Origin of the sequence: Pseudomonas sp. VS40, from assembly GCF_018587885.1 — a bacterium.
In the GTDB taxonomy this organism is placed as follows: Bacteria; Pseudomonadota; Gammaproteobacteria; order Pseudomonadales; family Pseudomonadaceae; genus Aquipseudomonas; species Aquipseudomonas pergaminensis.
In genome coordinates, this window is sequence record NZ_JAGYWD010000007.1 from 115,343 (window position 1) to 229,191 (window position 113,849).

Consider the following 113,849-nt stretch of genomic DNA (forward strand, 5'->3'; position numbering starts at 1 on the left):
CGCTGGGCCTGGGGGACAACGTGCAGTTCCTCAAGGGCCGCAGTGATATCCCGCGTTTCCTGCTGGGCGCCGACCTGTTGATCCACCCGGCGTACAACGAAAACACCGGCACCGTATTGCTCGAAGCCCTGGTGGCCGGGTTGCCGGTGCTGGTCTCGGCCGTGTGTGGGTATGCCCATTACATCGCTGAAGCCGACAGCGGCCTGGTGCTGGATGAGCCGTTCGAACAGAACCAGCTCAACCAGTACCTGACGCACATGCTCACCGACACTGCACAGCGCGCGGCCTGGAGCCGCAATGGCTTGGCCTTCGCTGAGACGGCCGACCTCTACAGCATGCCGCAGCACGCTGCGGATGTGATTCTGGCGGAGCCAAAACGATGAAGTTGATTCTTGCCGAACCGTTCAAGACTTTGTGGGCCGGGCTTGATGCCTTTGCCGAAGTCGAGAAACTGCAAGGTGAAGTATTCCGTGAACTGGCGGCGCGTCGCACCCTGCGTACCGAGGTGGATGGCCGTCCGTATTTCGTGAAGATCCACCGTGGCATCGGCTGGGGCGAGATCTTCAAGAACCTGATCACCGCCAAGCTGCCGGTACTCGGCGCCGGCCTTGAGTGGTCGGCGATTCATCGCTTGCAGGAACTCGGCGTGCCGACGATGACCGGCGTGGCCTTCGGCGAGAAGGGCAGCAACCCGGCGGACCAGCACTCGTTCATCATCACCGAAGAGCTGGCGCCGACCCTCAGCCTCGAAGACGTAACCCTCAACTGGGTGACGCAACCGCCTGCCCCCGCGTTGCGGCACGCCCTCACGGCCGAGCTGGCGCGCATGGTGGGCGACATGCACCGGGGTGGCGTCAATCATCGCGATTGCTACCTGTGCCACTTCTTGCTGGATACGTCGAAACCTATCGACGCGAACAACATCAAGCTGTCGGTGATCGACCTGCACCGCGCGCAACTGCGCGCCCATCTGCCGTTGCGCTGGCGCGACAAGGACCTGTCCGCGCTGTACTACTCGGCGCTGGAGATCGGCCTGACCCGCCGCGACAAATTGCGCTTCCTCAAGGGCTACTTCCGCCAGCCGCTTCGCCAGATCCTGGCCGAGCAATCGGCGTCGTTGAGCCTGATGCAGCGCAAGGCCGACAAGCTCTATGCGCGCAAGCAACGTTACGGGGATGCGATCTGATGGCGGGTTGGAACCTGGAACCTGCTTACGCCCACCTGGCGGATGATTTTGGAAGCCTCGAAGCCGTGTTCGCCCTGCAGGGCGAGCGGCTGACCCGCGACCCACTGTCAGAAGTGATCCGCGTGGAGCGTGGCGGGGTCAATTATTACGTCAAACGCTACACCGGCGCCGGCAAGGGCCTGCGGCGCTACCTGGGCAAGCCGCGGGTCAAGTCCGAATGGCAGAACCTCAAGCGCTTCGCCAAGTGGGGCATTCCCACGGCGGATGTGGTCGCCTGGGGCCTGGAGCGCAAGGGCCTGGCCTACGACCGTGGGGCGATGATCACGCGTGAACTGCCGAGGACCGAAGACCTGTCGGTGCTGGCCGAGCGTCACGATGCGCGCCTGCGCGACCCCAAGTGGGTCGACGCGGTGAGCCGCCAGCTCGCCGAATACACGCGCACCATGCACGATCACCGCTTTACCCATAACGACTTGAAGTGGCGCAACCTGCTGATCGACGATCAGTCCACGCTGTACCTGATCGACTGCCCCAACGGCGATTTCTGGCGCGGGTTCTGGCTCAAGTACCGCATCACCAAAGACCTGGCCTGCCTGGACAAGGTGGCCAAGTATCACCTGTCCGCCACCCAGCGCCTGCGGTTCTACATGCAATACCGTCAGCGCCGGCACTTGAGTGCATCGGATAAAGAGCGTATTCGCCACGTGGTGAAGTTTTTCGAGGGACGCGAATGAGTGATTTCCTGGCGGCTGAAGACCGTGCGCTACTGGAGCGCAACGGTTTGGCGACCTTCGACGCCCTGTGGGCCAAGCAATTGGACGCAGTGGACGAACCCAATACCAGTCGCGGGGGCTGGAGCAGCGTGTTTCGCCTCGAACTCGACGGCCATGGTTACTACCTCAAGCGCCAGAGCAACTACCTGACGCGCAGCCTGCACCGGCCCTTTGGCGAGCCGAGTTTCTCCCGCGAATTCCGCAATATCAGCCGTTACCGCAAGCTCGGCATCCCTGCCTTGCAGGCCGCGTTCTATGGCGAGCGTAACGTCGCCGGCGAGCACCGCGCGATGCTGCTGACCCGTGCGCTGGACGGCTGGAATGACCTGGATTCGTTGCTGGAGCAGTGGTCGCAGTTGAGCGACGCCCAGCACAGCGCGATCCTGTTGGCTTGCGGCCAACTGGCGCGTCGGCTGCACGGCGTCGGCCAGGTGCATGGCTGTTTTTACCCCAAGCATATTTTTATGCAGGCCACCGGTGACGGCTATGCCGCGCAGTTGATCGACCTGGAGAAAACCCGCCCGCTGCTGTTCGGCTGGCGCGATCGTGTTAAGGACCTGGAGCCGCTGTTGCGCCGGGCACCGCAGTGGTCTGACGAGCAAGTGCGCCAGCTCTTGGCCGCCTACCTCGACCAACCCAAAGACAGCGCGCTGGTCGCCACCTGGCTACAGAAATTGACCGCCCGCCGCAGCCACAAGGAAAACCGTTGATGCGTTTGTCCGAGCTGAAAAGCGCCGGCCGCACGCCGGACTTGCCCCTGACCCTGACGCTGGCCGATGCGGCGGGCCCTGGCCAGTTGCAACTGCTGAGCCTGTTGCGCGTGTTGCCGGGCGAGCGGTACGTGGGCGCGGGCGTCTGGCGCGGCCGTCCGGTATTGGCCAAGTTACTGGTGGGCAGCAAGGCCGCGCGGCACTTTCAGCGTGAACTCAGCGGCGTGCGCTTGCTGGCCGAGCAAGGCCTGACCACACCGTTGTTGCTGGCCGATGGCTTGCAGGAAGGCGAGGGCGGTTGGTTGCTGTTCGAATTCATCGAGGGCGCCGAAAGCCTGGCGGATGCCTGGCAGGCCGTCGAAGGGTTGCCGCCGTTGGCGGACGAACAAACCGCAGTGCTGGCCGAAGCGCTGGGCGCAATTGCGCAGATGCACACCAAGGGGCTTTGGCAGGAAGACCTGCACCTGGACAATCTGCTGCGTCAGGAAGGCAAGCTTTACCTGATCGATGGCGCCGGGATCCGCGCCGAAGAGGCGGGCAAGCCGCTGTCGCGCAACCGTGTGTTGGAAAACCTCGGGGTGTTTTTCGCCCAATTGCCAAAAAATCTCGCGCCGTTCACCGAAGAGCTGCTGGTTTATTACCTGCTTGCCAATGGCGAGCACGCCCTGCCGCTGGAAGCCTTGGAGAAACAGGTGCGCAAAGTCAGCGCCTGGCGTCTCAGGGACTTCCTGAACAAGGTCGGTCGCGAATGCACGCTGTTCAGCGTGGTGCGAGGCGCCTTCGCCTTGCGCGCGATTCGTCGCGAAGAAGAAGCGGCGATGCTGCCCGTGCTGGAGCAGGCCGATACGCTGCTGGACCAGGGGCATTTGTACAAGACCGGTGGCGCCGCCAGCGTGGCCAAGGTTGAAGTGGCCGGTCGGCCGTTGGTGATCAAGCGCTATAACATCAAGGGCTTCGCCCACTGGCTCAAGCGCTTCTGGCGCCCGAGCCGAGCCTGGCATTCCTGGCGCGAAGGCAACCGCTTGGCCTTCCTCGGCATCGCCACGCCCAAACCGCTGGCCGTGCTGGAAAAGCGCTTCTTGTGGCTGCGCGGCCGCGCGTACCTGATCACCGAATACCTGCCTGGCCCGGACATCATCGAACGCTTCGCGCCGTACGTTGAAAACGGCGACGCCCCGGAAAACGAACTGCTGGCGCTGGATCACCTGTTCGCCGAACTGATCCGCGAGCGCATCAGCCATGGCGACTTCAAGGGGCATAACCTGTTCTGGGACAAGGACCGCTGGTCCCTCATCGACCTGGACGCGATGTGCCAACACACCTCCACCGCCAGCTTCGCCCCGGCGTACGCCAAGGACCGTGCACGGTTCATGCGTAACTGGCCATCGGAGAGTGCGTTGTACAAACTCATCGATCAGCGCTTGCCAGCTCAGGTCTGATCGCGGTCAAAATGTGGAAGCGGGCTTGCCCGCGAATAGGGTGTGTCAGTTAGTGCATTTGTTGCTGAACTAACGCGTTCGCAGGCAAGCCAGCTCCCACATGAGCCTTGTGGTGGTTTTAGAATTGGTACTCGGCGCCAGCACCGGCGTACCACGAGCGGCCAGGAGCGGCTTCGTAGTAACGGTTATTGCCGTCGCCGACGATCACCGAGCCGACGTATTGGCGGTCGAGCAAGTTGTCTAGGCGCAGGGTCTGGTGGAAGGTCCAGTGTTCGACTTTCTGCTCAAAACGTGCGCGCCAGTTGAAGACGCTGTAGGCCGGCGCGGCACGCTGGCTGTTGGTGTCTTCGACATAGACCTTGCTGCGGTACAGGCCTTCGATGGCGGTGCTGACCCAGTCGCGGGGTTTCCAGTTGAGCTCGGCGAACAGCGTGGTTTGCGGTACGCCGGGTAGGTAATTGCCCTTGTCGACGGCGGTGCTGCCGCCGCTGACGAAGTCGCTGTCGTAGGTGGCTTGCAGGCGGGTGTAGGCGAGGTTGGCGGTCCACTGTTCGCTGAGTTGGCTTTCGACGCCCAGTTCGAAGCCGCGACGCAGGGTGCGACCGGCATTCTGGTAGCTGGTGCGACCGCCCAGGGATTGATAGACCACCAGTTCATCCTCGGTGGTTATCTGGAAGACCGCCGCGTTGATGCGTGTGTTGTTGAGCTGGGCCTTCAAGCCCACCTCGTACTGGGTGCTTTCGGAAGGCTTGAGACCGAAGTTGAAGCCCTCGATGCTGCCCGGTGCGTAGGCCAATTCCGCCTGGGTCGGTGTTTCGAAGCCTTTGCCGGCACTGACATAACCATGCAGCTGCGGGGTGAACGCATACATCACGCTCATCGACGGCGTGTTTTTTTGATAGGTCTTGTTGCCGCTGGAATCGCCGTTGCTGAGGAATTGGTCGTCGACGTCCAGCTCCATGGTGCTGTGGCGGACCCCGGCTTGCAGGGTCCAGCGATCGAGGGCCCAGTTGGCCTGGATATAGGGGTCGAGGCTGCGGGCGGTGTCGATTTCATCACGGCGTAGTTGGCCTTTCACGCCGAGGGTGTTGCCACTGTAGTTCTGGTAACCGTGGCGACTGTCCTCGCTCTGGTCGAAGTCCAGGCCGGTGATGATCATCAGCTCGCCCGGTGCACTTTCGATGGGCTGCATCCAGCGCACGCTGCCGCCGTAGAACTTGCGGTCGAATTGCACCACGCCGCCGCCGCGTTCGTTGGCCGGGGTGCCTCTGGGGATCGACAGGTACTGAATCACACTCCGCCGCCCTGTATACGCATTCACCTGCAACGTCGCATCACCGATGTAACGTTCGTAATTCATCCCCAATTGCTGATGGTCGATACTTTTTCGCGTGTTGTACGTCAGTGCATTGGCGCTTACCGAGCGCGGATCGGCCTTGTACGCCGCCCACGTCTGCCCCAGCGGATCCTGCGTGCCGTTTTGCTCCAGGCTGCTGTAGATCAGTGCCAGCTTGCTGTCGTCATCCGGCTGCACGTTGAGCTTGGCAAAGGTTTGGTCGCGGCGCGCGCTGCTGTGGTCGCGGTAGCCGTTGGTGTCCATGCGCGAGGCGTCGAGCACGAAGCCTGCGCCATTCGCTGCGCCCTCGGCGGTCAGGTGGTTCTTGTTCAAGCCGTCGCTGCCCACCAGGGTTTCGGCGCCAATGCGCGGCGGGCCTTCGCCGTCGCGGGAGAACATCTGGATCACGCCGCCAGCATTGCTGCCATACAAGGTGGCCGCAGGACCGCGCAGCACTTCGATGCGCTCGGCGGTGTCGAGGTTGAAGGTGGCAGCCTGGCCTTGGCCGTCCGGGGTGCTCGCAGGGATGCCGTCGGCAATCAATTTGAGACCGCGCACACCAAAGGCCGAGCGGGCGCCGAAGCCGCGGGAAGAAATCTGTAGGTCTTGGGCGTAGTTCTGGCGGTTCTGCACCACCAGACCCGGCACGCGGGCCAGCGCCTCGGAGGCATTGATGCCCAGTTGGCCATCGCTGATCTGCTCCCGGCTGATGCCGTCCACCGAGTAGGGCAGGTCGAACGTCGGGCTGGCGTTGCGCGAGCCGGTGACCACGCTGGGGTCGAGCACCAGTGGTGCGTCCTCGGCGCGGGCAGCATCGCTCAAGGCGAAAAGGCCGGGCAGCAGCAGGGTGAAGCGAGTGAGGGTTTTCATGGGGTCAGCCAAAATCTATGGCGCATAGGACGTAAACGCGCAAAAGAGCGCGAGTTTAGTGGTTCGGGCAGTTTTTTCCATTTCGGATATTTCCCACAGGGGGCATCGGTGTCGGGGGCTGGGGTTACCCAACATGGCGCTGCTAGCATCGCAGACCACTCGGAGGGCTGTGCATGACGTTGAAAATGACTGCTGCAATGAGCACCGCATGCGTTGTATTGAGCGGCTGTGGAACGTTGAATACGGTATTAAGTGATGATATGGCCGCTACCCGTGAACTGCGCAAGCAAAAGACCTATTGCCAGGCCATACCTCGCGTCTACAGCGGCGCTGCATTCGGCTTCTGCCTTCTGAACGCGCCGCCGGACTTCACGGGCGTGCTTGTGCCGTGGGTGCTGGTGGACATCACCGCCTCAAGCGTTGCTGATACCGTCGTGCTGCCCTATACGATCTACCGGCAGACTGCCGATGGCAACATAGGCATTTATTGGCGGCCAGGCCGCTCCTGACGAGTGCCTGAACAGTGTAAACATGACGTAAGTCGCGGCGCTTTAAGTCTTTGGGATAGTAGGAGTTAGCTGTGAGTCGTAGTTGCAAGGCCATGTTCATGTCTGCCCTGCTGCTGGTTTCCGGTTGCGGCACAATCAACACCGTGTTTCGCCCGGACGTTGTAACCAGCCAGAACCTCAAGGACTCCCGTAGCCATTGCGAAAGCGTACCGCGTATCTACAGCGGCATGATCTACGGCTTTTGTACGCTCAATGGCGAGCCCAGGGCTGGAAAAAGCCTGAAGGACCAAACGCTGACGGACCATGCGGGCAACGCCCTCCCGATCGTCGCCATCGAGTTCGTTGCCTCCGGCGTACTGGACACACTGGTGCTGCCCTACACGATCTACCGACAGAACAAGGACGGCAGCATTGAGATCTTCCGCTAGTTCCGCTCGCCGTTTGCCGCTAACAGCTTTGCCCTGCTTTTAAGCTATAATCCCGCCCTTTAGCTGTTTCCTGCCCAGGCAGGAGGCACACTTTTTTCAGGCGCAACCCGCCTGCATGCAGACTAAAAGAGGCTAGACCCCTGTGGCATTGACGATTCTTGGCCTGTCCGGCGCCCTTAGCCATGATCCTTCCGCAGCCTTGTATATCGACGGCAAGCTGATCGCGGCCGCCGAAGAAGAGCGCTTCGTACGCGACAAACATGCAAAGAACCGCATGCCCTACGAATCGGCGAAGTTCTGCCTGGAACAGGCCGGCATCAAGCCTTCCGACGTTGACGTGGTGGCGATCCCGTTCGCCCCGATCAGCCTGTTCGGCGAGGCCCGCTGGCACTACGCCAAGCGTTACTGGTATGCCCCGGACCGCGCCCTCGACGCGATCCTGATGGGCAACCGTCGCTACAAGCGTTATCGCAACAAGATCGTCTGGTGCCTGGAACAACTGGGCTTCGACCCGAAGAAAATCAAGATCGAGCCGGTGGAGCACCACCTGGCCCACGCGTCCAGTGCCTACCACTGCTCCGGCTTCCAGGAGAAAACCGCGATCCTCGGCATCGACGGTAAAGGCGAGTACGCCACCACGTTCTTCGGCTACGGCGAGAACGGCAAGATCCACAAGATCAAGGAATTCTACGACCCGGACTCCCTGGGCGGCCTGTACGGCGCGATCACCGAGTTCCTCGGTTTCGAGATGCTCGACGGTGAGTTCAAGGTCATGGGCATGGCGCCGTATGGCGATGCCAGCAAGTACGATTTCTCGCGTCTGGCCTCGTTTGAGAACGGCGAGCTGGTGATCAACACCGACTACGCCAACGTCATCGGCCTGCGCCGTTATAAAGAAAAGGGCAAGGGGTTCTACTTCTCGCCAAAACTGATCGAGTGGCTGGGGCCGAAGCGCGAAGGCGATATCGCCGACGAGCCGTACATCCATTACGCCGCCAGTATGCAGGCACTGTTCGAGAAGCTGGCCCTGCAGATGATCGACCACTACCTGGGCGACATCCTGAAAGACACCGGCAAGCTGGCCTTCGCCGGCGGTTGCGCGCTGAACGTCAAGCTGAACCAGAAAATCATCGCCCGTGACGACGTGAAGGAGCTGTTCGTGCAGCCCGCGTCCGGCGATGCCGGCACTGCCGTGGGGGCGGCGGCCTATGTGTCCCACGCCCGTGGTGTACCGGTCGAGAAGATGGAACACGTCTACCTCGGCCCGTCCTACAGCAACGAAGACGTGATTGCCGCGTGCGCCAGACACGAGAGCAAGCCGAACTGGCGCAAGATCGAAAACATGCCCCAGCGCATCGCCAAGATCATGGTCGACGGCAACCCGGTGGCCTGGTTCCAGGGCCGCATGGAGTTTGGTCCGCGTGCCCTGGGCGGTCGTTCGATCATCGGTTGCCCGAGCGCCACTGGCGTGGCTGACCGTATCAACCACCAGATCAAGTTCCGCGAGCGCTGGAGGCCTTTCTGCCCGTCGATGCTCGACACCGTGGCTCCGCAGATGATCAAGGTCGACCACCCGGCGCCGTTCATGACCTTCACCTTTGAAGTGGCCGAAGAGTGGAAAACCCGCGTGCCGGAAGTGGTCCATGAAGATGGCACCTCCCGTGCCCAGGTGCTCAAGCGCGAATACAACCCGCGCTACTACGACATGATGAAGGAACTGGAAGTCCTCACCGGCAACGGCGTGTCCCTGAACACCTCGCTCAACCGTCGCGGCGAAGCGATGATCTGCTCGCCGACCGACGCGCTGAACATGTTCTTCGGCTCCGACCTGCAGTATCTGATCATGGAAGACATCCTGGTCGTCAAAGACGGCGTGGACCCTTATGACGCGCTCGGCTGACCGCCACGTCCTGCAGTTCTGTCATAGCTATGACGGACCGTTCCTGGACTGCGCGCGACAGTACGCCAGTTTGTTCGCAGGGTCTGGCTACAAGGTGACGACGGTGTTCCTTACCGGGGTCGCCGACCCCGAGGTAGCCGCCGGTTGTGCCAGCGATGAAGTGCTGTTCATGGCGTACAGCTCCAAGGCCGTTCGCGGCCTGAAGCTGTCGGCCATTGCCGAGCTGCGCAAGATCGCGGCATTGCGCAACTTCAGTTTTTGCATTGCCCATCGTTTCAAGCCTATCTACGTGGCCTTGCTGGCCACGCGGTTGCCGGTGATCGGTGTGCATCACGCCTTTGGCGATTATCAGCGCCGCAGCCGCAAGCTGTTTGCCGGGTTATTCCGCAAGCGCCTGAGTTTGCTGGGCGTGTCTGACGCGGTGCGTGACGACATGCGCCGCTGCCTCCCGGCCTGGCCGGCTGCACGCATCCAGACCTTGTACAACCGCATTGATGTCGGCGCGCTGCAAGCCATGCAGGTGCCGGTGGATGACGCGCGTGATGCCCTGGGGCTGTCGCCGGACGAATGGGTGGTCGGCAATGTCGGCCGCCTACACCCGGACAAGGACCAAGCCACGCTGCTCAAGGGCTTTGCCCTGGCGCTGCCGCACCTGCCGGAGCACAGCCGATTGGCGATCCTCGGCACCGGCCGCCTGGAACAGGACCTCAAGGAACTGGCCCGTGAATTGGGGATTGCCGACAAGGTATTGTTTCTTGGCCAGGTACCGGATGCGCGTCGGTATTTCCGCGCGTTCGATGTGTTTGCGTTGAGTTCCGACCACGAGCCGTTCGGCATGGTGCTGCTGGAGGCCATGGCCGCTGGCGTGCCGTTGCTGGCCACGGCATGTGGTGGGGCGAAGGAAGTGGTCGAGGGCGTGGGTATCCTGTTTCCCTTGGGCGATGCCGAACACCTGGCCCAAGGGTTGCGACACCTGGCCGCGATGGATCAGCACCAGCAACGGCAGTGTGCCGAGATGATGCTGGAGCGCCTGCATGCGCGCTTTTCGGATCAGGCGGTACGCGACACCTTTTGGCAACTGCCGCACGTTATTGAACTGACCGCGGGGGCTTGATGCTCAATCGATTCCAAGGCTGGCGCGAGCGGGGCTGGTCCGTCGTGGATGCGCCTGCCTACAACGACGCCTGGCAGCGTTTTGGTGGCAGCGTCGCCACCCACCCGCAGGTGATCGAGCGCCTGGCGGGGCTCGCCGAGATCCCGGTGCGTTACCTGGCCTGGGAGCAGGGTGGCGAGCTTCAGGCATGCATCGCGACCTGGGGACGAGACCTGGCCCTGTCCAAGGATGTGCTCAAGCAACGCGGCAAAAAAGGCTTGTTCGACCTGGGCAACGCCGAGCTGATCCTGCCGGCTGCTGCCGATGCCAAGGCGCCGCTGCGCCAGCGTGCACGCTACCTGTCGGTGTTGAACGAAGGCCGTTTCAGTGGCCTCAAGCCCCAGGCTGAGCAACTGGCCATGGCGCGTACACCGGAAGAGCTGTCGAAGAAATTCCGCTACAACCAACGCCGTGAACTGCGTTTGCTGGAAGAGGCGGGGGGCGTCGTGCGGCCGGTGAGTGAATTTTCCAGCGAGGAACTGGCGGCGATCTACTGCGATTTGTTCCTGCGTCGCTGGGGTTTTGTCGCCACGGGAGCTGAGCGTATGGCGCAAGTGATCGAGCTGTTGCGCGAGTGGCTGATAGGCTCGGTGATTTTTCTCAACGATGCGCCGATTGCCGTCCAACTGGTGTACCGGGTTGAGTCGCCCGAGTGGATCAGCGTGGAGTACGTCAACGGTGGCGTGGACCCTGAAACCCGCGCGTTCAGCCCAGGCAGTGTGCTGAGTTTCTTGAACACCCAGAGTGCCTGGGAACAGGCGCGCGAGGCCGGCAAGCCGCTGCGCTTCTCCTTCGGTCGCGCCGACCGGGAGTACAAGGACCGGTGGTGCAACCCCGTACCGGTGCTGAGCGTATGAGCCGCAAACAGCAATTGCTCAAGCGCCACCGACGCAACAAGCGCATTGGCCTGTTGATTGGCTTGATGCTGCTGGTGGTGATCGGTATCTGGGTGGCCTGGTGGCTGCCGTTTGTGCTCGGCGTACTGGCCTGGGTTGCCCACGAGGCGTGGTTTGCCGACCACCTGTTTTATGCCCCCAACGAAGACTATCAATACCGCTTTTCGGCAGATGCCGAGGTGGGAGCGGTTCGCTTGGAGGGCGGGCGCCTGCTGGTTGATTCGGCCCTGGAGGCTGATGCGACGTTGGTGTTGGCCATCCGCGTCAAGAGCAGTTGGCTGGGGCGCTTTTTGGACCCGGCCATTGAACTATCGGGCGGAACAAGTCCCGATCGACAGGTGTTCGAACGTGGCGTGAACGGCGTTCGTTATCTCAATCTCAGTGGTTTGGCGCCCGCCCTGGTGGCCGGCGAGTTGCGTTTGCGCGGGCGCTTTTGCCGACTGCTGGGCGCGCCCCGGCTATGGCAGTGGGCCACTGCGGATTATGCGGCACAACGGGTGATGGTAATCGCCCCTCACGCCGACGATGCCGAGTTGGCCGCGTTTGGTCTGTACAGCCAGGCCGACAAACCCTGGATCGTGACCCTCACCGCCGGTGAGATTGAAGCAGAACACTATCGGCACATGGGCTTGGCCCCGGCCGAAGCCTCGCGCCTCAAGGGGCGCCTGCGCGCCTGGGACAGCATCGCCGTGCCCCGCTGGGCCGGGGTGCCCGAAGCGCATTGCGTGCAGCTCGGTTACTTCTGCCTGCAATTGCCCGCGATGCGCGCGACGCCGGATCAACCGGTGGCCTCACGCGAAGCGAACCTCTCCGATATCCGCCTGTTCCGCCAGTTCAACCCGTTTCCGCTGCCGGCTGACGTGGATGGCCTGCCCACTTGGAACAACCTGCTGGCCGACCTGCGCCAATTGCTGCTCACCGCACGTCCCGAAGTGATCGTGTTGCCCCATCCGGTTATCGACCCGCACCCCGATCACATCTGCGCGCAGCAGGCGGTAATCGAAGCCCTGCAAGGGCTGGAATGGCAACCGACGACCTTACTGGGCTACGCCAACCACCTGCATGACAACGACCGCTGGCCCATGGGCGATGCCGGCGCCGGCATTGCGTTGCCGCCGCAGTTCGATGATGGGCTGGAATTGACGCCGTGCAGCCTGTCATTGTCGTTGGAGCAACAGCGCGACAAGGCGATGGCACTGGGCATGATGCATGATCTGCAACCTGCGCCACCGTTCAAGCGCCGTGTGCGGCGCTGGCTGCAGCGCGTGTTGGCAGGCCGTGCGCAATCACCCTACGGCGAGAACGAATTTTTCCGCAAGGCCGTACGACGGCATGAGTTGTTCTGGCGTTTGGGAAAGGATAAGTAATGAAAGTCTTGTTTCTGGTGCAGAAAGAGCAGCGCGCCATTCTGGATCGCTTGTACGAAGGCGTGGCCGAGCATTGCGAGTGTGACATCCGCTGGTTGAGCAGTGATGAGCAGCGCAACCTGCGTGGTTACTTCCGGCGCGAAGTCGATGTGAACCGTTACGACCGCATCGTGTTCTTCCTGCGTTTCAAGCAGGAGATCCGCCAGGCCGGGTTTATTCGTACGATCCCGAACCTGGTGATCCTCGAGCACGACGCCTACCAGAACTATATTCCCTGCAAGTACACCGGCAAGTTCAGCGCGCATTACCGCCGCCTGCCGTGGGCGCGGGTGATCAGCTCCGGCTATATGGTGACCGAACGCCTGCGTGCCGAAGGTTTTGACGCAGTGTTTGTGCCCAAGGGCTACGATCAGGCGCTGCTGCAGCCGCAGGAGCGTGTACGTGATATCGAGCTGGCGTTTGTCGGCAGTACCAATAGCGTGGCCTACAGTGGCCGCAAGGCACTGCTTGATGAGTTGGCACAGGTTGAGCCTTTGGTGGTTACGCGCACCAAATCCGGCGAGGAATACTGCGCCACACTCAACCGGATTCGTTTCTTCGTCAGTGCCGATGTGGGCATGGGCGAGTACATGATCAAGAACTTCGAGGCCATGGCCTGTGGTTGCGTGTTGCTGGCGTTCGATCAGGGCGCTGAGGAAAATGCGGCCCTCGGTTTCGTAGACATGGTCAATGTGGTGTTCTACAAGGACATCCCGCAGTTGCAGGAAAAACTCGCCGTGTTACGGTCGAACCCGCAGTTGGCGGCCGACATTGCACGCTGTGGGCAGGAGCTGGCTGTCAGTCAGTTCAGCTTTGCTCGTATCGGCCAGCGGATTGTCGAAGTGCTTGAACCGCCCTTGCGGCCGCGTGCTCCACTGAGTCTGTTGGAAAGGTTGCGCTCGAAGCTGGGCGTTTAATGTCGGCCAAATGGCCATAAGTGATGGCTATATGATATTATCGAGGCTTGAATGCAATTCTCCGATCAAAGCGACATAACGCTCGTAGTGACCAGTTGCGGTCGCTTCGATTTGTTGAAGCGCACGCTCGCGAGCTTCGATCTGTTCAATACGGCGGACATACGCGAAGTCTTCATCACCGAAGACTCCGGCGATGATGCCGTGCGCCTTGCGGTTCCAGAGCACTGGCACAGTCATTGCACTTTCTTGATCAATCGCCCGAAGCTTGGGCAGTTGGCATCTATCGACCTGGCCTACGAGTCGGTCAAGACCCCCTACATTTTCCATTGCGAGGATGACTGGGCGTTTTATCGACCCGGCTTTGTCGAGGACTCCAAGACGGTACTGGAGCAGCGACCCGATATTTTGCAGGTGTGGTTGCGCAACTACGTTTACGACTTGCAGGTGCACAGTCCCTATATCCATTTGGGGCCGCGTGAAGTGATTGGAGGGGTGCCGTGTTATCCCCTGCTGTCCGACAAGCCTGAGTGGCAGGGGTTTTCACTGAACCCGGGGTTGCGACGCATAAAGGAATATCGGCTGTGCGCGCCCTATGCCGGGTTCGAGGGTGAGAAGGGGCTTTCCAAGCGTTACGCGCAGCTGAACCTGGGCGCCGTGACCCTGGAGGGTGATGCGGTGTTGCATACCGGTTTCGGTCTGCATGTGGCAACGGCAGAAGAACGCCTGACCAAGGCGCGACGCAAGCGGCGAGAGCGGATTAAGTTGGCGGCCATGCTGATACTGGGACTGGGTATCGGCTGGTTGATCCATTAGTTGCGTACGACAAGCCAACCTAACGCCGCAAAAGGTCATTTTTACTGATGAGTATCCTCAACATCATGTGGGCCGGTGGTTCTGCATTCGCTTCGGTGCAGAAGGTTCATCAACAGATACTGTCCCATGCCATTTGCCATGCGCCGATCAACACCTGGCTGCTGCAAGGCGGCGCGCAGCCGGGTGAGCCGGTTCGCGAGTGGAACCTGTCTTCCGCCCAACTCAAGGGGCGGCATCTTTGGAAGCTGCTGGCGCCCCTGATGCGCGCGCGTTTTCACAAAGCGCTGCCCGAGGATGTGGAAATTGTATTGCTGGATGGGGTGGGCGTTGCCCGGGTGATGTTGCCGGTGCTCAAGCGTACGCCGCAGGTGCGGGCCGTGGTTGTCTTTCATGGGGCAACGCGCTTGCGAAAGGCCGACCGCAAGCTGCTCGACCAATTTCCGGCATCACACTTGACCCTCGCTGCCGTCTCGCAAACCCTGGCCCACTCCCTTGAACACTACCTGCAACGGCCCGTTGCGGTGCTGCGCAGCGCTTTTGACCCGGTAGCATTTCGTGCTGCCGCGCTTTCCAGGGAGCAGGCTCGGTCGCGTCTGGGCCTGCCCCTGGGAGACTCGCCGGTGCTGGGCGCCGTCGGTCGGTTGGTGGACGGCAAGGGATTTGGCTGTTTGCTTGAGGCGTTTGCCGGTGTGTCGGCCCAACAGCCGCAGGCGCGCCTGGTGATTATTGGCGAGGGTCCGGCCAGGTCTACCCTTGAGACGCGTATCCAAGAGTTGGGTTTGCAGGGCAAGGTCTCGTTGCCAGGTCACCTTCCGGAAGCCGCGACCCTGTACCGGGCGTTTGACTGGGTGGCCATCCCGTCGACGGAAGAGGGGCTGGGGTTGATCCTACAAGAGGCGGTGATGGCCGGTGTACCGGTACTGACCAGTGAGTTGGCGGTGTTCCGTGAGCAGTTGGCGGATGCCGGCTGGTATGCCCCATCAGACGATGTGCAGGCTTGGGCGCACCTGATGGAGCGGGCATTCGCGGCCTCGTCAGGGGAAGTGCTGGAGGCTCAATCGCGGGCGCTGGCGCCAGAGCAGGCTTGGAAGGATTTCAGTGAAACCTCCCAGCGCCTGTTTTCATGCCGCTAGCAGCGCCTGCTCCAGCGCTTGCATTGGAAAGCGTTCGTTCAGCTTCTCGCGCGCAATATAACGTGCGAAATGCTGCAAGTTGCGCCGTGCGAGTTCAGGGTTGAGCGGGGCGCGCAGAAAACGCATATCGGCCACATCGATCAGCCCCATTTCATTGTCAGGCGTGACAACAATATTGCCCAGGTGCAGGGAGCGAAAGTAGATGCCAGCACCGTGCAGGCGGCGAATGAGGGCCACCAGCGGGTCGAGGTTGGATTGCCAGTCAAAGCCTTCCTTGTTGGAAATCTGGCGCAGTGTTTCCCCTGGCAGTGGGCGATACAACACCGCGGTCATGCCCGGCGTAGCCAACTGATAGAACGCAAGCACGGTCAAGGTGGGGATGCCGCGCTGTTGCAGTTGCGCCACGTTGTCGATGAAACGTTTGGAGTAAGGACGAAACAGTGCCGACGAAAACAGACGTTTACGGCGAAACAGTTTAAGGATGTTCCCGTCTGCCAACAGGTAGACTTTGGGGCCGTAGCTGTCCTTTTCGAGGATCTTGGCGCCTTCAATCATCGCGGTTAAATCGGCTTGGGGAAGCCTTGAACATTGCATCGTCGGAAAGCCTTGTGGGAGTCGCGGGCACAGTGATCGGCAATAATGCCGAAAGTTTTGGGTTTTAACCATGCCGGGTTGGCGGGTTGGACGTATTCAGGAGCGGGTGATGCAAGCAAGTCGTTGGGCGCAGGTATGGATGATTTTCGGTTTACTGTGGTTTTTGCTGGCGATTGCCTTTGCACCCACCAACAAGATTTATCAACAAGGCCTGACCCTGTTTCTGTGGTTGCCGGCCGTGGTGTTTGCCTGGTCGGCGCGTGAACGGCTCAAGGACGTCTGGCGTGAGCAGCGCTGGATATGCCTGATGATTGCCGCATTGGCGGCCTGGGGGGCGATCAGTTTGCTGTGGACCAACACCGAAGACCCTTCGCGCGAGGCCAAGCGCCTTCTGTATATAGGTATGTTCCTGCTGTTCTTCCCGGTGTTTGCCTGCGGGCAAACCGAGCGCGTCATTCGCGTGATGCAGTGGGGTGGTTTCGGGCTGGGCTTGTCATCACTGGTCGCTATCATCAAGTTCTACGGCCTTGAGCATAATGCCTGGTATGCGCGTCTTGAGGGCTTGGGGCAATTGTCCCACCCGATTCTGGGCGCCTATGTGATTGGCCTGGCCGCGGTCTGGTTGCTGCACTGGCTGCCCCGTGGGCGCGGGATGCAAGTGGCGTGGGTGCTGTCCATCGGGTTGCTCGGGCTTTTTGTGGTGCTGAGCCAAAGCCGTGGCGCGGCGCTGGCGTTGCTGTTGACGGTGGTGGCGATGCCGGCGTGGTGCCGTGACCGACGTACTACCGTGATCGCAGCCGGCGCAGTGTTGGCGGCGCTGGCGGTGTTCTTCGCCATGCAATCACTGATGCTGGCTCGCGGGGTCTCTTATCGGCCTCAGATATTTATGTCGGCCATGCAGATGATTGCCGAACACCCGTGGACCGGACTGGGGTTGGGCGGGGACTATAAAGTACTGGCTGACGGCGTGTATTTCGACCACGCCCACAACCTGTTCTCCCACGTCGCCATTGAACTGGGCCTGCCCGGCCTGTTGCTGTGGTGCGGGCTCTGGTTCGGTGTGTTGTGGCAAGCCTGGAAAGCCCGCGACACGCTTTACGGCAAGGGCATCATCGGTATGTGGGTGTTTTCGTTCCTGGCCATGCAGTTCGACGCGGCCAGCCTGACGGGCACCCCACGGGCCGAGTGGTTTATCTCGTGGCTGCCGATCGCGCTGGCCAGTGTCTTGGTCTGGGCTCGGGCCAACCCCGAAGCATGTGATAAAGTTCGCGTCCTACCCAATCAGTGAGCTCGACACATGAGTGACGCACCGCCAAAAGCGGACCAGGAATCCAGCCTGAAAATCTATTTCCGGCTGCTGGGCTATGTGAAACCGTACATCGGCATGTTCATGCTGAGTATCGTGGGCTTCGTGATTTTTGCTTCCACCCAGCCGATGCTCGCCGGGATCCTCAAGTACTTCGTGGACGGCTTGAGCAATCCCGACGTGGTGTTCCTGCCCAAGATCCCGTTGTTCAAGGACCTGAAACTGCTGATGGCCGTGCCGCTGCTGATCATTCTGATCGCCGCGTGGCAGGGCCTCGGTTCGTTCCTGGGCAACTACTACCTGGCCAAGGTTTCCCTGGGCCTGGTGCATGACCTGCGGGTCCAGTTGTTCAACAAGCTGTTGGTGCTGCCCAACCGTTATTTCGACACGCATAACTCCGGGCACCTGATTTCCCGCATCACCTTCAACGTGACCATGGTCACCGGCGCCGCCACGGACGCGATCAAAGTAGTGATCCGCGAAGGCCTGACCGTGGTATTCCTGTTCGGCTACCTGTTGTGGATGAACTGGAAGCTGACCCTGGTGATGCTGGCGATCCTGCCGCTGATTGCGATCATGGTTGGCAGCACCAGCAAGAAATTCCGCAAGCAGAGCAAGAAGATCCAGGTGGCAATGGGCGACGTCACCCACGTGGCCTCGGAAACCATCCAGGGCTACCGCGTGGTGCGCAGCTTCGGCGGCGAAAGCTACGAAGAACGCCGTTTTGCCGCGGCCAGCCAGGGCAACACTGACAAACAGCTGCGCATGAACAAGACCGGCGCGGTCTACACGCCGATGCTGCAACTGGTGATCTACACCGCCATGGCCGCACTGATGTTTTTGGTCCTGCTGCTGCGCGGCGACGCCACGGCCGGTGACTTGGTGGCCTACATCACCGCAGCGGGCTTGCTGCCCAAGCCGATCCGCCAGTTGTCGGAAGTCAGCTCGACGATCCAGAAGGGCGTTGCCGGTGCAGAAAGCATCTTCGAACAGTTGGACGAAGAGCCGGAAGTCGACGGCGGCACTGTGGAGCGTGATCGCGTCAGCGGCCGCCTGGACGTGCGTAACCTCAGCTTCACCTACCCGGGTGCCGAGCGCGAAGTGCTGAAGAACATCAGCTTCACCGCAGAGCCTGGGCAAATGATTGCCCTGGTCGGGCGCTCGGGCAGTGGCAAGTCGACATTGGCCAGCCTGATCCCGCGTTTCTACCACCACGAAACCGGGGAAATCCTGCTGGACGAGGTCGAGATCGAAGACTACCGCCTGCGCAACCTGCGCCGGCACGTGGCCCAGGTCACCCAGCACGTCACCCTGTTCAACGACACCGTGGCCAATAACATCGCCTACGGCGACCTGGCGGGAGCACCGCGTGCGGACATCGAAAAAGCCGCCACCGATGCCTATGCCATGGACTTCATCGCCGAGCTGCCCAAAGGCCTGGACACTGAAGTCGGTGAAAACGGCGTGCTGCTGTCCGGCGGCCAGCGTCAGCGCTTGGCCATCGCCCGCGCGCTGCTGAAAAACGCCCCGCTGCTGATCCTGGACGAAGCGACCTCGGCACTCGACACCGAGTCCGAACGCCACATTCAGGCCGCGCTGGACAAGGTCATGAAGGGCCGCACCACCCTGGTGATCGCGCACCGACTGTCCACCATCGAGAAAGCCGACATGATCCTGGTGATGGACCACGGTGAAATTGTCGAGCGTGGTACACATGTGGAACTGCTGGCCATGGGCGGGTATTACTCGCGCCTGCACGCCATGGGCCTGGATGAACCGGTCACGGCCAACATCACCTGATGTAGACCGGGGCGCGCAATGCGCCCCGGTGTTTGTATCTGGCCCCTTACAGGCTTGACCAAAGCCAAATAATTCGCTGCCTATCGTTTGTTATGTTGGCCTTCTCGATTCGATTGACGAACGAGAGGGCTAACCTTCTTGCGTGGGTAATGGAATGTTGCAACGTCTGTTCTGGAAACTGCTTCCCAAGCCCCAGCGGGTGTTTTTGCTGGGGCGTTTGTCGGTGGTGGATCGCCAGGCGGTGAATAAATCCCTGTCTGGGGTGACCACCCTTCCGCGCGCTTTCGAACAACACAACTGCGTGTTCATTCATGTGCCCAAATGCGCAGGCAGCAGTGTCTGCTCGGCGCTGCTCGATGGGCGCTGGCCGGGGCATCTGCCGTACTACTGGTACCAGCAGCAATTCCCTGAACACTGCGCGCGCAGTTTCAAGTTCGCCTTTGTGCGTGATCCGTTGGAGCGCGCCTATTCGGCCTACACCTACCTGCGCAGTAACCACATGGGCGTGCGCGACCTGCAGGCTCAGGCACTCGTCAGCAGCTACCGGGACTTCGATGATTTCGTTGGCAACTGGCTGCACCCGGACAACCTGCGCCGCCAGTTGCACTTTGCACCCCAGACCGATTTCCTGACCGATCACATGGGCCGCATGGCCATGGACTTTCTAGGGCGCCAGGAATCCCTGGAGCAAGACTTCCAGCAGTTGTGCGAACGCCTCGGCGTGACCTTGTCGCTGCCCCATCTCAACGTTTCACTCGGGCGGCGCAATGAGCCGGTCAGGGAGTTCTGCAGCCTGCGTACGCGCCGCTTGGTCCGGCGCGCCTATCAACGTGACTACGAGGTCCTGGGGTATGAATAGTCAGTCGCTCTCACGTGGTTCTGCCTCCATCCGTCCGTTCGCCTTGTCGTTGTCGGTGGCCGCGCGGGCGGCGCTCAAGCATCAGCAGCCCTGCTGCCTGTGGCTGACCGGGTTATCCGGCTCCGGCAAGTCGACCCTGGCCAACGCCCTGGAAGTACAGCTCAACGAGCAGGGGCGACATACCTTCGTGCTCGACGGCGATAATTTGCGCACCGGTTTGTGCAATGACTTGGGCATGAGCGACGCGGCGCGCAAGGAAAACATCCGGCGTATCGGCGAAGTGGCGCGGCTGATGGTGGACGCAGGATTGATCGTGATCGTCTCGGCGATTTCCCCGTTCAGCGCCGACCGGGCGAGCGCCAAGGCGTTGTTCGGGCCAGGGCAGTTCTTCGAGGTCTACATCAGCACACCATTCGATGTGTGTGCACGGCGAGACCCCAAAGGCTTGTACCGCGCAGCGTTGGAAGGGCGCATCAAAGCCTTCACCGGGCTGGACAGCCCTTATCAGGCACCGGAGGCGGCTGACTGCGAAATTAACACCGATGAGGTCGAGTTGGCCGACGCGGTGCAGCATATCCTGGCGATACTGTTTAAAAAATAACCAGAAAACCCCCGTGATGCATCCCGGATAAAGCTCTCGAACTAGGCGGCGCTCACCCTGTGCTAATATCGCGCCCCTGTTCATTTTGTATGTGGGTTGCTCCATGAAGTTGTCCATGCCGCGATTCGATCAAGCCCCTGTCTTGGTGGTCGGCGATGTCATGCTCGACCGTTACTGGCATGGCGGTACCTCACGGATTTCCCCTGAGGCGCCGGTACCGGTCGTCAAGGTCGAGCAAATCGAAGACCGTCCAGGTGGCGCTGCCAACGTTGCCCTCAATATTGCCGCGCTCGGCGCCCCGGCCTCCCTGGTCGGCGTGACCGGCGACGACGAAGCCGCCGACAGCCTGGCCAACAGCCTGCGCGGTGCCGGCGTGCGCGCGCTGTTCCAGCGCATCGCCCACCAGCCGACCATCGTCAAGCTGCGGGTGATGAGCCGTCACCAGCAATTGCTGCGTATCGATTTCGAAGAACCCTTCGCCACCGACGCCCTGGCCCTGAGCGGTCAGGTCGACGAGCTGCTCGAAGGCATCAAGGTGCTGGTGTTGTCCGACTACGGCAAAGGCGCCTTGAGGAACCACCAGGCACTGATCCAGGCCGCCAAGGCCAAGGGCATCCCGGTATTGGCCGATCCCAAGGGCAAGGATTTCTCGATTTATCGCGGAGCCAGCCTGATCACGCCTAATCTCAGCGAGTTCGAAGCCATCGTCGGCGGTTGCGTCGATGAGCACGACCTGGTGACCAAGGGTGCGGCACTGATGGCCGACCTCGACCTGGGCGCCTTGCTGGTGACCCGTGGCGAGCACGGCATGACCCTGCTGCGTCCCGGCCACCCGGCGATGCACCTGCCGGCACGGGCCCGTGAAGTGTTCGACGTCACGGGCGCCGGTGACACCGTGATTTCCACCCTGGCCGCCTCGATTGCGGCGGGTGAAGAACTGCCCCACGCCGTGGCCCTGGCCAATCTGGCGGCGGGCATCGTGGTGGGCAAGTTGGGTACTGCCGCCATCAGCGCGCCTGAATTGCGCCGCGCTATCCAACGCTCCGAAGGCTCGGAGCGTGGTGTGCTGACCATCGAGCAACTGCTGCTGGCTATTGACGATGCTCGCGCTCACAACGAAAGCATTGTGTTCACCAACGGTTGCTTCGACATCCTCCACGCCGGTCACGTGACTTACCTGGAGCAGGCGCGCGCCCAAGGCGATCGCCTGATCGTCGCGGTCAACGACGATGCGTCGGTGAGCCGCCTGAAAGGCCCTGGCCGCCCGATCAACAGTGTCGACCGTCGCATGGCCGTGCTGGCTGGCCTGGGCGCGGTGGACTGGGTGATCAGCTTCCCTGAAGCGACCCCGGAAAACCTGCTGGCCCAGGTCAAGCCGGACGTGCTGGTCAAGGGTGGCGACTACTCCGTGGACCAAGTCGTGGGGGCGGATATCGTCAGCGCCTACGGCGGCAAGGTCAAGGTGTTGGGCCTGGTCGAGAACAGCTCGACCACCGCCATTGTCGAGAAGATCCGAAACAATGAATAAGCAGGTTCTGATCACCGGCGGTGCGGGTTTTATCGGCTCGCACCTGGTCGATGCGCTGCTCGCCAAAGGCTACGGTGTGCGGGTGCTGGATAACCTGTCCACAGGCAAGCGCAGCAACCTGCCGTTGGACAACCCGCGCGTCGAACTGCTGGAAGGTGATGTGGCCGATGCCGACCTGGTAGCCCGTGCTGCCGTCGGCGCAACGGCGGTGGTGCACCTGGCGGCAGTGGCTTCGGTGCAGGCGTCGGTGGATGACCCGGTCAGCACGCACCAGAGCAATTTCGTCGGCACCCTGAATGTCTGCGAAGCCATGCGCAAGGCCGGCGTCAAACGTGTGGTGTATGCCTCCAGTGCCGCGGTCTATGGCAACAATGGCGAAGGCGCTTCGATTGACGAAGAGACCACCAAGGCGCCGTTGACGCCCTATGCGTCCGACAAATTGGCCAGCGAGCACTACTTCGACTTTTACCGTCGCCAGCATGGCCTGGAGCCGGTGATCTTCCGTTTCTTCAATATCTTCGGGCCACGCCAGGACCCGTCATCGCCGTACTCCGGTGTGATCAGTATCTTCAGCGAGCGCGTGCAGCAGGGCGTGCCGATTGCCGTGTTCGGCGATGGCGAGCAAACCCGTGACTTCATGTACGTGGAGGACCTGGTGGACGTGCTGGTGCAGGCCATCGAAGCGCCGGCTGCGCCGCTTGGCGCAATCAATGTCGGCTGGAACCGCACCACGACGCTCAAGGACGTGCTGCAAGCCCTGGAAGAAATCGTCGGCAAGTTGCCGGCCGTGACTTACGGGCCCGCACGCTCTGGGGATATCCGGCATTCGCGGGCGAATAACCAGCGCTTGCTGGCAAGCTTTACGCTGCCCGAGCCCACCCCCCTGAAGGTTGGCCTGGCACGCCTGCTCAACATCTGACCCCCGTAGGAGCCGGCAAGCCGGCTCCTACAGGTGGGCTCTTCAAATCAGCGGCTGGCTTTTTTCTTCGGCACGATCTTGCGCAGCACCCGCTGTGCCAGGCGTTTCAATTTCGATTCTTTCTCAGGCGTTGCCAGGCCTTGCTGGCGTAGCCAATCCTTCCAGCGAATCCGCTCGTCACGCACCAGCCAGCCTTCCTGTTGGGCGAAGCTTTCCGCCAAGTACACCCCTCGCGTGCTCGCCGGGTACAGTTGGTCTTTCTTGACCGTGTACAACTCGGCGAGGGGCTGGCCGTCTTTGAGCGGCATCAGGTACAGGTCCGGGCGCTGACGGTCGAGGCGGGCAACCAGTTGGTCGCCTTCCAGGCGTTCGTCCACATGGAACAGGCTCAGGGATTTGGCTTCCTTGGGCACTTCCAGGCGCAGGTCGTAAATCAGTTGCAGCGAGGCAGTGGGCAGGTGCACATAGGCGCGCGGGCGTTCGATCAACTGGGTGGTGGCGCAACGCACCGGTCGGGCGGCGCCGGACAGCGGGCTGAGGCGAAAGGGCAGGGCTTCGCGGTAATGCAGCGCGGCGGAGTAAGGCGCCGGCAACCAGGTGTCATTGAAGCGCCCACTGAGCCAACCTTCTGGCGTCTCCAGCAGGCACTCTTCGGCAATTTCCTGAATGGCGGTATGCAGTGGCAGGTTCAACTCGTGGGCGGGTACGTAGCCGGAAATCAGCTTGAGCACCACGTCACCACGGTCCTGGCGGCGCTGGCGCACCAGTACCCAGTAATCCTTGTTTTGCCAATGCAGGGTGAGTCGCACCGACACGCCGAGGTTGGCCAGCTCCAGGGCAAAGCGCTCGGGGTCGGCCACTTCCACCGGCTTGCGCCGTTGCAGGGTCTGGGCAAAGTTGAGCGGCATGCCCACGCTCTGGTAGCTCAGGCCTTCGGGGGTGGCTTCGACGTGCAGCGGCAGTGTTTTGAAGTTGCTAGGGTTTTTTCTTATGAGCGTTCGCGGCATGTCGGCTCCTTCTTGCGACGGGGTCGGCCGCGTCGGCGGCATCAGAGTTGACGAATGACTTGGGCAGCGGTCGCCACGTTATGAGCCAGGTGCAGCGGATTAATGGTCCCGACAATAGCACTGGCGACGCCCGTTTGCGCAAACAACAACATGAAACTGGCACGAATTGGATCCATTCCCGGCTCCAGGCACACGTGGCCGCTGGCCAGGGCCTTTTTCACCAGGATGCCCTTGCCGTGTGCCGCCGCGTAATCAATGACGGCTTTCTCGGCCTGTTCGTTCAGATTGTAGGTGACCATGGCGCAATCGCCTTGTTCCAGAGCCTTCACGCCGCCTTCGACAGTCTTCCCGGAGAAGCCGAAACCGCGGATCTTGCCTTCCTGTTTCAGCGCTGCCAGGGTTTGGTAGACCTCGCAGTCGTTGAGGATGTGCAGGTCGTTGCCGTTCGAGTGCACCAGCACCAGGTCGATAAAATCAGTTTCAAGTCGTTTCAAGCTGCGTTCGATGGACATCCGCGTGTGGGCCGCGCTGAAGTCGTGGCGGGAGACGCCATTCTCGAACTCTTCGCCGACCTTGCTGACAATCACCCAGTCCTTGCGCTGGTCACGCAACAGCGGCCCCAAGCGTTCCTCGCTCATGCCATAGGCCGGCGCGGTATCGATCAGGTTGATCCCCAGTTCGCGAGCCTGGCGCAACAGCATGCGGGCTTCGTCGTCACCGGGGATCTGGAAGCCGCTGGGGTATTTCACCCCTTGGTCGCGACCCAGCTTGACGGTGCCCAGGCCCAGCGGTGACACCAACAGGCCGGTGCTGCCGAGAGGGCGATGCAGGTCGTGCAGGGTGGGCAGGCTCATGGCAACAGTTGCTCCCAGGCAGGTACGCCAATGGCGGGTTTTGGCAGGTCGGGCAGGGGCTCGCTGGCGCTCGGGCGGATGCCGTCACGTTCAAGGCTGCTGATGACGCGATCAGCGAAGTCCGGCGCCAGTGCCAGTTTGGTCGGCCAGCCCACAAGCAGGCGGCCTTGCTCGGCGAGGAAGGCATTGTCGGGACGGCTCAAGCCCGACTGCAGCGGCTCGGCACGGTCGACGCGCAGGGTGGCCCATTGGGTCTGGCTCATGTCGATCCAGGGCAGCAACTGCGCCAACTCTTTCTGCGCCGTGGCGATCTGTTCTTGCGGTGTGCGCGCCACGCCATCGGCTTCGGCGATGTCGCCGCCCATGTACCACACCCAGTTGCCGTCCGCCGCCGGGTGGGTGGTGACGGTGATGCGCGGCTTGGTGCCGCCGCCCAGGCAGTGGGCATACAGCGGCTTCAGGCCGGGGCCTTTGGCGATGATCATGTGCAGGGGGCGCGTCTGCATGGCCGGCTGGCTCAGGCCCAGCGCGGCCAACAGGTCAGCCGTGCCAGCGCCGGCACTCAACACGATGCGCTGGGCGCGGATCTCGCGACCGTCGACCTTCAAACCCACCAGTGCGTTGTCTTCAAGCAAGGGCTCGATGTGTTGCCCGGCAAGCAAGCCATCGCCAGCCAGTTGCGCCAGGCGTTCGATCAGGCTCGGCACGTCGATGACCAGCTCCGCCAGGCGATAGACCTTGCCCTTGAAACGGCGGTCTTGCAGGGCGGGGGGCAGGTCGTCGCCCTTGACCTGGTCGACACGGCCGCGCACAGCCTTGCTGGCGAAAAAGCTGGTGAGGTTGCCGGCGAGAGTACCCGGGGACCACAGGTAATGCGCTTCGGAGAGCAAGCGCACGCCGGACAGGTCCAGCTCACCGTTGCCCGCCAGTGCTTCACGCCAGCGGCGCGGCATATCGGCAATGGCTTCGGAGGCGCCGGTGAGGGCGCCGTGCAGGGCGTATTTTGCACCGCCGTGGATGATCCCCTGGGACTTCACGCTTTGCCCGCCACCCAAGGTGGCGCTTTCCACCACCACCGTGGAAAACCCCTGGCGGCGCAGGCGCGCATTCAGCCAGAGGCCGGCAACCCCGGCGCCGACAATCAGAACGTCGGTGGAAATAACGGATGGCATGGGCGACCTCAGTGTTCAAGACAAGGGGCGCAGTATACAGGGATCACTATTTGTAGGAGCCCGGCTTGCCGGCGATGGCGTCTGAGAGACCGCCACGCCGGTAAGCCGGGCTCCTACAGGTGTGTATTTCAGTGGCCGGCGGTTTTCGAGAATAGCTGAATCACGACGACGCCCAGCACGATCAGGCCCATCCCCAGCATCGCCGGAATATCCAGCTTCTGCCCGTAGATAAACAGTGCCGCGATGCTCACCATCACAATGCCCATCCCGGCCCACACGGCGTAGGCCACGCCCACCGGCACCGTGCGCACCACCAGCGTCAGCATCCAGAACGCCACGCCGTAGCCGACGATCACCAGCAGCAGTGGGATCGGCGTGCTCCAGCCCTTGATGGCCTTCATGGAAACAGTGGCAATCACTTCCGAGCAGATGGCAATGGCCAGGTAGCAGTAAGCGGCGTTCATGGGTCAATCCTCGGGGTATAGCAATCAGATAAGGCACGCATTCTAGCGTTCACCCAGATGGGGTAAAGTCATTACCTATCCGAATTAGAGATGGGTTGAGCCATGAGCGTGCAGTGGGATCTGGAGCAGATGCGCCTGTTTGTCAGCGTTGCCGAGCAGCGTTCGTTTTCGGCGGTGGCGCGCCAGCAGCGCAAGGCCCAATCGGCGGTCAGCAACGGGATTGCCCTGCTGGAGGCTGACCTTGGCGTGAGCCTGTTCGAACGCAGCAGTGGCCGCCAACCGCGCCTCACCGAAGCCGGCAGCGTGCTGCTGGAGGAGGCGCGCGAAGTGCTGCGCCAGTGTGAGCGGCTCAACGGTCGGGCGTTGTCGCTGACTCGCGGCGAGGAGGCTTGCCTGAGCCTGGCCCAGGATGAGGCGATGTTGTTCCAGCCGGTGCTCGATAGCCTTGAGGCGCTGGCCGGGCAATACCCGCTGCTGGAGGTGCAGCTATCCAGCGCGGCCCAGGGCGATGTGGCGCGTAAGCTGGTGGAGCGCAAGGCTGATCTGGGCCTGCTGTTCTATCACGACCAGATCCCCGAAGCGCTGGAGCGGAGGGTGGTCGGCAGCGTGGAGATGGTCACTGTGTGCGGCGTGAACCACCCGCTGGCCAAGGAGCGCTACGTGACGTGCCAGCACTTGGCGCAGTTTCGGCAGTTGCTGATGTCGACCCAGACCAGCGTCTACCCCGGCAGCGAAGCCGCGAGCCCGTTGGTGTGGCGCGCCGACAGTTTCTACGTCCTGGCCGAGTGGCTAATGAGCGGCCTGGGCTGGGCCTGGCTGCCCCGGCATATCGTGCAGTACCCGACCTACCAGCAACAAATGGTGGAACTGCACAGCGAATGGACGCCGCCGGCCTTGGTGGTGGAGCTGGTGTGGCGGCGCGACGAGCATCTGGGGCCGGCCGCGCGCTTCCTGGCCAAACGATTTGCCGAGTGCTTGCAGGCGATCGACTGAAAAAGCCGATAAACTCCGCCGCCATGAATAGAACTCTCTACAGCTGTCTGTTTTACCTGGCGCTGCCCTTGGTGGCTTTACGTCTGTGGCTGCGCGCGCGCAAGGCGCCGGCCTATGCCAAGCGCGTCAGCGAGCGCTTCTCCTATGGCCTGCCGGTGATGCAGCCGGGCGGGATCTGGGTGCATGCCGTGTCCGTGGGCGAGAGCATTGCCGCCGCGCCAATGGTGCGCGGGCTGCTGGCGCGCTATCCAACGTTGCCGATCACCGTTACCTGCATGACGCCGACCGGTTCCGAGCGCATCCAGGCGTTGTTTGCCAATGAGCCTCGCATCCAGCACTGCTACTTGCCGTATGACTTGCCGTGCGCCGCCAAGCGCTTCCTTGATCGCGTGCAGCCCAAGCTGGCGGTGATCATGGAAACCGAGTTATGGCCCAACCATATCCACGCCTGCGCCCAGCGCGGGATCCCGGTGGCACTGGCCAATGCACGGTTGTCGGCACGTTCGGCCAAGGGCTACGCGCGCTTTGCCAAGTTGACGGCGCCGATGCTGTCGCAAATGAGCCTGTTCGCCGTACAGACCCAGACCGAAGCCCAGCGCTTCCTGAGCCTCGGTGCTCGGCCGGAAACCGTCGAAGTCACCGGCTCAATCAAGTTCGACCTGACCATCGACCCCCAGTTACCGGTACGCGCTGCTGCATTGCGCGAGCAGTGGGGCGCCAGTGAGCGTCCGGTGTGGATCGCCGCCAGTACCCATGAAGGTGAAGATGAGGTGGTGCTGGCAGCCCATCGTCAACTGCTCGACAGTTATCCAAACGCGCTGCTGATCCTGGTGCCGCGTCACCAGGAACGTTTCGGCCCGATGTTCGAACTGTGCACGCAGCAGGGCTTTGCCACGGTGCGTCGCTCCAGCGGCGAGCCCGTCACTGCGCAGACGTCGGTATTGCTCGGCGACACTATGGGCGAATTGCTGTTTCTCTACGCGTTGGCCGACAGCGCCTTTGTGGGCGGCAGCCTGGTGGCGACCGGTGGGCATAATCCGCTGGAGCCGGCAGCGTTGGCATTGCCGGTGATCATGGGCCCGCACGTGTTCAATTTCCTCGAAATCACCGCGATGATGCGTGAGGCGGGTGCGTTGCGAGAGGTGGATGACGCTGAAGGATTGGCCGAAGCCGTGCGCCAGTTGTTCGAACTGCCCCAGGATGCCCGCAAGATGGCACAGGCGGGGCTCAAGGTGATGCAGGCCAACCAGGGCGCGCTGAAGCGTTTGCTGGAGGGTTTGGGCCGATTGCTAAACCACTGACAACACAAATCAAATGTGGGAGCGGGCTTGCTCGCGAATGCGGTGTATCAGTACCGGATGTACTGGCTGACACACCGCATTCGCGAGCAAGCCCGCTCCCACATGGGTTTTGCAGTGTTATCAATTATTCGGGCGGGCCTTGAGCTGTTCGGCCGCAGCCTTGGCCAAGTCCGGTGGCAGGAAGTCCTTATCCGGGTTGTAGTCAGCCTTGAGGTAGCGCGCCAGGTCCTGCAGGTCCCCTGGATTCAAGGTGCCCGCCGCTTGCTTCAAGCGCAGGTTGTCGAGAATGTAGTCGTAGCGGCTGTTGTTGTAGTTGCGCACCGACGCATAGAGCTGGCGCTGTGAATCCAGCACATCGACGATGTTGCGCGTCCCCACCTGATAACCGATTTCCGTGGCTTCCACCGCGCTCTGGTTGGAGATGATCGACTGGCGGCGCGCCTGTACCTGTTCCACATCGGTGTTCACCGCGCGGTGCAGGTTACGGGTGTTTTCCACCACCTGGCGGCGCAGGCCTTCGCGTTGCTGCTCGGTCTGGCCCAGGCGCGAGTAGGACTCACGCACTTGGGAGCTGGTCAGCCCGCCGCTGTAGATCGGGATGTTCAGGCGCAGGCCGATGGTGCGTTGTTCCACATCGCCGCGATAGGGCGTGCCAAAGGCATTCGGGTTGCTGAAGCCGAGGGCGTCGTTATCGCCTTTTTCATATTGCGCCACTGCGTCGAGCGTCGGCGCATGCCCGGCCTTGCGTTGCTTGAGGGTTTCTTCGGCGGCGGTGACGGCGTAGTTGCTGGCGAGCAGGTTCAGGTTCTGGCGGCCGGCGGTTTCAACCCAGGCCTTGGCGTCGTTCGGCAGCGGTGGCAGCACCGGCAGCGTGTGGACAATGCCCTGGATCGAGTTGTACTGGCGGTTGGTCAGGGTGATCAGCGCTTCAAAGGCGTCTTCGACCTGGCGCTGGGCCAGGATCCGGTTGGCGCGCGCAGTGTCGTAGCTGGCCTGGGATTGCAGCACGTCGGTCTTGTCCGACAGGCCCACGTCGAAGCGCTCGTTGGACTGGTCCAGTTGGCGCTTGAAGGCGTTTTCTTCGGCCTTGGTCGAGGCCAGATTATCCTGGGCGCGCAGCACGGCAAAGTAGCTTTCGGCGCTTTGCAGGATCAGGTTCTGTTCGGTGGCCGACAGTTGCAGCGCGGCCTGTTCGTTGGTGGCCTCGGCCGCCTGCAGCTGGAACCAGCGGTCGGCACGGAACAGCGGCTGGCTCAGCGTCGCGCGCCAGGAGTGCGCATCGCGGTTGGCGGTGGCGGCGGGCGTGTCGATCTGGGTGCGCACGTTGTTGATATCGGCACCGCCCGACAGGTTGGGCAGCAACCCGGCACGGGCCTGGGGCACTACTTCTTTTTGCGCGCCGTACTGGGCACGGGCAGCGGCCAGGTCGGCGTTGTTGTCCACCGCTTCCTGGTAGACGCTGACCAAATCAGTTTTGGCGGACAAGGGCGCTTCAGCTGCCCAGACCATTCCGTTGGTCGCACAAGACACGGCGAGAGCCAGTGAAAGTTTGCGCAGCATGAGGCGATCCCTAGTTTTAATATTACGGTGATAATTTAGCGCCCAAGGCTAAGGCGGGCCATGCCTGGCGTCAAGCATTGTGGCGGCAACCGAGTGTAGTGGCGCTGACTCGGCGCAACAATCCCGCAATCACGCCATTCATCACGCTGAATGCACCGCTATTGGCAATTTGCCCACGGCATGGTCTAGACTGGCCGCGTTCTTGTCGGGGTGCCTTGTTGGAAGGCTGAGATCGGTAAATACCGGATCCCGTTGAACCTGATCAGGTTAGCGCCTGCGTAGGGAACAAGATTTCTCGTCACCCGGCGAGTCCTCTTGTGCTTCGTCCGGGATGCTGTTCGACAATCGAACAGCCCTCGTGCGCCAAGCACAGCACTGGTTTCAGTGCGTCCATCCGTCACAGGTTCGCTCCGACAAAAATCCACCGCCTGGATAGTTGGAGAGCCCGTGATGAGCACAGAAATAAAAAGTACAAAATTCAAAAACACCGTGCACCTGAGTGAATCGGCCAAGGTCGACTCTGGCTCCGTGCAGCCGTTTACCCGCTCGCAAAAAATCTACGTGCAGGGCACTCGCCCGGACATCCGCGTGCCGATGCGCGAAATCAGCCTGGATGTGACCCCCACCGACTTCGGCGGTGAAATCAACGCTCCCGTTGTGGTCTATGACACCTCCGGCCCCTACACCGACCCCAATGTGATCATCGACGTGCGCAAAGGCCTGGGCGATGTGCGCTCGCCGTGGATCGAAGTGCGGGGCGACACCGAACGCCTGCCGGGCCTCACTTCGCACTTCGGCCAACAGCGCCTCAGCGACGCCGAACTGACTGCCCTGCGTTTCGCCCACGTGAAAAACCCGCGCCGTGCCAAGGCCGGCGCCAACGTCACCCAAATGCATTACGCGCGCAAAGGCATCATCACCGCCGAGATGGAATACGTCGCCATCCGCGAAAACATGAAGCTTGAAGAAGCCCGCGCCAGTGGCCTGCTCGACCAGCAACACGCCGGCCACAGCTTTGGCGCCAGCGTGCCGAAGATCATCACGCCTGAATTCGTGCGCGAAGAAATCGCCCGTGGCCGCGCGATCATCCCGGCCAACATCAACCACACCGAACTGGAACCGATGATCATCGGCCGTAACTTCCTGGTGAAGATCAACGGCAACATCGGCAACAGCGCCCTGGGTTCGTCCATCGAAGAAGAAGTGGCGAAACTCACCTGGGGCATTCGCTGGGGCTCGGACACGGTGATGGACTTGTCCACCGGCAAGCACATCCATGAAACCCGCGAGTGGATCATCCGCAACTCGCCGGTGCCGATTGGTACCGTGCCGATCTACCAGGCCCTGGAAAAAGTCGGCGGCGCCGCCGAGGACCTGACCTGGGAGCTGTTCCGCGACACCCTGATCGAACAGGCGGAGCAGGGCGTCGACTACTTCACCATCCACGCCGGCGTGTTGCTGCGCTACGTGCCGCTGACCGCCAAGCGCGTCACCGGCATCGTGTCCCGTGGCGGCTCGATCATGGCCAAGTGGTGCCTGGCACACCACAAAGAAAACTTCACCTACACGCATTTCGACGAAATCTGCGAAATCATGAAGGCCTACGACGTCAGCTTCTCCCTCGGTGATGGCCTGCGCCCGGGCTCGATTGCCGACGCCAACGACGCCGCGCAATTTGGCGAGTTGGAAACCCTCGGCGAATTGACCAAGACCGCCTGGAAGCACGACGTGCAAACCATGATCGAAGGCCCCGGCCACGTGCCGATGCAGTTGATCAAGGAGAACATGGACAAGCAGCTCGAGTGCTGCGACGAAGCGCCGTTCTACACCCTCGGCCCACTGACCACCGACATCGCGCCGGGCTACGACCACATCACCTCCGGCATCGGTGCGGCGATGATCGGCTGGTTCGGTTGCGCCATGCTTTGCTACGTCACGCCCAAGGAACACTTGGGCCTGCCGAACAAGGATGACGTGAAGACCGGGATCATCACCTACAAGATCGCTGCCCATGCGGCGGACCTCGCCAAAGGCCATCCGGGCGCGCAGATCCGCGATAACGCGCTGAGCAAGGCGCGCTTCGAGTTCCGCTGGGAAGACCAGTTCAACCTTGGCCTGGACCCGGACACCGCGCGTTCCTATCACGACGAAACCCTGCCGAAGGACTCAGCCAAGGTCGCGCATTTCTGCTCGATGTGCGGGCCGAAGTTCTGCTCGATGAAAATCACCCAGGAAGTGCGTGAGTACGCGGCCAACCAACGCATTGAAGCGGTGGACGTGGACGTGGCCAAGGGCTTGGCCGAGCAGGCGGAGCGGTTCAAGCAGGAAGGTAGCCAGCTGTACAAGAAGGTCTGATCCAGAGGCGGCGGTGACTGTGCCGCCGCCATCGCGGGCAAGCCCGGCTCCCACATTTGAAATGCATTCCGGTGTGGGAGCCGGGCTTGCCCGCGATAGCGATCTGCCAAACATCAAAGTGTCCCTCAGAGATAACACCCTTGAGCATTCAACCCAGCACCTACTCCCCAGACATCGCGGTTCCCGCTGACAAACGCGTCTTCGGTGCCCGCGACCTGTTCTCCCTGTGGTTCTCCCTCGGCATCGGCCTGATGGTCCTGCAAACCGGCGCCTTGCTCGCACCGGGCCTGGGCTTGTCCGGGTCGTTGCTGGCGATTTTCCTCGGCACCCTGGTCGGCGTGCTGTTGCTGGCTGCCGTCGGCGTGATCGGCAGCGACACCGGCCTGTCCGCCATGGCCGCGCTCAAGCTCAGCCTGGGGGGCAAGGGCGCCAGCCTGCCGGCGCTGCTCAACCTGCTGCAGCTGATCGGCTGGGGCTCGTTTGAAATCATTGTGATGCGCGACGCGGCCAGCCTGTTGGGCGCACGGGCCTTCAGTGACGGCAGCTTGTTGGCCAGCCCTTTGCTGTGGACCCTGTTCTTCGGCGGCCTGGCGACCTTGCTGGCCGTCAGCGGCCCACTGACCTTTGTGCGCCAGATCCTGCGCAAATGGGGGATCTGGCTGCTGCTCGCCGCCTGCCTGTGGCTGACCTGGAACCTGTTCGCCAAAGCCGACCTCGCCGCACTCTGGGCCCAGGCCGGTGACGGCTCTATGCCGTTCGCGGTGGGCTTTGACATTGCCATCGCCATGCCGCTGTCGTGGTTGCCGCTGATTGCCGACTACTCACGCTTCGGCAAACGCGCGAAAAACGTGTTCGGCGGCACCGCCCTGGGCTTCTTTATCGGTAACTTCTGGCTGATGAGCCTGGGCGTGGCCTACACCCTGGCATTCGCGCCGAGCGGTGAGGTAAATGCGCTTTTGCTGGCTTTGGCCGGTGCGGGCCTGGGTATTCCGCTGCTGCTGATCCTGTTGGACGAATCAGAAAACGCCTTCGCCGATATCCACTCGGCGGCAGTGTCGAGCGGGATCCTGTTGCGCTTGAAGGTCGAGCACCTGGCCCTGGCCATCGGCGTCATCTGCACCCTGATCGCCTGTTTTGCGCCGTTGGCGCAATACCAGAATTTCCTGCTGCTGATCGGCTCGGTGTTTGCGCCGTTGTTTGGCGTGGTGCTGGTGGATCACTTCATTCTGCGCCATCGTAGAGCGGGTGCAGTAGCCAGTCTGCGCTGGCCGGCATTGGTCGCCTGGCTGGGCGGTATCGCGACATACCACCTGCTGGCCAATCTGTATCCGGACGTCGGCGCGACCCTGCCGGCTTTGGTGCTGGCAGGGCTGTTGCAACTCATCCTGGGCCGGGCCTTCAGCGGCGCGCGGGCACCAGTTCAGGTTTGAGAATACCGTCCAGGCGCGAGTAGGGAATCTGCAATTCGACGTGGCCCAAGGCATACGGCGCAATGGTGGTGGTGGGGTACTTGAGGATCACGCCACCGTAGGTGAGCGCCACGTTAGGGGTTTTCTGGAAAGGGTACTGTTTCACGTACTCCGGTTCCAGGCTCAGGCGGGTGCTGATCAGCCAGCTGTTGTGCGCCACTTGGGCGGCTTTCCAGAACGCGTCTTCCTTGCCGGGCAACAGCATATCGGTCAGGGTCAGGGCCTTTTGCTGCTGGCGTGAGTAGTTGATGAAGGCGCGGCCCGGCTCGCCGTGGGTGGCTCCCTGGTCCAGGTAGCTGGACAACTCGATGATCACCAAGCCGTCATGCTGTTCGCGTACCTTGGCCTGCAAGTACATGCTGTTGCGCGGTGCGGCAGTGCGCAGGAACTGCTCGCGGTAGGTGTCGAGGCTGGTCGGCAGCGGGTCGTTCGAGTTGGTGCTGGTCATTTCCAGCAGGCGCTGTTCGATCAGCGCGTCGAGCTTGGGCTCCTTGGCAAAGTGCACCGTGTCGATATTCACCAGCGGGCAATCAGCGCTGGCGCAGCCCGGCTTGCTTTGCTCGGTGGCGTCGCGAGTGGCTTCCAGCGGTGCCTTGTAGCTCGGTTGGAACAGGCTCTGGCAAGCGCCGAGGGTCAATGCGATGCAGGCCACGGAGGCGATTTTTAAAAGCGACATGTAAGTCCTTCGTCTATCGATAAGAGCGAAATTTGTGGAGCTTCGACTGCCAGCACGGCAGTCAGTTCGCCACTAAGCTGATTAGAGTGTGTTTGACGCCCGCCGTCTATCCCGGCAACTGGAAAGGGGCTGCGCCAAGGTGCAGGAGCGCGTTAGGATGGCGCCCATTGCGCAGGCTTAACGAGGATGGGACATGACGGACTTTGCAAAATCGAAGCCGAGCAAAATCGAAATTGTTCAGCGCGAGAATGCCTACAAGGGCTTCTACAAGCTTGATCGCATGCAACTGCGCCACGAAAAGTTCGATGGCGGCATGAGCCGGGTGATCAATCGTGAAATCTTCGTTCGCCACGACGCCGTGTGTGTGTTGCCCTACGACCCGCAGCGCGATGAAGTGGTGTTGAACGAGCAATTTCGCGTCGGCGCCATGGGCCGTACCGACAACCCCTGGCTGATCGAGATGGTCGCGGGCCTGATCGACAAGGATGAGCAACCGGAGGAGGTTGCACACCGCGAAGCCGAGGAGGAAGCTGGGCTGACATTCTCGGCACTGTGGCCGATCACCCAATATTTCCCGTCACCCGGCGGCAGTACAGAATACGTGCACTTGTACCTGGGCCGCTGCGACAGCGCCGGTGTAGGTGGCGTCCATGGATTGGAAGAAGAAGCTGAAGATATCCGCGTCACCGTATGGGCCTTCGAAGATGCCCTGCAAGCGGTGCGTGACGGCAAAATTTCCAATGCAGCCAGCATCATCGCCCTGCAATGGCTTGCGCTTAATCGCGCAGAAGTGAGGGGGTTATGGCAGTAAAGGCACGGGAACGTTATCGAGTCGACCTGATCGGGCTGCAAGCAGCCTGCGAGGCCAATTACGCGCGGTTGATGCGCCTGCTCCCCGATATGCGCCACGCCCCGGAGGCGCGGCGCATCGGTGTGACCCACGGCGACCAGATGCTCGGCGTGCTGGCCCTGGAGGTCATCGTCAACTGCCCCTACACCACTACCCTGCGTGTGCGTCAGGAACACAGCTTGCCGTGGCTGCCAGTGCCGCAACTGGAGGTGCAGGTCTACCACGACGCGCGAATGGCCGAAGTGATCAGCGCCGAACATGCGCGGCGCTTTCGCAGCATCTATCCTTACCCCAACGTGTTCATGCACCAGCCCGATGAGAAAGCACAGCTCAATGTGTTCCTCGGTGAATGGTTGAGCCACTGCCTGGCCCTGGGCCATGAGTTCGAAGCTGTGCGGTAGATGTGAACTGCGTCTGCTTCCTGGGTTTCCTCTTTGCGTCCTGCCCCAGCATAATCACGCCAAACGTCCATTCCTGTGATTGCCTTGGGAGAGCGCCTTGCCGAGCGTATCCACCGTGAGCCCCGATGCGCCGGCATTGCTGGTGCAACTGTCCGACAGCCATTTGTTCGCCGAGGCCGACGGCACGCTGCTGGGCATGAACACCCGTGAAAGCCTGCAGCGCGTGATCGAGTTGGTGAGCGCGCAACAGCCGCGCATTGATCTGGTACTGGCCACGGGGGACCTGTCCCAGGACGGCACGCTTGAGTCGTACCAGCAATTTCGCGACATGACCGCGCCCATGGGGGCACCGACGCGCTGGATCCCCGGTAATCACGACGAACCGCAGATCATGGCCCGCGCCGCCGTGCACAGTGACCTGCTGGAACCGGTGGTCGATATCGGCAACTGGCGCGTCACCCTGCTGGACTCCGCTGTACCAGGCTCCGTGCCGGGCTACCTGCAGGATCAACAACTGCAATTGCTCGCCCAGGCCCTGAGCGAAGCACCGAACCGGCATCATCTGGTGTGCTTCCATCATCATCCCGTGCCTATCGGGTGCGCCTGGATGGAGCCCATTGGCCTGCGCAATCCTGATGCTTTGTTTGCTGTGCTCGACCGGTTCCCACAGGTGCGGGCGGTACTCTGGGGCCACGTGCACCAGGAAATCGACCGCGAGCGCAACGGCGTGCGCTTGCTGGCGTCGCCGTCCACCTGCATCCAGTTCGCGCCGGGCAGCGAAGATTTCAAGGTCAGCGAGCAAGCGCCGGGTTATCGCTGGCTGCGCCTGCATGCCGACGGACGGTTGGAGACTGGGGTGGAGCGGGTCCAGGGTTTCACCTTTACCGTCGATTACGGCAGCAACGGCTATTAAAACCTGTAAACGCTGATCAACCTGTGGGAGCTGGCTTGCCGGTGATGGCAGTGTGCCAGTCTATAAATGTGTGATGGATACACCGCCATCGCCGGTAAGCCAGCGCCCACAGTGGGTCTTCTGTGTCCTTTGGATTGAGTGCATCACACACGGCTTCGATCCCTGTAAACTGCGCCTTTTTTGGCGCAAGCATGGAGAGCCCGGCATGTCCGCTTCGATCCTGTATATCCACGGTTTCAACAGTGCGCCGGCGTCCAATAAGGCCAGCCAACTGATCACCGTGATGGACGCTCTCGGCATGGCCGACCAATTGCGCGTTCCGGCCCTGCATCACCATCCCCGTCAGGCGATTCCTCAGTTGGAAGCGGCTATCGCTGAACTGGGGCGGCCACTGCTGGTCGGCAGCTCACTCGGCGGCTACTATGCAACCCATCTTGCCGAACGCCATGGCCTCAAGGCGTTGCTGGTGAACCCGGCGGTCAGCCCTCATCGGATGTTCGACGGTTACCTGGGCACCCAGAAGAACCTCTACACCGATGAAACCTGGGAACTGACCCACGACCACGTCGCGGCGCTGGCCGAGCTGGAAGTGCCGGCGCCCCAGGATGCCGCGCGGTATCAGGTGTGGTTGCAGACCGGGGATGAAACCCTGGACTATCGCCTCGCCCAGCAGTACTACCGGGCCTGTGCCTTGCGCATCCAGGCCGGGGGCGACCATGGTTACCAGGGGTTCGCCCAGCAATTGCCGGCCATGTTGAGCTTTGCCGGCATTGGCGCAGATCAGTATCAATCCTTCGATTTTTCTTCATTGTAAGAATCGCAGGTCACTTTTTAATCGAACGACTCACGACGAGACCCCATGGCCACTCCCAGCGCTAGCTCTTATAACGCCGACGCCATCGAAGTCCTCTCGGGCCTCGACCCGGTGCGCAAACGCCCCGGCATGTACACCGACACCAGTCGGCCGAACCACCTTGCCCAGGAAGTCATCGACAACAGCGTCGACGAAGCCTTGGCTGGGCACGCCAAGTCGGTGCATGTCATTCTCCACGCAGACCATTCCCTGGAAGTGTCCGACGATGGTCGTGGCATGCCAGTGGACATCCACCCCGAAGAGGGCGTGCCGGGCGTCGAGCTGATCCTCACCAAGCTGCACGCCGGTGGCAAGTTCTCCAACAAGAACTACCAATTCTCCGGTGGCCTGCACGGTGTGGGTATTTCCGTGGTCAACGCCCTGTCCACGCTGGTACGGGTGAAGGTCAAGCGCGACGGCAACGAGTACCAGATGACCTTCGCCGATGGCTACAAAGCCACCGACCTGGAAGTGATCGGCACCGTTGGCAAGCGCAACACCGGCACCAGCGTGTACTTCGCCCCGGACCCGAAATACTTCGATTCGCCAAAATTCTCCATCAGCCGCCTCAAGCACGTGCTCAAGGCCAAGGCCGTGCTGTGCCCAGGCCTGCTGGTGACGTTTGAAGACAAAGGCACCGGCGAGAAGGTCGAATGGCACTACGAAGATGGCCTGCGCTCGTACCTGGAAGATTCCGTCAGCGAGTTCGAACGCCTGCCCAACGAGCCGTTCTGCGGCAGCCTGGCCGGTAATAAAGAAGCCGTGGACTGGGCGCTGCTGTGGTTGCCCGAAGGCGGCGACAGCGTGCAGGAAAGCTACGTCAACCTGATCCCCACGGCCCAGGGCGGCACGCACGTCAACGGTTTGCGCCAGGGCTTGCTGGATGCCATGCGTGAATTCTGCGAATACCGCAGCCTGCTGCCGCGCGGCGTGAAGCTGGCGCCGGAAGACGTGTGGGAGCGCATCGCGTTCGTGCTGTCGATGAAGATGCAGGAGCCGCAGTTCTCCGGCCAGACCAAGGAACGCCTGTCGTCCCGTGAAGCGGCGGCGTTTGTCTCCGGCGTGGTCAAGGACGCGTTCAGCCTGTGGCTCAACGAACACCCAGAATTAGGCCTGGCCCTGGCTGAACTGGCGATCAACAACGCTGGTCGTCGCCTGAAGGCCAGCAAGAAAGTCGAGCGCAAGCGCATCACCCAGGGCCCGGCATTGCCCGGCAAGCTGGCCGATTGCGCCGGGCAGGACCCGATGCGCTCCGAGCTGTTCCTGGTGGAAGGTGACTCCGCCGGCGGTTCCGCCAAGCAAGCGCGGGACAAGGAATTCCAGGCGATCCTGCCGTTGCGGGGCAAGATCCTCAACACTTGGGAAGTCGATGGCAGCGAAGTCCTGGCCAGCCAGGAGGTGCACAACATCGCCGTGGCCATTGGTGTTGACCCAGGTGCGGCGGACATGAGCCAGCTGCGCTACGGCAAGATCTGCATCCTCGCCGACGCCGACTCCGACGGCTTGCACATCGCCACGCTGCTGTGTGCGCTGTTCGTCCAGCACTTCCGCCCGTTGGTGGATGCCGGTCACGTCTACGTCGCCATGCCACCGCTGTACCGTATCGACATGGGCAAAGAGATTTACTACGCCCTGGACGACGCCGAGCGTGATGGCATCCTCGACCGCCTGGTGGCCGAGAAGAAACGCGGCAAGCCACAGGTCACGCGATTCAAAGGCCTGGGTGAAATGAACCCGCCACAACTGCGCGAAACCACCATGGACCCGAACACGCGGCGCCTGGTGCAGTTGACGCTGGGCGAAGACTTCGCCGAAACCTCGGAAATGATGGACATGCTGTTGGCGAAGAAACGCGCGCCGGACCGCAAGTCCTGGCTGGAATCCAAAGGCAACCTGGCCGAGGTCCTGGGCTGATGCGCACAGGTTTCGCCCTGGCGATCCTGATGTTGAGCGGGTGGGTGGCCACCGAGGTGGTTGCCGCACCCGTGGCTGAGCTAAAGCGGGTGTCCGAGCACCCGGTGGACGGCATGCGCGGCGGTAATCTGTCGGGGCTGGCACTGTGTGGCAACGACTTGTGGACGGTCTCCGACCGCGATGACGACCAGATCTACCGCCTGGATATCAGCGCGCCGACCTGGCAGGCCGAAGCCGTGAAGATCGACGTGCCGCCGGTGCCTGAATCCGGGCTGCCGTGGGGGTTGCGTTCGCGCACCAAGGCCGCCTCGTTCATTCGCGGTGGCGACCTGGACTTTGAAGGCATCACCTGCGACGCCGCCGGTAACCGCTATATTGTCAGCGAAGCCCATGCGGCGGTGCTGCAAGTGCCGGTCACGGGCGCGCCTGAGTGGTTGAAAATCGACCCAGGCATGGTGCGTGAAGCGCGGGCCAGCGGCATGTTGCTGCACTTCAATGCGTTGTTTGAAGGCCTGGCGATCAACCCGCAAGGCAATCAGATTTGGTTGGCGGCCGAGCGTGAGCGGCGCGGGCTGATTTCGATCAAGCGTCCGCAAAGCCTGTGGGGCTGTGACGGTCCCTGCGTATTGCTGAGTGAGGCCGGCCAGGAAATGCAGCCGGCCAAGTTCACCGATGCCAAGGCCGTGTCCAAGGACTTCGCCGACCTGGCGCTGTTCAACGGCAAACTGTTTACCCTGGAGCGCAATGCGTTCCAGATTTGCCGGCGTGATGCGGTCACCGCCAAGGTCGAGCTGTGCTGGTCGTTTGCCGACGAGACGCTGACACCCGAGCGGCGTTATCCCCAGCCCTATGGCCTGGCAGAAGCCCTGGTGGTGGATGCCGAGGGTGCCTGGCTGGGCATCGACAATAATTTCGGCCCGCGTGCCGATGGTGAAAAACGCCCCGTGGTCTATCGTTTCGCCGCCCCTGCCGGTGGCTGGAGCGCCCAGCCATGAGCCACTGTTTTTTTGAATTGACCCGGTGCAACGGCAGTTCCGTTGCGCCATACCAGACCATGATGAGGCCCGCATGAGTGACATCCTCGCAGACAGCTTAGATGGCGTAGAACGCCGGTCGCTGGCTGACTTCACCGAAAATGCCTACCTCAACTACTCCATGTACGTGATCATGGACCGTGCCTTGCCGCATATCGGCGACGGCCTGAAGCCCGTACAACGGCGCATCATCTACGCCATGAGTGAGTTGGGCCTGGACGCTGATTCCAAGCACAAGAAGTCGGCGCGAACCGTCGGTGACGTGCTCGGTAAGTTCCACCCCCACGGCGATTCGGCGTGCTACGAAGCAATGGTGCTGATGGCCCAGCCGTTCAGCTATCGCTACACGTTGGTGGACGGCCAGGGTAACTGGGGTGCGCCGGATGATCCCAAGTCGTTCGCCGCCATGCGTTATACCGAAGCCCGCCTGTCGCGGTATTCGGAAGTGCTGCTCAGCGAATTGGGCCAGGGCACCGCGAACTGGGGCCCGAACTTTGACGGCACCCTCGAAGAACCCCTGGTGTTGCCGGCACGTTTGCCGAACATCCTGCTCAATGGCACCACCGGTATTGCCGTGGGCATGGCCACCGACGTTCCGCCGCACAACCTGCGCGAAGTCGCCAGCGCTTGCGTACGCCTGCTGGATGAGCCGAAAGCCACGGTCGAACAGCTCTGCGAGCATATCCAGGGCCCGGACTACCCGACCGAAGCGGAAATCATCACGCCGCGTGCCGACCTGCTGAAAATGTACGAAACCGGCAAGGGCTCGGTGCGCATGCGTGCCGTGTACCACGTCGAAGATGGCGACATTATTGTCACCGCGCTGCCGCACCAGGTATCGGGCGCCAAAGTGCTGGAGCAAATCGCCGCGCTGATGCAGGCCAAACCGTCGAAACTGCCGCAAGTTGCCGACCTGCGTGACGAGTCCGACCACGAAAACCCGTGCCGCATCGTGATCATCCCGACCAACAGCCGGGTCGATCACGAAGTGCTGATGCAGCACCTCTTTGCCAGCACGGACCTGGAGTCCAGCTACCGGGTCAACGTCAATATCATTGGCCTGGATGGCAAACCGCAGCTGAAAAACCTGCGCAACCTGCTGGTGGAGTGGCTGGAGTTCCGCGTGCAGACCGTGCGTCGCCGCCTGCAATTCCGCCTCGACAAGGTCGAGCGCCGCTTGCACCTGTTGGACGGCTTGTTGATCGCCTACCTCAACCTGGATGAAGTGATCCACATCATCCGTACCGCCGAGCACCCTAAAGCCGAGCTGATCGCGCGTTTCGAGCTCAGCGAGATCCAGGCTGACTACATCCTCGACACCCGCTTGCGCCAGTTGGCACGACTGGAAGAAATGAAGCTGCGCGACGAACAGGACGCGCTGCTCAAGGAACAAGCCAAGCTGCAAGCGTTGCTGGGCAGCGAGGCCAAGCTCAAGAAGCTGGTGCGCAGCGAGCTGATCAAAGACGCCGAAACCTATGGCGACGACCGTCGCTCACCGATCGTCGAGCGCGCTGAGGCGAAAGCGCTGACCGAGACCGAACTGCTGCCGAACGAGAAAATTACCGTCGTTCTGTCGGAAAAGGGTTGGGTTCGTTCCGCCAAGGGGCATGATATTGACGCCACTGGTTTGTCGTATAAGGCGGGTGACGGGTTCAAGACCGCCGCCGCCGGGCGTTCCAACCAGTTTGCGGTGTTTATTGACTCCACTGGGCGCAGTTATTCGGTGCCGGCGCACACCTTGCCGTCTGCACGAGGGCAGGGCGAGCCATTGACCGGGCGCCTGACGCCGCCGCCAGGGGCGAATTTCGAGTGCGTGCTGCTGCCGGACGATGATGCGCTGTACGTGATCGCCTCCGACGCGGGCTACGGGTTCGTGGTGAAAGGTGAAGACCTGCAGGCCAAGAACAAGGCCGGCAAGGCCTTGCTGAGCTTGCCGAACAACGCCAAGGTGATCCTGCCGCGGCCGGTGGACGACCGTGAGAGCAACTGGCTGGCGTCGGTCACCACCGAAGGTCGCTTGCTGGTGTTCAAAATCAGCGACCTGCCGCAGTTGGGTAAAGGCAAAGGCAACAAGATCATTGGTATTCCTGGCGAGCGCGTGGCCAGTCGCGAAGAGTACGTGACCGATATCGCGGTAATCCCGGAAGGCGCGACGTTGGTGCTTCAGGCCGGTAAACGTACCCTGTCATTGCGTCCTGACGACCTTGAGCATTACAAGGGTGAGCGCGGTCGGCGTGGTAACAAATTGCCTCGTGGCTTCCAGCGCGTGGATGCTTTGTTGGTGGAAACGCCGGTTTAACGCGTATTAGAGCCCTCGATCTACGATTTAACCCGTAGATCGACGCTTTGGCGCTGGAGTCATGGCGCATATTCACGGATGATATGGCCTTTCCAGCGCCGGCGTGGCCGAGCGTGTTTAGGTTATTTTTAGTATTACATTGTGGTTCGCCTTGTGGCAGCCACCTGGATGGGATGATGACTGCTCCACGCCTTCCTTTTATTTTCATGCTCGCTGGCCTTTTGGGGCTGGCGGGTTGCAGCACACACCAGCCGGTGTCGCTGTACCAGCTGGACAGCGGAAGTCCGGCTCAGCCAGCACAAACCGCTGGCATGGCGGTTTTGCTGGGTCCGGTAGTCGTGGCTGACTACCTGCAACGTGAAACCCTCCTGCAACGTCAGAATGACGGCAGCCTGCAAGGTTCCACCGATGGTCGTTGGGCGGGCAGCTTGTCCTCCGACATCAACCAGTTGATGTTGCGCCAGGTGGCAGGCCAGTTGGACAGCCAGCGCGTAGTGCTGGCGCCCGCACCCACCGGCTTCACCCCGGATGTGCAGGTGTTGCTGACCATCACTCGGCTTGATTCAGGTGCGTCGCAACCGGCGATCCTCGATGCACAATGGCGTTTGATCGACCGTCGCGGCCAGGTGCGTGATAACCGTATCGTGCACTTGCAGGAACAACACACCGGCACCACCGCGTCCCAGGTCCAGGCCCAGGGCGTGTTGTTGCAGCATCTGGCTCAGCAGTTGTCGGTGGCGCTCAAGCCTTTGGCCAACCAGCCGCCGATTGCCGAGGCACCCCGCAAGCAGAGCGCCCCGGCGCAGGCCAAGCCGGCAGAGCCGCAGAAGCCGAAAATGCCGATGGCCACGCCGATCCGTACGGATATGGAAGTGTTCAGGTTCTGATCTGAATGGCAGACAAACAAAAGGCCCGCTGAATCAGCGGGCCTTTTTCGTTGGCTTGAAACCTACCCCCTGTAGGAGCCGGCTTGCCGGCGATCCCTACAGAGGGGCGGTGATCAGCCCTTGGTGCGGGTCTCATGCATCCGCGCCAACTGCCGCTCCAGCATCGAGGGGTACGGCTCCATCAAACGCTCCACACAACTGGCACCCTCGGGGCTGGCAATCGGGCGGATACGCGCGCGCTGGCGGATCAGCGTGTCTTCACTGATCTTGCGCTCCACCAGCAGCAGGTTGCGGCTGTGTTGCGACAGGGCCAGGGCATCCTGGGCAATCTCGGTGAGCAACAGGTCGATCTGGCTCATGCCGAACAAATCGTCGCCGACCGTCAGGCCCAGCTGCAATTGCAGGGTGATGCCGCTGTCCGCCACTTCGATCTGCAATTCATGGCCCAGGGCGCGCAGCAGCTCGCCGCAGCAAATGGCGTTGGTCAGGTAGTCTTCGCCGCTGTCTTCGCTGTGGAACAGCATCAGCGTGCTGCCATCGTTCAGAGTGTGCAGCTCGCCCTGGTACAGCGATGCGGCCTGGTCGAGGCAGTCACGATAGCGTTCCAGTAGCTCGGTCAGGCGTGCGCGCGGCAGGCGGCGCAGTTGGTCCTGGGCACCCATTTGCACGGCCAGTACGGCGCTGAACTGGGGCTCGGTGCTCTTCACCGGCGCCGGTTTGGCGGCAACGGCCGGCGCGCCGGCCGAGGTGTCGCGCAGGTCGGCGAAGGGGTCTTCGTCGTCCAGCTCGTCCTCTTCGGCCTTGAACGCCTGGCGGGTGGCAGGCTTCAGGCCCGCCACCGGAGCGTCTCGCACTTCAAACTCGGGCTCGTCGTCGTAGTCGGCGTCGAACTCAGGCTCGGGCTCCACTTCGCGCACAACCGGTTCCGGGGCGAAACTGGCGTGAAGCTGGCGCGCCAAGTCGCCGATCTCATCCTGGCGGTCGGTGGCCGGGGTGTGTTCGTCAATGTCCCGCAGCCAGATGCGCAGTTGCATCAGGGGCGTAGAGATATGCCGACCCAGGCGCAAACTCAGGGCCAGGGCCAATGCCAGCAGGATCGCGCTGAGGATGCCCATGCTTTGCAGACTGATGGTCATCGGCTGCTGGAATTGCTGCATATCCAGGCTGATGCGCAGTTGGCCGGCCTTCACATCCTGAAACGTAATGTTGCTCTGGTAGAGGCCTTCGGCTTCACCCAGGAGGCCGTTTTTCGGGCGTTGCCCGGCTTCGGCCATGATCCGGTTGTCCACGCTGTAGATGGCGGCGTGGGCCACCAGCGGGTTCTTGGTCAGGTTGTTGAGCAGCACGTTGAGGCTGAGGATGTCGTTGGACACCAGCAGCTCAGTCGCCGAAGTGGCGGTCTGGGTGGTCAGGCTCTCGCCCAGGGCGTCGGCTTGCTCATGCATGGCCTGCTTGAACTGCAAACCCATCACGCAGGCGTAGATCACCAGGGCCAGGGCGACCAGGATCACGTTATGGCTGGCGATGCGTAATGCGATCGGTACACGGCGGTGGCGCAGTGCCCGGAAGATCAGCAGGAAGAAGTTATCGGTTTTTACTGGCGTGGGCCGGTTCACTTGCGCTCGGCTCTTGGTCCGTGAAGTTGACGCGCAGTATAGCGACAGCCCTAGGACCGGCAAAGCGCTGGCTGTGCCCGATGGTCACTGAAAGTGGGTAGAATGCGGTTTTTTTCCAGCCTGGGGGTGCGCCTTGCGCGAAATTGTCCTGATTAACATCACTGGTGAAGACCGCCCGGGTCTTACTGCGGCTATTACGGGAGTGCTGGCCCAGGGTGGTGTGAACATTCTCGACATCGGCCAGGCGGTGATCCACGACACCCTGTCGTTCGGCATCCTGGTCGAGATCCCGAGCACGGAACAGGCGTCTTCGGTACTCAAGGACATCCTGTTTACGGCGTACAAGCTGGACCAGCAAGTGCGTTTTACCCCAGTGTCCGAAGAGGATTACCAGCAATGGGTCGCGGGCCAGGGCAAAAAACGCCACATCGTGACGCTGCTGACCCGCAAGGTCACTGCTGAGCAACTGCAGCGCGTCAGCTCCATCACCGCGCAATATGGCCTGAACATCGACCACATCGACCGTCTGTCGGGTCGCATGCCGCTGGACACGCCGGCCGACAAGGGCAAGGGCTGCATCGAGTTCTCCGTGCGCGGTGAACCGGCCGACCCACAAGCCTTGCGTGCCGAGTTCCTCAGCGTGGCCCAGGAGCTGAACGTCGATATCGCCTTCCAGGAAGATTCGCTGTTCCGTCGCAACCGTCGCCTGGCGGTGTTCGACATGGACTCCACGCTGATCGAAGCCGAAGTCATCGACGAGCTGGCCAAGGCTGCCGGCGTAGGCGAGCAGGTTTCCGAGATTACCGAGCGCGCCATGGCCGGTGAACTCGACTTCCGCGCCAGCTTCAAAGAGCGCCTTGCGCTGCTCAAGGGCCTGGACGTGAGCGTGCTGGACTCTATCGGCGCCTCCCTGCGCCTCACCGAAGGTGCCGAAACCCTGTTCGCCGAACTCAAGCGCCTGGGCTACAAGACTGCCATCCTGTCTGGCGGCTTCACCTACTTCGCCAAGCAATTGCAGGCCAAGCTGGGCATCGACTATGTGTTCGCCAATGAGCTGGAAGTGGTGGATGGCAAGGTGACCGGCGTGGCCGTGGAGCCGATTGTCGACGCGCAGCGCAAGGCGGACCTGTTGAAGGAGTTGGCCCACAAGGAAGGGTTGCGCCTGGAGCAGACCATTGCGGTCGGCGACGGTGCGAATGACTTGCCGATGCTGGCAATTGCCGGGTTGGGTGTTGCGTTCCGTGCCAAGCCGTTGGTGAAGCAGTCGGCCAAGCAGGCGATTTCGACGCTGGGGCTCGATGGCGTGCTGTATCTGCTGGGCTTCCGCGACCGCGACGGCCAGCTCTAGGTAGAAACACGGTATATAAATGTGGGAGCGGGCTTGCTCGCGAATGCGGTGGTTCAGTCACTGATCTGTCGACTGATGCTCCGTATTCGCGAGCAAGCCCGCTCCCACATTGGGTTTTGGGTCAGGCTTTCGGCAGTGCAATACCCTGGCCCATCTGCACCGGCGAACCGGCTACCAGTGCTTCTGCCCATTTCACCTGATCCGGCCCGAACAACACAATCGCGGTCGAACCCAGCTTGAAGCGACCCAGCTCCGCACCTTTCTCCAGGTGGATCGGCGCACGTGCGGCCTCGTCATAGCGGAAGGTTTTCAGCTCGCGCTTCGGCGGTGTCACCAGGCCGGCCCATACGGTTTCAATCGACGCGACGATCATCGCGCCCACCAACACGACAGCCATCGGGCCGCGCTCGGTGTCGAAAATGCAGGCAACACGTTCATTGCGCGCGAACAGCTCTGGAACGTTTTCGGCAGTGGTCTGGTTTACCGAAAAGATACGGCCCGGGATGTAGACCATTTCCCGCAGAGTGCCGGCCAGTGGCATGTGCACACGGTGGTAGTCCTTCGGCGACAGATAGATCGTCGCGAAGTCACCGCCCATGAACGGCGCCGACAAGGCCGCGTCCCCACCCAGCAGTTCCAGCACGCTGAAGCTGTGACCCTTGGCCTGGAACACACGGCCATGTTCGATCGGGCCAAGCTGGCTGACTGCGCCGTCGGCAGGGCTCAACACCGCTCCAGGGGTTTGATCCAATGGGCGGGCGCCGTCTTTCAATGCACGGGTGAAGAAGGCATTGAAGTGCTCGTAAGCGGTCAGGTCCTCAACCAGGGCTTGGGACATGTCCACTTGATAGCGCTTGGCGAACCAGCTGGTGAAGGCGTTCTTGAACCAGCGCACACGGCACTCGGCAACGCAACCGGCCAGGCGCGACAGCAAGTGGTGCGGCAGCAAGTATTGGCTGAGGATAAACAACTGCTTTTTCATAACTGTCCTTAAACCTTAAATCTCGACGGGGGTGTCGGGGTGGTTGCCCCATTCGCCCCAGGAACCGGCATAACCTTTGACCCGCGGATAACCGAGCGCCTTGGCCACCAGGTAGGTGAAGCCAGAGCGGTGGTGAGTCTGGCAGTGGGTGATGATTTCTTTGTCTTTGGTCAGCCCGAGGTCTTCGAGGATCTGCGGCATGTCGCGACGGATGCGCAGGTTGCGCGCCTTGTCCATGCCGGCCGTCCATTCGAAGTTCACTGCGCCAGGGATGTGCCCGCCTTTGGCTGCGAGCACCTTTTCGCCGGAGTACTCCAGCGGGCCGCGCGCGTCCCAGATGCCCAGGTCGGCGGCGCCCAGGCGGCTTTGCAGGTATTCACGGGTGGCGGTGGGGCCGTCGTGCAGCGTGAGGCTGACCGGGCCGCCGACAGGGGCGGGCACCTCGGTGGAGACCGGGTGTTGGTCCGCCAGCCAGGCGAGCAAGCCGCCGTCGAGGTAGTGGTATTTCGTGTGGCCGATCACGTCGAGCATCCAGATGAACCGCCCGGCCCAGCCGCCGCCTTCGTCGTCGTAGACCACGTAGGTGGCGTCTGGGGTGTGGCCCAATTCGCCGAACAGTTTTTCCAGCTCGGCCTTGCTGGGCAGCAAGCCGGGAGCCGGTGGCTGGCCCAGTTGGGTGCGCTTGGGGTCAACGAAATGCGCGCCGGGGATATGCCCTTCGGCGTAGCGGGCGGCACTGGTGAGGTCCACCAGAATCAGGTGTTCGGCATCGAGGCGACCAAGCAGGTCGCTGGGTTCGATCACCAGCGGCAAGCCAGAGAAGTCAGGCATGTGAGGTCTCCTGGGCACAAATGTTGGCGATAAAGGAGGGCGATTGTAGCGCAAGCATCAAGCGCTGCGGTTGGTAAAGCTGTGCAGGGCTTTCTCGATGCATTGGGCGGTTTTGCCGAAAGCCTGCACGGTGGTTTCCGAGAATGGCCCGCCGCCTTGGTCGGCCACCATCAGCATGACCACCTTGCCGTTGCAACTCAGGGAGCGCAGCAGCAGGTGCTCGCCGGTGAACAGGCGGCGCAGGATCGGCGGCAGCAACGCCGCGAACTGGGCGTGGTTTTCAGGATTGAGGCGCACCTGGGCCGACTTCTCCAGCAAGCGTTGCAGCAAGGTGCTGTTGACCACGTCCAGGCTCAGGTTCGCGGCGTCCTTCGGCAGGCCGTCGGCCTGGTGAACACGCAAGGTGCTCAGGGCGCGATCAGCCATCAACAGCATGACCCGCTGCATGCCACTGGCGACCAAGGCTTCCTTGGCGCAGGTGGTCAAGTGCATGGCGTTGGCAAAGCGGCTCGGCTCCACCAGCAACTCGGTGCAACGCTTGCGCCACACGGCCAGGGCCTCGGCGGTGGGTGGCGGCGCTGGCAACAGGCCGCGGTGAATCTTCTGTACATGCCACGGCCAGATCAGCGACAGCGCCGGGTGCCAGAGGTCAGGCATCAAGGCGGTGCGGGCGCTGGTGACAGCCTGTTGGTGGACCAGTTGCTGCACCTCGCCCAAAGGCTGTTGCAGGTACAGCGCCGTGAGCAATTGCCAGCGTTCGGTGTGCGGGCAGGTCCAGGACTCCTGGGCCGACATCGCCAGGCCGTTGGCCAGCAGCACGGTGTTGGCGGGCTGGTTCAACCAGCGGCGCAGATTGGGTTCGGCATCGAGCAATTGCTGATGGCGCAGCGGGTCGTCTTCACGGGCGATGTGCAGGGCCTTGACCAGCAGGCGCTGCTCGCTCATCAGCAGCTTGTAGCCCTGGGAGACCCAGATCGGCAGGTGCCAGGCTTCGGTCAGGCCGACACACAGGTCCAGCAGGCGCACGCCGAACAGTTCCTGTTCGACCTGGCGGGCTGACTGGCCTTTGTGGATAACCCGCAGCTCCCATTCTTCCAGGAGCTTGGGGTAGGCGACTGCCATCGGCCACAGCGGCGACAGGAACAGCAGGCTGCCCCAGTGGATGTCCTGCCACAGCCGCGCCAGGCGGCTGCCGAACAAGCCGTTGGCTTGCTGCGAAGCGTGCTGGCTCACCAGCAACAATTGGCGCAGCGCCACAGGAATCTCGTGGGCCGGCACCGAGGGCAGGCGCGCCAGCAGTTCTTCGGCGCGCTTGAGGCCCAGGCGGTTGAGCGCCACTTCGAGGTTTTCCGCCGGTTCCGCCAGGCTGCCATGGGTGTGGCTGTTGGCCTCGCGCATCACGCTGAGCACCAGGGCCGGGCTGTTTTGCATCAGTTCGGCAATATCTCGCAACGAACTGCGGCTGTCGCGGATGCCTTTGCACACACGGTCGTGGCTGGCCTGGGGCACAGGCAGCAGCACATCGTCCAGGCGCTTGATCCAAGCGGCGAGAGAGGTCGGTTTTGCAGTTGGGACTGTCGTTTCATTAGCCATGATAGGGGCGCGATCATCACTTGCGGTCTACACGCCCGGAGCGGGCCGAACTGGCTTTTCGCCTTAACGGGCTATAGTCTGGCGCAGTTTTGCCGATAAGTAGAACAAGAGTTTTCTGCTACACCCAATATGTCCATGAACCCGACGGCGCAAGTACTCATCCCCTATGGCTAAAATTATCGGCATCATCGTCGTCATCGCAAGCGTGCTCGGTGGCTACGTCCTGTCCCACGGTAAAATTGCTGCGTTGATCCAGCCCTTCGAAGTGCTGATCATCGGTGGTGCGGCGTTCGGCGCATTCTTGCAGGCCAACCCCGGCTACATGACCATGCACGTGGTCAAGAAGTCCCTGGGCATGTTCGGTTCGCGCTTCACCCACACCTTCTATCTGGAGGTTCTGGGCCTGGTCTACGAGATCCTCAACAAAAGCCGCCGCGAAGGCATGATGGCCATCGAGGCCGACATCGAAGACGCTGCGGCCAGCCCGATTTTCGCCAAGTACCCGGCCGTGCTCAAAGATGAGCGCATGACCGCCTATATCTGCGACTACCTGCGCATCATGTCCTCCGGCAACATGGCCCCCCATGAGCTGGAAGGTCTGTTCGACATGGAGTTGTTCAGCCTTAAAGAAGAGCTGGAACATCCGTCCCACGCCGTGACCGGCATCGCTGACGGTATGCCGGGTTTCGGTATCGTCGCGGCGGTACTGGGTATCGTGGTGACCATGGCTTCCCTGGGCGAGGGCGACCAAGCGGCCATCGGCATGCACGTGGGTGCGGCACTGGTCGGTACCTTCTTCGGTATTCTCGCGGCCTACGGCTTCTTCGGCCCGCTGGCCACCTCCCTGGCCCATGACGCCAAGGAAGAAATCAACCTGTACGAGTCGATCAAGGCCAGCCTGGTAGCCTCCGCTTCCGGCATGCCGCCGTCGCTGGCGGTGGAGTTCGGTCGCAAGGTGCTGTACCCGAAACATCGCCCAAGCTTCGCCGAGCTGGAACAAGCGGTTCGTGGTCGCTAAGCCATGGAAAACAACCAGCCGATAATCATCAAGCGCGTCAAGCGCTTCGCTGCGGGGCACCATGGGGGCGCCTGGAAAATCGCCTTCGCCGACTTTGCGACGGCGATGATGGCGTTCTTCCTGGTGCTGTGGCTGATGTCCACCGCCACGCCTGAACAGAAGATCGCCATTGCCGGCTACTTCAAAGACCCCATTGGTTTCTCGGAAAGTGGTACGCCCTTCGTGATCGACTTGGGCGGCTCGCCGCAACTGGCGCCTGAGCGCACCATCAACCCGGAAATCAAGACCGAATCGCCTCAAGAGAAAATCCCGATCGAGCGCGATACCGTCGAAGCCATGGCCGAACAGGTCGAGCAGGAGCGTCTAGAACTGTTGCTGCAAGAACTGCAGACCAAGGTTGAGGAAAACCCGCAACTGCTGAAGTTCAAGGATCAGATTTCATTCGAGATCACCCCGGACGGCTTGCGCATCCAGATCACCGACGCAGCCAACCGCCCGATGTTCGACTCCGGCAGTGCGCGCTTGAAGCCGTACTTTGAAGACATCCTGCTGGCCATGGCCGACACCATCAAGGCGGTGCCGAACAAGATCAGCATCAGTGGCCACACCGACGCCAAGCCGTATGCAGGGCAGGGCGACTTCGGCAACTGGGAGCTTTCCGCCAACCGCGCCAACGCCGCACGCCGTGCGCTGGTGGCCGGCAGCTACCCGGACCCGCAAGTGGCGCGCGTGGTGGGGTTTGCATCGTCGCAGCTGTTTGACCCCAAGGACCCGTTCAACCCGATCAACCGCCGTATCGATATCGTGGTGCTGACCAAAAAGGCCCAGCGTGCGATCGAAGGTGACCAGCCCCCAGCGCCGCAACCCACTTCGGGCGCCGGCGCACCGGGCGAAGTACCGGCTGATCCGAACGCCATACCGCCAGGTCAGGAACCGTTGCCGGCGCATGAACTGCGCCAGAAGCTGAACCTGTTTGATGAGGGTGGGGTGAAGGATCCTACGGTGCCTGGGACGGGGTCCTAGGCTTCACATACAAAAAGGCCGCGATGATCGCGGCCTTATTTTTTCTGCGGCTTAGTAACTGCTTTCGGGCAAGCTCGCAATGATCGACCGATAGCTGTTCATCCGCTGTTGCTGCACGCGGCCGTCTTCCAGTGCCTTGAGCAATGCACAGCCGGGTTCGCGGTCGTGTTTGCAGTCGCGGAAGCGGCAAGTGCCGATCAGGTCGTTGAACTCGATAAAGCCCGCTTCCACATCGCTGCGGCTGACGTGGCCGAGGCCGAATTCGCGGATGCCTGGGGAGTCGATCAGCTCACCGCCGCCGGGGAAGTGGAACAACCGCGCGGTGGTGGTGGTGTGAGTGCCCTGGCCGGACAGCTCCGACAGCGGGCCCACACGGGTGTCGACTTCCGGCAGCAGGCTGTTGACCAGCGAAGACTTGCCCACGCCAGACTGGCCGACAAACACGCTGATGCGCCCGTCCAACTGCTGTTGCAGCTGTTCCATGCCATTGCCGTGATGCGCTGACACCTCCAGCACCGGGTAACCCAGTGTGCGATACACCGCCAGCAAGGCGTTGAGCGCCGGGGCGTTCTGTGCGTCGATCAGGTCGAATTTGTTCAGCAGCAACAGCGGGCGGATGCCGGCATGCTCGGCGGCTACCAGGTAGCGGTCGATCAGGTTGGCATGGGGCTCGGGCAGCGGTGCGAACACGATCACGATCATGTCGACGTTGGCCGCCACCGGCTTGAGCTGGCCACGGCTGTCGGGGCGGCGCAGTTCGGTGGTGCGCGGCAACTGGGCGACAATCACGCCGATGCCCTGGTTGCCGGCCCTCCAGACTACTTTGTCGCCGGTGACCAGCGCAGGCAGGTTGGCGCGCAAGTGGCAACGGGACACTTGCCCCGCGAGTTCGCCTTCGAGCGCCTCGACTTCGACCTGCACACCAAAGTGCGCGATCACCAGGCCCGTTTGCTCGGGGCCCAGGTCGCCGCCCTCAAGCGCTTCTACGGCGGAGGATTCACGTTTGGCGGCGCGAGCGGCGCGTTCACCCTGAATCTTTTCGATGCGCCAGTTTTGGCGACGGTTGAGCTGGCGTTTGGCCATTGGTGTTCCGTGTCGATAATGCAAAGGTTAGGTAAAACGGTCGCGAGTCTAGCACGCCCCTGCCTGCTAAACTGCGCAGCTAAGCCAAGGTGCCAAGAGAATCAAGCCATGCAAAACCCACAGAACCTGATTTGGATCGATCTGGAAATGACCGGTCTGAACCCCGACACCGACGTCATCATCGAGATGGCGACCATTGTCACCGACAGCAACCTCAACACCTTGGCCGAAGGTCCGGTGATCGCCATCCACCACAGCGACGCCGTGCTCGCCACCATGGACGAGTGGAACACCCGCACCCACGGCAACTCCGGCCTGACCCAGCGCGTACGTGACAGCCGCATCAGCATGGCCGAAGCCGAAGCCGAAACCATCGCCTTCCTGGAACAGTGGGTGCCCAGGGGCAAGTCGCCGATCTGTGGCAACAGCATCTGCCAGGACCGCCGCTTCCTTTATACGCACATGAAGGCGCTGGAAAGCTACTTCCACTACCGCAACCTGGATGTGTCCACCCTTAAAGAGCTGGCCGCGCGCTGGGCGCCGGAAGTCAAAGACAGCTTCCATAAAGGCAGTACCCACCTGGCGCTGGATGATATCCGCGAGTCGATTGCCGAGCTGCAGCATTACCGCAAGCATTTCATCAAGGCTTGATGACCGTCATCCTGTAGGAGCCCGGTTTGCCGGCGATGGCGCCCCAAAGATCGCCATCGCCGGCAAGCCGGACGCCACAGGATCGAGTTTACGGCAGATAATGGCTTGCCCTCTTTTGGTGCCATCAGCAAATGATTAGACTGCCGGCCTCTTTGCAAGGATCGCCCTCATGCTGCTGATGCTCTACCTCATCGCCATCACTGCCGAAGCCATGACCGGCGCGCTGTCGGCCGGGCGGCGCGGCATGGACTGGTTTGGTGTAGTGCTGATCGCTTGCGTCACAGCGTTGGGCGGTGGATCGGTGCGCGACGTGCTGCTCGGGCATTACCCGTTGACTTGGGTCAAACACCCGGAGTACCTGGTGCTGACCTCGATTGCCGCACTGGTGACGATCTTTATCGCACCGCTGATGCGTCGTCTGCGCTCGTTGTTCCTGGCGCTGGACGCCGTGGGCCTGGTGGCGTTCACCCTGATTGGTTGCATGACCGCGTTGGAGATGGGCCACGGCATGCTGGTGGCGTCGGTCAGCGGCGTGATCACCGGGGTCTTCGGCGGCATCCTCCGGGATATTTTCTGCAACGACATCCCGCTGATCTTCCGCCGCGAGCTGTACGCCAGCGTGTCGTTCCTCGCCGCCTGGTTCTACATGCTCTGCCTTTATCTGGAGCTGCCCAGCGAGCAGTCGATCCTGCTGACCCTGTTCAGCGGCTTTCTATTGCGCCTGCTGGCGATCCGTTTTCACTGGGAAATGCCCAAGTTCGTCTACAACGATGACGTGCACTAACGCGTAGCGTGCTGGTTCAACGCCCATTCAACGTGTTCGCGTACCAGTTCGGACGGGTAATCCCGGCGTGCCTTCAAGGCTTCCAGCACTGGAATGCTCGAGGGCGCATTGCCCAGGCCGACCGCGAGGTTGCGCAGCCAGCGCTCATAGCCGGCACGGCGCAGGGGTGAGCCTTCGGTGCTGCTGAGGAATTTATCCTCGTCCCACATAAACAACTCGGCCAGTTCCGCGTTATCCAGATTGTGGCGCGGCTTGAAATCGCTTTCGGCGGTGGGGCGGGCGAAACGATTCCACGGGCAAACGATCTGACAGTCATCGCAGCCAAACACACGGTTGCCGATCAGCGGGCGCAGGTCTTCAGGGATCGCGCTCTTGAGCTCGATGGTGAGGTAGGAAATGCAGTGTCGGGCATCCAACACATAGGGGCCGACAAAGGCATTGGTCGGGCAAATGTCCAGGCACGCCGTGCACCGCCCGCAATGCTCGGTGCTGTGGGGCGCGTCGATGGGCAGCGGCAAGTCGACAAACAACTCGCTCAAGAAGAAATAACTGCCGGCCTTGCGATTGAGGACCAGGGTGTTTTTACCGATCCAGCCCAGGCCGGCTTTTTCGGCGATGGCTTTTTCCAGCACCGGCGCGCTGTCGACGAAGGCACGGAAACCAAACGGGCCGATCTGCGCTTGAATGCGGTCGGCCAATTGCTGCACGCGCTTGCGGATCAGCTTGTGATAGTCGCGGCCCAGGGCGTAACGCGAGATATAGGCTTTTTCCGGCTTGGCCAGCAGTTGCGCCATGTGCGTATCGCCGGGCAGGTAGTCCATGCGCAGCGAGACCACGCGCAACGTGCCGGGCACCAGTTCATCGGGGTGGGAGCGTTTGCTGCCATGGGCGCCCATGTACTCCATTTCGCCGTGGTAGCCCGCGTCGAGCCAGCGTTGCAGGTGTTGTTCATGCTCGGCCAGGTCCAGGCCGCTGATGCCGACTTGTTGAAAGCCCAGCTCGCGGCCCCAGTCTTTGATCGATTGGGCGAGGGCAGGCAGATCGGTGGTGATGGGAGGCATGAGACAAGGGAAACCGCAAGTTAGATAGGTATAATTCTGCCAGACATCGGAGCTTGAAGACGCATGCCGCAGACAAAACACGCAATAACCGACGTACAGCCACTGTTGCACGGCCATTTGCCGCAACTGGCTGCGCGTTCCCCGGACGCCCATAAAGGCCAGTTCGGCCACCTGCTGGTCATTGGCGGTGACCGTGGCTTCGGCGGCGCAGCGCTGCTGAGTGCTGAAAGTGCCTTGCGCAGTGGCGCCGGCATGGTGTCCCTGGCGACGCGCCTGGAGCATGTGCCCGCCGCCCTGGCTCGCCTGCCGGAAGTCATGACTGTCGGCGTCAGCTCGGCCAATCAACTGATGGGTCTGCTGGAAAAGATCTCGGTCATTGTGATCGGGCCTGGGCTCGGTGATGCGTCCTGGGGCAACAGCCTGCTTTCGGTGGCGGCCAACGCCAGCCTGCCGCAGGTGTGGGATGCCGACGCGTTGAATCAGCTCGCCACCGGCAGCGTCAGTTTGCCGGCCGATTGCGTGATTACCCCGCATCCGGGGGAGGCCGCGCGCTTGTTGGGGATCTCGACAGCCGAGGTTCAGGCTGACCGTCTTAAGGTGGCGCGCGCGTTGAGCCAGAAATTCAACGCAGTGGCTATTCTCAAGGGGGCTGGCAGTTTGATTGCCAGCCCGGACGGGCGTATTTCGCGATGCGACCAAGGCCATCCGGCGATGGCAACGGCGGGCTTGGGTGATGTCCTTGCCGGCCTGGTCGGCGCGCTGATGGCCCAGGGCATGCCGGCTTATGAGGCAAGCTGCCTGGCCGTGTGGTTGCACGCCACGGCGGGAGATCGCCAGGGCACCTTTGGTCGCGGCCTGGCGGCAAGCGACCTGATACCCGCCATTCGTCAATTGCTGGAGGAACAGTCGCCGTGTCTGAAGTAATTCTTTTCCTGGCCGATGAAGAGGCCATGGTCAGCTTCGGCCAGCGCATTGCCCAGGTCACGGCTGGGGCGGGGCTGATCTTCCTGGAAGGCGACCTGGGGGCGGGCAAGACCACGCTGTCCCGGGGGATCATTCGCGGGTTGGGCCACACCGGCGCGGTAAAAAGCCCGACGTTCACCCTGGTAGAACCCTATGAGATTGGCGACGTGCGAGCGTTCCATTTCGACCTCTATCGCCTGGTGGACCCCGAAGAGCTGGAATATATGGGGATCCGCGATTACTTCGATGAAGATGCGTTGTGCCTGATCGAGTGGCCAGATAAAGGCACAGGCTTTTTGCCAAAGCCGGACCTGACCATTACCATTACGCCGCATGAGCACGGACGTCAGCTGAAGTTGTTGCCCCAGAGCGCGCGTGGCCAGTCGTGGTGCGCCGCTTTGGCATTGGAATTCAAATAATTGGTGGGGTTAGGTATGCGCTTTCGCGCGTTGGTTGCTGTCGTGGGGGTGTTGCTTGCGGCAATGACTGTCAATGCTCTGGCTGCTTCTCAGGTGAAGAGTGTTCGCCTGTGGCGAGCGCCGGATAACACGCGACTGGTGTTCGACCTGTCTGGCCCGGTCCAGCACAGCGTCTTTACCCTCACGTCGCCTGATCGCCTGGTGATCGACATCAACGGCGCGACCCTGGCCGCGCCGTTGAAAGTCTCCACCGCCAATACCCCGATTACCGCGATGCGCTCGGCCCAGCGCACGCCCACCGACTTGCGCGTGGTGATCGACCTGAAAAAAGTCGTGACCCCGAAAAGCTTCTCCCTGGCGCCCAACGCCCAGTACGGCAACCGACTGGTGGTCGACCTGTTCGACAACGCCGCCGATGCCGCGCCGCCGCCCGCGCCAACCCCGAGCGTGGCCACGGTGCCGGCGGTGCCGGTCAACCCGTCGCAACCGCAGGTCAAGCTGCCACCACCGCCACCGGCCCCGGCCGGCAAGCGTGACATCATCGTAGTGATCGACGCCGGCCACGGCGGTGAAGACCCGGGCGCTTCCGGCTCACGCGGCCAGCATGAAAAAGACGTGGTGCTGGCCATCGCTCGCGAACTGCAGCGCCAGGTCAATGGCATGAAAGGCTATCGCGCCGAGCTGACCCGTACCGGCGACTACTTCATCCCCTTGCGCGGCCGTACCGAAATCGCCCGCAAGAAAGGCGCCGATCTGTTTGTGTCGATCCACGCCGACGCCGCACCGTCGACCGCAGCCTTTGGTGCCTCGGTGTTTGCCCTGTCGGATCGCGGTGCTACCTCCGAGACCGCGCGTTGGCTGGCTGACAGTGAAAACCGCTCCGACTTGATCGGCGGGGCCGGCAACGTGTCCCTCGATGACAAGGACAAAATGCTCGCCGGCGTGCTGCTCGACCTGTCGATGACCGCTTCGTTGACGTCCAGCTTGAACGTGGGCCAGAAGGTGCTGAGCAATATCGGCCGGGTCACCTCGCTGCACAAGCAGCGTGTGGAGCAGGCCGGGTTCATGGTGCTGAAATCGCCGGATATCCCATCGATCCTGGTGGAAACCGGGTTTATCTCCAATTCCAACGAAGCCTCGAAGCTGGCCAGTGCCAGTCACCAGCAGGCGCTGGCGCGTTCGATCAGCGCCGGTATCCGCCAGTTCTTCCAGCAGAACCCGCCGCCGGGCACTTACATCGCCTGGCTGCGTGATTCGGGGAAAATCGCCCAGGGCCCGCGTGACCATCGCGTGCAGCCAGGCGACACCCTGGCCATGCTGGCGGTACGTTTCCAGGTGTCCGCCGCTACCTTGCGCAGCGCAAATAACCTGAAGACGGATGAACTGAAGGTTGGCCAGGTGCTGACTATCCCTGGCACTGAATTGGCGGCGCAGTAATGAGTGAATCACTCCTGAACAGCGGATCGCGCATTGAACTGCTGAGCCCGCGCCTCGCCAACCAGATTGCGGCAGGCGAGGTGGTCGAGCGCCCCGCATCGGTGATCAAGGAACTGCTGGAAAACAGCATCGACTCCGGCGCCAAACGCATCGACGTCGATGTGGAGCAGGGCGGCGTCAAGCTGTTGCGCGTGCGCGACGATGGCAGCGGCATTTCCGCCGATGACCTGCCGCTGGCTCTGGCGCGTCACGCCACCAGCAAGATTCGCGACCTGGAAGACCTTGAACGGGTGATGAGCCTGGGGTTTCGCGGTGAGGCCCTGGCCTCCATTAGCTCCGTAGCCCGCCTGACTCTCACGTCCCGCACCCGCAGTGCCGAACAGGCCTGGCAAGTGGAAACCGAAGGCCGCGACATGGCGCCTCGGGTCCAGCCGGCGGCGCACCCAGTCGGGACGTCGGTGGAAGTGCGCGACCTGTTCTTCAACACCCCGGCGCGGCGCAAATTCCTCAAGGCCGAAAAGACCGAATTCGATCACCTGCAAGAAGTCATCAAGCGCCTGGCCCTGGCGCGCTTCGACGTGGCCTTCCACCTGCGCCACAACGGCAAGACCATCCTCAGCCTGCATGAGGCCAATGATGACGCCGCGCGAGCGCGCCGGGTGTCGGCGATTTGCGGCGCGGGCTTTTTAGAGCAAGCGCTGCCCATTGAAATCGAACGCAACGGCTTGCGGCTGTGGGGCTGGGTCGGGTTGCCGACGTTCTCCCGCAGCCAGGCGGACTTGCAGTACTTCTTTGTGAATGGCCGTGCGGTGCGCGACAAACTGGTGGCCCACGCGGTGCGCCAGGCGTATCGCGACGTGCTGTTCAACGGGCGCCACCCGACGTTTGTGCTGTTTTTCGAGGTCGACCCGTCGGTGGTGGACGTCAACGTGCACCCGACCAAACACGAAGTGCGCTTCCGCGACGGGCGCATGGTGCATGACTTCCTCTATGGCACCTTGCACCGCACCCTGGGCGATGTGCGCCCGGATGATCAGTTGTCAGCGCCAATTGTCACGGCGGTGGTTCGGCCCAGCGGCCCGGAAGCCGGCGAATTCGGCCCCCAGGGCGAAATGAGCCTGGCGGCCAACCTGCTGCAATCGCCGCAGCCGCAACCGTCGTATACCGCGCCAGGTTCTGGCTCCGGCTCGGGTTACCAGTACCAATACACCCCGCGCCCACAGTCGACGGTGCCCGTGGCCGAGGCCCAGGCGGCCTATCGCGAGTTTTTTGCGCCGCTGCCGGGGGCCGAGCCGGGGGCGCCTGTCGCCTTGCCGGAGGGCGGTGGAGATATTCCGCCGTTGGGTTACGCGCTGGCCCAGCTCAAGGGTATCTACATCCTGGCGGAAAACGCCCACGGCCTGGTGCTCGTGGATATGCACGCCGCCCACGAGCGGATCATGTACGAGCGCCTCAAGATTGCCATGGCCAGTGAAGGCCTCAGCGGCCAGCCACTGCTGGTGCCGGAGTCCTTGGCGGTCAGCCAGCGCGAGGCCGATTGTGCTGAAGAGCACCACAGTGTGTTCCAGAAGCTCGGCTTCGAATTGCAACGCCTGGGCCCGGAAACCCTGGCCATCCGCCAGATTCCCGCGCTGCTCAAACAGGCCGAGGCCAACCGCCTGGTCGCTGACGTGCTGGCGGACCTGATGGAATACGGCACCAGTGACCGTATCCAGGCGCACATCAACGAACTGCTCGGCACCATGGCCTGCCACGGCGCCATTCGCGCCAATCGACGCCTGGCCTTGCCGGAAATGAACGGCTTGCTGCGCGACATGGAAAATACCGAGCGCAGCGGGCAATGCAACCATGGCCGACCGACCTGGACCCAAATGGGCCTGGACGATCTGGACAAACTCTTCCTGCGCGGCCGTTGATGAGTGCCTTGCCCCCCGCGATCTTCCTGATGGGCCCCACGGCCGCCGGCAAGACCGACCTGGCCATCGAGCTGACCAAGGTGCTGCCGTGCGAGCTGATCAGTGTCGACTCTGCCCTGGTTTACCGGGACATGGACATCGGCACCGCCAAGCCCTCCAAGGCATTGCTGGCCCAGTATCCGCACCGCCTGATCGACATCATCGACCCGGCGCAGAGCTACTCGGCGGCGGATTTTCGCAACGACGCCCTGGCCGCCATGGCCGACATCACCGCGCGGGGCAATATTCCGCTGCTGGTGGGCGGCACAATGCTCTATTACAAGGCTTTGCAGGAAGGCCTGGCGGATATGCCGCCAGCCGACGCCCAGGTGCGCGCCGAGCTTGAGGAAGAGGCTGCACGTCTTGGCTGGCAAGCCCTGCACGACCAGTTGGCAGCCATCGACCCGGTGTCCGCCGCGCGTATTCACCCCAATGACCCCCAGCGCCTTTCGCGTGCGTTGGAAGTCTGGCGTGTGAGCGGGCAGACCATGACTGAACATCGGCTGAAACAAAGTGCGCAAAGTGCTGACGCAGGCGCATCTGGACAGTCACAATTGCCCTATACTGTGGCGAATCTGGCCATCGCTCCGGCAAATCGCCAGGTGCTGCATGAACGAATTGCACAAAGATTCACAATTATGTTGGAACAGGGGTTTGTGGACGAGGTCGTAGCTCTGCGTTCCAGAGGTGACCTGCATCCAGGGTTACCTTCGATACGTGCCGTAGGCTACCGCCAAGTCTGGGATCATCTGGATGGCAAGCTGACGTCAGCCGAAATGCAGGAGCGCGGCATCATTGCCACGCGCCAATTGGCGAAACGCCAGTTCACCTGGTTGCGCAGCTGGAGCGATTTGCACTGGCTGGACAGCCTGGACAGCGACAATCTGTCACGCGCCTTGAAATACTTGGGAACGGTCTCCATATTGAGCTGAGTCCTTGCAATTGCCGTCTATCCTTGGGGGTGTGACGGCCATAAGCTATCTATTTTCCGATTTTTTATTATTGATCCTTAAAGGAGTGCGGCACATGTCAAAAGGGCATTCGCTACAAGACCCTTACTTGAATACTTTACGTAAAGAGAAAGTGGGGGTTTCCATCTACCTGGTCAACGGTATCAAGCTGCAAGGCACGATCGAGTCGTTCGACCAGTTCGTGATCCTGCTGAAAAACACCGTCAGCCAGATGGTCTACAAGCACGCTATCTCGACAGTCGTCCCTGTTCGTCCAATCCGTCTGCCTAGCGCAGCTGGTGATGATGCAGTTGACGCTGAGCCAGGTAACGCCTGATAGGAGTCTCCTTTGTTCTTTGAGCGCCACGGTGGTGGTGAGCGAGTAATCCTCGTTCACTTGGATGGACAGGACCCTGAGGCGCGCGAAGATCCGCAGGAGTTTCAGGAGTTGGCAAATTCGGCCGGCGCCGAGACCGTTGCGTTTTTTAACGTACCGCGTCATCGGCCAACCGCCAAATTCCTGATAGGCAGCGGCAAGGTCGAGGAACTGCGCGACCTGGTCCACGCCGAAGAAGCCGATCTGGTGATCTTCAATCACGTCCTCACGCCCAGTCAGGAACGTAACCTCGAACGAGTCTTCGAGTGTCGCGTGATCGACCGTACCGGTCTGATTCTCGATATTTTTGCCCAGCGCGCCCGTACCCATGAAGGCAAGCTCCAGGTTGAACTGGCCCAGCTTGACCACATGAGCACCCGGCTGGTCCGCGGCTGGACTCACCTTGAGCGCCAGGGTGGCGGTATCGGCATGCGCGGCCCGGGTGAAACCCAGCTCGAAACCGACCGACGCCTGCTGCGGGTGCGCCTGCGCCAGATCAAGGGCCGTCTCGAGAAAGTCCGCAGCCAGCGCGAGCAATCGCGGCGCGGTCGTACTCGCGCGGATATCCCTACCGTGTCCCTGGTGGGCTATACCAACGCCGGCAAATCCACGCTCTTCAACAACGTGACGAAGTCGGACGTGTACGCGGCCGACCAACTGTTCGCCACCCTCGACCCGACCCTGCGCCGTCTGGACCTGGACGACCTGGGGCCGATTGTCCTGGCCGATACCGTGGGTTTCATTCGTCACTTGCCGCACAAGCTGGTCGAGGCATTTCGGTCTACGCTCGAAGAGTCGAGCAATTCCGACCTGCTGTTGCACGTGATCGATGCGGCCGAACCGGATCGCATGTTGCAGATTGAACAGGTAATGCTGGTGCTGGGCGAGATTGGTGCCCAGGACTTGCCGATCCTCGAGGTCTATAACAAACTCGATTTGCTTGAAGGCGTTGAGCCACAAATCCAGCGCGATGAGAACGGCAAGCCCCAGCGGGTCTGGTTGTCGGCGCGTGATGGCAGTGGTCTTGAGTTGCTTGAACAGGCCATTGCCGAGCTGCTCGGCGGCGATTTGTTCGTCGGCACCTTGCGCTTGCCCCAGCGTTTTGCTCGACTGCGTGCACAGTTTTTTGAGTTGGGCGCGGTACAGAAAGAAGAACACGACGAAGAAGGTGTCAGCTTGCTGGCCGTTCGATTGCCGCGCTCGGAGCTGAATCGGCTGGTCAGTCGTGAAGGCGTGGTACCGACGGAGTTCATCGAACAACACACTTTGCAATAAAAGCCTCCTAAAGCGGTTGTGCCGCAGTGGCAGGCATTCTGTAGCATTGGTCGGCGCGCCGTGGGTGCGTCTTTGCTTTATCAGATGGAGAGCGCTATGGCTTGGAATGAGCCGGGTGGCAACTCGAATAATCAGGATCCTTGGGGTGGTAAACGCCGCAATAATGGCGACCGCAAGGGGCCACCAGATCTCGACGAGGCCTTCCGAAAGCTGCAGGAAAGCCTGAATGGGTTGTTCGGTGGTGGAAAAAAACGTGGTGGTGACGACGGCGGTCGCACAAGCAAGGGCGGTGGCTATGGCCTGCTGGGCCTGGGTCTTGTCGTGCTGGCGGCCGTCTGGCTGTACAGCGCCGTTTACGTGGTGGACGAGCAGGAGCAGGCCGTGGTGCTGCGCTTCGGCAAGTACTACGAGACCGTCGGCCCGGGCTTGAACATCTATTTCCCGCCGATCGACAAGAAGTACATGGAGAACGTCACGCGTGAGCGTGCCTACACCAAGCAGGGCCAGATGCTGACCGAAGACGAGAACATCGTCGAAGTGCCGCTGACCGTGCAGTACAAGATCAGCAACCTGCAGGACTTCGTGCTGAACGTCGACCAGCCGGAAATCAGCCTGCAACACGCTACCGAAAGCGCACTGCGCCACGTCGTTGGTTCTACCGCGATGGACCAGGTGCTGACCGAAGGTCGTGAGTTGATGGCCAGCGAGATCAAGGAGCGCCTGCAACGGTTCCTCGATACCTATCGCACCGGTATCACCGTCACCCAGGTGAACGTACAGAGCGCAGCGGCACCGCGCGAAGTGCAGGAAGCCTTCGATGACGTGATCCGTGCCCGTGAAGACGAGCAGCGTTCGCGCAACCAGGCTGAAACCTACGCCAACGGCGTCGTGCCGGAAGCCCGTGGTCAGGCCCAGCGCATCCTCGAGGATGCCAACGGCTACCGCGACGAAGTGGTCTCCCGCGCCAAGGGTGAGGCGGACCGTTTCACCAAGCTGGTCGCCGAGTACCGCAAGGCGCCGGAAGTCACGCGTGAACGTCTGTACCTGGATACCATGCAGGAAGTCTTCAGCAACACCAGCAAGGTTCTCGTGACCGGCAGCAAAGGTGGGCAGAACAACCTGCTGTACCTGCCGCTGGACAAGATGATCGAAGGTGGTCGTAGCAGCACCAGCGCACCGTCCACCGGTTCCAATGCCGCTGCCAACGAAGCGAGCGCCCGTGCGGCCGCTGACTTGCTGCAACAGCAAACACGTACCAGGGAGAGTCGTTGATGAGCAATAAATCGCTGACCGCCCTGATTGTGGGCGTCGTCGTGGTCATCGCTGCCTGGAACTGCTTCTACATCGTGGCTCAGACCGAGCGTGCGGTGCTGCTGCAATTCGGTCGCGTGGTCCAGGCAGATGTCCAGCCGGGCCTGCATGTGAAAGTCCCCTACGTCAACCAGGTGCGCAAGTTCGACGCCCGCCTGATGACCCTGGATGCTCCGACACAGCGCTTCCTGACCCTGGAAAAGAAAGCCGTGATGGTTGACGCCTACGCCAAGTGGCGCGTCAAGGATGCCGAGCGCTTCTACACCGCGACCTCCGGCCTCAAGCAGATTGCTGACGAGCGCTTGTCGCGTCGTCTGGAATCGGGCCTGCGTGACCAATTTGGTAAGCGCACCCTGCACGAGGTGGTTTCCGGTGAGCGTGACGCGCTGATGGCTGACATCACGCGTTCGTTGAATTCGATGGCGGAAAAAGAGCTGGGTATCGAGGTTGTCGATGTCCGGGTCAAGGCCATCGACCTGCCGAAGGAAGTGAACCGCAGCGTGTTCGAGCGCATGAGCACCGAGCGTGAGCGTGAAGCCCGTGAGCACCGCGCCAAGGGTAACGAGCTGGCTGAAGGTATCCGTGCGGATGCCGACCGTCAGCGCCGTGTACTGCTGGCCGAAGCCTATCGCGAGTCTGAAGAGGCCCGTGGTGATGGCGATGCTCAAGCTGCGGCGATCTACGCCAAGGCCTACGGCCAGGACCAGGAGTTCTACGCGTTCTACCGTAGCCTGCGTGCCTACCGTGAAAGCTTCGCGAACAAAACCGACGTCATGGTGCTGGACCCAAGCAGCGACTTCTTCCGCTACCTGGAAAAGTCCAAGTAACCAGCCTGTGATTCTGTAGGTGTCATCTCCGTCGGGCGGCTAAAACGCCTGGCGGGGTGATCCTTTCGGAAAACGGGTGTATGATGCGGCAGCCGGGAAATTCCCGGCTTTTTTGCGTCTGCATGTTTGATTCGGCAGGCGTGACAGGTTTTTCGAGGAAAGTGCCCGACGAGGCCGTTTGCAGGCCATTCGTCACGTCGCTCTTGCGCGTGGTTTATGCAGGGGGCGGGTATTTTCTGCTTCACTCAAGGCTCGGCCGAGGGCTGGCCGCCCGGATCATAGGGGAATGGCGTAATGGCAACGGTAGACCGCTGGCTGCTGCCAGATGGCATCGAAGAAGTACTGCCACCAGAAGCTGCGCGCATTGAAGTAGCGCGTCGCCAGGTGTTGGATCTGTTCCAGAGCTGGGGTTACGAGTTTGTCGTGACCCCCCATATCGAGTACTTGGAATCGCTGCTGACCGGCGCGGGCCAGGACCTGGATCTGCGCACCTTCAAGGTCATCGACCCGCAATCGGGCCGGCAAATGGGTTTCCGTGCCGACATCACGCCGCAAGTGGCGCGCATCGATGCGCACACCCTGCGCCGTGAAGGTCCGAGCCGTCTGTGCTACGCAGGTAGCGTGCTGCATGCACAGCCGCGCGCGTTGTCGTCGTCCCGTAGCCCGATCCAGTTGGGCGCCGAGTTGTACGGCGATGCCAGCCCAAGCAGCGACGTCGAAGTGATCAGCTTGATGCTGGCCATGCTGCAACTGGCCGACGTGCCGGATGTCCACATGGACCTGGGTCATGTCGGTATCTACCGTGGCCTGGCCCGTGCGGCCGGTTTGTCTGGTGAAGTCGAACAACAGCTGTTCGATGCCCTGCAACGCAAGGCTATCGATGAAGTCATCGCCTTGACCGCTGGCGTGCCTGCCGATCTGGCCGACATGCTGCGCGCACTGGTGAACCTGTGTGGCGGCCGTGAAGTGCTGGTCGCTGCCCGTGAGCGCCTGGCCAATGCGCCGGCACCGGTCTTGGCTGCACTGGACGACGTGCTGGCGATTGCCGAGCAGTTGTCGGCGCGCTTCCCGGAGCTGCCGCTGTACTTTGACCTGGGTGAGTTGCGTGGCTACCACTACCACACCGGTGTGGTGTTTGCCGTATTTGTACCGGGTGTTGGCCAGGCCATCGCCCAAGGCGGTCGTTATGACGATATCGGCGCCGACTTCGGTCGTGCGCGTCCGGCCACCGGCTTTTCCACCGATTTGAAAACCCTGGTGACCCTGGGGCGTGCTGAGGTCGAGCTGCCGTCTGGTGGCATCTGGATGCCCGACAGTACGGACGCAGCACTCTGGCAGCAGGTTTGCCAGTTGCGCAGTGAGGGTCAGCGTGTTGTCCAGGCCTTGCCTGGCCAGCCATTGGCCGCCGCCCGTGAAGCGGACTGCGACCAGCAATTGATTCTGCAGAACGGGCTTTGGCAAGTATCGCCACTGGCTTCTTGAGTTTTCCTGCCGGCCATCGCCGGCACCAAGTTTGCGCGAATGAGGACAAGTGTTATGGGTAAGAATGTCGTAGTCCTGGGCACCCAATGGGGTGATGAGGGCAAAGGCAAGATCGTTGATCTGCTGACCGAACATGCTGCCGCCGTAGTGCGCTACCAAGGTGGCCACAACGCTGGCCACACCCTGGTCATCGATGGCGAAAAAACTGTCTTGCACCTGATCCCGTCGGGTGTACTGCGCGAAGGCGTGCAGTGCCTGATCGGCAACGGTGTGGTAGTTGCACCGGATGCCCTGCTGCGCGAGATCACCAAGCTGGAAGAGAAAGGCGTACCGGTGCGCGAGCGCCTGCGTATCAGCCCGTCCTGCCCGCTGATCCTGTCCTTCCACGTTGCGCTGGACCAGGCCCGTGAAAAGGCCCGTGGCGAGCTGAAGATCGGTACCACCGGTCGCGGCATCGGCCCGGCCTACGAAGACAAGGTCGCACGTCGTGGCCTGCGTGTGGGCGACCTGCTCAACATGCCGCGCTTCGAAGACAAGCTGCGTGAGCTGGTGGATTACCACAACTTCATGCTGGTGGGTTACTACAAAGAGCCCGCCATCGAGTTCGAAAAGACCCTGGCCGAGTGCAAGGAATACGCCGAGCTGCTCAAGCCGCTGATGCTGGACGTGACCGCTGAGCTGCACGACCTGCGTCGTGCTGGCAAAGACATCATGTTCGAAGGCGCCCAAGGCTCGCTGCTGGACATCGATCACGGCACCTACCCGTACGTGACCAGCTCCAACACGACTGCTGGTGGCGTTGCGACCGGTTCCGGCGTGGGCCCGATGTTCCTGGACTACATTCTGGGCATCACCAAGGCCTACACCACGCGCGTAGGTTCGGGTCCGTTCCCGACTGAGCTGTTCGACGAAGTCGGCGCTCACCTGGCCAAGCAAGGTCACGAATTCGGCGCGACCACCGGCCGTGCTCGTCGTTGTGGCTGGTTCGACGCCGTTATCCTGCGTCGCGCTATCGACGTGAACAGCATCTCGGGCATCTGCCTGACCAAGCTGGACGTACTCGACGGCCTGGAAACCATCAACATCTGCATCGGCTACAAAGATGCAGAAGGCAAGGACGTTGCTCCGACTGACGCTGACAGCTACGTGGGCCTGCAGCCTGTGTACGAAGAAGTGCCGGGCTGGTCCGAATCGACCGTGGGCGCCAAGACCCTGGAAGAGCTGCCAGCCAATGCTCGTGCCTACATCAAGCGAGTTGAAGAGCTGATCGGTGCGCCGATTGACATTATTTCGACAGGTCCGGACCGCAACGAAACCATCGTTCTGCGTCACCCGTTCGCTTAATAAGCTGTTGATGTAAAAAGCAAAGGGCTCCCTCGGGAGCCCTTTGTCGTTTCTGCGGCCTGGGCGGCACGACCCTTGCTTTGCTTCTCTCTTTCGCGGTGCTATCAAATTAATGGCACCCGTGGTGGAGGGATTCTCAGATGTCTGCCGTTCTCTCATTGTTACAAAGCCGTCTGTTGCGGCCGGTGTTCGTTACCCTAGGTATCGCTCTTTTGGTGCAAGTGCTGGTGGCGGTTGCCCTAACACGTAGCACGGTCTCGGCGCTGGAAGCCGATTTAGGCAATCGACTGAGTGTCGACAGCCAGAAGCTGTCTGGCGAACTGGCGCAGGCGGGCAAGGAAGTCACGTCTAGCCTGGAGAGCCTGTCTACCAGTACGCGTCAGCGTCTGACGGCAGGGCTTTCGACCCGCCTGCAGGAAGAGCAGAAGCAACTGCGTGCGACCCTGGAAAAAGACCTGCAGGACTCCGCCAATGATATGGCGCAACTGCTGGCCTCGGTGGCGCCCCGTGCCATGTGGGACAGCGACGTGCCGACGCTGTCGGAGTTCGCCCGGCGTGCCCAGCGCAATCCCAACGTGTTGTTCGTGGTCTATGACGACGCCGCGGGCGAGCATCTGACCCGCTACCTGAACCGGGAAAACCCGATCAACCAGGCATTGCTGGCAAAAGGCGCGGGTGAGCGTGCGCTGGATAAAGTACTCGACGCGGCTAAGAGCGACCCTTCTGTCTACTACGTCGAAGCGTCCATCAGCCCCAATGGGGTCGAGATCGGCAAGGTGCGCATGGGGGTTTCGACCGCGTCGGTTGAGGCTGACCTGCAGGCGCTCGACAAGCGCTTCGCGGCGCTGATCGCCAGCGGTGATCAGTTGGTCGGCGATAGCCTCAAAGGCGCGGCGGCCGACAGTGCTGCCGCCATGGGCGCCCGCCTGCAATCCGCGCAGGCGACGGCCACCCAGATGACGGCCAACACCACCAGCGCCGTCCAGGACGCTGCTGGCACGTTGCGCTGGCGCATCGGCATGGGGCTCGCGCTGGTCGGCTTGGGCGTATTGCTGTTGATCGCCATCGTGCTGGGCCGCCGTGTGGTCAACCGTCTGAAGTTGCTGATCGCAGCCATGGACGACCTGGCGGCAGGCGAGGGCGACCTCACCAAGCGCGTGCAGATCAGCAGCAAGGACGAAATTGGCGACATGGCCTCGGCGGTCAATCGCTTTGTGGATAAGTTGCAGCCGATCGTGCGCGAGGCGGGCGATGTGGCCCAGCGTACCGGCGTGGAAATTGGTGCCATGACCTTGCGCAATGCCGGTGCTGACGCAGCAGCCGGTTTGCAGCGCGATGAAGTGGCCGAAAGCCTGCGCGCACTCTCGCAAATGGCCGACGAGGCGCAGGCCGAAAGCCATGCGATGCAGGCGGCGTTGCAGCAGGTGGTGGACATCCGTCAGGCCACGGATGAGAACTCGCGCACTTCAGCCGAAGTCGGCAGCCTGATCGAAGCGTTGGCAGGCCAGGTGCAGGCAGGGTCCCAGGTGATTGAACGCCTGGCCCAGCAAAGCGAGCAGATCGAGGTGGTGTTGACCGTCATTCATGGCATCGCCGAGCAAACCAACCTGCTGGCACTCAATGCGGCAATCGAAGCGGCCCGTGCCGGCGAGACCGGGCGCGGCTTTGCCGTGGTGGCGGACGAAGTGCGGGCGCTGGCGAGCAAGACCCAAAGCTCCACCGGTGATATCCAGGCGCATATCGTGGCGTTGCAGCAAGGCGCGCGCGAAGCAGTGGAAACCATCGGCAAGGCTGGGCGCCAGGCTAACGAAGGTTTGCTGGTGCTGCGCGACAGCGTGCGTTTGCAGCAGACGGTGCAGGCCTCGGTGGAGCAGGTGCATGCGGCGATTGGCTTGGCCACGCGTGCGGCTGAGCATCAGGCCCAGGGCGCCCATGCGGTGCGTGGTCGCGTTGAAGTGATCCACGCTCAGGCTGAGCGTGCTGCGCAGGCGGTGGTGGAGACGACGGCCAGTGGCAAGGTGCTGGATGGGTTGGCGGCGCAATTGAAGGCAAGCCTGGGGCAGTTCCGGGCCTAGCATCGCCTGTTCCGGCGTCATCGCGGGCAAGCCCGGCTCCCACCTTGGAATGCATTCCAAGTGTGGGACTCGGGCTTGCCCGCGATAGCGCTCTCAGCGGCTCAGATACATCCGGGTCGTCAGCAGGTACACCGGCAACCCCGACACCAGAATCAACAACGCCGCATAGGGCGCCGCCGCCGCAAATTCCACATTCGAAGTGTGCGCCCACACCGCCGTCGCCAAGGTATTCAACCCCGTCGGGCTGAGCAGCAGCGTCGCCGTCAATTCCTTCATCGCATCCAGGAACACCAGCGCAAACGCCGCGCCCAACGCTGGGAAGATGATCGGCAGCGTCACCCGGCAAAACGCGCTGAACGATGAAGCGCCGAGCGTGCGCGCGGCTTCTTCCAGTTGCGGGGCGGCCTTGTTCAAGGCGGTGCGAATCGGCGCCTGGGCCAATGGCAGAAACAACAGCGCATAAGCAATCAACAGCAATGCCGAAGTCTGGTACAGCGCCGGCACGTAGTGCAGCGCGAAGTACACCAGGGTCAGCGCAATCACCAAGCCGGGCAGCGCATGCAGCAGGTACGGCAAGCGTTCAGCCCAAATCGCCAGTTGGCCTTTGTAGCGCACCACCAATAGCCCCACCGGTACCGCCAGCACCAGGCACAGTGCGGCGCCGCCCAGCGAAAGTGCCAGGGAAGACAGCAACGCCTCACCGATCTCGGCCACCGGAAACGCAGCCGACGAACCGACTGCCAGCCAATACCCGAGCATGCCCAGCGGAATGCCGCTGCCGATGATCGCCAATGCCAGGCAATACACCTGGCCCAGTGGCGCCCACTTGCCCAGTCGAACCTGCTCGGCATGCCGCGCCGCGCCCTGGCCGATTCGCACATGCCGGCCCTTGCCGCGTACGCGCAGCTCCAGCCACAGCAGCGTCAGGCACATCACCAGCAGCACCGCCGACAGCATCGCGGCATTCGCGTTGCTGAATTCCAGTTCGAATTGCTGGTAGATCGCGGTGGTAAATGTCTGCAACCCGATGATCGACAGTGCGCCGAATTCCACCAGCATGTGCAGCGCGATCAACAGTGCGCCGGCCAGCAGCGACGGCCACAGCAGAGGCAAAGTGATGCGAAAGAATACGCCCCACCGGTTCAGTCCCAAGGTGCGGGCGGATTCTTCCAGGGAGGGATCAAGATTGCGCAATGTTGCCGCCACCGGCAAAAACACCAGCGGGTACTTGGACAGGCTCATCACCAGGATCGCCCCGCCCAGCCCTTCGAAGTTGGCGCTCAGGGACACCCAGGTGAAGCTGCTGACAAATGCCGGCACCGCAAACGGGAGGCACAGGATCACGCCCCAGATGCGCCGCCCCGGCAGATTACTGCGTTCCAGCAGCCAGGCCAGGGACAAGCCAATCACGCCACACGCCACCGTCACCCCGACCATCAGCGCCAAGGTGTTGCGCAGCAGCCCGAACACATACGGCCGCCAAAGCAGGTGCACCGCCTCCGCCCAGCCAGCTTGCCAGGCTTTGAGCCCGACATAGACCAGTGGCAGCAGGCTCAAGCCCACCAGGAACACTACGGGCAGCAACAGCCAGATCGAAGGGCGCTTGCGCCTGGGGCGCAAGCCCCCACGCAAGGCGGGGGCGGGTAGCGATGGGTTCATCAGTTCAAGCCAACGTCACGTTCCAGGTCCAGGGCTTCTTCGGCATTGCCCAGGTCCGCTGGGGTGACTTTCGGCGGTTGCAGCTCGCTGAAAGGCTTCAGGCCGCGGTTCGATTCCATACCCTTGCGCAGCGGGTATTCGGCCGAGGTGTTGGTGATCACGCGCTGGCCTTCTTCACTGGCCATGAATGCGAGCAATTGCTGGGCTTCCTTGGGATGCTTGCTGGATTTCAGCGCCGCAGCCGAAGACACCGTGATCAAGCCGCCGGCGTCGCCATTGGTGAAGTAGTGCAGTTGGGAATCCAGGTTGGTCTTTTCTTTCTTCAAGGCGAACCAGTAGTAGTTGTTCACCAATACGGTGGCCACTTCGCCGTTTTCGACGGCTTTCAGCGCAACCATGTTGTTGCTGTACACCTTGCCGAAGGCGCGCAGGCCGGTCAGCCATTCTTCAGCCGCTTCGCGACCGTGCAGCTTGATGATCGCCACGGCCTGTTCCTGGAATGCGCCGCTGGTCGGCACGAAGCCGACCTTGCCTTGCCACTCGGGGCCGGCGAAATCCAGTACCGATTTCGGCAGGTCTTTTTCAGCAATCAGCTTCGGGTTGAAGGCGACGACGCGGGTGCGTGCGGTCACGCCCATCCAGTCGCCATTGGCACCCACGTAATCCTTGGGCAATACGTCGAGGGTGCTGGCGTCGATCTTGGCCAGCAGGCCTTGCTCGCCGAGTTTGTTCAGCGGGGGCGATTCTTCGGTGTAGATCACGTCGGCAGGGGAGCGGTCACCTTCTTCGACAACCTGGCTGGCCAGCTGGTTGCTGCTGCCTTTGCGCACGTTGACGTGAATGCCGGTCTTGGCCTCAAAGGCCTTGGCGAGTTCATCGCCGACTTCTTTGTGTTGGCCGTTGTACAAGGTCAGGGACACCTTGTCGGCGGAATAGGCGCTGGGTGAAAGCAGGGTCAGGCCGAGCAGAGTGATGGTCAGGCCACGCAGAAGGGATGTCTTGAGACGGGTATCGCGGATCATCATCCGGGGTGTTCCTCACTTGAGTGCAACAAATCATTGCAAGGATAAACGATAAAACTTCTCAAGTGCGGTGCAGGGGGGAAATTGCTGGCGGAGTTTTTAAACGCCAGAAACGAAAAAACCCGCTTTCGCGGGTTTGATCTGAATTTGGTGCCCAGGAGAAGACTCGAACTTCCACGACCTTGCGATCACCAGCACCTGAAGCTGGCGTGTCTACCAATTTCACCACCTGGGCATTATCAGCAGCGCTTGCGCTGTTGATGGAACGAACTATACGGAGGGCTTTTTGATCTGTAAACCCCTGATTCGAAAAAATAAATCAAGTTTTCCGTTAAAAATCAAAGGCCTGAAACGAAAAAACCCGCTTTCGCGGGTTTAATCTGAATTTGGTGCCCAGGAGAAGACTCGAACTTCCACGACCTTGCGATCACCAGCACCTGAAGCTGGCGTGTCTACCAATTTCACCACCTGGGCATTATCCGACAACGTTGCCGTCGTCGATGGCGCGCACTATACGGAGGCGATTTTAAGCTGTAAAGCCCTGCTATGAAAAAAGCCTGGAAAATTTCGCCAATGGTCGTGCAAGGTGCGCGCAGGGGGGCTGCAAAGGGCTTTTAAAAGCTTGTTGACGTCTGAAATTTCCCGTTTCAATACGCGTATGCCAAACTAACCCGCATATAGACAAGGTGAAAACTCTCTAATGGCCGATTGGCAGTCCCTCGATCCCGAGGCCGCTCGTGAAGCGGAAAAATATGAAAACCCTATTCCTAGCCGCGAACTGATCCTGGCGCATCTCGCCGATCGGGGTTCGCCTGCTAGCCGCGAGCAGTTGGTTGAAGAATTCGGTCTGACCACCGAAGACCAGCTCGAAGCCCTGCGCCGCCGCCTGCGCGCCATGGAGCGCGACGCACAACTGATCTACACCCGCCGCGGCACCTATGCGCCCGTGGACAAGCTCGACCTGATCCTCGGCCGCATCGCCGGCCACCGTGACGGCTTCGGCTTCCTGATCCCGGACGACGGCAGTGACGACCTGTTCATGAGCCCGGCGCAAATGCGCCTGGTGTTCGATGGCGACCGTGCCCTGGCCCGTGTTTCCGGCCTGGACCGTCGTGGTCGCCGTGAAGGCGTGATCGTCGAAGTGGTGTCCCGTGGTCACGAGACCATCGTGGGTCGCTACTTCGAAGAAGGTGGCATCGGTTTTGTGGTTCCGGATAACCCCAAGGTGCAGCAGGAAGTGCTGATCACCCCGGGCCGCAACGCCAACGCCAAGGTCGGTCAGTTCGTCGAGGTGAAAATCACCCACTGGCCAACCCCGCGGTTCCAGCCGCAGGGCGATGTGATCGAAGTGGTCGGCAACTACATGGCGCCGGGCATGGAAATCGATGTTGCGCTACGCACCTATGACATTCCTCACGTATGGCCTGAAGCCGTCGTGAAAGAAGCGCGCAAGCTCAAGCCTGAAGTCGAGGAGAAGGACAAGGAGAAGCGCATCGACCTGCGCCATCTGCCGTTCGTCACCATCGACGGCGAAGACGCCCGCGACTTCGACGATGCCGTCTACTGCGAAGCCAAGCCGGGCAAGCTGCGCCTGTTCTCCGGCGGCTGGAAGTTGTTCGTGGCAATTGCCGACGTCTCCAGCTACGTGAAGATCGGTTCGGCCCTGGACAACGAAGCCCAGGTGCGTGGCAACTCGGTGTACTTCCCGGAGCGCGTGATCCCGATGCTGCCGGAAGAGCTGTCCAACGGCCTGTGCTCGCTGAACCCGAAAGTCGACCGTTTGGCCATGGTGTGCGAGATGACTATCTCGAAAACCGGCGAAATGACCGATTACCAGTTCTACGAAGCGGTGATCCACTCCCAGGCCCGCCTGACCTACAACAAGGTCAGCACCATCCTGGAACAGCCGAAAACCAGCGAAGCCAAAGCCTTGCGCGGCGAGTACGGCCATGTCGTGCCGCACCTCAAGCAGCTTTACGCGCTGTACAAGGTGTTGTTGGGTGCTCGTCACGTGCGTGGCGCGATCGATTTTGAAACGCAGGAAACCCGGATTGTCTTCGGTTCCGAACGCAAGATCGCCGCGATCACCCCAACAACGCGCAACGACGCGCACAAGCTGATCGAGGAGTGCATGCTGGCGGCCAACGTGGCCACGGCTGAATTCCTGAAGAAGCACGAGATCCCTGCGCTATACCGTGTGCACGACGGCCCGCCGCCGGAGCGCCTGGAAAAATTGCGCGCCTTCCTCGGCGAGCTCGGTTTGTCCCTGCACAAGGGCAAGGACGGCCCGACGCCGAAGGACTACCAGGCTCTGCTGGCCAGCATCAAGGATCGTCCGGATTACCATGTGATCCAGACCGTCATGCTGCGTTCCCTGAGCCAAGCTGTGTACAGCGCCGACAACCAAGGCCACTTCGGTCTGAATTACGAGGCGTACACCCACTTCACCTCGCCGATCCGCCGTTACCCGGACCTGCTCACGCACCGTGCAATCCGCAGCGTGATCCACTCCAAGCAGAACACTCCGCACGTCAAGCGCGCCGGTGCCATGACCATTCCGAAGGCACGGATCTATCCGTACGACGAAGCGGCCCTGGAGCAGTTGGGCGAGCAATGCTCCATGAGCGAGCGCCGTGCCGACGAAGCCACCCGCGACGTGGTGAACTGGCTCAAGTGCGAGTTCATGAAAGATCGCGTAGGCGAGTCGTTCCCGGGTGTGATCACTGCCGTGACCGGCTTTGGTCTGTTTGTGGAACTGACCGACATCTATGTCGAAGGCTTGGTGCACGTTACCGCCTTGCCGGGTGACTATTACCACTTCGACCCTGTGCATCACCGCCTGGCGGGCGAGCGCACCGGTCGCAGCTTCCGTCTGGGTGACACCGTGGAAGTGCAGGTCATGCGCGTCGACCTCGACGAGCGCAAGATCGACTTCGGCATGCCAGATAAACCCGCTGAAGCGCCGGGCAGTCGTAAAAAACGCGGCAGCGAAAGCGCAGCGCCGGCCTCGAAGGGCAAAGGTGCGCCTGCGAAAGCAGCTGCCGCCGAGCCTGCACCGGCCAAGGCCGGTCGCCGTTCGTCGGCCAAGGACAAGGCCCCTGAGGCTTACCGCCCAAGCGACGCCGCGGCAAAAAACGCCGAGCTGCGCAAGAGCCGCGAGTTGAAGCAGCAGTTGCTCAACGAAGCCAAAAGCGGTGGTAAAGCGGCGTCTGGGGGAAAGTCCCACGGGGCGGAAAAGCCGTCGAGCAAGCCAAGTAAACACCGTAAAGGCCCGCCCAAAGCGGGTTCGGCCCCCGCCAAAAGCGGCGGGTCGCGCAAACCTAAGGCCAAGTCATGAGTCTGGAAAAAATCTACGGCGTCCACGCCGTAGAAGCACTGCTGCGTCATCACCCCAAGCGCGTCAAGCAAGTGTGGCTGGCCGAAGGCCGCAGCGAGCCGCGCGTGCAAGCGCTGGTCGAACTGGCCACCCAAAACAAGGTTGCCATCGGCCAGGCCGAGCGTCGTGAAATGGACGTGTGGGTCGAGGGCGTCCACCAGGGCGTGGTCGCCGACGTAAGCCCGAGCCAGGTCTGGGGCGAGGCGATGCTCGATGAGCTGCTCGATCGCACCGAAGGCGCGCCGCTGCTGCTGGTGCTGGACGGCGTGACCGACCCGCATAACCTGGGCGCGTGCCTGCGTTCGGCGGATGCTGCCGGTGCGCTGGCGGTGATCGTGCCCAAGGACAAGTCGGCCACCCTGACGCCGGTCGTGCGTAAAGTCGCCTGTGGCGCGGCGGAAGTGATTCCGTTGGTGGCCGTGACCAACCTCGCGCGCACCCTGGAAAAACTCCAGCAGCGCGGCCTGTGGGTCGTGGGCACGGCAGGGGAGGCGGAGGTCAGCATTTATGACCAGGACCTCACCGGCCCGACCATCCTGATCATGGGCGCCGAAGGCAAAGGCATGCGCCGCCTGACCCGTGAACATTGCGATTACCTCGTGCACCTGCCGATGGCTGGTAGCGTCAGCAGCCTCAACGTGTCGGTCGCAACGGGCGTCTGCCTGTTCGAAGCCCAGCGCCAGCGTGGCGCCAAAAAGGCTGTGAAGAAGGGCTGATAACAACGCAGTACTCTGTGGGAGCCGGGCTTGCCCGCGATGACGGTGTACCAGTCAACAGAGATGTTGCCAGTACCGCCGCCATCGCAGGCAAGCCAGCTCCCACAGTTGTTTGGTGTCTATGCGGCGGCTGCGCTGTTCAAATAATCACCAATCACCTTGCACGCTTCCTCCCCCTTCTCTACAATTGCGCCCCTTGCCTTCCTGGCAGGCACCGATGTGCCTCCCTGCGGCAAGATCCATAAGTGTCATTCACTCCTTGTCTGACCGTTTTTGAGCGGCAGGCTACAACCCGTAAGGAGCATTCATGCGTCATTACGAAATCATCTTTTTGGTCCACCCGGATCAAAGCGAGCAAGTCGGCGGCATGGTTGAGCGTTACACCAAGCTGATCGAAGAAGACGGCGGCAAAATCCACCGTCTGGAAGATTGGGGCCGTCGTCAACTGGCCTACGCAATCAACAATGTTCACAAGGCTCACTACGTGATGCTGAACGTTGAGTGCACTGGCAAGGCCCTGGCCGAGCTGGAAGACAACTTCCGCTACAACGATGCAGTGATCCGTAACCTGGTCATCCGTCGCGAAGAAGCCGTTACCGGCCAATCCGAGATGCTCAAGGCTGAAGAAAACCGCAGTGAGCGCCGTGAGCGTCGCGACCGTCCTGAGCACGAAGGCGCTGATAGCGCTGATAGTGATGACAGCGACAACAGCGATAACGCTGACGAGTAATCCACGGACCTTTTAAGGAGCCTATCAAATGGCACGTTTCTTCCGTCGTCGTAAATTCTGCCGCTTCACCGCTGAAGACGTGAAAGAGATCGATTACAAAGATCTCAACACTCTGAAAGCCTACGTATCCGAGACCGGCAAAATCGTTCCAAGCCGTATCACCGGTACCAAAGCACGTTATCAGCGTCAGCTGGCCACCGCTATCAAGCGCGCCCGCTTCCTGGCCCTGCTGGCCTACACCGACAGCCACGGCCGCTGAGACCGGGCAGTCGACAAGTAGTAAGGGATTGAATGCATGCGCGCCTTAGCTGAGTTCATCATGCGCGGTCGCGTGCAGGCCACTCTGGTAGTGGCTGGATGTGCAGCATTGCCGTTGTTGTATTGGTTGGGTGCTGCCGCTGGATGCCTTGTGCTCCTGCGGCGCGGTTTGCAGGATGCCGTTGGTGTCCTGGCCCTGGGAGTGCTGGCCGCCTTGATCTGGTGGCTGCAACTGGGCGAACCCAAGGTGCTTCTGGTGCTGCTGGGGTCGTCGAGCCTTGCGTTGGTTTTGCGCGCAAGTGAGTCCTGGGTCCGCACGCTGCTGGTCAGCGTGGCATTGGGGTTGGTGTTTTCGGTGTTGATTGACGCGGCTTTCCGCCCGCAGATCGAGGCGCTGTCGCAAGAGATCGTCAAGATCCTGCCGATGGCCCTCGGGGAACTCTACCAGCAGCTGTCGGTAGAAGAGCGAGCGCGACTGGCAACACTGATTGCACCGGCCCTGATCGGCCTGATGGCGGTAATGATGCAGATCGTCAGTTTGCTGAGCCTGATGCTTGGGCGATATTGGCAGGCGTTGTTGTACAACCCGGGTGGTTTTGGTCGCGAGTTTCGCAGTATCAGAATCCCCGTGGGCCCGGCGATGTTGCTGCTGGCACTCATGGTGGTCGGACCGTACTTCGGTTCACATGCCACCTTGCTGATGCTGTTTTGCAGCGTACCGCTGGTGTTTTCCGGACTGGCCCTGATTCACGGGCTGGTCGCGCAGAAGCGCCTGGCCAGGTTCTGGCTGGTGGGGATGTACGTAACGATGCTGGTGTTCATGCAGCTGATCTATCCGTTACTCGTGGTTTTGGCCATTGTCGACGGCCTGATTGATTTTCGCGGTCGTCTGGCGCCGAAAGACGCCGATAACGCGAACGGTGAAGGTTAAAAGTTAGAGGATTTTCACATGCAACTGATCCTTCTGGAAAAAGTCGCCAACCTGGGCAACCTGGGCGACAAAGTGAACGTTAAGGCCGGCTACGGTCGTAACTACCTGCTGCCATACGGCAAAGCCACCGCTGCAACCGCTGCCAACCTGGCTGCGTTTGAAGAGCGTCGTGCTGAGCTGGAAAAAGCAGCAGCAGACAAAAAAGCTTCGGCCGAAACTCGTGCTGCCCAACTGGCTGAGCTGGAAGTGACTATCACTGCCACCGCCGGTGACGAAGGCAAGCTGTTCGGTTCGATCGGCACCCACGACATCGCTGATGCACTGACCGCCTCCGGCGTTGAAGTGCAGAAGAGCGAAGTTCGTCTGCCGAACGGCACCATCCGCAACGTAGGCGAATTCGACGTAGCCGTGCACCTGCACGCCGAAGTTGAAGCCACCGTACGCGTTGTCGTGGTAGCAGCTTAAGCAGCACCTAACTGACTGGCACCCCGCGTGCCAGCCAGTTAACATCGGGCACGATCCTGTTTACAGGTCGTGCCTTTTGTTTTTCTACACACCCCTAATTTCAAGTGGCCATGAACGATATTTCAGCTCCTGAGCAATACGATCTGCAAACCGCTGCCCTGAAGGTGCCGCCGCATTCCATCGAGGCCGAACAGGCCGTGCTCGGTGGTTTGATGCTGGACAACAACGCCTGGGAACGCGTGCTGGATCAAGTCTCGGACGGTGACTTCTATCGCCATGACCACCGCCTGATCTTTCGCGCCATCGCCAAGTTGGCCGACCAGAACTCGCCGATCGACGTGGTGACGCTGGCCGAGCAGCTAGACAAGGAAGGCCAGACCTCCCAGGTCGGCGGCCTCGGCTACCTGGGCGAGTTGGCAAAAAACACGCCGTCCGTCGCCAACATCAAGGCCTATGCCCAGATCGTTCGCCAGCGGGCCACGTTGCGCCAATTGATCGGCATCAGCACCGAGATCGCCGACAGCGCCTTCAACCCCGAAGGGCGCACGGCCGAAGAAATCCTCGATGAGGCCGAACGCCAGATCTTCCAGATCGCCGAGGCGCGGCCTAAAACCGGCGGCCCGGTAGGCGTCAACGAGCTGTTGACCAAGGCTATCGACCGTATCGACACGCTGTTCAACACCGATGCGGCCATCACCGGTATTTCCACCGGTTATGCCGATCTGGACGAGAAGACCAGCGGCCTGCAGCCCTCCGACTTGATCATCGTCGCCGGCCGTCCATCCATGGGTAAAACCACCTTTGCGATGAACCTGGTGGAAAACGCCGTGCTGCGCAGCGACAAGACGGTGCTGGTGTACTCCCTGGAGATGCCAGGTGAATCGCTGATCATGCGGATGCTCTCGTCCCTGGGGCGTATCGACCAGACCAAGGTGCGTTCCGGCCAGCTGGAAGACGACGACTGGCCGCGCCTGACCTCGGCCGTCAACCTGCTCAACGACCGCAAGCTGTTCATCGATGACACCGCGGGTATCAGCCCCTCGGAAATGCGTGCACGTACCCGTCGCCTGGCGCGTGAGCACGGCGACATCGCGCTGATCATGATCGACTACCTGCAGTTGATGCAGATCCCCGGCTCCAGTGGCGACAGCCGTACCAACGAGATTTCCGAGATTTCCCGGTCTCTCAAGGCCCTGGCCAAGGAATTCAACTGCCCGGTAGTGGCCCTGTCCCAGCTCAACCGCTCCCTGGAGCAACGTCCCAACAAGCGCCCGGTGAACTCCGACTTGCGGGAATCCGGAGCGATCGAGCAGGATGCTGACGTGATCATGTTCGTGTACCGCGACGAGGTGTATCACCCCGAAACCGAGCACAAAGGTATTGCCGAGATCATTATCGGCAAGCAGCGGAACGGCCCGATCGGGTTTATCCGCCTGGCGTTTATCGGCAAGTACACGCGCTTCGAAAACCTTGCGCCGGGCAGCTACAACTTCGACGACGACGAGTAAGTCCCAGCGCCTGTAAGGGCCTCATCGCAGGCAAGCCAGCCCCCACACTGATGTGTGAATACATTCAAGTGTGGGAGCTGGCTTGCCTGCGATGGCGTCATCACAATTCCGACCATTACCGTCGGAATTGGTCAAAATTTGTGCTATATTCCGCGCCCGCGATTTTTCATCTCAACACCGGTCACCGTCATGCAAACAGCCAAGCCGTTATTTGACTATCCCAAGTACTGGGCCGAATGTTTCGGTCCAGCGCCATTCCTGCCGATGAGCAGGGAGGAGATGGATCAGCTTGGCTGGGATTCCTGCGACATCATCATCGTCACCGGTGATGCCTATGTAGACCACCCGTCATTCGGCATGGCGATCATCGGCCGGCTGCTGGAGTCCCAGGGCTTTCGCGTCGGGATCATTGCGCAGCCGAACTGGCAATCCAAAGACGACTTCATGAAGCTCGGCGAGCCGAACCTGTTCTTCGGTGTCGCGGCCGGCAACATGGACTCAATGATCAACCGCTACACCGCCGACAAGAAAATCCGTTCCGACGACGCCTACACGCCTGGCGGCATGGCCGGCAAACGCCCGGACCGCGCGAGCCTGGTGTACAGCCAGCGTTGCAAGGAAGCCTACAAGAACGTGCCGATCGTACTCGGCGGCATCGAGGCGTCCCTGCGCCGCATCGCCCACTACGACTACTGGCAGGACCGCGTGCGCAACTCGATCCTGATCGACGCCACCGCCGATATCCTGCTGTATGGCAACGCCGAGCGCGCCATCGTCGAAGTGGCCCAGCGCCTGTCGTGGGGCCACAAGATCGAAGACATCACCGATGTGCGCGGCACCGCGTTCATCCGTCGTGATACGCCGGTGGGCTGGTATGAAGTGGACTCCACGCGTATCGACCGTCCGGGCAAGATCGACAAGATCATCAACCCGTACGTGAATACCCAGGACACCCAAGCCTGCGCTATCGAGCAGGAAAAGGGGCCGCAGGACGATCCGGAAGAAGCCAAGGTCGTGCAGATCCTGGCCAGCCCGAAGATGACCCGCGACAAGACCGTGATCCGCCTGCCTTCGGTAGAGAAGGTCCGTGGCGACGCGGTGCTTTACGCCCACGCCAACCGTGTGTTGCACCTGGAGACCAACCCAGGCAACGCCCGCGCGCTGGTGCAGAAGCACGGTGAAGTGGACGTGTGGTTCAACCCGCCGCCCATTCCGATGACCACCGAAGAAATGGACTACGTGTTCGGCATGCCTTACGCCCGTGTCCCGCACCCGGCGTATGGCAAGGAAAAGATCCCGGCCTACGACATGATCCGTTTCTCGGTGAACATCATGCGTGGCTGCTTCGGCGGCTGCACCTTCTGCTCGATCACCGAGCACGAAGGCCGCATCATCCAGAACCGTTCCGAAGAGTCGATCATTCGCGAGATCGAAGAGATCCGCGACAAGGTCCCGGGCTTTACCGGCGTGATCTCCGACCTCGGCGGCCCGACCGCGAACATGTACCGCATCGCCTGCAAGAGCCCGGAGATCGAATCCGCGTGCCGCAAGCCGTCGTGCGTGTTCCCTGGCATCTGCCCGAACCTGAACACCGACCACTCGTCGCTGATCCAGCTGTACCGCAGCGCCCGTGCGTTGCCGGGTGTGAAGAAGATCCTGATCGCTTCCGGCCTGCGCTATGACCTGGCCGTCGAATCGCCGGAATACGTCAAGGAGCTGGTGACCCACCACGTCGGTGGCTACCTCAAGATCGCCCCGGAACACACCGAGGAAGGTCCGCTCAACCAGATGATGAAGCCGGGCATTGGCAGCTATGACAAGTTCAAGCGCATGTTCGAGAAGTACACCAAGGAAGCGGGCAAGGAGCAGTACCTGATTCCTTACTTCATCGCCGCCCACCCCGGCACCACCGATGAAGACATGATGAACCTGGCCCTGTGGCTCAAGGGCAACGGCTTCCGCGCCGACCAGGTGCAGGCGTTCTACCCGTCGCCGATGGCCACCGCCACCGCAATGTACCACTCGGGCAAGAACCCGCTGCGCAAGGTCACCTACAAGAGCGACGCGGTGACCATCGTCAAGAGCGAAGAGCAGCGCCGTCTGCACAAGGCCTTCCTGCGTTACCACGACCCGAAGGGCTGGCCGATGCTGCGTGAAGCCTTGACCCGCATGGGCCGTGCCGACCTGATCGGGCCGGGCAAAGACCAGTTGATCCCGCTGCACCAGCCGAGCACCGACAGCTACCAGAGCGCGCGTCGCAAGAACTCGACGCCGGCCGGCAGCCACAAGGTCGCCAAGGAAACCACCACGAAGATTCTCACCCAGCACACCGGGCTGCCGCCGCGTGGCAGCGACGGCAGCAACCCGTGGGACAAGCGTGAGCAAGCCAAGGCCGCGGCCCAGGCGCGCAACAAGCAGGCCGCCAAGGAACGCGCCGATGCGGCCAAGGGCAAGGGCGGCAAGCCTGCGCGCAAGCCGGTAGTGCCGCGTTGATCGAAGCCTGAATATGTAAAACGCCAGCCGTGTGCTGGCGTTTTGCTTTCTATTCGGTGGCGAGCCTGTTTGTTAAGGTGGCGACCATTAAATCGCCATCGCAGGCAAGCCAGCTCCCACAGTTGACCGGGTTCACAAATCAAAATTGTGTCAGCCCGATCAAGTGTGGGAGCCGGGCTTGCCCGCGATGAGGCCCGTACTGTCAGCATCATCAAGGAAGAACACTCATGGGCAACCCCCTTGCCGGCATCGGCATGGACTCAAACCGCTCGCAGTTCATGGCGCGCCAGCGCATTGAAAGCCAGATCAACCTGCCGCGCCTGTTCGCGGCCATCGACGCCGATCCAGGTATCGTTGGCGCAGGCGTCGTATACATCGACGCCGACTTCAACGTCATTACCCTGCGCGAATTCAAGCCCATCTGCAGCATCAAGCCCAAGCGCATCATTTTGCGTGAAGCGCAGAAGTACATTGCGCCAACGCAGTTTGCTCAACATGTCGTGAGCAATCCTCGAGAGTCGCGACTGATTGGCGAAGCCGTGAATACCGGAGTCTCCTGCTTGGGGGCGGTCATCAGTTGGGCTGCGATCGCCAGTGGAACCATTCTGGTGCCTTTCAGCGCTGGCGCCAGTTCCGTCATCGTTGTAGTGGGGTATGCGGCTGCTGGCGCGAGTACGCTTCAGTGCTTTAACGGCATTGCCCGAACAGCGCTGGAAGTCGCCAAACCTGAGGTCAAGGATTCGCTCGACAGTGAAGGCTGGTACCAGAATGCGTCCATCGTGCTGGACGCCGTATCACTGGCAGGCGTGGGCGCTTCGGCCCTGACGACGGTCAAGCTGGTCAGGGCCGCCAAAGCATCGACGGGCAAGAGCCTGCGTGATGTGCTTCGCGGTTTGAATCGCCAGGAAAGAGCCAAGCTGACGAAAGAACTGCTGAGCATCAACCATCCCAGCTTGACCGCGAAGATGATCAAATTGAGGCAGGCGTCGGGCGAACTCACCAAGCGTTTCACCCCGACGCAGCTCAAGCACAGCACCACTACCCAGATCAAAGACGTCCTCGGCGCAACCATAGGATTTGGCGGGAGTGCTTACTCCGGAAACGTCAATACCATCGCGATTGGGTTGTACGAGGAAATAAACGAATGAACGAGTTAATGACGCTACGCGACTTTTTCAGGCAATACTTTCTGACGTTTATGGGCGGCGTATTTGCTGCGTGTTTTTCTTTGGCGTTGGCTGTGGCGCTGGCGTTCATCACCTATTTTCGTGATGCGCCCATTGCTCAAGTGGGGCTCAAGATCATGTCTGCCGGGGCGCTGCTCATTCTGTTGACGGTCCATAGCAACTTTATGATTTTGCGGGGCCGACCCTCCTGGGTGTGGGTGATGGTCGGCATCTACGTCGCCTGTCTACTGTTTGTCGTCCCAATGCTTCAGTACCAGCCTCATAAAGTTCTCTATGGGTTGGCGCTGTTATTCCCGTTCCTTGGATTGTTGATACTTAACAGCAAGGTTCAACGAGAGATGCGTGCAAAACTGGTGGGAATCCGTCGCATTCGGCAATCTGTCAAATCAACCGTTGGGCCGAGTAGCCGCATGTGAAGGCGTCGCCGTCGATAACCGGTTTTTTCGCGCGCTATTTCCCCGTGTTCATGGGCACGATTTTCATGGCGATCTTTTCCGGCTCCGCTGCGGTTTCCACGGCGGGCGTAACCTATTTGCGCGACACTGATCCCGCGCTTAAATCCGGCTGTTCGGGCGCTGCGATCCTGATGCTGGTCGCGGTGCTGGTATTTGGCAACGTCATGATCGCGCGCGGCTATCCGTGGGCGACGAAACTGGTGGCGGGCTATCTCGGCGCTTGCCTGTTGTTCGTACTGCCAATGATTCAATACGACCTGCACACGCTGGTCTATGGCTCGGCTGTGCTCTTCCCGCTGCTTGGATTGTTGCTGCTCAACAGCAAGCGCCATCGCGAAATGCGCCAGAAGCTGCTTGAGATCCGCCACATGCGCCAAGCCGCGATCGCCAAGCGCAAAACCGGCTGATTGGGTAGATTCCCCACCCACCCTCACATCCGCGCCACAAATATGTGCGTCACTTGCACCACGGCGCCCCCGTTGGCGCCGTTTTGGTGCTGTACTGCACCGGGTCTTACGATAAAGCGCAATGACCGCCGCTCTGGCATAAGTCTTGCGCGCTTTGTGTCCATGCCCTGGCTCGCAGGAGGCCGCCGTGTCGATTCATGTCGCGTTGCACCATGTTACGCATTACCGCTATGACCGCGCTGTCGAACTCGGCCCACAGATCGTGCGGTTGCGCCCGGCGGCCCATAGTCGGACGCGAATTCTGTCCTACGCGCTGAAAGTGCTGCCCGAGCAGCATTTCATCAATTGGCAGCAAGACCCCCAGGGTAATTACCTGGCGCGCTTGGTGTTTCCGGAAAAAACGGATGAGTTGCGCATCGAGGTCGACCTGGTCGCCGAAATGGCGGTGTTCAACCCCTTCGACTTTTTCCTTGAGCCCTACGCCGAAAAAATCCCCTTCCGCTACGCCGCCGATGAGCAACGCGAACTGGCGCCGTACCTGGAAACCCTGCCGCTGACGCCGAAGTTCGCCGCGTACCTGGCGGGTATCGACCGCACGCCACTGCCGGCGGTGGACTTCCTGGTGGGGCTCAACCAGCGCCTGGCGGCTGATATTGGCTACCTGATCCGTATGGAGCCGGGCGTGCAAACCCCGGAGTTCACTCTGGAAAATGCCTCCGGCTCCTGCCGCGACTCGGCCTGGTTGCTGGTGCAGTTGCTGCGCAACCTGGGTTTGGCAGCACGGTTTGTGTCTGGCTATCTGATCCAGTTGACCGCCGACGTCAAAGCCCTCGACGGCCCGTCCGGCACCGAAGTGGACTTCACCGACCTGCACGCCTGGTGCGAAGTGTATTTACCCGGCGCCGGTTGGATCGGCCTGGATGCCACCTCCGGGCTGTTCGCGGGTGAAGGGCATATTCCGTTGGCGTGTAGTCCCGATCCCTCGTCTGCCGCCCCGATCAGTGGGCTGGTGGAACCGTGCGAGTGTGAGTTCACCCACGAAATGTCGGTCGAGCGGATTTGGGAAGCCCCACGGGTCACCAAGCCTTACACCGAAGAACAATGGCTGGCGATCCAGGCCTTGGGTCGGCAGATTGACGGCGACCTGCTCAAGGACGACGTGCGCCTGACCATGGGCGGCGAGCCGACGTTTGTGTCCATCGATGACCCCGACGGCGCCGAGTGGAATACCGCCGCGCTCGGGCCGGATAAACGCCGCCTGTCCGCCGAGCTGTTCCAGCGCATGCGCAAGCACTACGCGCCCAAGGGCCTGGTGCACTTCGGCCAGGGCAAGTGGTACCCCGGCGAGCAACTGCCACGCTGGTCGCTCAATTGCTACTGGCGCCGCGATGGCGTGCCGATCTGGCACAACAGCGCGTTGATCGCCGATGAACAACAGGACTATGGCGCGGATGGCGCCCTGGCCGGGCGTTTCCTGGCCAGCGTCGCTGAGCGCTTGAAACTGCCGGCACGCTTTGTGTTCCCGGCCTTTGAAGACAACTTCTACTACCTGTGGCGCGAAGGTGCGCTGCCGCAAAACGTCACCGCCCAAGACCCACGTCTGAGCGACGACCTGGAGCGCGAACGCCTGCGCAAAGTGTTCGCCCAGGGCCTGGATAAAATCATCGGCCAAGTGCTGCCGCTGGCGCGCACGGCGGCCAATGACCGCTGGCAAAGCGGGCGCTGGTACCTGCGTGACAACCATTGCCGCCTGGTGCCGGGGGATTCGCCCCTGGGTTATCGTCTGCCACTGGCCTCGCAGCCTTGGGTGACGGCGGCCGAGTACCCATTTGTGCACCCGACGGACCCTAACCAGGACCAGCCGGAGCTGCCGACCACCTCCCAACTGCAAAGCCATGGCGACCCTGCGCCGGTGGATGAACGCGTGCCCAAGGTCGACGAGTCCGCCGACTGGCTGACCCGCACCGCGCTGTGTGCCGAGGCGCGGGAAGGGCGCCTCTACCTGTTTATGCCGCCCCTTGAGCGTGTCGAGGACTATCTGGAATTGGTGGCCGCCATTGAGGCGACAGCCGAAGAACTGCACTGTCCGGTATTGCTGGAAGGCTATGAACCGCCAGCGGACACGCGCCTGAGCAACTTCCGCGTCACGCCGGACCCCGGCGTGATCGAGGTCAACGTGCAGCCGTCCGCCAGTTGGGACGAGTTGGTGGAACGCACCGAGTTCCTCTACGAAGAGGCCCGGCAAACCCGCCTGACCACTGAGAAATTCATGATCGACGGGCGCCACACCGGCACCGGTGGCGGTAACCACTTTGTGCTCGGTGGTGCGACACCCAAGGACTCGCCGTTCCTGCGCCGGCCCGACTTGCTGCGTAGCCTGATCAGCTATTGGCACAACCACCCGTCGTTGTCCTACCTGTTCTCCGGCCTGTTCATCGGCCCGACTTCACAGGCGCCACGGGTGGATGAGGCACGCAACGATGCGTTGTACGAGCTGGAAATCGCCTTCGCGCAAATGCCCGAACCCGGTGAAGAATGCCCGCCATGGTTGGTGGACCGCCTGCTGCGCAACTTGCTGATCGACGTGACCGGCAACACCCACCGCGCCGAATTCTGCATCGACAAACTCTACTCGCCCGACGGCGCCACCGGCCGCCTGGGCCTGCTGGAGTTGCGTGCATTTGAAATGCCGCCCCATGCGCGCATGAGCCTGACCCAACAACTGTTGCTGCGCGCCTTGGTCGCACGCTTCTGGCGCGAGCCCTATGCGCCGCCGAAGCTCGCGCGCTGGGGCACCGAACTGCACGATCGTTTCCTGTTGCCGCACTTTATCGAGCAGGACTTCGCCGACGTGATTGTCGAACTCAACGCGGCCGGCTACCCGCTGCGCGCCGAATGGTTCGCCGCGCACCTGGAATTCCGTTTCCCCAAGGTGGGCGATTACGCCGTCAGTGGTATCGAACTGGAACTGCGCCAGGCCCTGGAACCCTGGCATGTGCTGGGCGAAGAGGGCGCGGTGGGCGGCACGGTGCGTTATGTGGATTCGTCCCTGGAGCGCCTGCAAGTCAAATTGACCGGGCTGCCACCGCAACGCTACCTGCTGACCTGCAACGGAATCCCAGTGCCACTGCACGCTACCGGGCGAGTCGGGGAGTTCGTGGCCGGGGTGCGTTACCGCGCGTGGCAACCGGCCAACTGCCTGCAACCGACCATCGCCGTGCATGCGCCGTTGGTGTTCGACGTGTTGGATACCTGGATGCAACGCTCGCTGGGCGGCTGCCAGTACCATGTTGCCCATCCGGGCGGGCGCAATTACGACAGCTTGCCGGTGAATGCCAACGAGGCGGAGAGCCGGCGCATGGCGCGTTTTTTCCGGTTGGGGCATAGCCCGGGGAAGCTCGAGGTGCCGACGGTTGTCATTAACGACGAATTGCCGATGACCCTGGATCTACGTCGTTTCCCCAATAAAAATGACTGAATGCGATCCCCTGTGGACGCTAGCTTTTGTGGTGAGCGAGCTTGCCTCGCGCGGGGCAAGCCCGCTCACCACAAAAGCCGGGGGCTACAGGGGATTTGCAGTGTTTGTTGAGTTAATCTGAGCCCCCTTGCCTCTGCCGAGCGTTCCATGTCCGACTTGCTCGACCGTTACCCGCTGACCGCGGGCACTTATCACGAATTGCTGGACGACAGCGGCGCGGTACGTGCCCATTGGCAGCGCCTGCTCGACCACCTGCAACGCAGCACGCCTGCCCAACTGGCCCAGCGCCAGGCGTTGCTGACCCGACAGATCCAGGAAAACGGCGTGACCTACAACGTCTACGCCGACCCAAAGGGCGCCGACCGCCCGTGGGAACTGGACCTGCTGCCCCATGTGCTGGCCGCCGATGAATGGCAGCAGCTGTCGGCGGGGATCGCCCAGCGTGCGCGCCTGCTCAACGCCGTGCTCGCCGACCTGTACGGCCCGCAGCGCCTGATCAAGGAAGGCTTGCTGCCCGCCGAGCTGGTGTTCGGCCATAACAACTTCCTGTGGCCGTGCCAGGGCATCCAGCCGCCGGACGGAGCGTTCCTGCACCTGTACGCCGTGGACCTGGCGCGCACGCCGGATGGCCGTTGGTGGGTCACCGCCGACCGCACCCAGGCGCCTTCCGGTGCCGGTTATGCGTTGGAGAACCGCACCATTGTGTCCCGGGCGTTCCCGGATCTTTACCGGGATTTGCAGGTCCAGCACCTCACCGGTTTTTTCCGCACCTTGCAGGAAACCCTGGCCCGCCAGGCGCCCGGTGATGACCAGCCGCCGCTGATCGTGCTGCTCACGCCTGGCCGGTTCAACGAAAGCTATTTCGAACACCTCTACCTCGCCCGCCAGCTCGGCTACCCGCTGGTAGAAGGCGGTGATCTCACGGTGCGCGACAGCACGGTATTCCTGAAAACCCTCAGCGGCCTGCGCCGGGTGCACGCGATCATGCGGCGCCTGGATGACGACTTCTGCGACCCGCTGGAACTGCGCACCGACTCCGCCCTCGGCGTGCCCGGCCTGTTGGACGCGGTGCGCCAAGGCAATGTGCTGGTGGCCAATGCCCTGGGCAGCGGCGTGCTGGAGTCCCCCGGTCTGCTGGGCTTTTTGCCGAAGATCAACGAGTTCCTGTTTGGCGAAGCATTGATCTTGCCGTCCATCGCCACCTGGTGGTGCGGTGAAGCGCCGGTACTCGCTGAAGCGCTGGAGAAACTGCCGGAGTTGCTGATCAAGCCGGCGTTTCCGTCGCAGAGTTTTGCGCCGGTATTTGGCCGTGACCTGGACGACGAACAGCGCCAGGCCCTGGCCGAACGCATGCGCGCGCGCCCCTACGCTTACGTTGCCCAGGAACTGGCGCAACTGTCCCAGGCGCCGGTGTGGCACACCGTGGATGACCACCTGCAACACCGCGCGATTGGCATGCGCGTATACGCCGTGGCGAGTGACGAGGGTTACCGCGTGCTGCCCGGCGGCCTGACGCGTGTAGCGGCGGAAGCCGATGCCGAAGTGGTGTCGATGCAACGTGGCGGCGCCAGCAAGGACACCTGGGTGCTCGGCGAACGCGCCGCCGGTGGCGAGCACTGGCGCGCACAGCGGGCGATTGGCGCCCATGACCTGGTGCGCCGCGATCCCTACCTGCCGTCCCGCGTGGTGGAAAACCTGTTCTGGTTCGGGCGTTATTGCGAACGCTGCGACGACAGCGCGCGTTGGCTGCGTATCGTGCTGGCGCGTTATGTGGATGGCGACGACCCGCTGGCCTTGCAGGCGGCGGTCGAGCTGGGCGAAAACCTGCGACTGCTGCCGGAAGAGGGCGAGTTGCCCGAACGCCTGCTGGCGGCACTGCTCGGCGATGACTGGCCGTCGAGCCTGCGCGCCAACCTGCAACGCTTGCAGTGGGCGGCGTCCCAGGTGCGCGGCAAGTTGTCCCGGGAGAACTGGCAGGCCCTGGTGGAGCTGCAACGCGAAGCCATGGAGCTGGAACGTGACACCCCGGACTTTGGCGAGTTACTGGATTTCCTCAACCGCCTGGTGATGTCCCTGGCGGCGTTGTCCGGGTTTGCCCTGGACGACATGACTCGCGACGAAGGCTGGCGTTTCTTGATGATGGGCCGGCGCATCGAGCGGCTGCAGTTTCTGAGCAGCAGCCTCGCCGCATTCCTGCGTGGCGTGGCAGTGTTCGATCAGGCTGGGCTGGAGTGGTTGCTGGAGCTGGGCAACAGCAGCATTACCTATCGCTCGCGCTACCTGGCGGTGCCGCAGTTGATCCCGGTCCTCGACCTGCTGTTGCTGGACGAGCAGAACCCCCATGCGGTGTTGTTCCAGCTCAAGTTGGTGAGCCGCACCCTGCGGCGTCTCAATGACGACTTTGGTGTGCCACGGGAAACCGGTCTCGGCCCGTTGGTGGAGCGCCTGGCGCGATTCGATCTGGGTTGCCTGGAGAACCCGTTGTTTGGTGAGGCCAGCGTGCGTGCCGCGTTGGACGGCCTGGCGGACCTGCTGCAAGCAGTCGCCGATGAGAGTGGGCAAGTGTCGGACCGTTTGGCCTTGCGCCATTTTGCCCATGTGGATGATGTCAGCCAGCAAACGGTGTCGGTGTGATGAGTGCGCGCTACCAGATTTTCCACGATACCCATTACCACTACGACAGCCCGGTGTCCCTGGCCCAACAGTTGGCGCACCTGTGGCCACGGCCGTGCGCCTGGCAGCGCTGCAGCTCGCAACAGCTGGATATCAGCCCGGAACCGACGTCGCGCCGCGATGAGTTGGATGTGTTCGGTAATCCCATCACCCGCCTGGCGTTCGAGCGGCCCCATGATGAACTGCTGGTGAATGCCGGGCTGACCGTGGAAGTGCTGGCGCGGCCAATGCTGGACTTCCAGCAGTCGCCGGCCTGGGACCAAACCCGCGACAGCCTGACCTACAGCAGCCAGGCCATGTCGCCGCAGCTGATCGAAGCCTGCCGCTACCGGTTCGAATCACCCTACGTGCACCTGAAGAAAACCTTCGTTGAGTTCTCCGAAAGCTGTTTCCCCCCTGGCGAACCCTTGCTGTTGGGCGTGCAGGCGTTGATGGAAAAGATCTTCAGCGAGTTCACCTTCGATGCCGAAGCTACCCAGGTGGCTACCCCGCTGGTGGAAGTGCTGGAGCGCCGACGCGGTGTATGCCAGGACTTCGCCCACTTGATGCTCGCCTGCCTGCGTTCGCGTGGCCTGGCGGCGCGCTATATCAGCGGTTATCTGCTCACCCAGCCACCGCCCGGCCAGCCAAGGCTGATCGGCGCCGATGCGTCCCATGCGTGGGTGTCGGTGTATTGCCCGGTTTCAGGCTGGGTGGATTTTGATCCGACGAACAATGTGCAGCCGGCACTGGAGCACATCACCCTGGCCTGGGGCCGGGACTTTTCCGATGTGTCGCCGTTGCGGGGAGTGATTCTGGGGGGAGGGAGCCATGACCCGGAGGTACGGGTGACGGTGATGCCACTGGAATAGCGATTGATTGTGCCGAGCCGGGTGAGCCGGCTCAGCACAAAGGAAATTATTCAGCCGGATCCTTTGGTGTTTCGGGCTCGTCGCTCGTTACTTCACCATCGGCATCCGGGTTCAGTGCGCCGGCTTCTTCATCTGCAGCGGCTTTCTTGCGTTGCAGTTTTTCCTCTTTCTTCTGTTCCTTGGCCAAGTCTCTCTGACGTTTGGCGAAGGAGTAATTAGGTTTGGCCATGGGCGATCCTCTAGGGTCGAAGGTGAGGGTGGCGGCGCGCAGCTGCCTTGGGACGACATGGTAGCAGCTTCAAGGTGCGCTTGGCCTTCACTTACCGCAGGCGTAAGCGGCCAGCAGGCCGTTGAACAGTTGATTGAGGTGCATGGCTCGGACTCCAGTGGGTGATGGGCCGATCATAGGCAGGTGGCAGTACTTTAGCTGGTAGATTGTGTTGATAAGTCTGATAGCCTAAAGTTGTATACAATCTGTTGATTCAGATCATAAGAATTCTTGCCTGCTTCAGGCACCCTTTGTCGCAATACGCGTTTTCTAAACCCTGCCTTGGAGATTCACATGTTTGCCAAACTCGTTGCTGTTTCCCTGCTGACTCTGGCGAGCGGCCAGTTGCTTGCTGCAGAGTGCAAGGTCACTGTCGACTCCACTGACCAAATGTCCTTCAACACCAAAGCCATTGAAATCGACAAGAGCTGCAAGACATTCACCGTCGAGCTGACTCACTCCGGCAACCTGCCGAAAAACGTCATGGGCCATAACTGGGTGCTGACCAGCGCCGCCAACATGCAGCCGGTTGCCTCCGACGGCATGACTGCCGGTATCGACAAGGACTACCTGAAACCCGGTGATGACCGCATCATCGCCCACACCAAGATCATCGGGGCTGGCGAGAAAGATTCGGTGACCTTCGATGTGTCGAAGCTGGCAGCCGGGACTGACTACGCGTTCTTCTGCTCGTTCCCAGGCCACATCTCGATGATGAAAGGCACTGTGACCGTCAAGTAAGCCGATTTCGATCGAAAAAAAGCGCCTCGAGGGGCGCTTTTTTGTGGGCGTTCAGTTGAACTGAGTCATCGTTCATCGCAGGCAAGCCAGCTCCCACATTCAAGCGCATTCTCATGCTGGAACTCAGTCAACTGTGGGAGCTGGCTTGCCTGCGATAGCGGTCTAACAGTCAGCACAAGCCTATCTGGTTCACCTCACGGCGCAAACGGCATGACCCGCTTGTGCTCGGTCTTGCGGTAGGTGTCGCAGATAATCTTGAACGCTTCCTCACGCACCGGCTCGCCGTGCAGGAATGCATCGATCTCGGCGTAGGTCACGCCATGTGACGCTTCGTCCGGCTTGCCCGGCGACAGGTCTTCGAGGTCGGCAGTCGGAATCTTCTCCACCAACGATTCCGGCGCGCCAAAGTGCCGCGCAATCGCACGCACCTGGTTCTTCACCAGGCCGCTCAACGGCGCCAGGTCGCACGCGCCGTCACCGAACTTGGTGAAAAAACCCATCACCGCTTCCGCCGCATGGTCGGTACCGATCACCAGGCCACCGGCCGCGCCAGCGATGGTGTACTGCGCCACCATGCGCATGCGAGCCTTGGTGTTGCCCAGCACGAAGTCGCGGGACACCGCGGCCTTGCCTTCAAATGCCGCCACTTCATTGGCCAGGGCTTTCACCGCCGGGCCGATGTTCACGGTGTGGCGCTCGTCCGGCTCGATAAAGTCCACCGACGCCTGGGCGTCGATCTCATCGAACTGGGTTTCGTACGGCAGGCGCACGGCGATAAAACGGTAGGCCTCATCGCCGGTGCTGGCGCGCAGTTCCTGCATCGCACGTTGGGCCAACAGGCCTGCGGTCAGGGAATCGACGCCACCGCTGATGCCCAGCACCAACGCCTTGAGCCCGGAATTGCGCAGGCAGTCCTGGATAAAGGTCACGCGGCGGGCAACCTCGGCCTCAAGGGCCGCCTGGTCGTTGAACGGTGCTTGGACCTTGAGCTGTTCAGCAATCTCACGCTGTACGGCTTGCATGATTCACTCCTTGCTAGAGATGGCAGGTACTTTGAAAACATGACGCAAATAGGCGACGAAATTCGGGTCGGTGCAGTGGGTCTTGCCCGCTTCATCGGAGATCTTCGCGACGGGCTGGCCATTGCAGGCGGTCATTTTAAGCACGATGCTCATCGGCTCGACACCTGGAATGTCACAGGTCAGGTTGGTGCCGATGCCAAAGCTCACATTGATCCGACCCCGCAAGGCGCGGAATATCTCCAGGGCCTTGGGCAACGACAGGCTGTCGGAGAACACCAGGGTCTTGCTCATCGGCTCGATGCCGAGCTTGTGGTAGTGGGCGATGGCCTTTTCTGCCCATTGCACGGGATCGCCGGAGTCATGGCGCAGGCCGTCGAACAGCTTGGCGAAGTACAGGTCGAAGTCGCCCAGGAACGCGTCGGTGGTGATGCAGTCGGTCAGGGCGATACCCAACAGGCCACGGTATTCGCGGACCCAGCAGTCGAGCGCGGCGATCTGGCTGTCGATCAGGCGCGGGCCGAGTTGCTGGTGGGCCATGATCCATTCGTGGGCCATGGTGCCCAGCGGCTTCATGTCGAACTCGCGCGCCAGGTGCACGTTGCTGGTGCCGACGAAGCGCCCGGGGAAGTCATGCTTGAGCACGCTGACCACTTCTTCCTGCACGCGGTACGAGAAGCGCCGACGCGTGCCGAAGTCAGCCACTTGCAGCTCGGACAGCTCGTCGCTGCTGGCGTTGGCGGTCAGCCAGTCGAACTTGCGGTACAGCTGCTCGCGGGCCTGTTCGAGGATCACGGTCTGGTAGCGATAGCGGTTACGCACTTCGCTGACGATAGCCAGCATCGGCACTTCAAACAGGATCACATGCAGCCACGGCCCGCGCAGGCGGATGAACAACTCACCGTTCTCGATGCCGGTCTGCACGTAGCGCAGGTTGAAGCGGAACAGCCCGAGGAAGCGCAAAAAGTCCGGCTTCATAAAGCTGATGCGTTCCAGGAAACCCAACTGGTCCGGGCTCAGGCTCAGCTCGGCGAGGCGCTCGATCTGGTAGCGGATCTCCGCCAGGTACGGGCGCAGGTCTTCGCTGTTACGGCAACGAAACTCCCATTCAACTTCCACGTTGGGGTAGTTGTGCAGCACCGCCTGCATCATGGTCAGCTTGTAGAAGTCGGTGTCGAGCAAGTTCTGCACGATGCGATCGGCAAACACACTCTCGCTCATAACGGGAATCTCCAGACGGGTCGGCGATGGGCGCCGACCTTTACGCACAATTGAGGAAGGGGGCTAGTGGCGCATAGACCTGTGGGGTTTTGCCAGTGATTTTTTGCGCTGGAGCTACCGACGCCTTCGCGAGCAAGCCCGCTCCCACCTTTGGAATGCATTTCAAGTGTGGGAGCGGGCTTGCTCGCGAAGGCGATTCTCCAGGCGCTAAAGCACCTGCTCCATCATCCACTTCACAAATTCACGCACCTTGGGCACCTCCGCCGAATGTTCGGGGTAGGCCAGGTAATACGCATCCTGGCTCGGCATTGCATGCTGCCAGGGAATGACCAGCTTGCCTTCGGCCAACTCTTCTTCCACCAGAAAGCGCGGCAACAACGCCACGCCACAGCCCACCTGCGCGGCCCGAATGCACATATAGAAGGTGTCGAAGCGTGGCCCGTGATAGCTGTGCTCGGTGTGGAAGCCCTGGCTGGCGAACCAGTCGTGCCAGCCCTGGGGACGCGAAGCGTTTTGCAGCAGCACCAGGTCGCTCAGTTGCGTGGGATCGGTGAACGGCTGCGCCGGCAGGCTTTCTGGCGCGCACACCGGCACCAACGCTTCGCTGAACAATTTGAGGCTTTCGGTGCCCGGCCGTGAGCCCTGGCCGAAGTAGAAGGCCATGTCGGCCTTGCCTTGCAGCAACTCGTCCGGCTCCTGCTCGTTGCACAGGTCCAAATGGATCTGCGGATGACGCAGGCGCCAGCCCTTGAGGCGCGGCACCAGCCAGCGCGCGCCGAAGGTGTAGGGCGTGGACACGCGCAGCACTTCGGTTTCGCCGCCGTAGGAGCGCAGGTAATGGGTGGACATCTCCACCTGGGTGAGGATCTTGCGCACTTCCACCAGGTACAGGTCGCCTGCCGGGGTCATCTGCAAGCGCCGACGCACCCGGCGAAACAGCAGGTGTTGCAGCAGTTCTTCCAGTTGCGCCACCTGTTTGCTCACCGCGCTCTGCGTGAGGTTCAGCTCCTCGGCGGCGCGGGTGAAGCTCAAGTGGCGGGTGGCGGCCTCGAAACACTGCAGGGCAGTGATCGAGGGCAAATGTCTTTTGTTCAGCACGGCACGCCTCTTTTTATTCTTTGCATGAATAAACGGAATGATATCTCGCCTAATCGTCGTTTGTTGGCAAGTCTTGGGCCAGCTACAAATAAGGTCTGGATCGCCGTGTCGGTGGCGGCGCAATTTTTCTGTTTGTAGATTGAAGGAGTGACCCATGGTTGCCGCATTGCTTGATCGTCTCGGGGTAAACCCGGCGCTGTACCAGTCGGGCAAACAGCCCGTGCATTCGCCGATTGATGGCAGCCGCATCGGCAGCGTGCACTGGGAAGGTGCCGCCGAGGTGGAGCAGCAGGTCAGTCGCGCCGAGCATGCATTCGACGCCTGGCGCAAGGTGCCGGCCCCGCGCCGTGGCGAACTGGTGCGCCAATTTGGCGATGTATTGCGCGAATACAAGGCGGACCTGGGTGAACTGGTGTCCTGGGAAGCCGGCAAGATCACCCAGGAAGGCCTGGGCGAAGTGCAGGAAATGATCGACATCTGCGACTTCGCTGTCGGGCTGTCGCGCCAGCTGTACGGTTTGACCATCGCCTCTGAGCGTCCGGGCCACCACATGCGTGAAACCTGGCACCCGCTGGGCGTGGTCGGCGTGATCAGCGCCTTCAACTTCCCGGTGGCCGTGTGGGCGTGGAACACCGCCCTGGCCCTGGTGTGCGGCAACGCCGTGATCTGGAAACCGTCGGAAAAGACCCCGCTCACCGCCCTGGCCTGCCAGGCGCTGTTCGAGCGTGTGCTGAAGAAATTCGACGGCGCCCCCGAGTACCTGAGCCAGGTGATCATCGGCGGTCGCGATGCCGGTGCCGCGCTGGTGGATGACCCGCGCGTCGCCCTGATCAGCGCCACCGGCAGCACGCGCATGGGCCGCGAAGTGGCGCCGAAAGTCGCCGCACGTTTTGCCCGCAGCATCCTTGAGCTGGGCGGCAACAACGCGATGATCCTCGGCCCAAGTGCCGACCTGGACATGGCCGTGCGCGCCATCCTGTTCAGCGCCGTCGGCACTGCCGGCCAGCGTTGCACCACCCTGCGCCGCCTGATCGCCCATGAATCGGTCAAGGATGAAATCGTCACCCGCCTCAAGGCCGCCTATTCCAAGGTGCGCATCGGCCACCCGCTGGAAGGCAACCTGATCGGCCCGCTGATCGACAAGCATGGCTTCGACAACATGCAGGACGCCCTGGAGCAAGCCTTGAGCGAAGGCGGAAAGGTGTTCGGCGGCAAGCGCCAACTGGAGGACACATTCCCCAACGCTTATTACGTGTCGCCGGCGATTGTGGAAATGCCCGAGCAAAGTGATGTGGTGTGCACCGAGACGTTTGCGCCGATTCTCTACGTGGTGGGCTACACCGACTTCGCCGAAGCCCTGCGCCTGAACAATGCCGTGCCGCAAGGCTTGTCGTCGTGCATCTTCACCACCGACGTGCGTGAAGCCGAGCAGTTCATGTCGGCGGTCGGCAGTGACTGTGGCATCGCCAACGTCAACATCGGCCCGAGCGGCGCGGAAATCGGCGGCGCGTTTGGCGGTGAGAAAGAGACCGGCGGCGGGCGTGAGTCGGGTTCGGATGCGTGGCGCGGGTACATGCGTCGCCAGACCAACACCGTGAACTACTCGTTGGAATTGCCGCTGGCCCAGGGCATTACTTTCGACTGATTCCTGAAGTCGAAGCGCGGTCAATGTGGGAGCTGGCCTGCCTGCGATAGCATCACCATGGGGTACCTGATACACCGAGGTGCCTGCATAGCAGGCAAGCCAGCTCCCACATTTGATTGGGTTTGCAATTCAAAATAACAGTTGTTTGTTAGGTTTCATCCCGGAGTCTGGCAATGGCACTACGCGAAACATGTTTGTGGGAGCACCTCACCCCTGGCCGGCCGGATCGTGCGGCGCTCAAGGGTGAGGTCAAGGTCGATGTGTGTGTGATCGGCGCCGGGATCACGGGCCTTTCGGCAGCCATTCATTTGCTGGAGCAGGGTAAAAGCGTCGCCGTGCTGGAGGCTCATCGCACCGGGCATGGTGGTTCGGGGCGCAACGTCGGGCTGGTCAACGCCGGCATGTGGATCCCGCCGGACGACATCGAAGCCGGTTTTGGCGAGGCGGTGGGCAGCCAGCTCAACCGCATGTTGGGCGCGGCACCGTCGCTGGTGTTCAGCCTGATCGACAAATACACCATCGATTGCCAACTGCGCCGTGAAGGCACCTTGCACATGGCGCACAACGCCCGTGGCGAGGCGGATTTACGCAGTCGCGAAGAACAATGGAAGCGCCGTGGCGCACCGGTGGAACTGCTCACCGGCCAGGCTTGCGAGCTGGCCACCGGTACCCGGAAAATCGCTGCCGCCTTGCTGGACCGGCGCGCCGGCACCCTGAACCCGATGGCCTATACCAGTGGCTTGGCCAACGCGGCGGTCGGTCTGGGCGGGCAGTTATTCGACCATTCTCCCGTCACCCAGCTTGAACGCCAAGGCGCGCACTGGTCGGTGCAGACCGCCCAGGGTTCAGTGCAGGCTGCACAGGTGGTGATCGCCTCCAATGCCTACACCGAAGGCGAATGGACCGAACTACGGCGCAATTTTTTTCCCGGTTACTACTATCAGGTCGCGTCGGCTCCGCTGACGGACGACGCCGCCAAACAGATCCTGCCCGGTGGCCAGGGCTCCTGGGACACGCGCCAGGTGCTGAGCAGCATCCGCCGTGATGCCGATGGCCGTCTGTTGCTCGGCAGCCTGGGCAATGGCAACCAGAAACCGGCATGGTTCCTCAAGGCGTGGGCCGATCGGGTGCAGCAGCATTACTTCCCGTACCTCAAATCGGTGCAGTGGGAATTCACCTGGACCGGCTGCATCGCCTTCACCCCGGATCACTTGATGCGCCTGTTCGAGCCCGCCCCTGGCCTCGTGGCAGTAACGGGCTATAACGGGCGTGGCGTGACCACCGGCAGCGTGGTCGGCAAGGCGTTTGCCGACTACCTGTGTCACCAGAATCCCCAGGCGTTGCCGATCCCCTTCGCGCCCATGCAGCCGTTGGCCGGGGTGGGACTGCGCAGCTGTCTTTATGAAGCAGGATTCTCGCTGTATCACGCTGGGCAATGCTTGAGGATCGTTATCTGATCAGCGAAATACCGCTCAGAAGCCTGCATTTTCTTAGCAGGCTACTAATCTGTATTGGTGCAAGTCGTAGCAATCACGCACTGTAAATGTGCAGTTCCGTTACGCGGTCTGTTACAGCTGTAGGAACTGTCGTTTATAGCTTTGGTTGCAGGTGCGACCTGCCGAGGTTGTACTTTCTGGACTCACTGGTTGCACCTTCTGATGCTAGAGGGTTGCACGTCCTGGCGAATGGAGGCGAAACGCCTGCAATAACAATGACACCGTGTCTTTTTGAAGAATAAAAACGTAATGGCACGCGCCTTGCTCTGGGCTTTCAGTGAAAAGTTTGAACGCAAGTTGTCGTGCCAAAAATCAAAAATATCGGAGCACCACTCATGTCCCAGACGTTTTACAAGAAAGGTTTTCTGGCCCTCGCCGTTGCAGCGGCGCTGGGTGTTTCTGCGTTTGTTCAAGCTGATGTGAAGATTGGCGTAGCGGGGCCGATGACCGGTGCCAACGCCGCTTTCGGTGAGCAGTACATGAAGGGTGCCCAAGCGGCAGCCGATGTGATCAACAAGGCCGGCGGCATCAACGGTGAGAAAATCGTGCTGGTTGCCGGCGACGATGCGTGCGAACCCAAGCAGGCCGTGGCTGTGGCCAACCGCCTGGCAGACCAGGACAAAGTGATCGGCGTGGTCGGCCACTTCTGCTCCTCCAACACCATCCCGGCGTCCGAGGTGTATGACGAAGCGGGCATCATCGCGATCACCCCAGGTTCCACCAACCCACAAGTGACCGAACGTGGCCTTGGCGCCATGTTCCGCATGTGCGGCCGTGACGACCAGCAAGGCATCGTTGCCGGCGACTACATCGTCGACGTGCTCAAGGGCAAGAAAGTCGCCGTGATCAACGACAAGGACACCTACGGCAAAGGCTTGGCTGACGCTACCGCTGCCCAGTTGACCAAGCGCGGCGTCAAGCCAGTGCTGGAAGAAGGCCTGACCCGTGGCGAGAAAGACTTCAGCGCCCTGGTCACCAAGATTCGCTCCACCGGTGCCGACGTCGTGTACTTCGGCGGCCTGCACCCGGAAGCCGGTCCACTGGTTCGCCAGATCCGTGAAGCCGGTCTGAAAGACGTGAAGTTCATGTCCGATGACGGTGTTGTGACCGACGAACTGGTGGCCACCGCTGGCGGCAAGCAATACGTCGATGGCGTGTACATGACCTTCGGCGCTGACCCGCGCCTGCTGCCAGACAGCAAGGCGGTGGTGGAAGAGTTCCGTAAGAACGGTACCGAGCCAGAAGGCTACACCCTGTACGCCTACGCGTCGGTCCAGGCCCTGGCCGCCGGCTTCAACGGTGCCAAGTCCAACAAGGGTGAAGATGCCGCCAAGTGGCTCAAGGCTCACCCGGTAAAAACCGTCATGGGCGAAAAAGCCTGGGATTCCAAGGGCGACCTGAAAATCTCCGACTACGTGGTTTACCAGTGGGATAAAGACGGCAAATACCATCAGCTGGAAAAACAGAAGTAAGCATTAACGCGACCACGCAGGCACCACAGAGCCACTGTGGGAGCCGGGCTTGCCCGCGATGACGGACTGACAGTCGACACCTGCGTTGAATGTGAAACCGCTATCGCAGGCAAGCCAGCTCCCACAGGGGATCGAGGTTGCCAACTGCATCGTGTCCAGCAACGACTCTGTTTTTTCCTCCAGAAGCGCCGCACACCCACCGGTGTGCAGGTGCTCACCGCGTGAGATTGCGTTATGGATGGTATTTTCCTGCAGCAACTGGTCAACGGCCTGACCCTCGGGTCGGTCTATGGCCTGATCGCCATCGGCTACACAATGGTCTATGGCATCATTGGCATGATCAACTTCGCCCACGGCGAGGTTTATATGATTTCCGCTTACCTCGCGGCGATCAGTCTGGCACTGCTGGCTTACTTCGGCATCGAATCCTTCCCGCTGCTCATTCTCGGCACCTTGATCTTCACCGTGGTCGTCACTGGCGTTTACGGTTGGGTCATCGAGCGTGTCGCCTACAAACCGCTGCGCAACTCCACCCGACTGGCGCCGCTGATCAGCGCCATCGGCATCTCCCTGATCCTGCAGAACTACGCGCAGATCGCCCAGGGCGCCAAGCAACAAGGTATTCCTACCCTGCTGGCCGGGGCCTGGCGTGTCGACATCGGCAGCGGGTTCGTCCAGCTCACGTATACCAAGGTCTTCATCCTGGTCGCCGCCTTCGCCGGCATGGCCCTGCTGACCTACGTGATCAAGTACACCAAGCTCGGCCGCATGTGCCGCGCGACCCAGCAAGACCGCAAGATGGCGTCGATCCTCGGCATCAACACCGACCGGGTGATCTCCTACGTGTTCGTCATCGGTGCCGCCATGGCTGCATTGGCCGGCGTGCTCATCACCCTCAACTACGGCACCTTCGACTTCTATGCCGGCTTCATCATCGGCATCAAGGCATTTACCGCAGCGGTACTCGGCGGCATCGGCTCCCTGCCTGGGGCGATGTTGGGCGGGATCATCCTCGGTATCTCCGAGTCGTTGTTCTCGGGGTTGATCAACTCTGACTACAAAGACGTGTTCAGTTTCTCCCTGCTGGTGGTGATTCTGATTTTCCGTCCCCAGGGCCTGCTTGGTCGCCCACTTGTGGCGAAGGTGTAAACATGTCTGCTGCCAAACCAATCGATATCAAGAAAAGTGTGGTCGATACGGTCCTCGCCGGGCTGATTTCGCTGATCGTGTTCGGTCCGATCGTCGGCGTTGTACTCGACGGCTACAGCTTCAACCTGGAACCGGCCCGCGTGGGCCTGCTGGTGGCCATTGTGATGGTCGGCCGCTTTGCCATGAGCCTGTTCCTGCAAACCCCCAAGGGCGTGAAGATTTTGCAGGGCTTTGAGAGCAGTGGCTCTGGCGTGCATGTGCTGGCGCCGGACTACAAGTCGCGGCTGCGCTGGATCATCCCAGCACTGATCGTGATCGCCATCGTGTTTCCGATCTTCGCCAACAAGTACCTGCTGACCGTGGTGATCCTCGGGCTGATCTACGTGTTGCTCGGCCTGGGCCTCAACATCGTGGTGGGCCTGGCCGGCTTGCTCGACCTGGGTTACGTGGCGTTCTACGCCATCGGCGCTTACGGCCTTGCTCTGGGTTATCAATACCTGGGCCTGGGCTTCTGGACCGTGTTGCCATTGGCGGCCATCGCCGCAGCGTTGGCGGGGTGCATACTCGGGTTCCCGGTGCTACGAATGCACGGTGACTATTTGGCCATCGTGACCCTGGGCTTTGGTGAAATCATCCGTCTGGTGCTCAACAACTGGCTGTCGTTTACCGGCGGACCCAACGGCATGCCGGTGCCCTCGCCGACCTTCCTCGGCCTGGAGTTCGGCAAGCGCGCGAAGGATGGCGGGGTTCCCTTCCATGAATTCTTCGGCATCGACTACAACCCCAACATCAAATTCCTGTTCATCTACATTGTGCTGTTCCTGGTGGTGCTGGCCGTGCTGTACATCAAGCATCGCCTGACCCGCATGCCGGTAGGCCGCGCCTGGGAAGCGCTGCGCGAAGATGAAATCGCCTGCCGTTCCATGGGCCTGAACCACGTGCTGGTCAAGCTCTCGGCCTTCACCATCGGTGCATCGACTGCCGGTTTGGCCGGTGTGTTCTTTGCCAGCTACCAGGGCTTCGTCAACCCGTCATCGTTCACCTTCTTCGAGTCGGCGCTGATCCTGGCCATCGTGGTGCTGGGCGGCATGGGCTCGACGGTGGGCGTGGTGATCGCGGCCTTTGTATTGACCGTCGCCCCCGAGCTGCTGCGCAGCTTCTCCGAGTACCGCGTGCTGCTGTTTGGCGTGTTGATGGTAGTGATGATGATCTGGCGACCGCGCGGCCTGATCCGGATCAGCCGCACCGGTGTGACGCCACGTAAGGGGGTAGCGCCATGAGCAAGGAAGTCGTGCTCTCCGTGGAACACCTGATGATGCACTTCGGTGGCATCAAGGCCTTGAGCGACGTGAGCCTCAAGGTCGAACGCAACTCGATCTTCGCCCTGATCGGCCCCAACGGCGCCGGCAAGACCACGGTGTTCAACTGCCTTACCGGTTTCTACAAAGCCAGCGGCGGCAAGATCGAACTCAACATCCGTGGCAAGCAGACCAACGTGATCCAACTGCTGGGCGAGCGCTTCAAGGCCACCGACTTTGTGTCGCCCAAGAGCTTTTTCAGCCGCGTTTACTACAAGATGTTTGGCGGCACCCACCTGGTTAACCGTGCCGGTTTGGCGCGTACCTTCCAGAACATTCGCCTGTTCAAGGAAATGTCGGTGCTGGAGAATCTGCTGGTGGCCCAGCACATGTGGGTCAACCGCAACATGCTCGCGGGCATTCTCAACACCAAGGGCTACCGCAAGGCTGAAAGCGATGCCCTCGACCACGCCTTCTACTGGCTGGAAGTGGTGGACCTGGTGGACTGCGCCAACCGCCTGGCGGGTGAACTCTCCTACGGTCAACAGCGCCGCCTGGAAATCGCCCGCGCCATGTGCACCCGGCCGCAGATCATCTGCCTGGACGAACCCGCTGCGGGCCTCAACCCCCAGGAAACCGAAGCCCTCAGCGCGATGATTCGCCTGTTGCGCGACGAACACGACCTCACGGTGGTGCTGATCGAACACGACATGGGCATGGTGATGAGTATTTCCGACCACATCGTGGTGCTCGACCACGGCAACGTGATCGCCGAAGGCGGGCCGGACGCGATCCGCAACGACCCGAAAGTGATTGCCGCCTACCTGGGCGCTGACGAAGAGGAGTTGGTATGAGTGCACCTATCCTCGAAATGAAGGACCTGGACGTGTATTACGGCCCAATCCAGGCCCTGAAAAAAGTCTCGCTGCACATCAATGAAGGCGAAACTGTCAGCCTGATTGGCTCCAACGGCGCGGGCAAGTCCACGCTGCTGATGTCGATCTTCGGCCAGCCACGGGCCGAGTCGGGGCAGATCATCTATAACGGCGTGGACATTACCCACAAGTCGTCGCACTACATCGCCTCCAACGGCATTGCGCAGTCGCCGGAAGGGCGGCGGGTGTTCCCTGACATGACCGTCGAGGAGAACCTGCTGATGGGCACCATCCCGATTGGCGACAAGTTTGCCCAAGAAGATATGCAGCGCATGTTCGAGCTGTTTCCACGGCTCAAGGAGCGGCGTAACCAGCGCGCCATGACCATGTCCGGCGGCGAGCAGCAAATGCTCGCCATCGCCCGCGCGCTGATGAGCCGGCCCAAGCTGTTGCTGCTGGATGAACCGAGCCTGGGCCTGGCGCCGATTGTGGTGAAGCAGATCTTCTCGACGTTGCGCGAGCTGGCCTCCACCGGGATGACCATCTTCCTGGTGGAACAGAACGCCAACCATGCGCTGCGCTTGTCGGACCGCGCGTACGTGATGGTCAACGGCGAGATTCGCCTGACCGGCACCGGCAAGGAATTGCTGGTGAACGAGGAAGTGCGCAACGCCTACCTTGGCGGGCACTGATGTAAAACTTGATGCAGGCCTCCTGTAGGTGGCTGCTGTATGTGGGAGCTGGCTTGCCTGCGATGCAAACGCCTCGGTCTATCAGTTGAACCGAGGAGATTGCATCGCAGGCAAGCCAGCTCCCACATTTGTTTTTGCGGTGTTCACAAGGCCGCTGCCAAATTGTGGAAAACAAATCTGGCTCCCCTCCAAAGCGCGACATATAGCCGCCGCAAATCCCTGTTTTGTCACAGTTTTGACTTGTCCCCATCCGCTGTGGAACCGGCTGTGGGTAACGTGGGTGTAGCTGGCTGGACGCCAATAAATACGGGGCCTGTAGCGCGATGGTTAATATTTGATCAGGCGGTTTTTAGTGACCGCTCCAGCACTTTGTCAACCTGTTTAAAGACACAGGTATATGACCGAAAAATGTCTATACAGCCTGTGGATAAGTCTGTGACTAAACTCTGGAAAGACCGCCGCAGAGGCCGGAATGACTGGCCTGGAGCCATCGTTCCGATTTCCCGTTCTTCCTGGGGCCTACATACGCTCCCGCCAAGGTCAAGCAAAAAACTTTCTAAAACCGCCTGAAACCCTTGTGTATAAAGGCCTGAGGCATTTTGCACTTGCCCCCAAAGACTGTGGGCGCAGCTGTGGATAACCTGCGCGCATATAGCTGCAAGCCACGGTTTATATGGCGTTGCTCGTCATGGTTAAAAAATGATCAGGTGCGCGTGAAGTTGTGTGCATAGCGGTTGCCGCCATCGCGGCGTACGGGCATTCTGCTGGCTGATTTTTTCCCCGATGCCCGCAAGGAGAACACCATGTCCGACACGCTGTTTATTACTGGCGCAACCTCAGGTTTCGGCGAAGCCTGCGCCCGTCGTTTTGCCGAAGCCGGCTGGAAACTGGTGCTCACTGGCCGTCGTGGCGACCGCCTGAATGCGCTGGTCGAAGAGCTTTCCAAGCAGACCGAAGTACACGGCCTGGTGGTGGATGTGCGGGATCGCAAAGGCATGGAAGACGCCATCGCCAACCTGCCTCCGTCGTTCGCCAAGCTGCGCGGGCTGATCAACAACGCCGGCCTGGCCGTGGGCACTGACCCTGCGCCCAAGTGCAGCCTCGACGATTGGGAAACCATGGTCGACACCAACATCAAGGGCCTGCTGACCACGACCAGCCTGCTGCTGCCGCGCCTGATCGCCCATGGCCGTGGCGCCGGTATCATCAACCTGGGCTCCATCGCCGGCAGCTACCCCTACCCGGGCAGCCATGTGTATGGCGGCTCCAAGGCATTCGTGAAGCAGTTCTCGCTGAACCTGCGCTGCGACCTGCAGGGCACCGGCGTGCGCGTCACCAACATTGAGCCAGGCCTGTGCGAGAGCGAGTTCTCACTGGTGCGTTTTGGCGGCGATCAGGCGCGCTATGACGCGACCTATGCGGGTGCCGAGCCGATCCAGCCGCAGGACATCGCCGACACGATCTTCTGGGTGCTCAACACACCGGCGCACGTGAATATCAACCGGTTGGAACTGATGCCGGTGAGCCAGACCTGGGCTGGGTTTGCGATTGAGCGTGGCGCCAAGGGCTGACGCTCCGTCCTGCTGGTTTTTGTGGTGAGCGAGCTTGCCTCGCGCGGGGCAAGCCCGCTCACCACAGGATCAGGTTTTTACCGGTAACCATGCGGCAAATCGGCCAAAACACGACATAAGGTACACTCCACCCGGTAAAACCCCTCCGCACTGTGCGGATTTAAGGTTTTGACGGGAGGAAATGTGAGTAACCGAGGTGAGCAGGCACTGCTCAAACAATCGACCATCCTGATGTTCGCTGTCGCGATCGCCGGGATCGTCACGGGTGTGGTATCCGGCGCCCAATCCATTCTGTTCGACGGCTTTTTCTCGCTGATCGCCACCGCTATCAAGGTGTTGATGCTGATCACGGCCAAGCTGATCGCCAAGAAAAGCAACGAGCGCTTCCAGTTCGGCTATTGGCACCTGGAACCCATGGTGCTGCTGATCGAAGGCAGTTTCCTGTTGCTGATCGCCATCTATGCGTTCCTCAACGGTGTGTTCGGCATCATCAATGGCGGCCGCGAGATCGAGTTGGGGTTGGTGATCATCTACGCGGCGGTGTTTACCGTCGTCGAGTTCGCCTACTTCTTCTACGTGCGCTACCGCAATCGCAGGCTGAAATCATCGCTGATCCAGTTCGATAACATCAGTTGGCTGGTGGACGCGATGCTGTCGGTGGGCTTGCTGATCAGCTTTCTGGCGGCACTGTTGCTCAAATCCCAGGGCTATGGCGAGTGGGCGGTATACGTCGACCCGTTGATCCTGATCCTGCTGGCCCTGAGCATGCTGGCGCCGGCGTTCAAGATCCTGCGCCCGGCATTGCGCGAGGTGCTGGGGATTGCGCCAGACCACCTGGACGACAAAGTGCGCGAAGTGATGGAGGCGGTGCAGGCCAAACATGGTTTCGACGACTACGTGTCGTACGTGCAAAAGCACGGGCGGGCGCGGTTTATCGAGATTCATGTGGTGCTGCCGGCGGATTACCCGGTGGATAACGTCGCGACCCTCGACGCGCTGCGCGAAGAGATATCCACAGGGCTCGGCACGCCGGATGCGGCGCGTTGGCTAACGATCAGCTTTACCGGGGATCGCAAGTGGATTGCGTGAGGTCAGTGAGACCGAGTTGACGCCTTCGCGAGCAAGCCCGCTCCCACATTTCGACCGTGTTTCAAGGATGTACTCGGCCAAACTGTGGGAGCGGGCTTGCTCGCGAAGAGACCCTGGCATTCACCCAAGATGCTGGACAAGGCCCTGATAGCAAGTCGCCAAATGATAAGGGGTAGTCGAAGGCATATCCCACCGACTCACCACACCTTGGGCATCCAGGCATTCATTCCAGCCTTTTGCATGCAAGAAGTGCTGTTGCAGCGCCAGCAATTGGCGCTGCAGCACTGCTTCGCTGTCCGGCCGCAAGGTCAGTGCCCGCAGGTACTCGGCCTGGGCCCAGATCCGCTGGGTTCCGTCGCGCACAGTGCCATCCAGCGCCAACATGCCGCTGACCGCACCGCTGGCGTTATCCACACCCTTGAGCTCGGCGTAGGCGAAAGCCCGCGTCAGCGAAGCATGCAGCGGCGTACCGCGCAGCACATCCGAAGACTCCAGCAAAAAGAACCACTCGAATTGATGGCCCGGCTCGAACCAGTTATCCACAGCGCCCAGCGGTTTTTCCATCATCACGCCGTGCTGGCGGTCGATGAAACGCTGCTGCATGGCCGTCGCCAAGGCCAGCAGGGCCGCTCGCACTTGTGCATCTTCACGCACGGCGAGGGTAGCGAGGAAACCTTCGGCCAGGTGCATCAGTGGGTTCTGCAACGGGCCGGACTTGAGGGACGACCAGTTGCGCTCCAGCACGGCTTCATACAAACCGTCGCCGCTGGAAAACCGCTCGGCGACCACTTCCAGGGCAGCATTGAGGACTGATTCCACCAGCGGCTCGCGCACCTTGGCCCAGTAATGGGCGCAGGCAAAGATGATGAACGCGTGGGTGTAGAGATCTTTGCGCTTGTCCAGCGGCTGGCCGGCAGGGTCGATGCTGTAGAACCAGCCGCCGTGCTCGGCGTCGTGGAAGTGCCGTTGCAGCGAACGGAACAGCGCCGCCGCGCGCTCTTCGGCAAACCCTGCGCCGGGCTCGCCGATCAGGCTGGCGAACAGGTACAACTGCCGCGCACAAGCCATGGCGCGATAGCGTTGGGGGGGGAGCGGCTGGTGATCGGCGTCCAGCGCCTCATAGGGCAATGCCAACTCGGCGTTCCAGCCAGGGCCTTGCCAAAGCGGCACGATCAGGCTGTGGAAGTGCGTGAGCACGGTGTTCAAGGCGGGTTGGGAAGCGCTGGGCATTGGCTGGCGTCGTCACGGCAGGGGTGTAGGCGCGCATGGTATCAGGCTTGGGTTGTGTGGTGTCTTTGAGACCGTCATCGCGGGCAAGCCCGGCTCCCACATTTTGATTTGCAAATCCAATCAAATGTGGGAGCGGGTTTGCCTGCGATGAGGCCCGTACAAGCGCAACTTCACTCAGCCCGCGAGCAACCAGGCTCCAGTCGCCGCCGAAGCCGCCCCAGCAATCCGCACCAACGGCGCCGCTGCGGCTGGCAGGAAGCGCACCACGGCATAACCGGCCGCGTGCAGCACCGCCGTTGCACCGACAAAACCCGCCGCATATGTCCAAGGGCTGGACATGTCCGGCAGTTCCAGGCCATGGGCCACGCCGTGGAACAGCGCAAACAAGGCCGTCGCCCCGACTGCCACGAACAACGGTGGACGCACCGCCAGCGCCACCGCCAAGCCCAGCGCCAGCACCGACGCGGCAATCCCGCTTTCCAGCGCCGGCAATTCCAGGCCTTCAAAACCCAGCACACCACCGATTAGCATGGTGCCCACGAAGGTGCACGGCAGTGCCCAGCGCGCGGCGCCTTTTTGTTGGGCGGCCCACAAGCCGACCGCCACCATGGCCAGCAGGTGGTCGATACCGCTCAAAGGGTGGCTGATGCCGGCCACCAGGCCATTGTCGCCATGGCCCGGATGAGCGAAGGCCAGGGCCGGGGCCAGCAGCAGGGCGGCGGCGGTGAAGAGTTTCTTGAGGCTCATGGACAGGTTCCTTATGGGTTGATCAGGCGGCGGTCAGCAGGCCTTGGCGTTCGATGAAGGCGACGATGTCATCCAGGCCGACACCGGTTTTCTGGTTGCTGAACACAAAGGGTTTGCCGTTGCGCATGCGGGTGGTGTCGCTGTTCATCAGCTCCAGCGACGCACCGACCAAAGGCGCCAGGTCGATCTTGTTGATCACCAGCAGGTCGGACTTGCAGATGCCAGGCCCGCCCTTGCGCGGAAGCTTGTCGCCGGCGGACACGTCGATCACGTAGATGGTCAGGTCGGACAGCTCCGGGCTGAAGGTCGCCGAAAGGTTGTCGCCGCCGGACTCCACCAGGATCAGGTCCAGGCCGGGGAAGCGGCGGTTGAGTTGATCCACCGCCTCCAGGTTGATCGAGGCGTCTTCGCGGATCGCCGTGTGCGGGCAGCCGCCGGTTTCCACACCGATGATGCGTTCCGGCGCCAGGGCCTGGTTGCGCACCAGGAAGTCGGCGTCTTCGCGGGTGTAGATATCGTTGGTGACCACGGCCAGGTTGTAGCGGTCGCGCAGTGCGAGGCACAGGGCCAAGGTCAGGGCGGTCTTGCCGGAACCGACCGGGCCGCCAATGCCGACGCGCAGGGGTTGTGTATTCATGGGTGTGTTCTCCTAGGAACGGAACAGGCGGCTGTACTGGCGCTCGTGGGCCATGCACGCCAGGGACAGGCCAAACGCGGCGCTGCCGAAAGGGATGGGGTCGATGCGGCTGGCATCCTGCTGGGCTTGCTGCAACAGCGGCAGCAGTTCGCTGGTCAGGCGCTGGGCGGCTTGCTGGCCCAGGGGCAGGGTCTTCATTAGCACGGCCAATTGGTTTTCCAGCCAGCTCCACAGCCAGGCGGCGAGGGCATCGGCGGGGCTGATGCCCCAGGCGCGGGCGGCGAGGGCCCAGCCCAAGGCCAAGTGGGGCTCGGTGGTTTGTGCGAGGAAGTCGCGCGCAGCGTCGTCCAATTCCGGCAGGCCGTTGAGCAATTGTTGCAGGGAGTAGCCCATCTGCCGGCTCTCCTGATACAGCTCGCGGGTCTCGCGGCTGGCGCGGTGTTCGTCGCACAGCTGCGCCAGCCGCGACCAATCCGCGTCCAGGGCGGCCTGGCAATGGGCGAGCAGCAGCGGTGCCTCGAAACGCGCAAGGTTGAGCAGCAACTGATCGCTGATCCAGCGTCTTGCACTCGCTGCGTCAGCGACACGGCCGTTCTCCACCGCCATTTCCAGGCCTTGGGAATAGCTGTAGCCGCCAATCGGCAATTGCGGACTGGCCAGACGCAGCAGCGCCCAGGCTGGGTTCATAGACGCACGCCGAACTGGTGCAGCTTGGGCGGGTAGTTGAAGTCTTCATCGCCATGGCGCGAGTGATGGTGCCCGCCACCGTAGGCGCCATGCTCCGGCTGGAACGGCGCCTCGATGGTTTCGGTGTGCGCACCCAGTTGTTCGAGCATGGCCTTGAGCACATAGTCGTCGAGCAGGCGCAACCAGCCATCGCCCACTTGCAGTGCTACGTGGCGGTTGCCCAGGTGATAGGCCGCGCGGGTCAGTTCAAACGCACTGCTGCACGTCACATGTAAGAGTTGTTCAGGCCGAGCGCACACGCGTACGACGCGTCCGTCCTCGGCCTGCAGGCATTCGCCATCGTGCAGCGGTGGCTGGCCACGCTCCAGGAAAAGGCCGACGTCTTCACCGTCGGCACTGAAACAGCGCAGGCGGCTTTTGCTGCGTGCTTCGAAATTCAGCAGCAACTCAGCGGCCCAGAGGGCTTGGGGGGCGATTCGACGGTGGATCACCAGCATCAGGAAGCTTCCAGCTATGAGCGATGAAACACCTAGAGCAAGGGGCTTGCCAACCTCGTTGGAGAGTAGGAATTGCCTGTAGGCAGGTGGGGCAGCGCCACTAAATAGGGCGAGCGGAAACCGACGAAGTGCTCCAAAGTGGTGCAAGTTATTGCTTGTTGCACGCGTGGTGGGCGTTTTCAGATTTTCCCTACAGGGTCTGAGGAAACGGCGTTCATCTGCTTACCTGCGAGATCATTAGTCTGTGCGCCGTGTTTAATCCACTGCGACGTTCATCATGTTCAAGTCACTTTGTTACCTGTTTATTGCCAGCCTGGCATTTGCGCTTTCATCGGCCTCCGCCTCTCTACAGCCTCATACTTCTTTCTCGGCCTCACTGAAAGAAGCGTCCATCAACGATGTGGTCGACCGCGCCCACGAACTGCTGGGCACCCCTTACAAATGGGGCGGCACCTCGGCGGACCAGGGCTTCGATTGCAGCAGTTTCCTGGTTTATCTGTTCAAGACCGAGGCCAATATCCAGATACCGCGCACCACCGCCGCGATGCACCGCTCAACCGCCGCGACCATCAAGCGCACTGCGCTCAAGCCCGGTGATGCGGTGTTTTTTAGAGGTAATGGGCGCGGCCAGGTCAGCCATGTGGGCCTTTATATCGGCGAGGGCAAATTCATCCATTCGCCGCGCACGGGCAAGAGCATCCGCATCGACTCGTTGAGCAACAAGTATTGGAACAAGCACTACACAACGGCCAAGCGTTTCCACTCGGCGGGGTGATCGCGTTATTCGGTGCTGCCCAGGCCTTGCCAGTGCTTCAAGCCGATAAAGATAAAGCGCAATTGCTGGGTGATTTTCGCCTGGGGCGTGAGATGGTCGGGCAGGGCCTGGGCCGGTGGGTCGATGATGTCGGGGAGGGTGGCGAACACACTTTTGACGATCAGGTCGGCCATCACGTGCAAGCCTTCGGGATCCAGGTGCTGCAGCTTGGGCATCAGCGTCAGGTCGGCCGCCAAGTCACGGGTGATGTCTTCGCGCAATGCACCGATGGCCTGGCGCACGGCCAGGCAGCCGCCGTATTGCTCGCGGGCCAGGAACAGGAATTGCGATCGGTTGGCCGAGACCACATCGAGGAAGATCCGCACGGAGGCATCGATAATACCGCCCATCACGAATTCGTTGTGGCGCACCAGACGGATCGTGGCGCGGAAGGTCTGGCCCACTTCACTCACCAGCACAAGGCCAAGCTGGTCCATGTCGGCAAAGTGGCGATAGAAACCGGTGGGCACGATGCCGGCCGTCTTCGCCACTTCGCGCAGGCTCAGGCTGCCAAACCCACGGCCACACTCCATCAGATGGCGGGCTGCGTCCATCAGGGCGAGGCGGGTCTGTTGCTTTTGTTCGGCGCGGGGCAGCATTGGCGGGCGGGCTTTGTCGGCAAGTACAGCGACGCACTCTAGCAAAACAGCTTCGCTGGCGTCGAACTTGGCAGGGAGGACATGCGTGACAAGGTCTACAAAAAGTCAAAAGCCCGATCGGCGGATCGGGCTTTTTTATGGGCCACCACGGGGTTAGCTCTGTGCTTGATGCAGTTCTTGCAGACGGTCTGCACCACCTTCGGCAACACCTTCGGTGTAGGCGCGTTTGTTGGCTTGTTCAGCACCGCCTTCGACCAGGCCTTTCTGTTCGAGGCGATCACGGCCACCTTCGGCGACAGCGTTACGTTCCAGC

101 protein-coding genes, 2 tRNA genes and 1 riboswitch (2 of these 104 running past the window's edge) are annotated in these 113,849 nt (G+C 61.5%); of the genes, 74 read left to right on the forward strand and 29 right to left on the reverse strand.

Translation table 11 applies throughout. From position 1 onward, the window contains the following. The 5 genes in view from KHP07_RS21310 to KHP07_RS21330 are tightly spaced (each overlapping or abutting the next) and all read left to right on the forward strand, a layout consistent with a single transcriptional unit that may run on beyond the window. Positions 1 to 383 carry the 3' portion of a glycosyltransferase family 4 protein gene (locus tag KHP07_RS21310; RefSeq protein ID WP_078046553.1) on the forward strand. 742 nt of this gene lie to the left of the window's left edge, so only the last 383 of its 1,125 coding nucleotides appear in the window; its start codon lies beyond the left edge, outside the window; the stop codon is at positions 381 to 383. Further along, complete coding sequence (gene rfaP, locus KHP07_RS21315; protein ID WP_078046554.1) at positions 380 to 1,186, forward strand: lipopolysaccharide core heptose(I) kinase RfaP; 807 nt, start codon at positions 380 to 382, stop codon at positions 1,184 to 1,186. The genes KHP07_RS21310 and rfaP overlap by 4 nt, the downstream gene beginning before the upstream one ends. Further along, positions 1,186 to 1,920: a lipopolysaccharide kinase InaA family protein gene (locus tag KHP07_RS21320; protein ID WP_099492867.1), complete on the forward strand. Its 735-nt coding sequence runs from the start codon at positions 1,186 to 1,188 to the stop codon at positions 1,918 to 1,920. The genes rfaP and KHP07_RS21320 overlap by 1 nt, the downstream gene beginning before the upstream one ends. Further along, positions 1,917 to 2,669, forward strand: a complete 753-nt coding sequence (locus KHP07_RS21325; RefSeq protein WP_078046556.1) for a lipopolysaccharide kinase InaA family protein — start codon at positions 1,917 to 1,919, stop codon at positions 2,667 to 2,669. The genes KHP07_RS21320 and KHP07_RS21325 overlap by 4 nt, the downstream gene beginning before the upstream one ends. After that, on the forward strand, positions 2,669 to 4,108 hold the full coding sequence (locus KHP07_RS21330) for a lipopolysaccharide kinase InaA family protein (protein ID WP_214497987.1): 1,440 nt from the start codon (positions 2,669 to 2,671) through the stop codon (positions 4,106 to 4,108). Before KHP07_RS21325 ends, KHP07_RS21330 begins: the two co-directional genes overlap by 1 nt. Positions 4,109 to 4,226: 118 nt before the next feature. Here the strand turns inward: KHP07_RS21330 and KHP07_RS21335 are convergent, their stop codons facing one another. Further along, positions 4,227 to 6,314 (reverse strand): TonB-dependent receptor family protein, encoded by a 2,088-nt coding sequence (locus tag KHP07_RS21335; RefSeq protein WP_214497988.1) that lies wholly within the window; start codon positions 6,312 to 6,314, stop codon positions 4,227 to 4,229. 173 nt (positions 6,315 to 6,487) lie between these two features. Between KHP07_RS21335 and KHP07_RS21340 the strand changes: the two genes are divergently transcribed. The 9 genes from KHP07_RS21340 to KHP07_RS21380 all read left to right on the forward strand — a co-directional run bounded on the left by KHP07_RS21340 (position 6,488) and on the right by KHP07_RS21380 (position 15,469). Then, positions 6,488 to 6,823 carry a YceK/YidQ family lipoprotein gene (locus KHP07_RS21340; RefSeq protein ID WP_214497989.1) on the forward strand — a complete coding sequence of 112 codons (336 nt, stop codon included), beginning with the start codon at positions 6,488 to 6,490 and terminating at the stop codon, positions 6,821 to 6,823. Positions 6,824 to 6,921: 98 nt separating this feature from the next. Then, on the forward strand, positions 6,922 to 7,251 hold the full coding sequence (locus KHP07_RS21345) for a YceK/YidQ family lipoprotein (RefSeq protein ID WP_410896866.1): 330 nt from the start codon (positions 6,922 to 6,924) through the stop codon (positions 7,249 to 7,251). 142 nt (positions 7,252 to 7,393) lie between these two features. Then, positions 7,394 to 9,151, forward strand: coding sequence for a carbamoyltransferase family protein (locus KHP07_RS21350; protein ID WP_065900046.1), 1,758 nt, complete (start codon positions 7,394 to 7,396; stop codon positions 9,149 to 9,151). Further along, positions 9,135 to 10,265 carry a glycosyltransferase gene (locus KHP07_RS21355; RefSeq protein WP_214497990.1) on the forward strand — a complete coding sequence of 377 codons (1,131 nt, stop codon included), beginning with the start codon at positions 9,135 to 9,137 and terminating at the stop codon, positions 10,263 to 10,265. Before KHP07_RS21350 ends, KHP07_RS21355 begins: the two co-directional genes overlap by 17 nt. Continuing rightward, positions 10,265 to 11,161: an antimicrobial resistance protein Mig-14 gene (locus tag KHP07_RS21360; protein ID WP_078046562.1), complete on the forward strand. Its 897-nt coding sequence runs from the start codon at positions 10,265 to 10,267 to the stop codon at positions 11,159 to 11,161. The genes KHP07_RS21355 and KHP07_RS21360 overlap by 1 nt, the downstream gene beginning before the upstream one ends. Continuing rightward, positions 11,158 to 12,567: a PIG-L deacetylase family protein gene (locus KHP07_RS21365; RefSeq protein ID WP_214497991.1), complete on the forward strand. Its 1,410-nt coding sequence runs from the start codon at positions 11,158 to 11,160 to the stop codon at positions 12,565 to 12,567. The genes KHP07_RS21360 and KHP07_RS21365 overlap by 4 nt, the downstream gene beginning before the upstream one ends. Continuing rightward, complete coding sequence (locus KHP07_RS21370; RefSeq protein ID WP_078046564.1) at positions 12,567 to 13,523, forward strand: glycosyltransferase family protein; 957 nt, start codon at positions 12,567 to 12,569, stop codon at positions 13,521 to 13,523. The genes KHP07_RS21365 and KHP07_RS21370 overlap by 1 nt, the downstream gene beginning before the upstream one ends. Before the next feature lie 51 nt (positions 13,524 to 13,574). Then, on the forward strand, positions 13,575 to 14,336 hold the full coding sequence (locus KHP07_RS21375) for a hypothetical protein (protein ID WP_078046565.1): 762 nt from the start codon (positions 13,575 to 13,577) through the stop codon (positions 14,334 to 14,336). Positions 14,337 to 14,383: 47 nt separating this feature from the next. Beyond that, the gene (locus KHP07_RS21380; protein WP_214497992.1) at positions 14,384 to 15,469 is read left to right on the forward strand and encodes a glycosyltransferase; all 1,086 of its coding nucleotides are present in this window, start codon (positions 14,384 to 14,386) and stop codon (positions 15,467 to 15,469) included. Here KHP07_RS21380 and KHP07_RS21385 read toward each other — a convergent pair. Next, complete coding sequence (locus KHP07_RS21385; RefSeq protein ID WP_178076804.1) at positions 15,458 to 16,024, reverse strand: BUD32 family EKC/KEOPS complex subunit; 567 nt, start codon at positions 16,022 to 16,024, stop codon at positions 15,458 to 15,460. The two genes, KHP07_RS21380 and KHP07_RS21385, sit on opposite strands and share 12 nt — an antisense overlap. Before the next feature lie 148 nt (positions 16,025 to 16,172). On the opposite strand from KHP07_RS21385, the gene KHP07_RS21390 reads away from it, so the two are divergent. From KHP07_RS21390 to pgnE, 6 genes are all read left to right on the forward strand, one after another. Next, entirely contained in the window at positions 16,173 to 17,351 is a 1,179-nt protein-coding gene (locus tag KHP07_RS21390) for an O-antigen ligase family protein (RefSeq protein WP_214497993.1), read from the forward strand. A 9-nt stretch (positions 17,352 to 17,360) separates the two neighbouring features. Next, positions 17,361 to 19,169, forward strand: a complete 1,809-nt coding sequence (msbA, locus tag KHP07_RS21395) for a lipid A export permease/ATP-binding protein MsbA (protein WP_078046569.1) — start codon at positions 17,361 to 17,363, stop codon at positions 19,167 to 19,169. A gap of 154 nt (positions 19,170 to 19,323) precedes the next feature. After that, positions 19,324 to 20,028, forward strand: coding sequence for a sulfotransferase family 2 domain-containing protein (locus tag KHP07_RS21400; RefSeq protein ID WP_214497994.1), 705 nt, complete (start codon positions 19,324 to 19,326; stop codon positions 20,026 to 20,028). Next, entirely contained in the window at positions 20,021 to 20,629 is a 609-nt protein-coding gene (gene cysC, locus KHP07_RS21405; RefSeq protein ID WP_214497995.1) for an adenylyl-sulfate kinase, read from the forward strand. Before KHP07_RS21400 ends, cysC begins: the two co-directional genes overlap by 8 nt. A gap of 103 nt (positions 20,630 to 20,732) precedes the next feature. Beyond that, the gene (hldE, locus tag KHP07_RS21410) at positions 20,733 to 22,157 is read left to right on the forward strand and encodes a bifunctional D-glycero-beta-D-manno-heptose-7-phosphate kinase/D-glycero-beta-D-manno-heptose 1-phosphate adenylyltransferase HldE (protein WP_078046572.1); all 1,425 of its coding nucleotides are present in this window, start codon (positions 20,733 to 20,735) and stop codon (positions 22,155 to 22,157) included. Further along, positions 22,150 to 23,076, forward strand: a complete 927-nt coding sequence (pgnE, locus tag KHP07_RS21415) for a UDP-N-acetylglucosamine epimerase PgnE (protein ID WP_078046573.1) — start codon at positions 22,150 to 22,152, stop codon at positions 23,074 to 23,076. The genes hldE and pgnE overlap by 8 nt, the downstream gene beginning before the upstream one ends. Before the next feature lie 47 nt (positions 23,077 to 23,123). Here pgnE and KHP07_RS21420 read toward each other — a convergent pair whose 3' ends face one another. The 4 genes from KHP07_RS21420 to KHP07_RS21435 all read right to left on the reverse strand — a co-directional run bounded on the left by KHP07_RS21420 (position 23,124) and on the right by KHP07_RS21435 (position 26,573). Continuing rightward, on the reverse strand, positions 23,124 to 24,083 hold the full coding sequence (locus KHP07_RS21420) for a metal ABC transporter ATPase (RefSeq protein ID WP_100491633.1): 960 nt from the start codon (positions 24,081 to 24,083) through the stop codon (positions 23,124 to 23,126). 41 nt (positions 24,084 to 24,124) lie between these two features. Beyond that, on the reverse strand, positions 24,125 to 24,937 hold the full coding sequence (locus KHP07_RS21425) for an aldo/keto reductase (RefSeq protein WP_214497996.1): 813 nt from the start codon (positions 24,935 to 24,937) through the stop codon (positions 24,125 to 24,127). Continuing rightward, a complete protein-coding gene (locus KHP07_RS21430; protein WP_078046576.1) occupies positions 24,934 to 26,109 on the reverse strand; it encodes an NAD(P)/FAD-dependent oxidoreductase in 1,176 nt (391 codons plus the stop codon). The genes KHP07_RS21425 and KHP07_RS21430 overlap by 4 nt, the downstream gene beginning before the upstream one ends. Positions 26,110 to 26,237: 128 nt before the next feature. Further along, on the reverse strand, positions 26,238 to 26,573 hold the full coding sequence (locus tag KHP07_RS21435) for a DMT family transporter (RefSeq protein ID WP_012721885.1): 336 nt from the start codon (positions 26,571 to 26,573) through the stop codon (positions 26,238 to 26,240). Between the two features lie 102 nt (positions 26,574 to 26,675). Between KHP07_RS21435 and KHP07_RS21440 the strand changes: the two genes are divergently transcribed. After that, a complete protein-coding gene (locus KHP07_RS21440) occupies positions 26,676 to 27,566 on the forward strand; it encodes a LysR family transcriptional regulator (protein WP_214497997.1) in 891 nt (296 codons plus the stop codon). Between the two features lie 23 nt (positions 27,567 to 27,589). Next, positions 27,590 to 28,867, forward strand: coding sequence for a lipid IV(A) 3-deoxy-D-manno-octulosonic acid transferase (waaA, locus tag KHP07_RS21445; RefSeq protein ID WP_078046578.1), 1,278 nt, complete (start codon positions 27,590 to 27,592; stop codon positions 28,865 to 28,867). Between the two features lie 120 nt (positions 28,868 to 28,987). Here waaA and KHP07_RS21450 read toward each other — a convergent pair whose 3' ends face one another. Continuing rightward, positions 28,988 to 30,427 (reverse strand): TolC family outer membrane protein, encoded by a 1,440-nt coding sequence (locus tag KHP07_RS21450; protein WP_100491630.1) that lies wholly within the window; start codon positions 30,425 to 30,427, stop codon positions 28,988 to 28,990. Positions 30,428 to 30,623: 196 nt separating this feature from the next. After that, a riboswitch (TPP riboswitch) is annotated at positions 30,624 to 30,729 on the forward strand. Between the two features lie 148 nt (positions 30,730 to 30,877). On the opposite strand from KHP07_RS21450, the gene thiC reads away from it, so the two are divergent. After that, positions 30,878 to 32,782 (forward strand): phosphomethylpyrimidine synthase ThiC, encoded by a 1,905-nt coding sequence (gene thiC / locus KHP07_RS21455; protein WP_099493518.1) that lies wholly within the window; start codon positions 30,878 to 30,880, stop codon positions 32,780 to 32,782. 140 nt (positions 32,783 to 32,922) lie between these two features. Further along, on the forward strand, positions 32,923 to 34,212 hold the full coding sequence (gene cytX, locus KHP07_RS21460) for a putative hydroxymethylpyrimidine transporter CytX (RefSeq protein ID WP_214497998.1): 1,290 nt from the start codon (positions 32,923 to 32,925) through the stop codon (positions 34,210 to 34,212). On the opposite strand, the gene KHP07_RS21465 is transcribed toward cytX, so the two are convergent. Continuing rightward, on the reverse strand, positions 34,181 to 34,927 hold the full coding sequence (locus KHP07_RS21465) for an RsiV family protein (protein ID WP_078046582.1): 747 nt from the start codon (positions 34,925 to 34,927) through the stop codon (positions 34,181 to 34,183). The two genes, cytX and KHP07_RS21465, sit on opposite strands and share 32 nt — an antisense overlap. A gap of 193 nt (positions 34,928 to 35,120) precedes the next feature. Here KHP07_RS21465 and KHP07_RS21470 point away from each other — a divergent pair, with 193 nt between their 5' ends. The 8 genes from KHP07_RS21470 (at position 35,121) to KHP07_RS21505 (ending at position 44,078) form a co-directional block, all read left to right on the forward strand. Continuing rightward, a complete protein-coding gene (locus tag KHP07_RS21470) occupies positions 35,121 to 35,738 on the forward strand; it encodes an NUDIX domain-containing protein (protein WP_078046583.1) in 618 nt (205 codons plus the stop codon). Further along, entirely contained in the window at positions 35,729 to 36,178 is a 450-nt protein-coding gene (locus KHP07_RS21475; RefSeq protein WP_012721893.1) for a DUF1249 domain-containing protein, read from the forward strand. The genes KHP07_RS21470 and KHP07_RS21475 overlap by 10 nt, the downstream gene beginning before the upstream one ends. Positions 36,179 to 36,275: 97 nt before the next feature. Next, positions 36,276 to 37,091, forward strand: a complete 816-nt coding sequence (gene cpdA / locus KHP07_RS21480; RefSeq protein ID WP_100491628.1) for a 3',5'-cyclic-AMP phosphodiesterase — start codon at positions 36,276 to 36,278, stop codon at positions 37,089 to 37,091. A 205-nt stretch (positions 37,092 to 37,296) separates the two neighbouring features. Continuing rightward, positions 37,297 to 37,905, forward strand: a complete 609-nt coding sequence (locus KHP07_RS21485; RefSeq protein ID WP_078046585.1) for a YqiA/YcfP family alpha/beta fold hydrolase — start codon at positions 37,297 to 37,299, stop codon at positions 37,903 to 37,905. Positions 37,906 to 37,950: 45 nt separating this feature from the next. Further along, entirely contained in the window at positions 37,951 to 39,858 is a 1,908-nt protein-coding gene (gene parE, locus KHP07_RS21490; RefSeq protein WP_078046586.1) for a DNA topoisomerase IV subunit B, read from the forward strand. Then, positions 39,858 to 40,853: an esterase-like activity of phytase family protein gene (locus KHP07_RS21495; RefSeq protein ID WP_078046587.1), complete on the forward strand. Its 996-nt coding sequence runs from the start codon at positions 39,858 to 39,860 to the stop codon at positions 40,851 to 40,853. Before parE ends, KHP07_RS21495 begins: the two co-directional genes overlap by 1 nt. Positions 40,854 to 40,926: 73 nt before the next feature. Further along, the gene (gene parC / locus KHP07_RS21500; RefSeq protein ID WP_078046588.1) at positions 40,927 to 43,191 is read left to right on the forward strand and encodes a DNA topoisomerase IV subunit A; all 2,265 of its coding nucleotides are present in this window, start codon (positions 40,927 to 40,929) and stop codon (positions 43,189 to 43,191) included. A 176-nt stretch (positions 43,192 to 43,367) separates the two neighbouring features. After that, a complete protein-coding gene (locus KHP07_RS21505; protein WP_178076828.1) occupies positions 43,368 to 44,078 on the forward strand; it encodes a PqiC family protein in 711 nt (236 codons plus the stop codon). Between the two features lie 113 nt (positions 44,079 to 44,191). On the opposite strand, the gene KHP07_RS21510 is transcribed toward KHP07_RS21505, so the two are convergent. Further along, on the reverse strand, positions 44,192 to 45,694 hold the full coding sequence (locus tag KHP07_RS21510) for an AhpA/YtjB family protein (RefSeq protein WP_078046590.1): 1,503 nt from the start codon (positions 45,692 to 45,694) through the stop codon (positions 44,192 to 44,194). 133 nt (positions 45,695 to 45,827) lie between these two features. Between KHP07_RS21510 and serB the strand changes: the two genes are divergently transcribed. Then, the gene (gene serB, locus KHP07_RS21515; RefSeq protein WP_028615502.1) at positions 45,828 to 47,042 is read left to right on the forward strand and encodes a phosphoserine phosphatase SerB; all 1,215 of its coding nucleotides are present in this window, start codon (positions 45,828 to 45,830) and stop codon (positions 47,040 to 47,042) included. Between the two features lie 121 nt (positions 47,043 to 47,163). On the opposite strand, the gene asd is transcribed toward serB, so the two are convergent. From asd to KHP07_RS21530, 3 genes are read right to left on the reverse strand one after another with little or no spacing between them, the layout of a single operon-like run. Then, positions 47,164 to 48,024, reverse strand: coding sequence for an archaetidylserine decarboxylase (gene asd, locus KHP07_RS21520; RefSeq protein WP_214497999.1), 861 nt, complete (start codon positions 48,022 to 48,024; stop codon positions 47,164 to 47,166). 15 nt (positions 48,025 to 48,039) lie between these two features. Continuing rightward, complete coding sequence (gene rhdA, locus KHP07_RS21525; protein WP_214498000.1) at positions 48,040 to 48,855, reverse strand: rhodanese-like domain-containing protein; 816 nt, start codon at positions 48,853 to 48,855, stop codon at positions 48,040 to 48,042. Between the two features lie 57 nt (positions 48,856 to 48,912). Continuing rightward, the gene (locus KHP07_RS21530) at positions 48,913 to 50,448 is read right to left on the reverse strand and encodes an HDOD domain-containing protein (RefSeq protein ID WP_078046593.1); all 1,536 of its coding nucleotides are present in this window, start codon (positions 50,446 to 50,448) and stop codon (positions 48,913 to 48,915) included. Positions 50,449 to 50,614: 166 nt separating this feature from the next. Between KHP07_RS21530 and motA the strand changes: the two genes are divergently transcribed. Together motA and motB are read left to right on the forward strand one after the other, a co-directional pair. Beyond that, entirely contained in the window at positions 50,615 to 51,466 is an 852-nt protein-coding gene (gene motA / locus KHP07_RS21535) for a flagellar motor stator protein MotA (RefSeq protein WP_016976894.1), read from the forward strand. A 3-nt stretch (positions 51,467 to 51,469) separates the two neighbouring features. Further along, complete coding sequence (gene motB / locus KHP07_RS21540; protein ID WP_214498001.1) at positions 51,470 to 52,489, forward strand: flagellar motor protein MotB; 1,020 nt, start codon at positions 51,470 to 51,472, stop codon at positions 52,487 to 52,489. 51 nt (positions 52,490 to 52,540) lie between these two features. On the opposite strand, the gene rsgA is transcribed toward motB, so the two are convergent. Beyond that, on the reverse strand, positions 52,541 to 53,572 hold the full coding sequence (gene rsgA, locus KHP07_RS21545) for a small ribosomal subunit biogenesis GTPase RsgA (protein ID WP_078046595.1): 1,032 nt from the start codon (positions 53,570 to 53,572) through the stop codon (positions 52,541 to 52,543). Between the two features lie 108 nt (positions 53,573 to 53,680). Here rsgA and orn point away from each other — a divergent pair, with 108 nt between their 5' ends. Together orn and KHP07_RS21555 are read left to right on the forward strand one after the other, a co-directional pair. Next, positions 53,681 to 54,223, forward strand: a complete 543-nt coding sequence (gene orn, locus KHP07_RS21550) for an oligoribonuclease (protein ID WP_099493510.1) — start codon at positions 53,681 to 53,683, stop codon at positions 54,221 to 54,223. A gap of 169 nt (positions 54,224 to 54,392) precedes the next feature. Continuing rightward, positions 54,393 to 55,007 (forward strand): trimeric intracellular cation channel family protein, encoded by a 615-nt coding sequence (locus KHP07_RS21555; RefSeq protein WP_028615507.1) that lies wholly within the window; start codon positions 54,393 to 54,395, stop codon positions 55,005 to 55,007. Here KHP07_RS21555 and queG read toward each other — a convergent pair. After that, entirely contained in the window at positions 55,004 to 56,068 is a 1,065-nt protein-coding gene (gene queG / locus KHP07_RS21560) for a tRNA epoxyqueuosine(34) reductase QueG (protein WP_214498002.1), read from the reverse strand. The genes KHP07_RS21555 and queG overlap by 4 nt on opposite strands. A 63-nt stretch (positions 56,069 to 56,131) precedes the next feature. Between queG and KHP07_RS21565 the strand changes: the two genes are divergently transcribed. The 12 genes from KHP07_RS21565 (at position 56,132) to KHP07_RS21620 (ending at position 70,482) form a co-directional block, all read left to right on the forward strand. Then, positions 56,132 to 56,992: an NAD(P)H-hydrate dehydratase gene (locus KHP07_RS21565; protein ID WP_078046598.1), complete on the forward strand. Its 861-nt coding sequence runs from the start codon at positions 56,132 to 56,134 to the stop codon at positions 56,990 to 56,992. Then, the gene (tsaE, locus tag KHP07_RS21570; protein WP_078046599.1) at positions 56,980 to 57,450 is read left to right on the forward strand and encodes a tRNA (adenosine(37)-N6)-threonylcarbamoyltransferase complex ATPase subunit type 1 TsaE; all 471 of its coding nucleotides are present in this window, start codon (positions 56,980 to 56,982) and stop codon (positions 57,448 to 57,450) included. The genes KHP07_RS21565 and tsaE overlap by 13 nt, the downstream gene beginning before the upstream one ends. A gap of 15 nt (positions 57,451 to 57,465) precedes the next feature. Then, positions 57,466 to 58,887, forward strand: coding sequence for an N-acetylmuramoyl-L-alanine amidase (locus KHP07_RS21575; RefSeq protein ID WP_078046600.1), 1,422 nt, complete (start codon positions 57,466 to 57,468; stop codon positions 58,885 to 58,887). Further along, the gene (mutL, locus tag KHP07_RS21580; RefSeq protein ID WP_099493507.1) at positions 58,887 to 60,803 is read left to right on the forward strand and encodes a DNA mismatch repair endonuclease MutL; all 1,917 of its coding nucleotides are present in this window, start codon (positions 58,887 to 58,889) and stop codon (positions 60,801 to 60,803) included. Before KHP07_RS21575 ends, mutL begins: the two co-directional genes overlap by 1 nt. Then, positions 60,803 to 61,774, forward strand: a complete 972-nt coding sequence (gene miaA, locus KHP07_RS21585; protein WP_099493506.1) for a tRNA (adenosine(37)-N6)-dimethylallyltransferase MiaA — start codon at positions 60,803 to 60,805, stop codon at positions 61,772 to 61,774. The genes mutL and miaA overlap by 1 nt, the downstream gene beginning before the upstream one ends. A gap of 94 nt (positions 61,775 to 61,868) precedes the next feature. Next, on the forward strand, positions 61,869 to 62,129 hold the full coding sequence (gene hfq / locus KHP07_RS21590; RefSeq protein WP_028615514.1) for an RNA chaperone Hfq: 261 nt from the start codon (positions 61,869 to 61,871) through the stop codon (positions 62,127 to 62,129). Positions 62,130 to 62,141: 12 nt separating this feature from the next. Next, positions 62,142 to 63,443: a ribosome rescue GTPase HflX gene (gene hflX / locus KHP07_RS21595; RefSeq protein WP_016976905.1), complete on the forward strand. Its 1,302-nt coding sequence runs from the start codon at positions 62,142 to 62,144 to the stop codon at positions 63,441 to 63,443. Between the two features lie 96 nt (positions 63,444 to 63,539). Continuing rightward, a complete protein-coding gene (gene hflK, locus KHP07_RS21600; RefSeq protein ID WP_028615515.1) occupies positions 63,540 to 64,715 on the forward strand; it encodes an FtsH protease activity modulator HflK in 1,176 nt (391 codons plus the stop codon). Continuing rightward, positions 64,715 to 65,581, forward strand: coding sequence for a protease modulator HflC (gene hflC / locus KHP07_RS21605; RefSeq protein WP_078046603.1), 867 nt, complete (start codon positions 64,715 to 64,717; stop codon positions 65,579 to 65,581). Before hflK ends, hflC begins: the two co-directional genes overlap by 1 nt. Before the next feature lie 294 nt (positions 65,582 to 65,875). Further along, complete coding sequence (locus KHP07_RS21610; RefSeq protein ID WP_034105702.1) at positions 65,876 to 67,063, forward strand: ATP phosphoribosyltransferase regulatory subunit; 1,188 nt, start codon at positions 65,876 to 65,878, stop codon at positions 67,061 to 67,063. Positions 67,064 to 67,117: 54 nt separating this feature from the next. Continuing rightward, entirely contained in the window at positions 67,118 to 68,407 is a 1,290-nt protein-coding gene (locus KHP07_RS21615; protein WP_078046604.1) for an adenylosuccinate synthase, read from the forward strand. Between the two features lie 140 nt (positions 68,408 to 68,547). Next, positions 68,548 to 70,482, forward strand: a complete 1,935-nt coding sequence (locus tag KHP07_RS21620; RefSeq protein ID WP_078046605.1) for a methyl-accepting chemotaxis protein — start codon at positions 68,548 to 68,550, stop codon at positions 70,480 to 70,482. A gap of 93 nt (positions 70,483 to 70,575) precedes the next feature. Here KHP07_RS21620 and KHP07_RS21625 read toward each other — a convergent pair whose 3' ends face one another. From KHP07_RS21625 to KHP07_RS21640, 4 genes are all read right to left on the reverse strand, one after another. Next, on the reverse strand, positions 70,576 to 72,141 hold the full coding sequence (locus KHP07_RS21625) for an ABC transporter permease (protein WP_214498003.1): 1,566 nt from the start codon (positions 72,139 to 72,141) through the stop codon (positions 70,576 to 70,578). Further along, positions 72,141 to 73,166: an iron ABC transporter substrate-binding protein gene (locus KHP07_RS21630; RefSeq protein WP_214498004.1), complete on the reverse strand. Its 1,026-nt coding sequence runs from the start codon at positions 73,164 to 73,166 to the stop codon at positions 72,141 to 72,143. Before KHP07_RS21630 ends, KHP07_RS21625 begins: the two co-directional genes overlap by 1 nt. Before the next feature lie 145 nt (positions 73,167 to 73,311). Next, positions 73,312 to 73,398 (reverse strand) — tRNA-Leu (locus KHP07_RS21635). A gap of 152 nt (positions 73,399 to 73,550) precedes the next feature. Then, positions 73,551 to 73,637: transfer RNA gene (locus KHP07_RS21640), tRNA-Leu, on the reverse strand. A 226-nt stretch (positions 73,638 to 73,863) separates the two neighbouring features. On the opposite strand from KHP07_RS21640, the gene rnr reads away from it, so the two are divergent. From rnr to KHP07_RS21710, 14 genes are all read left to right on the forward strand, one after another. Further along, positions 73,864 to 76,500 (forward strand): ribonuclease R, encoded by a 2,637-nt coding sequence (gene rnr, locus KHP07_RS21645; protein WP_078046608.1) that lies wholly within the window; start codon positions 73,864 to 73,866, stop codon positions 76,498 to 76,500. Continuing rightward, positions 76,497 to 77,255: a 23S rRNA (guanosine(2251)-2'-O)-methyltransferase RlmB gene (gene rlmB / locus KHP07_RS21650; protein WP_078046609.1), complete on the forward strand. Its 759-nt coding sequence runs from the start codon at positions 76,497 to 76,499 to the stop codon at positions 77,253 to 77,255. Before rnr ends, rlmB begins: the two co-directional genes overlap by 4 nt. A gap of 307 nt (positions 77,256 to 77,562) precedes the next feature. Beyond that, the gene (gene rpsF, locus KHP07_RS21655; protein ID WP_003236224.1) at positions 77,563 to 77,985 is read left to right on the forward strand and encodes a 30S ribosomal protein S6; all 423 of its coding nucleotides are present in this window, start codon (positions 77,563 to 77,565) and stop codon (positions 77,983 to 77,985) included. Positions 77,986 to 78,013: 28 nt separating this feature from the next. After that, a complete protein-coding gene (gene rpsR, locus KHP07_RS21660) occupies positions 78,014 to 78,244 on the forward strand; it encodes a 30S ribosomal protein S18 (RefSeq protein ID WP_002551829.1) in 231 nt (76 codons plus the stop codon). A gap of 36 nt (positions 78,245 to 78,280) precedes the next feature. Further along, a complete protein-coding gene (locus tag KHP07_RS21665; protein ID WP_078046610.1) occupies positions 78,281 to 79,174 on the forward strand; it encodes a YybS family protein in 894 nt (297 codons plus the stop codon). Between the two features lie 18 nt (positions 79,175 to 79,192). Further along, a complete protein-coding gene (gene rplI, locus KHP07_RS21670; protein WP_003171376.1) occupies positions 79,193 to 79,639 on the forward strand; it encodes a 50S ribosomal protein L9 in 447 nt (148 codons plus the stop codon). A gap of 110 nt (positions 79,640 to 79,749) precedes the next feature. Then, positions 79,750 to 81,147, forward strand: a complete 1,398-nt coding sequence (gene dnaB, locus KHP07_RS21675) for a replicative DNA helicase (protein ID WP_025857358.1) — start codon at positions 79,750 to 79,752, stop codon at positions 81,145 to 81,147. 189 nt (positions 81,148 to 81,336) lie between these two features. Further along, positions 81,337 to 83,640, forward strand: coding sequence for a YgiQ family radical SAM protein (locus tag KHP07_RS21680; protein WP_078046611.1), 2,304 nt, complete (start codon positions 81,337 to 81,339; stop codon positions 83,638 to 83,640). A 227-nt stretch (positions 83,641 to 83,867) separates the two neighbouring features. Next, positions 83,868 to 84,788: an Ssp4 family T6SS effector gene (gene ssp4 / locus KHP07_RS21685; protein ID WP_078046612.1), complete on the forward strand. Its 921-nt coding sequence runs from the start codon at positions 83,868 to 83,870 to the stop codon at positions 84,786 to 84,788. Then, the gene (locus KHP07_RS21690) at positions 84,785 to 85,243 is read left to right on the forward strand and encodes a hypothetical protein (RefSeq protein WP_099493500.1); all 459 of its coding nucleotides are present in this window, start codon (positions 84,785 to 84,787) and stop codon (positions 85,241 to 85,243) included. Before ssp4 ends, KHP07_RS21690 begins: the two co-directional genes overlap by 4 nt. Positions 85,244 to 85,293: 50 nt before the next feature. Further along, a complete protein-coding gene (locus tag KHP07_RS21695; RefSeq protein ID WP_214498037.1) occupies positions 85,294 to 85,689 on the forward strand; it encodes a hypothetical protein in 396 nt (131 codons plus the stop codon). A 187-nt stretch (positions 85,690 to 85,876) separates the two neighbouring features. Continuing rightward, positions 85,877 to 89,167, forward strand: a complete 3,291-nt coding sequence (locus KHP07_RS21700) for a transglutaminase family protein (RefSeq protein ID WP_100491616.1) — start codon at positions 85,877 to 85,879, stop codon at positions 89,165 to 89,167. A gap of 147 nt (positions 89,168 to 89,314) precedes the next feature. After that, positions 89,315 to 91,801, forward strand: coding sequence for a circularly permuted type 2 ATP-grasp protein (locus KHP07_RS21705; RefSeq protein WP_214498005.1), 2,487 nt, complete (start codon positions 89,315 to 89,317; stop codon positions 91,799 to 91,801). Beyond that, the gene (locus KHP07_RS21710; protein ID WP_078046616.1) at positions 91,801 to 92,691 is read left to right on the forward strand and encodes a transglutaminase family protein; all 891 of its coding nucleotides are present in this window, start codon (positions 91,801 to 91,803) and stop codon (positions 92,689 to 92,691) included. The genes KHP07_RS21705 and KHP07_RS21710 overlap by 1 nt, the downstream gene beginning before the upstream one ends. A gap of 46 nt (positions 92,692 to 92,737) precedes the next feature. Here KHP07_RS21710 and KHP07_RS21715 read toward each other — a convergent pair whose 3' ends face one another. Next, positions 92,738 to 92,920, reverse strand: a complete 183-nt coding sequence (locus KHP07_RS21715) for a hypothetical protein (protein WP_100491614.1) — start codon at positions 92,918 to 92,920, stop codon at positions 92,738 to 92,740. A 333-nt stretch (positions 92,921 to 93,253) separates the two neighbouring features. Between KHP07_RS21715 and azu the strand changes: the two genes are divergently transcribed. After that, positions 93,254 to 93,700: an azurin gene (gene azu / locus KHP07_RS21720; protein ID WP_100491613.1), complete on the forward strand. Its 447-nt coding sequence runs from the start codon at positions 93,254 to 93,256 to the stop codon at positions 93,698 to 93,700. Positions 93,701 to 93,894: 194 nt separating this feature from the next. Here the strand turns inward: azu and nadE are convergent, their stop codons facing one another. The 3 genes from nadE to KHP07_RS21735 all read right to left on the reverse strand — a co-directional run bounded on the left by nadE (position 93,895) and on the right by KHP07_RS21735 (position 97,038). Then, the gene (nadE, locus tag KHP07_RS21725) at positions 93,895 to 94,722 is read right to left on the reverse strand and encodes an NAD(+) synthase (RefSeq protein WP_078046618.1); all 828 of its coding nucleotides are present in this window, start codon (positions 94,720 to 94,722) and stop codon (positions 93,895 to 93,897) included. A 3-nt stretch (positions 94,723 to 94,725) separates the two neighbouring features. Next, entirely contained in the window at positions 94,726 to 95,940 is a 1,215-nt protein-coding gene (pncB, locus tag KHP07_RS21730) for a nicotinate phosphoribosyltransferase (protein ID WP_012721934.1), read from the reverse strand. 207 nt (positions 95,941 to 96,147) lie between these two features. Continuing rightward, a complete protein-coding gene (locus tag KHP07_RS21735; RefSeq protein WP_099493497.1) occupies positions 96,148 to 97,038 on the reverse strand; it encodes a LysR family transcriptional regulator in 891 nt (296 codons plus the stop codon). 154 nt (positions 97,039 to 97,192) lie between these two features. Between KHP07_RS21735 and amaB the strand changes: the two genes are divergently transcribed. The 9 genes from amaB (at position 97,193) to KHP07_RS21780 (ending at position 108,325) form a co-directional block, all read left to right on the forward strand. Then, positions 97,193 to 98,683, forward strand: a complete 1,491-nt coding sequence (amaB, locus tag KHP07_RS21740; protein WP_214498006.1) for an L-piperidine-6-carboxylate dehydrogenase — start codon at positions 97,193 to 97,195, stop codon at positions 98,681 to 98,683. 173 nt (positions 98,684 to 98,856) lie between these two features. Then, positions 98,857 to 100,140 (forward strand): L-pipecolate oxidase, encoded by a 1,284-nt coding sequence (gene amaA, locus KHP07_RS21745; protein WP_099493495.1) that lies wholly within the window; start codon positions 98,857 to 98,859, stop codon positions 100,138 to 100,140. Positions 100,141 to 100,514: 374 nt separating this feature from the next. Then, positions 100,515 to 101,651: a branched-chain amino acid ABC transporter substrate-binding protein gene (locus tag KHP07_RS21750; RefSeq protein WP_078046622.1), complete on the forward strand. Its 1,137-nt coding sequence runs from the start codon at positions 100,515 to 100,517 to the stop codon at positions 101,649 to 101,651. A gap of 234 nt (positions 101,652 to 101,885) precedes the next feature. After that, positions 101,886 to 102,800 (forward strand): ABC transporter permease subunit, encoded by a 915-nt coding sequence (locus KHP07_RS21755; protein ID WP_010213575.1) that lies wholly within the window; start codon positions 101,886 to 101,888, stop codon positions 102,798 to 102,800. A 2-nt stretch (positions 102,801 to 102,802) separates the two neighbouring features. Next, positions 102,803 to 104,080, forward strand: a complete 1,278-nt coding sequence (gene livM, locus KHP07_RS21760) for a high-affinity branched-chain amino acid ABC transporter permease LivM (RefSeq protein WP_078046623.1) — start codon at positions 102,803 to 102,805, stop codon at positions 104,078 to 104,080. Then, positions 104,077 to 104,952, forward strand: a complete 876-nt coding sequence (locus tag KHP07_RS21765) for an ABC transporter ATP-binding protein (protein WP_025857340.1) — start codon at positions 104,077 to 104,079, stop codon at positions 104,950 to 104,952. Before livM ends, KHP07_RS21765 begins: the two co-directional genes overlap by 4 nt. Then, positions 104,949 to 105,665 carry an ABC transporter ATP-binding protein gene (locus tag KHP07_RS21770; RefSeq protein WP_078046624.1) on the forward strand — a complete coding sequence of 239 codons (717 nt, stop codon included), beginning with the start codon at positions 104,949 to 104,951 and terminating at the stop codon, positions 105,663 to 105,665. The genes KHP07_RS21765 and KHP07_RS21770 overlap by 4 nt, the downstream gene beginning before the upstream one ends. A gap of 803 nt (positions 105,666 to 106,468) precedes the next feature. Next, positions 106,469 to 107,236: an SDR family oxidoreductase gene (locus tag KHP07_RS21775; RefSeq protein WP_078046625.1), complete on the forward strand. Its 768-nt coding sequence runs from the start codon at positions 106,469 to 106,471 to the stop codon at positions 107,234 to 107,236. A gap of 183 nt (positions 107,237 to 107,419) precedes the next feature. Then, the gene (locus KHP07_RS21780; RefSeq protein ID WP_078046626.1) at positions 107,420 to 108,325 is read left to right on the forward strand and encodes a cation diffusion facilitator family transporter; all 906 of its coding nucleotides are present in this window, start codon (positions 107,420 to 107,422) and stop codon (positions 108,323 to 108,325) included. A gap of 120 nt (positions 108,326 to 108,445) precedes the next feature. Here the strand turns inward: KHP07_RS21780 and KHP07_RS21785 are convergent, their stop codons facing one another. From KHP07_RS21785 to ureE, 5 genes are all read right to left on the reverse strand, one after another. After that, positions 108,446 to 109,555: an AGE family epimerase/isomerase gene (locus KHP07_RS21785; RefSeq protein ID WP_214498007.1), complete on the reverse strand. Its 1,110-nt coding sequence runs from the start codon at positions 109,553 to 109,555 to the stop codon at positions 108,446 to 108,448. 174 nt (positions 109,556 to 109,729) lie between these two features. Further along, positions 109,730 to 110,302 carry a HupE/UreJ family protein gene (locus KHP07_RS21790; protein ID WP_078046628.1) on the reverse strand — a complete coding sequence of 191 codons (573 nt, stop codon included), beginning with the start codon at positions 110,300 to 110,302 and terminating at the stop codon, positions 109,730 to 109,732. Between the two features lie 22 nt (positions 110,303 to 110,324). Next, entirely contained in the window at positions 110,325 to 110,939 is a 615-nt protein-coding gene (ureG, locus tag KHP07_RS21795; RefSeq protein ID WP_016972570.1) for an urease accessory protein UreG, read from the reverse strand. A 12-nt stretch (positions 110,940 to 110,951) separates the two neighbouring features. Continuing rightward, positions 110,952 to 111,626: an urease accessory protein UreF gene (locus KHP07_RS21800; protein ID WP_078046629.1), complete on the reverse strand. Its 675-nt coding sequence runs from the start codon at positions 111,624 to 111,626 to the stop codon at positions 110,952 to 110,954. After that, positions 111,623 to 112,123, reverse strand: coding sequence for an urease accessory protein UreE (ureE, locus tag KHP07_RS21805; protein ID WP_078046630.1), 501 nt, complete (start codon positions 112,121 to 112,123; stop codon positions 111,623 to 111,625). The genes KHP07_RS21800 and ureE overlap by 4 nt, the downstream gene beginning before the upstream one ends. 277 nt (positions 112,124 to 112,400) lie before the next feature. Here ureE and KHP07_RS21810 point away from each other — a divergent pair, with 277 nt between their 5' ends. Beyond that, positions 112,401 to 112,898 (forward strand): C40 family peptidase, encoded by a 498-nt coding sequence (locus KHP07_RS21810; protein ID WP_078046631.1) that lies wholly within the window; start codon positions 112,401 to 112,403, stop codon positions 112,896 to 112,898. 5 nt (positions 112,899 to 112,903) lie between these two features. On the opposite strand, the gene KHP07_RS21815 is transcribed toward KHP07_RS21810, so the two are convergent. Both KHP07_RS21815 and KHP07_RS21820 read right to left on the reverse strand, forming a co-directional pair. Then, the gene (locus KHP07_RS21815) at positions 112,904 to 113,536 is read right to left on the reverse strand and encodes a TetR family transcriptional regulator (protein ID WP_012721951.1); all 633 of its coding nucleotides are present in this window, start codon (positions 113,534 to 113,536) and stop codon (positions 112,904 to 112,906) included. Positions 113,537 to 113,689: 153 nt separating this feature from the next. Next, positions 113,690 to 113,849, reverse strand: the end of a protein-coding gene (locus KHP07_RS21820) for a hypothetical protein (RefSeq protein ID WP_078046632.1). 293 nt of this gene lie beyond the right edge of the window; 160 of the gene's 453 nt are visible here — the last part of the coding sequence; its start codon lies off the right edge, out of view — the gene reads right to left on this strand; its stop codon occupies positions 113,690 to 113,692.

What these genes read in the sequence shown, in the direction of transcription:
- rfaP (WP_078046554.1), top strand. Translation starts at nt 380, where the DNA reads ATGAAGTTGATTCTTGCCGAACCGTTCAAGACTTTGTGGGCCGGGCTT.
- KHP07_RS21320 (WP_099492867.1), top strand. Translation starts at nt 1,186, where the DNA reads ATGGCGGGTTGGAACCTGGAACCTGCTTACGCCCACCTGGCGGATGAT.
- KHP07_RS21325 (WP_078046556.1), top strand. Translation starts at nt 1,917, where the DNA reads ATGAGTGATTTCCTGGCGGCTGAAGACCGTGCGCTACTGGAGCGCAAC.
- KHP07_RS21330 (WP_214497987.1), top strand. Translation starts at nt 2,669, where the DNA reads ATGCGTTTGTCCGAGCTGAAAAGCGCCGGCCGCACGCCGGACTTGCCC.
- KHP07_RS21335 (WP_214497988.1), bottom strand. Translation starts at nt 6,314, where the DNA reads ATGAAAACCCTCACTCGCTTCACCCTGCTGCTGCCCGGCCTTTTCGCC.
- KHP07_RS21340 (WP_214497989.1), top strand. Translation starts at nt 6,488, where the DNA reads ATGACGTTGAAAATGACTGCTGCAATGAGCACCGCATGCGTTGTATTG.
- KHP07_RS21345 (WP_410896866.1), top strand. Translation starts at nt 6,922, where the DNA reads ATGTCTGCCCTGCTGCTGGTTTCCGGTTGCGGCACAATCAACACCGTG.
- KHP07_RS21355 (WP_214497990.1), top strand. Translation starts at nt 9,135, where the DNA reads ATGACGCGCTCGGCTGACCGCCACGTCCTGCAGTTCTGTCATAGCTAT.
- KHP07_RS21360 (WP_078046562.1), top strand. Translation starts at nt 10,265, where the DNA reads ATGCTCAATCGATTCCAAGGCTGGCGCGAGCGGGGCTGGTCCGTCGTG.
- KHP07_RS21365 (WP_214497991.1), top strand. Translation starts at nt 11,158, where the DNA reads ATGAGCCGCAAACAGCAATTGCTCAAGCGCCACCGACGCAACAAGCGC.
- KHP07_RS21370 (WP_078046564.1), top strand. Translation starts at nt 12,567, where the DNA reads ATGAAAGTCTTGTTTCTGGTGCAGAAAGAGCAGCGCGCCATTCTGGAT.
- KHP07_RS21375 (WP_078046565.1), top strand. Translation starts at nt 13,575, where the DNA reads ATGCAATTCTCCGATCAAAGCGACATAACGCTCGTAGTGACCAGTTGC.
- KHP07_RS21380 (WP_214497992.1), top strand. Translation starts at nt 14,384, where the DNA reads ATGAGTATCCTCAACATCATGTGGGCCGGTGGTTCTGCATTCGCTTCG.
- KHP07_RS21385 (WP_178076804.1), bottom strand. Translation starts at nt 16,024, where the DNA reads ATGATTGAAGGCGCCAAGATCCTCGAAAAGGACAGCTACGGCCCCAAA.
- KHP07_RS21390 (WP_214497993.1), top strand. Translation starts at nt 16,173, where the DNA reads ATGCAAGCAAGTCGTTGGGCGCAGGTATGGATGATTTTCGGTTTACTG.
- msbA (WP_078046569.1), top strand. Translation starts at nt 17,361, where the DNA reads ATGAGTGACGCACCGCCAAAAGCGGACCAGGAATCCAGCCTGAAAATC.
- KHP07_RS21400 (WP_214497994.1), top strand. Translation starts at nt 19,324, where the DNA reads ATGTTGCAACGTCTGTTCTGGAAACTGCTTCCCAAGCCCCAGCGGGTG.
- cysC (WP_214497995.1), top strand. Translation starts at nt 20,021, where the DNA reads ATGAATAGTCAGTCGCTCTCACGTGGTTCTGCCTCCATCCGTCCGTTC.
- hldE (WP_078046572.1), top strand. Translation starts at nt 20,733, where the DNA reads ATGAAGTTGTCCATGCCGCGATTCGATCAAGCCCCTGTCTTGGTGGTC.
- pgnE (WP_078046573.1), top strand. Translation starts at nt 22,150, where the DNA reads ATGAATAAGCAGGTTCTGATCACCGGCGGTGCGGGTTTTATCGGCTCG.
- KHP07_RS21420 (WP_100491633.1), bottom strand. Translation starts at nt 24,083, where the DNA reads ATGCCGCGAACGCTCATAAGAAAAAACCCTAGCAACTTCAAAACACTG.
- KHP07_RS21425 (WP_214497996.1), bottom strand. Translation starts at nt 24,937, where the DNA reads ATGAGCCTGCCCACCCTGCACGACCTGCATCGCCCTCTCGGCAGCACC.
- KHP07_RS21430 (WP_078046576.1), bottom strand. Translation starts at nt 26,109, where the DNA reads ATGCCATCCGTTATTTCCACCGACGTTCTGATTGTCGGCGCCGGGGTT.
- KHP07_RS21435 (WP_012721885.1), bottom strand. Translation starts at nt 26,573, where the DNA reads ATGAACGCCGCTTACTGCTACCTGGCCATTGCCATCTGCTCGGAAGTG.
- KHP07_RS21440 (WP_214497997.1), top strand. Translation starts at nt 26,676, where the DNA reads ATGAGCGTGCAGTGGGATCTGGAGCAGATGCGCCTGTTTGTCAGCGTT.
- waaA (WP_078046578.1), top strand. Translation starts at nt 27,590, where the DNA reads ATGAATAGAACTCTCTACAGCTGTCTGTTTTACCTGGCGCTGCCCTTG.
- KHP07_RS21450 (WP_100491630.1), bottom strand. Translation starts at nt 30,427, where the DNA reads ATGCTGCGCAAACTTTCACTGGCTCTCGCCGTGTCTTGTGCGACCAAC.
- thiC (WP_099493518.1), top strand. Translation starts at nt 30,878, where the DNA reads ATGAGCACAGAAATAAAAAGTACAAAATTCAAAAACACCGTGCACCTG.
- KHP07_RS21465 (WP_078046582.1), bottom strand. Translation starts at nt 34,927, where the DNA reads ATGTCGCTTTTAAAAATCGCCTCCGTGGCCTGCATCGCATTGACCCTC.
- KHP07_RS21470 (WP_078046583.1), top strand. Translation starts at nt 35,121, where the DNA reads ATGACGGACTTTGCAAAATCGAAGCCGAGCAAAATCGAAATTGTTCAG.
- KHP07_RS21475 (WP_012721893.1), top strand. Translation starts at nt 35,729, where the DNA reads ATGGCAGTAAAGGCACGGGAACGTTATCGAGTCGACCTGATCGGGCTG.
- KHP07_RS21485 (WP_078046585.1), top strand. Translation starts at nt 37,297, where the DNA reads ATGTCCGCTTCGATCCTGTATATCCACGGTTTCAACAGTGCGCCGGCG.
- parE (WP_078046586.1), top strand. Translation starts at nt 37,951, where the DNA reads ATGGCCACTCCCAGCGCTAGCTCTTATAACGCCGACGCCATCGAAGTC.
- KHP07_RS21495 (WP_078046587.1), top strand. Translation starts at nt 39,858, where the DNA reads ATGCGCACAGGTTTCGCCCTGGCGATCCTGATGTTGAGCGGGTGGGTG.
- parC (WP_078046588.1), top strand. Translation starts at nt 40,927, where the DNA reads ATGAGTGACATCCTCGCAGACAGCTTAGATGGCGTAGAACGCCGGTCG.
- KHP07_RS21505 (WP_178076828.1), top strand. Translation starts at nt 43,368, where the DNA reads ATGACTGCTCCACGCCTTCCTTTTATTTTCATGCTCGCTGGCCTTTTG.
- asd (WP_214497999.1), bottom strand. Translation starts at nt 48,024, where the DNA reads ATGAAAAAGCAGTTGTTTATCCTCAGCCAATACTTGCTGCCGCACCAC.
- rhdA (WP_214498000.1), bottom strand. Translation starts at nt 48,855, where the DNA reads ATGCCTGACTTCTCTGGCTTGCCGCTGGTGATCGAACCCAGCGACCTG.
- KHP07_RS21530 (WP_078046593.1), bottom strand. Translation starts at nt 50,448, where the DNA reads ATGGCTAATGAAACGACAGTCCCAACTGCAAAACCGACCTCTCTCGCC.
- motA (WP_016976894.1), top strand. Translation starts at nt 50,615, where the DNA reads ATGGCTAAAATTATCGGCATCATCGTCGTCATCGCAAGCGTGCTCGGT.
- motB (WP_214498001.1), top strand. Translation starts at nt 51,470, where the DNA reads ATGGAAAACAACCAGCCGATAATCATCAAGCGCGTCAAGCGCTTCGCT.
- rsgA (WP_078046595.1), bottom strand. Translation starts at nt 53,572, where the DNA reads ATGGCCAAACGCCAGCTCAACCGTCGCCAAAACTGGCGCATCGAAAAG.
- orn (WP_099493510.1), top strand. Translation starts at nt 53,681, where the DNA reads ATGCAAAACCCACAGAACCTGATTTGGATCGATCTGGAAATGACCGGT.
- KHP07_RS21555 (WP_028615507.1), top strand. Translation starts at nt 54,393, where the DNA reads ATGCTGCTGATGCTCTACCTCATCGCCATCACTGCCGAAGCCATGACC.
- queG (WP_214498002.1), bottom strand. Translation starts at nt 56,068, where the DNA reads ATGCCTCCCATCACCACCGATCTGCCTGCCCTCGCCCAATCGATCAAA.
- KHP07_RS21565 (WP_078046598.1), top strand. Translation starts at nt 56,132, where the DNA reads ATGCCGCAGACAAAACACGCAATAACCGACGTACAGCCACTGTTGCAC.
- KHP07_RS21575 (WP_078046600.1), top strand. Translation starts at nt 57,466, where the DNA reads ATGCGCTTTCGCGCGTTGGTTGCTGTCGTGGGGGTGTTGCTTGCGGCA.
- mutL (WP_099493507.1), top strand. Translation starts at nt 58,887, where the DNA reads ATGAGTGAATCACTCCTGAACAGCGGATCGCGCATTGAACTGCTGAGC.
- miaA (WP_099493506.1), top strand. Translation starts at nt 60,803, where the DNA reads ATGAGTGCCTTGCCCCCCGCGATCTTCCTGATGGGCCCCACGGCCGCC.
- hfq (WP_028615514.1), top strand. Translation starts at nt 61,869, where the DNA reads ATGTCAAAAGGGCATTCGCTACAAGACCCTTACTTGAATACTTTACGT.
- hflK (WP_028615515.1), top strand. Translation starts at nt 63,540, where the DNA reads ATGGCTTGGAATGAGCCGGGTGGCAACTCGAATAATCAGGATCCTTGG.
- hflC (WP_078046603.1), top strand. Translation starts at nt 64,715, where the DNA reads ATGAGCAATAAATCGCTGACCGCCCTGATTGTGGGCGTCGTCGTGGTC.
- KHP07_RS21610 (WP_034105702.1), top strand. Translation starts at nt 65,876, where the DNA reads ATGGCAACGGTAGACCGCTGGCTGCTGCCAGATGGCATCGAAGAAGTA.
- KHP07_RS21615 (WP_078046604.1), top strand. Translation starts at nt 67,118, where the DNA reads ATGGGTAAGAATGTCGTAGTCCTGGGCACCCAATGGGGTGATGAGGGC.
- KHP07_RS21620 (WP_078046605.1), top strand. Translation starts at nt 68,548, where the DNA reads ATGTCTGCCGTTCTCTCATTGTTACAAAGCCGTCTGTTGCGGCCGGTG.
- KHP07_RS21625 (WP_214498003.1), bottom strand. Translation starts at nt 72,141, where the DNA reads ATGAACCCATCGCTACCCGCCCCCGCCTTGCGTGGGGGCTTGCGCCCC.
- KHP07_RS21630 (WP_214498004.1), bottom strand. Translation starts at nt 73,166, where the DNA reads ATGATGATCCGCGATACCCGTCTCAAGACATCCCTTCTGCGTGGCCTG.
- rnr (WP_078046608.1), top strand. Translation starts at nt 73,864, where the DNA reads ATGGCCGATTGGCAGTCCCTCGATCCCGAGGCCGCTCGTGAAGCGGAA.
- rlmB (WP_078046609.1), top strand. Translation starts at nt 76,497, where the DNA reads ATGAGTCTGGAAAAAATCTACGGCGTCCACGCCGTAGAAGCACTGCTG.
- rpsF (WP_003236224.1), top strand. Translation starts at nt 77,563, where the DNA reads ATGCGTCATTACGAAATCATCTTTTTGGTCCACCCGGATCAAAGCGAG.
- rpsR (WP_002551829.1), top strand. Translation starts at nt 78,014, where the DNA reads ATGGCACGTTTCTTCCGTCGTCGTAAATTCTGCCGCTTCACCGCTGAA.
- KHP07_RS21665 (WP_078046610.1), top strand. Translation starts at nt 78,281, where the DNA reads ATGCGCGCCTTAGCTGAGTTCATCATGCGCGGTCGCGTGCAGGCCACT.
- rplI (WP_003171376.1), top strand. Translation starts at nt 79,193, where the DNA reads ATGCAACTGATCCTTCTGGAAAAAGTCGCCAACCTGGGCAACCTGGGC.
- dnaB (WP_025857358.1), top strand. Translation starts at nt 79,750, where the DNA reads ATGAACGATATTTCAGCTCCTGAGCAATACGATCTGCAAACCGCTGCC.
- KHP07_RS21680 (WP_078046611.1), top strand. Translation starts at nt 81,337, where the DNA reads ATGCAAACAGCCAAGCCGTTATTTGACTATCCCAAGTACTGGGCCGAA.
- ssp4 (WP_078046612.1), top strand. Translation starts at nt 83,868, where the DNA reads ATGGGCAACCCCCTTGCCGGCATCGGCATGGACTCAAACCGCTCGCAG.
- KHP07_RS21690 (WP_099493500.1), top strand. Translation starts at nt 84,785, where the DNA reads ATGAACGAGTTAATGACGCTACGCGACTTTTTCAGGCAATACTTTCTG.
- KHP07_RS21695 (WP_214498037.1), top strand. Translation starts at nt 85,294, where the DNA reads ATGGGCACGATTTTCATGGCGATCTTTTCCGGCTCCGCTGCGGTTTCC.
- KHP07_RS21705 (WP_214498005.1), top strand. Translation starts at nt 89,315, where the DNA reads ATGTCCGACTTGCTCGACCGTTACCCGCTGACCGCGGGCACTTATCAC.
- KHP07_RS21710 (WP_078046616.1), top strand. Translation starts at nt 91,801, where the DNA reads ATGAGTGCGCGCTACCAGATTTTCCACGATACCCATTACCACTACGAC.
- KHP07_RS21715 (WP_100491614.1), bottom strand. Translation starts at nt 92,920, where the DNA reads ATGGCCAAACCTAATTACTCCTTCGCCAAACGTCAGAGAGACTTGGCC.
- azu (WP_100491613.1), top strand. Translation starts at nt 93,254, where the DNA reads ATGTTTGCCAAACTCGTTGCTGTTTCCCTGCTGACTCTGGCGAGCGGC.
- nadE (WP_078046618.1), bottom strand. Translation starts at nt 94,722, where the DNA reads ATGCAAGCCGTACAGCGTGAGATTGCTGAACAGCTCAAGGTCCAAGCA.
- pncB (WP_012721934.1), bottom strand. Translation starts at nt 95,940, where the DNA reads ATGAGCGAGAGTGTGTTTGCCGATCGCATCGTGCAGAACTTGCTCGAC.
- amaB (WP_214498006.1), top strand. Translation starts at nt 97,193, where the DNA reads ATGGTTGCCGCATTGCTTGATCGTCTCGGGGTAAACCCGGCGCTGTAC.
- amaA (WP_099493495.1), top strand. Translation starts at nt 98,857, where the DNA reads ATGGCACTACGCGAAACATGTTTGTGGGAGCACCTCACCCCTGGCCGG.
- KHP07_RS21750 (WP_078046622.1), top strand. Translation starts at nt 100,515, where the DNA reads ATGTCCCAGACGTTTTACAAGAAAGGTTTTCTGGCCCTCGCCGTTGCA.
- KHP07_RS21755 (WP_010213575.1), top strand. Translation starts at nt 101,886, where the DNA reads ATGGATGGTATTTTCCTGCAGCAACTGGTCAACGGCCTGACCCTCGGG.
- livM (WP_078046623.1), top strand. Translation starts at nt 102,803, where the DNA reads ATGTCTGCTGCCAAACCAATCGATATCAAGAAAAGTGTGGTCGATACG.
- KHP07_RS21765 (WP_025857340.1), top strand. Translation starts at nt 104,077, where the DNA reads ATGAGCAAGGAAGTCGTGCTCTCCGTGGAACACCTGATGATGCACTTC.
- KHP07_RS21770 (WP_078046624.1), top strand. Translation starts at nt 104,949, where the DNA reads ATGAGTGCACCTATCCTCGAAATGAAGGACCTGGACGTGTATTACGGC.
- KHP07_RS21775 (WP_078046625.1), top strand. Translation starts at nt 106,469, where the DNA reads ATGTCCGACACGCTGTTTATTACTGGCGCAACCTCAGGTTTCGGCGAA.
- KHP07_RS21785 (WP_214498007.1), bottom strand. Translation starts at nt 109,555, where the DNA reads ATGCCCAGCGCTTCCCAACCCGCCTTGAACACCGTGCTCACGCACTTC.
- KHP07_RS21790 (WP_078046628.1), bottom strand. Translation starts at nt 110,302, where the DNA reads ATGAGCCTCAAGAAACTCTTCACCGCCGCCGCCCTGCTGCTGGCCCCG.
- ureG (WP_016972570.1), bottom strand. Translation starts at nt 110,939, where the DNA reads ATGAATACACAACCCCTGCGCGTCGGCATTGGCGGCCCGGTCGGTTCC.
- KHP07_RS21800 (WP_078046629.1), bottom strand. Translation starts at nt 111,626, where the DNA reads ATGAACCCAGCCTGGGCGCTGCTGCGTCTGGCCAGTCCGCAATTGCCG.
- ureE (WP_078046630.1), bottom strand. Translation starts at nt 112,123, where the DNA reads ATGCTGGTGATCCACCGTCGAATCGCCCCCCAAGCCCTCTGGGCCGCT.
- KHP07_RS21810 (WP_078046631.1), top strand. Translation starts at nt 112,401, where the DNA reads ATGTTCAAGTCACTTTGTTACCTGTTTATTGCCAGCCTGGCATTTGCG.
- KHP07_RS21815 (WP_012721951.1), bottom strand. Translation starts at nt 113,536, where the DNA reads ATGCTGCCCCGCGCCGAACAAAAGCAACAGACCCGCCTCGCCCTGATG.